This window comes from Ruminiclostridium cellobioparum DSM 1351 = ATCC 15832, assembly GCF_000621505.1.
GTDB classification, from domain to species: domain Bacteria; phylum Bacillota; class Clostridia; order Acetivibrionales; family DSM-1351; genus Ruminiclostridium; species Ruminiclostridium cellobioparum.
Map to the genome: position 1 here is coordinate 1 of NZ_JHYD01000001.1, position 115343 is coordinate 115343.

A 115343-nucleotide genomic window follows, 5' to 3' on the forward strand; every position below is an offset into this window, starting at 1 on the left:
GCTGCTTGAAAAACAAGCAGTTAATGCATTCGGATTAAAAGAGATATCCTGCGACGATATCATTCTAAAACCAAAACTGCTGAAATAGAAGCATAAAAAAGAGTTAAAACTGCGGATAGAAACCTCAATATCAACTCCCTTTCGAGTGGAATTTAGTTTTTCACAAAATCCTCCAGTCGATTGTTTGCCATGCAATTTTTTCTTCCGAGCATTTTCTGTATGTTTATTATACTATATTTGAGCAACAAAAAATATAACTCAAACACTTGATTTAATGGAATTTACTCTTCACAGCAGAATTTAAAAATGCAATGGAATTTACTTTTTCACTCAACGATTATGCTATAATTATAAAAAATATATAAAAATAAATTTGTTGAAGAGGTATTTATGGATAAAGATGCCAAACCTATTGAAACCGTTGACGAATATATCCTGCAGTTCGATAAGGATATCCGGCAGATATTACAGCAGATAAGGCAGTGTATAAAGGAAGCTGCTCCTGAGGCGGCTGAAAAAATAAGCTATGGGATGCCGACTTTTACCCTGCATGGCAATCTTGTTCATTTTGCTGCGTATAAGAAGCACATAGGTTTCTATCCCACTACCAGCGGTATTGAAGCTTTTAAGGACGAATTGTCGGTGTACAAGGGAGCAAAAGGCTCGGTACAGTTTCCGGCTGACAGGCCCATGCCCTTTGAACTGATCGGCAGGATTGTTAAATTCAGAGCGGCTGAAAACATCCAAATGGCACAAAATAAAGGAAAAAAGAAGAAATAAAATATTGAACTTATCATAATATAAATACTACAGACCTTATAAGAGGCAATAAAAATTTCAGACAAAAATGGGGGTGTACCGTGAGGAAAAAGATAGTATTATTTTCTTTGGGAGTGTTGATTTTATTTTTATTGACAGGCTGTGTGCCAGGGGACGGCACATATACCGCTTCAAAACCCGCAGGTTTTTTCTGGGGCATATGGCATGGCTGGATTTCTCCCATATCATTGATTTGGGGACTGTTTGACAAAAACATACGGGTATACGAAGTTGCAAATAAAGGCTGGTGGTATGATTTTGGTTTTTATATGGCTATTATAGGCGGGTTCGGAGGCCTGTCCCTATTCCGTAATAAAACCTCCAACAGGAATAACAAGTGATAAAAACTCTTCTGATATGAATTATTTATATTGGAAGAGTTTTTTTATGGGATACTTTAATTTTATAAATCAAATATGATATTTATGACTAGGCTTGGCTTCCTTTGCGCAAACTAATCATTGACGGTCAGTTTATGGCCAATTAACCTCCTTTATTCGCCTTATAGCGGATGAGGGAGTAAAGAGATTTCATTACAGTTTTGTGGCCGCTATTGTGGCTCATGGAGGTAATATGTACAAGATACTGCGCAAAAAGAAACTTGAAAAGTCCGCCAGTGAAGAGAAAGATACCGTGAGCATGAGAACGCTGACCAAGTCCCTGGAAAAAAATATCGTACTGTTAAAAAATGCATTTTCAGGGGATGAAACCGTCATGTACAGGGTATTTCAGAATAAACATCTGGATTCGGCCAAATGCTGTATTTTTTATCTGGACGGTATGGTGAATTCTGAGATAATAAATGAAAACATCATCCAGCCAATTCTTTCCGATGATTTAACACAAAATATTTCAAACCATAACCTGCTGGATGAGTTAAGGTATAAAATCATTGTCGCCAACAATATTTCGGTATCGGAGGATTTTAATACCATAGCGGCCGCATTGTATGCCGGGGATACGGTTTTTCTGCTTGAGAACTGTGACAGGGTACTTGTAATAGATTCAAAGGGCTGGCAAACCCGCTCTATAACCGAACCTGAGTCTGCAAGAGTAGTACGCGGTCCCAGGGAAGGCTTTACCGAATCAATAATTATGAACGTCTCCCTGATCAGACGGAAAATCAAAAGCCATGAGCTAAAGTTCAAATTCAGGGAGATTGGAGAGAGAACCCATACAAAAGTATGTATCTGTTATATAGATGATATCATCTCAAAGGATGTCCTTAAAGAACTGGAAAGACGCCTTGATGAAATCAAAATTGACGGAGTGCTTGATTCGGGTTATATTCAGGAATTGATCCGGGATGAGCCTTTTTCGCCCCTTGAAACTGTCGGCTATTCTGAAAGGCCTGATGTTGTGGCCGGAAGATTGCTGGGGGGCCGGGTAGCTGTCATTGTCGACGGCAGCCCGGTAGTGCTGACAGTGCCATTTGTAATTATTGAAACAATACAGTCCAATGAGGATTATTACAATAATTATATATTTGCATCCATAAACAGGTTGTTCAGAGGTATGTCATTGCTGCTGTCCATAAGTGTACCAGCCATATTTCTGGCTATTGTCACCTATCACCAGGAGATGCTGCCGACACCTCTGCTGTTAAGCATATCGGCTTCAAGGGAAGGTGTTCCCTTTCCCACAGTACTCAGTATGTTTATCATGCTTTTGATTTTTGACCTCTTAAGGGAGGTGGGAACAAGAATGCCGACCCCTATAGGACAGGCCGTCAATATAGTCGGAACGCTTGTATTGGGACAGGCAGCCGTTGAAGCCAGGCTTGTGAGTGCTCCGATAGTTATTATTACGGCCTTTACAGGTATTGTAAACTTAATGAATATAACCTTTATAGGACCTTCTATTCTTATACGTTTTTTTCTGTTGTTCGCATCGGCATTTATGGGAATATACGGTTTTATTTTCGGGTTTGTTGTAACACTGTTACACCTCATGAGCCTGCGGTCTTTCGGGGTACCCTACATGCTTGGCACCACCAAAATAGAAGATCATGACGGACAGGATGTTCTGGTCAGAGCTCCCTGGTGGTCAATGACCTTAAGACCCAAAATTATCGGTGCAAGAAATTTGGTACGGCAGAGTTCAAAAAACAAAAGGGGAAATAATAGATGAGAAATGTTAAGCTTATTTTGCTTGCAATCATCATTTTAATAAATTCATTTGTGACGACCGCCTGCTGGAACTACAGGGAAGTTGAAAATCTGGCCATTGTTGCGGGAACTGCCGTGGATAAGGGTGAAAAGGCAAGGTATAAACTGACGGTTGAAATTGTAAAGATTGCCGCCGGAAACAATGCAATTACAGAATCAAAACTGATATCAGTCGAAGGTGATACAATATTTGACTGCGCAAGAAATGCTATTTCAGTATCAGGGAAGAGACTTTACTGGAGTCATAACAAAATCCTGATAATAAGCAAGGAAATTGCAGAGAAAGGTGTAATAGAGATGATTGATTGGTTTAACCGGGATTCAGAAACCAGAGCCAATGTACATCTTGCTATTTCCACCGAAAACACTGCGGAGGATATCTTTAAGGGCAAAGAAGTAATTCAGAGCATAAAAGCCTTTGAAATGGAAGAGATGTTAAAAAATGAAAATTCCTTATCAAAAGCTCCCAGAACGGAAGTATGGGAATTTGCCAATAATATGGCTGAGGAAGGTATATATGGCTGTACGGCCGCCGTTAAACTGCAAAAGATGGACGGCGGTGAAAAAACTCCTGCTGTCGGTGGAACAGCAATATTTAAAGGGGACAAACTGATAGGAATTGTGGGTGAAGAGGAAACCAAGGATATTCTGTTTGCACAGGATAATATCAAGGGGGGTCTGCTGGTGGAAACTGTAAAGGAGAAAGATAAAGATAAAGAAATTCCCATCTCATTTGAAATTTTTAAAAGCAAGACAAAAATCGAGCCTGTTTTTAACAAAAATCAAGTTAAAATGAATGTTGATATTGAAACGACGGTAACTCTTGCCGAGTTGGGAGGGGGCAAGAATTTTATAGGAGAAAAAGGCCGTGAGGAGCTCGTTAAATTAAGTGAAACCATACTAAAAGAAAGGGTGGAGAAAACCATAAAAAAAATTCAGCAGGAGTATGGAACTGATGTATTCGGGTTCGGTAAAAAAATTTATGAAAATCATTATAAGGAATGGCAAAAGATAAAAGATAACTGGGATGAAAATTTTAAGAATTTACAGGTAAATGTAAAAACAAAAATTATTATTAAAAACAGTGCTATGCTCTCGAAACCACTGGAGGTTAGAAAAAACTAATTTATGAGTGTAATGGTAGTCATAATATATGCCATTCTGGCAATATATGAATTTATTCCTTTATATAAAGAAAAAAAATGGGCTGATTTTGTTGTAAATGCAGTGTTATGGACCTTTTCCCTGATAATAGTGCTGCTTTTGTGCTTTAATGTGGAAATTCCCAGCCCTCAGGAGCCTATTCGGAAATTTATAGAGTCAATATTCGGAAAGCAGGGCTAACCTGAAAGACTTCAGGTACAGGAGGTAAGCATGAGAAAGGAAGTTATTACCGACAAGGAAGCTATATGTATTTTAATAATTTTTATAATAGGAAGTACTCTTATCCTGGGAATCGGCGGTGATGCCAAAAACGACAGGTGGGTTTCAGGGGTAATCGGATTAGTGCTGGCAATACCATTTCTGCTGATTTATGCAAGGATTCAAACAATATTTCAAGGCAGGGATATCTTTGATATATTAATCATACTGTTGGGAAAAATAGGCGGAAGGTTTGTAGCAGTTATTTATATCTGGTATGGCTTTCATCTGGGGGCTATGGTAATCCGAAACTTTGGAGAATTTGTCAATGTTGTGGTAATGCCTGAAACTCCAATGTTTGTGCTTATGGTTACTATTGGAGCTGTTGCAATAATGGCAGTGAAATTGGGAATAGAAGTTATAGGCAGGACATGTGCATATCTTCTGCCAATTTTAATTGTTATAGTAATCATTGTACAGTTTCTGGGAATACCTGAGATGAGAACTAACCATATAAAGCCTTTCTTCAGCAGTACAATTACTTCTGTACTGGATGGAGCCTTTTCTTCTTTTGCTTTTCCGTTTGCAGAATCAGTGGTTTTTTTAGGGGTATTCTTCACTTTGAAAACAAAGAAATCTCCGTATAGGGTATATTTTTACGGAGTATTTTTGGCCGGTCTGCTTATAATAGCCGTAACCATCAGAAATATTCTGATTTTAGGACCCCTTGGCACAAGCCTGTATTTCCCGTCTCATGTGGCTGTCAGCCGGATAAGCATCGGAGATTTTCTCCAAAGGATAGAGGTGTCGGTAGCCTTTGTTTTTGGAGTTGCGGCTTTGATAAAAATCAGTATATGCCTGTTCGTTACAGCAAAAGGTGTTGCTAAGGTATGCAATTTAAATGATTACAGGTCGGTTGTAATCCAATTGGGCCTGCTTATGGTGTATTTTGCTCAATTCATATATAAAGATATTATGACAATGTCAAATTGGGCATTTAAGATCTATCCTTTTTATGCCCTGCCCTTTCAGGCTATTCTGCCTGTGTTTATTTGGATAATGGCCGAAATCAAAAAAAATAAAATCACTGCCAAAAAACAAATTGCCTGAGATAATTCAATTATGAAATAGATTTATTTTAATAATGGTCAGGTTCTGTATTGCTGGGGAGTCTGACCTGTGTATTTCTTAAAGGAATAGCTGAAGTAGTGCGGATTGTCGTAGCCAAGCTTTTCAGCAATTTCAAGGATTTTCATCCTGGTATCCTTCAGCATGTTTTTTGCCGCATCCATTTTGACTTTAATGAGGTATTCATTTATTGTTATACCTGTTTCCTTTTTGAATACCGAACAAATGTAGTTTGGCGACATATATACTTCATTGGCAATATCTGAAAGAGTGATGTTTTCCATATAACGTTTCTCAGCCAGTTCTTTTATCTGGCTTACCAGGTTGCCGTGCTTCAAATAATATTTACTTTTAAAATATTTGCAGATATGCTCCAGCATCTGATATATGGTTTGTTTCATATCAAAAACCGTTTCAGATTTCAAAACTGTCTGCACCGAATTCAGATAGTGCGGAAAAATTTCCTGTACATCGGTTTCTGTTTTAAAAATCTCCTGATAAACATTGATTATCAGCTCAATGCAAACTCCACGGATATATTCTTCTGTAAAAAGCTTCACTTCAGTTAAAAAAGCAAAGTATCTCTCCACTGTATTGGAAAGTTTTTCGGTGTCTCCCAGCTTTATCTGTGACAAAAGCTCCTTCTGCATAAGATTGAGATTGGAGTAAACATTGAAATCACTCATCTGATACAGCTTCTGGGTATTGCTGATGTCACCTATGTGAATGATGGAGTTCTTTCCGGTATAGAATTTATAATTCAGAGCACTGAGGGCATTATTATAGGAAACCGCAAGGGCTTCCACACCGGAAACCTGATTTCCAACGCCGATAGAGAGCGTTATTTTACTGAAATCCGAAAGTAATTCCTGCATTTCATCAAATATTACAGTCATTTTTTCTTCACTGGAAAATTTTCTGTTGAATATAATTACAAATTGATTGTCATTGGTATAAACGCAAACACCGGCCTGATGATTGACCAGGGTTTCCTCAATAATATTTTTCACCGAAAAGTTAAGAAACTGTTTATAGCTCTCTGCCTTATCAGTTACACGCTTGACATAGTCATCAATTTCTGCCACAGCCAATATAATGCTTTCATTAACCTTCAAGGGTATCTGAAAGTACTCAAGCTTTTCGGATATTAAATACTGGTCGGTAATTATACCCATGACAAGGTTGCCAAGGAACTTATCCCTCATCAGGTACATATTTTCTTCAAGCTGGACTTTCAGCCTGTAATATACTTCCTCGCGGTTTTGCTCCATGTCAATACTGTTTCTGATCTTTTTCAGCACTTCAATTATTTCTTTAATCTGTATAGGTTTTAAAATATATCCCGCAGCATTTATGGATAAGGCTGTTTTGGCATAGTTGAAGTCCTGAATGCCGCTTATCAGCACGATTTTGGTTTTAATATCCAGTTCCTGCAGACTTATTGCCACCTCCAGACCGTTTAAAAAAGGCATTTTGATGTCTGTGAACAGGATATCGGGTTTGAGTTCTATACACATGTTAAGAGCCTGCTTTCCGTTTTCTGCCTGGGCTATGACTTCCATTCCCAGCTCTTTCCAGGGTACGATTTCATATAGTGTTTCCCTGACGAGAAAATCATCATCAGCCAATAGTACTGTTATCATTTAAGGTTCCTCCCATCCTGGTGCATGGTATCACGACTTCTGCTGTAATTCCGTAATCGGAGTTCCGGTAGTAATGGAGTCCGTATTCCTTACCGTAAGTTGTTCTGATCCTTTCATGTACGTTAAATATACCTATGGATTCATTCCGGATTTCATCGGAATCCAGCAGGGCATTCAGTCTGCAAACATCCCCGCCCTCACCATTGTCAGTTACGCTTAATATAATATTATCATTTTCAATCCGGCCTGAAATAGTCAAGATCCATTCGCGGCTTGAGGTTTGGAAGCCATGGATGATTGAGTTTTCTGCCAGGGGCTGAAGTACCAGCTTCACTATCTGGTATTTTCCAATATCCCGGGGAATATTTATTGTATATTTCAATTTTTGTTTAAATCTCATATTTTGTATTTCCATATAGCTTTCCATATGTTTTATCTCTTCTTCGATGGTAATAACGGATTTTCCCTTGCACAAACCATAGCGGAAAAAGTTTGACAGGGAGGTTATCATGTCGCTGATGACCGGTACGTTATATTTTACGGCATAAAGATTTATGGAATCCAGCGTATTATATAAAAAGTGAGGATTTATCTGGGATTGGAGAGCCCGCAGTTCGGCATCCTTTGCATTCAATTCGGCTTTTTGCTTGTTGGCCTCACTGGTATAGAGCTGATTTATCAACTCCTTGATCTGCCCGATCATCAGCTTGTACTGCCCGATCAGATACCCGAATTCATCTTTCTTTTTATAATCCAGTTTGATTTCAAAATTGTGATCCCTGACGGTTGCCATTGATTTTACAAGCTTTATTATAGGCTTTGAGATACTTTTTGATAAGGCAAATGCAGTAAGGAGTGCGACTACCATACAAACGGATAAAAGCAGTATGACAATGTGATTGAGATTGTTTTGGTCGGCATTGATTTCGTTGACCCTGGTAAAACTGATTATCTTCCAGTTCAGAGAACGCATTTCGCCGGTTGAGATCAGTGTGGATCTTCCATTGACGGTATCCCGTTTTGTAATATGATTTGTATCAAAAAGGAGCTCCAGCTTTTTATCAGATATATTTGACTCCAGATATTTCAAGGAATCCATGGTTGCGGAATCACTTTTTAAAATAACCGAATTATTTTCATCAAGTATATAGATTTCCGTTCCGGGTGAGGCCTTGTAGGAGGATAAGAGTGAATTGAAATATTTTTTATCCATATCAATTGTCAAAAGTGCCGCGTATACAACCCTGTCTGCACTTTTTAAATCATATAATTTTCTTGCGACTGTGATCTGATCATTTGGTTGATTGTTGACAACCACCATGCTCTTGTCCTTCAACTGGCTGAACCAGGGATTATGCTCGGCCTCGGATATGTCATGAATTTTTGTGGACAGGTCGTACCGCGCGTAATTGGGTTTGTTTACCATATATATTTTAGGTACGGCCGAGGAGTTGGTGAAAACATGATAATTGGTAAGATAATAGCTGTCCAGCGCACGGTCGAGAGTTATTATCTCCCTGATATTAACAGGCATGTCTGCCGTAGGATCAGAACTCAGGACATTTTTAATATCGGGATTTATGGATATAAGAGTTGTCAGCTCATTGATAAATTCAAGTCTTTGCTCTACGATCAAACGGGCCGAGTCTATATTGCGTTCAATAAGGGTATTCATTTTTTTATTTATTATACTTGTAGAACGTACATATACTATTGAGGTTATAATCAATGTGGGTACTAAAATGGATGCCAGGAAATATAATACAAGTTTGGTTCTTATGCTGATATTCATTGTGTTATTCTCCTTTATTTGAATACCTTCGTTAATATTGTATTATACAGGCCTTTATGTATACCTTCAAGGTTAAGATATTACTTGGTTGGAAGCCAAATCATAATATTTTGTACCTTTGGTTTTAAATCTTAATATTTTGTACCAACAAGAATAACTTTTTGTATTTTAAACTTTGTGCAGTCTGTTAAGCTATAAATATAGCAAGGTAATAAAAAGTTTTAACAGGGAACAAAAGGCAGGGGCCCTTGCATATGTGTTTGTTTAAACTTTCTATCCAGTGGTCTGTAACATCTGAATTCATACATTGCCGGAGGTTAAATTTTCCCGGGACTGCGTTGTCGTCAGTCGGAATAAATATAAATAAATAGTAGACATAAAAACGGCAAGTATTATAAAATTCATTAAATCAATTATTTTCAGGAGGTAGATATCAGTGAGAGTAAAATTGATAAAAGGTCTGGGATGTGTACTTTCTTTGGCATTGACAGCAAGTGTGTTTGCAGGATGCGGCTCATCTGAGAATGCGGTAAGTACTCAGAGCAGCAGTTCTCAAACTGACAATGTCAAAATGCAGACAGTCCGTGTATGGACAAATGATAACCAGTATCAGCCAATTATTGATCCCATAGTAGCGCAATATAACTCGGGAGAAGGAACCAAAGACGGGATAAACATCGAATACAAGATATTCGGCGGAGATTACAATGATGTCCTGAAGGTAGCATTGGCTGCAGAGCAAGGTCCCGAAATATATAAATTTGTCGGAACGGTTAAAGAGCCGTTTATAAAATCAAAGTGGATGCTGCCGATTGATGATTTGCCGGGCGGTCCCGAATTCCTCAAAAAATATGAGAATATACTCATAAAAGGTTATACCACTTTTGACGGAAAGACCTACAGCATACCTTTTAAGGTTTTGAACACCAAGTTTATGTATAACAAGACCTTACTTGAAAAATCAGGTTTTACCGCACCTCCCGAAACCTGGGACGATGTGGTGGCCTATGCCAGGAAGATCACAGAAGACAATAAGGGCGAAGCCTACGGCTACGGAATACATCTGAAAGATACCGCCTCTTCAGGCAAATGGTATTTTGCCACACAGTTTGCAACTTCTGTCGGACACATGGGTTACGACTTTAAAGAAGGTAAATTCAAATTTTCAGACTTTACCGGGAATATTGGCAAAATACTTCAAATGAAGGCTGACGGCAGTATATTCCCCGGCGCCGAAGGAATGGGACTCGATGAATGTGTTGCTCAGTTTGCGGCAGGCAGAATAGCAATGATGCCGGGAGTCAGCTGGGACGTTAACGGTGTGGCCAAGCTGGGCTACAAATTTGAAATGGGCGTTTGCGATACTCCTGTTCTAAGCAAGGACAAAAAATTCAAAGGTTATGCCCAGATTGCAGATGCACTGTGTATTGGACCAAGCGCCGAAAATATGCCTGAAAAAGCTATGAAAGTATATGAACTTGTACAGAGTGATGAGATTCAGACAGCAATTCAGGAACAGGAAGTTGACTTCATAGCCAGAGAAGATATTCAGCAGAAATCCTCCGGCAATTTCACAAAGGCAGGTACAAAAGAGTTCGCAGACACCAGCCGTTCATATTTTACACTTACTCCTCCCGACGGCGGCATAACTGTTGAGGGCCAGCCATACCAGAACACCATCATCAATCTGGTGGCAGGTTCGGATCCTGATATCGCAAAAGTTCTGGCCGATCTCGACAAGCGTTACAACACTGCGCTGGAAAAAGCGGTTGCCGATGGCTTTGATATGACGTTGTACATTGATAAGGAATGGGATACCAGCTTTAAATAATTTAATGAAAAGGGTTGTCTCAAAATAAGGCGACTTCAATAAATGGGAAGCTCCATTAAAAGTACGCGCCTGAAATTGCAGGTGAAATACAAGTGTTGAGGTGTACGGATTTCAGGCGTGTACTTTACACCTTCCCGAAAAAATAAGGAGACAAACAAATGGAACAATTAAATAAATCAGCAGCCTTTGGCTCCTTTGGCGGATACAGGCAGGGTGTAAAAAAAGACAATATTCAGGCTATCCTTATGCTTTTGCCCATGTTGATAGGTTTTGCCCTGTTTACCATCTATCCCATGCTATGGCTGATACGCTGGTCAGGCTTTGATTATGACGGTATGACAACTGCTAAATTTATAGGCTTTGATAACTTCATCAGAGCATTTACACGGGACAGTCATTACTGGGCATCTCTGCTAAATACTTTTTATATTGTGGCAATAAAACTGGCCATTGAAATTCCCTTCGCATTATTTCTTGCAGTAGTTCTTAACAGTACAAAAAGAATAAATTCATTTTTCAGAACAATATTTTTTATGCCTGCAATTGTCAGCAGTGCCATAGTGGGACTTGTATTCTTTCTTATGTTCGAGCCCTTCAGAGGCTCGGTAAACTATTTGCTTAAAACCTTCGGACTTATCCAGCAGAATATAAACTGGTTCGGAACACAGTGGCTTGCCGACTGGGTAATCATACTTGCCAGTGTATGGAGAAGTTTCGGGACAAATATGATTTTCTTTATAATGGGACTACAGAATGTACCGCAGGAAATTTACGAATGTGCTGAAATTGACGGAGCAGGGGTCTGGAAGAAATTTTCGAAAATTACTCTTCCAATGCTGGCGCCTGTAATGAGGGTAGTATTGATGCTGGCAATTGTAAACAGCATGAAAATGTCCGACCTTGTACTGGTACTCACAAACGGACAGCCTGGGGGTAAAACAGAGGTTGTAATGTCCTATACCTTCAAGTATTTCTTCTCATACGGTGCGGCCGATTCAATAAGCCAGTACGGTTATGCAGCTTCTTTGGCGGTTATTACCGCTATTATTCTGGGGATAATCACCGGAGTATATTTTAAAGCTACAAAGAAGTCAAGCGATCTATATTAAGGGGGGAACATACCATGAAAACAAAAAGTACACTTCTATCCATACCAATTTATCTGCTTCTGACCGTATTTGCCGTTATTGTGATATTTCCCATATTCTATATAATATTATCGTCTTTCAAATCAACAGCAGATATATTGACTTCAACATCATTCTTTCCCTCCTCAATAAGTTTTGACAACTATGTACGTGCGTGGAAGCTTTCAAATTTTCAGACTTATATGTGGAACAGCATATTTATGTGCAGCTTTATTGTAGCAGGAACTATTATTACTTCAATTACTTCGGGTTATGTATTTTCCCGCAGCAGCTTCCGCGGTAAAAATTTGATACTGCTTATCATAACCTCCTCAATGTTTATTTCGGCAGGGAGCCTGTATCTGTATCCACAGCTTAAAATAGCCAAACTGTTAAATATTAACACCTCTCTTTGGGGAGTAATAATTATATATATTTTTGGAATAAATGTTACAAATCTTTATATTTCAAAAGGTTTTATAGATTCAATACCGAAGGAGATCGATGAAGCGGCAAAGGTTGATGGCTGCAGCTTTTTCAGAATATTCTACAACATCATTTTCCCATTGACAAAACCTTTGATAGCTACCGTCGGCTTGCTTTCCTTTATGAATTCGTGGAATGACTACCTGCTGCCAATGGTGTTCACTTTGGGCAACCCAAAGAGCCAGCCTCTGGTGGTTGGGATCATATCAATGAAAAGCAGCGGAGAGACCATTTCTTCATGGGATTTGATGATGGCCGGGACAACGATGGCAGTTGTTCCCATGCTGATAGTCTTTGTATGTCTGAATAAGTACTTTGTTGCAGGACTTACCAGCGGTGCCGTAAAAGGATAAAATAATAAAAAACAGAGGAGTTGTTTTTATGTCTAAATTAATTACAGGAGTTTTACCAGCATTAATTACGCCTATGGATGAACATGGGAATATTTTGGTGGATTCGGCGAAACCGCTCATAGACTGGTATGAGAAGGAAAAGGCCGACGGGCTGTACATGTTGGGCTGGACAGGCGAAGGCATGTATCTGTCGGTTCAGCAGAGAAAAACCTGGGCCGAAGCGGTCTTAAAAGCAAACAATAACAGGATGCCAATATTCGTTCATGTGGGATATAACGGAAATCTGGATGATTCGGTTGAGCTTGCACGGCATGCCCAGGAGCATGGAGCATATGCCGTAGCTTCAGTGGGGATTTCTCCCAGCTCCACGCTTGGTGAAAATGTTGCATATTTCAAACGTATATCCGAGGCAGCCCCAAAAACTCCTTTCTATATATACTGGACCTCCAACGGAGAAATGCTCACGGGAGGAGAAAGGGTGGACCCCGAGGAACTCCTGGAGGCCATGAAGGCTGTTCCTACCTTTAAGGGAATAAAGTTCACAGACAATAACTTCTATATACTTGAAAGATTCAAAAAATATAATCCTGATATCAATATACTCACCGGAGCCGACAACCTTGTAATATGCTCCGATATAATGGGTGCAGACGGCAACATAGGTGCGCTTCAGGCAATAACCTGTTATGATTTCAAAGTTCTGCTGGAAAAGATGAAGGAAGGAAACTACAAAGAGGCACGGGAAATACAATACCGCACCAATGAAATAGCCGAAGCCTATTCGGTACGGAATCTCGGTACAATTCCGGGCATCAAGATCGTTATGGAAAGGGTATACAGCATACCGGCAGGTTATTGTTCACCTGCCAGTCCATATCTCCCGAAGGTTACAGATGAGGCTTTGATTGAAAGCTATTTGAAGGTATACAGGGATAACATTATAAAAAGATAATTTTACTAATAAAAGAAGGGACTGTTACGGTCTCTTTTTTTATTAGTAAAAATTTTTTTGTATTGCTATTGACCAGTTGAGTCAACGGGATTATAATTATGCCATTGACTCGGCCGGTCGATGAATTCCGGTATATGCAACGGTACCGGAATAACTATAAAAACAGGCTGATTGTGAGTTTTGAAACTTGAAAGGAGGCAGTACTATTTATTCTAATTTCTTAAAGCTTGATGAGGAAAAAAGACAGAGGATCCTCAATGCTGCTATGAAGGAGTTTGCCCGGAAGGGTTATAAAAATGCATCGACCGATAACATGGTAAAGGAGGCGGCAATTTCCAAAGGTGCTCTGTTTCACTATTTTAAAAATAAGAAGAACTTGTTTATGTTTTTATATAACTACACTCTGGAAATCATAAAAAATGAGATACTGATGAAAATAGACTTCGGAACAACGGATATTTTTGACAGGAGAAGGCAGGCAGGTTTGCAAAAGATTGAGGTTCACAAAATACATCCTCTGATTTTTGAATTTGTTGCAGCAGCATACATGGATGATTCCAATGAAATAAAGAATGATATCCGGAGCAGAAATGAAAAACTGATGGTATATGGAAAGAATAAGCTATATGAAGGCATTGATATATCCATGTTCCGTGAGAATGTTGATGTGGCCCGGGCCATTGAAATAATAGACTGGACCGGTGAAGGCGTGGCAAATAAAATGATTTCCCGGATAAAAAATGTACCTTTGGATGAGGTGAATTATGATGAAATGCTGGAGGAAATGGATGTTTATATGAATATGTTAAAAAAGATGTTTTATAAGGATGGAGGGGTTCATGAATGAATGTTATAGAAATAAACAATCTTACAAAAACCTATGGAAAATCAAGAGGTATAATTGATGTAAGTTTTAATGTGGAAGAGGGTGAGGTCTTTGGCTTTATTGGTCCCAACGGAGCCGGTAAATCCACAACAATAAGGACCTTGCTGTCATTGATATATCCAACCGCAGGCAGTGCAAAAATATTTGGAGCCGACTGTATAAAAAATGCCCCTGAAATAGCTAAAGAAGTAGGTTACCTGCCTTCAGAGGTATTTTATTATGACAAGATGAAGGTTATTGATGTGCTGAAATATTCCGCCAGCTTCTATAAAAAAGATTGCAGCAAAAGAATAGAGGATTTGGCTGAAATAATGGATCTGGACCTAAAAAAGAGAGTGGATGACTTATCCTTTGGAAACAAGAAAAAAGTGGGTATAGTACAGGCTCTGCTGCATGAACCCAGGCTCATAATTCTCGATGAACCCACAAGCGGACTGGACCCTCTTATGCAGCAGAAGTTCTTTGACCTGCTGGAAGAGGAGAATAAAAAAGGTGCTACAATTTTCATGTCCTCCCACGTTCTCAGCGAGGTACAGAGAATGTGCACACGTGTTGCCATAATCAAGGAAGGCAGGATCATCAAGCTTGAAACCATGAGCAATCTCACCGAAAACAATTATAAAAAATTCAAGCTTGAAATCAATAGCGGAATTGATAAAAACCATTTCCAGATAAACGGAGTAAGCAACCTTGAGCTAAAGGGCAATATTATCAGCTTCCTGTATAAAGGTAATGTCAATACAATACTGAAAAGAATAACCGAAATTGATTTGAAAAATGTATGGATAGAAGAACCAAGCCTTGAAGAGATATTTATGCACTACTATGAAAAGGAGGCCTGAAGGTATGAATATATTTCTGCATGAATTGAAGTCCTGCTTCAAATCAATAATTATTTGGGCCTGCTCCATGGCAGCACTTGCAGTAATGTATATTCTGATCTTCAAGGGCCTGGGCAATGATATTGCAGAGTTTCAGAGCCTGATGGACAGTCTGCCGGAGGTTGTCAAAAAATTGCTCAGTGTGTATGTGGCAAGCTTGTCCACACTTGAGGGCTTTTATTCCTTTGTATTTGTGTACGTGGCATTGTGCGGTGCCATCCAGGCTATGAATCTTGGGGTTTCCATAATCTCCAAGGAGGTGCGTGAAAAGACTGCCGACTTTTTGCTGACAAAGCCTGTAAGCCGTGCGGCAATTATGACCTCAAAAATAGCAGCAGCCTTTGTTTCGCTGGTTATAACCAACATTATTTATCTTGCCGTAACCTTACTTGCCACACTTACTGTAAAAACTGATTTCAGCGTAAAGTCAGTAATATTGATTTCCATAACCCTGCTGTTTATACAGTTGATATTTATGGCCCTGGGAGTCATCGTAGCGGTTCTTGCAGGTAAAGTCAGATCCGTCATAGCCGTTTCACTCAGCACTGTTTTCGGGTTTTTTATAGTAAACATGTTCGGTTCGATAATCGGAGAAGAAACGGTAAGGTATATAACACCCTTCAAATACTTTGATTATGGATATATTGTCAAAAACAATGCATATGAAATGCCATATATCATCGTTGGAGCGGCTTTTGTCATTGCAGCGGTTACGGCCAGCTATCTGGTATATACCAGAAAAGACGTACACGCCGTATAAGGTATAGGAGTGAAGAAGATTTTCATTACATTTTGTGGCCGCTTATGCGGCTCAAAGCCATACATGGCTTAGGAGGTTAATATGAACATTTTTATAAGAGAAATGAGGGCGCATCGAAAATCTCTTATCTTTTGGAGCATTGGAATGCTTTTCATGATTGTTGCCGGAATGGGAAAGTTTACATCATATACAGGTTCAGGCCAAACAATGAAAGATATATTGGATAAAATGCCAAAAGTCCTGAAGGCGGTCCTGGGTTTTGGAACTCTGGATGTCACAAGCGCAAGCGGTTTTTATGGCATGCTCTTCCTGTATCTTTTGATAATGGTTACAATTCATGCGGTCATGCTTGGTGCCAATATTATTGCAAAGGAGGAACGGGATAAGACAACAGAATTTTTAATGGTAAAGCCTGTTTCGAGATTTACGGTGGTAACGGCAAAATTAACAGCTGCGTTGGTGAACATCCTGGTGCTGAACATTATAACGCTGGTATTCTCAATTGCTATTGTTAACCAATACGCCAAAGGCGAGCAGGTAAACGATGATATTTTCATCCTTATGGTTGGAATGCTGCTGGCACAGCTGTTGTTCCTTTTCATAGGAAGCGGTATAGCCGCTGTCAGCAAAAATCCCAAAGTATCCGCATCAATCGCCACGACAATACTTTTGGTAACCTTTATCATAGCCATTCTGACCGATATGAATGATAAGCTTGCAGGACTTAAGTATATCACCCCGTTTAAATACTTTGAAGCCCAGCAGCTGTATGAAGGGGGCTTGAAGCCTGTATTTGTCGTATTGTCACTTGTAATCATCTCCGTAATGTTATGGGTAACCTATACTTTTTACAGGAAAAGAGATTTGAAGGTGTAATTTAAGGTGTGATTTTTTATATCAACTGGTAACTTCCGTACTAACTTCATGAAATAAGGATGCCCCAAAACAATTACGAAAATTGTATCGCCTCATTTAAAGCGGTTTTGCCGTCGCTCAAACTCGACCTCCTGTCTCGATTTGAAGCTCAAAGCAACGTCCTGTTGCTTTGCCGGCAAAACCACTTTACCCTCGTCGACAATTTACCGCAATTGTTTTTAACTGTGCATCTTATTTCATGAAGTTGTCCTCGCGTTACCAGCTGATTCTGATTAAATCTATATGTAAAGCAAAACAAAATTTTAATTAGCACAATACATTGTTGAAAAAGAAACAAAAATTTAATATAATGTTGTTGATGCACCAATGGTTGGGAGGACAGGCCATGAACAAAGAAGATCAGCTGGTAATGAGTTTCAGGAACTTATATAACAAGATGGTTTGGCTTAATAATTCCAGGATGAAAGACAGTTTTGAGGATTATAAGTCTTCCGAAGTACATTGTATGGAATACATCGGAAGAAATGCGGATTCCAACGTGACAAAACTTGCGGAATCCTTTTATATGACCAGCGGTGCAATAAGTAAAATGACCAGGAAGCTCATAAAAAAAGGTGCTATCGAAAGCTACCGGAAGCCGGGTAACAAGAAAGAAATCTATTTCAGGCTCACTGAAAAAGGACAGGAAATTTATAAAATCCATGAGGAAATGCACAAAGAGTTTCGCGAGCGGGATAAAGCCGTATTTGATCAGGTAACCGAGGAACAGCTCGAGAGTATACTTAGCCTGGTGGAAAAGTACAGCAGGCATTTGGATGAAGAAATAAAGAAACAGGGTGCAGATATTAAATCTGAATAAATTTTAATAATGAAAATAAAAACACAGGCAGCCGACTCTATTGAGAACAGGCTGCATTTTTATTGCTGTAATTTTTGTTGACAAGGAAGCAAAAATCATGCTACCATAAATTATGTTTCCGAGGAAACATAATTATAACTTTTGAGAGGAGAACTTACGTGTTTAAATTTAGATCACACAATGAAAATAATATAGAAAAGAACATAGAACAAAACGTAGATAAAAAGGCTTTAATATTCGGTCTTATGTCTGTTTTTCTTTGCGGAATAGGCTTCAGTATCATAGCGCCAGTCGTCCCGTTCTTAGTACGGCCTTATATAAGCAATCCCGGAGATCAGGCCATAGTTGTTACGCTGCTGACCTCTGTTTATGCAGTCTGCGTATTTTTTGCGGCCCCGGGACTTGGAGCTTTGAGTGACAGATATGGCCGACGTCCATTGCTACTGGTATGCCTTTTTGGTTCGGCAATCGGGTACTTGGTTTTTGGCATAGGAGGAGCACTATGGATACTGTTTGCCGGACGCATAGTAGAGGGTATAACTGGCGGGAGCATAAGTACTATCTTCGCATATTTTGCAGATATCACTCCCAGAGAACAGCGAACCAAATATTTTGGGTGGGTGAGTGCGGTTGCAGGTGTTGGTGCTGCCATAGGACCTGCTCTGGGCGGATTACTTGCCAGGCTTGGTTATTCAGTACCCATGTATTTCGGAGCCATAATAACTTTATTGAATGTTGTGTATGGAATCCTATATATGCCTGAGAGCCTTGACAGGAATAACAGACTGAAAAAGATTACCTTTGTTAGACTGAATCCATTCACGCAGCTAGTAAACGTACTTTCCACTAAAAATTTAAAAAGGCTGCTTGTCTCAGCATTCTTACTTTGGGTACCCAACGGAGCTTTACAGGCAGTCTTCTCACAGTTTACAATAGATACTTTCAATTGGGAACCTGCACTGATCGGACTTATGTTTTCAATTATGGGCGTACAGGACATCATTTCACAAGGTTTCATAATGCCAAAGCTTTTGTTGAAAATCAGTGACGCACAGATATCGATCCTTGGAATGGTTTCGGAGATTACAGGCTACGGTTTTATTGCAGCATCGGCTTTATTCTCCTTCTATCCTCTTTTTATTGTTGGAATGTTTATATTTGGTTTTGGTGATTCGATCTTTGGGCCTTCCTTTAATGGGATGGTCTCCAAGTCTGTCGATTCCAGTGAGCAAGGAAGGATTCAAGGCGGCAGTCAATCTATTCAATCTTTGGCAAGAATAATCGGGCCTATCATTGGAGGTCAAATTTATGTATCACTTGGTCATGCCGCACCTGCTTTTATGGGTATGATCCTTATAGCGGCAGCAATAACGGTTTTGTATAAGGTTGCGCGTGTAAATATAACGGCCTGATTCAGCCGGCCAGTAAATTATTGAGCAAACTTTTAAAGTGTATTAATCCTGATTACAAAACTGTATTATTGTAGTAAAATTGGAAAGGAGATGTTGTGTAGAGGAGAAATGTATGAAAGATACTGCGGCAGATTTAAATCAGAAAATACCGGCCCTGCCGGACGAAGAGCCGAAAGAACCAATTTATAATACCTTCCAGGATTTAATTAATAATGTGGACTTTGATAAAGTGGTTGAAGTACTTGAAACAGAATATCCTGAGAAATTGATATTTTTGAATGACTTCCGGGCGGCTTATGAGAAATTATTAGCCATGACTCCCACAAAGGATAATTCTGATTTCCTGCATATTGAAAGTGATAAGGATATACAGAGCGCATTTGGAGAAGATTACGTTACCGGTGAAAAATACGGAATTGAATTTTGTTCCTGGTCCGATTGGTTATCCTTTAGGCTTAAACCGGAGCAGGTATCGGAAGCAGGGAAAACGGCATATGCAGCTGTTTGCCTCACTATCCTCACATCCTATGGATTTACCGAGGAAGACATACAAAGGCAGTTCGACTTGCTGAAGAGTGATACTATTATTAACGGGAAAACTGTTGAAATCAACAGTCAGGATTTATTGAGATTTGAACCTGTTACACTGGAAAGGTCACTGGAAAAAATATCAGGCTATAAAAATAAACTAATCAGTGATATGGCCGGCAGAAATGAAGAAAATACCGGACGGCCCTGGGTAAGATTTTGGGCCAGGATGATTGACAGTTCAACTATTATATTACTTATTAGCTTTGTGCTGCTTTATTTTGTTCCAATGAGCAAGTACGTTATTGCTTATTCAACCTTAAAACGGAGTGGCATGACAAAATGGGACAGGAAGCTTGATGTTACGGTAACACATGGTAAAATCCAACCGTACAGAATTATTATGGCAGCAGTAATAATCCCAGGAGTGCCATTAGTGATAAGCTGGTTTTTTATTAAAATCCTGCTGTTCACAGCAGGCAGCAGGTAACAGAAACCTCTTGATAACTTATGAATAAATGTTAATATTACATTAATCTAAATAAAGGAGCTGTATTATTGGAATTTCGAAGAGCAGTAGAAGCCGATATAAATCACATATTAAATATAATACACCAGGCGCAGGAATACTTGAAGGAAGCTGGAATTGACCAGTGGCAGAACGGTTATCCCGATATGGAGACAATTAAAGGGGATATAGAGAATAAACACGGCTATGTTCTGAGCAATGCCGGTAAGATTGCCGGTACAATAGCCGTTTCCTTTGACGGGGAAAAGACCTACAACGATATTTATGAAGGTATATGGCTTACACCCGACCGGTATGCGGTCATTCACCGGCTGGCTGTTGACGGCAGTTTGAAGGGTACGGGTCTGGCTTCCGTTATGATAAATGAAGCTGAAAAAATATGCCGCCGTAAATCAGTTTCAGGTATAAGGGTGGACACCCATGAAAAGAATATCTCCATGCAGAGGTTATTAAAAAAGAACGGATTCGCGTATTGCGGTATAATTTATTTGGAAGACCGAAGCAAGAGGCTTGCTTTTGAAAAAATACTCCGACAGGAGATTTAATTTATGCTTACACTCAATGGAAAAAGAAGAATTTTGTCCATAATCACCGCAGTACTGCTTGGCTGCGTGGTAATGGCCTATGTCGATGCGGTTATCAGGCCTGATTATGCAATTAAATCAGGAATAAAAATTGTGCTGTTTACCGGGCTGCCGCTGATATATTCGTTATTTGAAAAAGAGTTGGAACTGAAAAATCTGCTGAGGGTTAACGGGAAAAGTTTGGGTTTTGCTGCCGCACTGGGAGCAGGGGTATATATTTTTATACTGGGAGCTTACTACTTACTGTCGTCGTTTTTGGATTTTTCCAAAGTAACTGCAGCCTTACAGAACAATGTTGGAGTAACCAGGGATAATTTCATTTTTGTGGCGCTTTATATTTCTTTCATTAACTCCCTGCTGGAGGAATATTTTTTCAGAGGTGTTGCGTTCCTATGGCTGAAAAAAGCGGCGGGAAGAAAATTTGCATACATATTCAGTGCTGCGGCTTTTGCAGCATATCATATAGCCATAATGACCAGCTGGTTCAGTCCCGGGTTATTTGTCCTCCTGATTGCCGGACTTTTTGGGGCTGGGCTGCTATTCAACCGTTTGGATGAGAAATATGACAACATTTATGTTTCATGGCTGGTCCACATGTTTGCAAACTTCGCAATTAATACAATAGGTTTCATGCTGTTCGGAATCACACTGTAGCCTTTGTTTTACAGCATGCTATTATGCGTTGCAAGAACTCGGCAAATTTTACTATTGCAACAATCAAAATCCAGAAGGGGAGGATGTTATTTCTGATCAGGACGGCAAAGGAGATTGTTTCATACATGCACCTTATTCTTTCACGGCTGCCAATCCAAAAATCCGGTTTGGGAGTTTCAACTGCATAAATATGGCTCCAACAGTATTATTTATGAAGCCATTTGTTAATAAGTTACCTATTTTACGAAGCAGGGAGGGCCTTGTCTGATAAAAACTTAAAAAGTTAGAAGAAATTACCGAATAGTCCATATTGATAAAAGAAATACTAATTCATAAGGTTCCTGGGATCCAACAAGAGGAGCTTCAAAGTATTTACCAATACTTTGAAAGCGCACATGGCCAATTAACCTCCTTTATTCGCACATTGCGATAAGGGATATAGTTTTTCATCACTTTTTGTGCCTTGAGCACAGCGAAAGGAATGATAGTTAATATGGAAATAGCAACCGGATATTTTATCAGCAGGGCACCTGCTATTGAAGCGGCCAGATATTTAAGCAGGCAGGGTTTTAAAATTGAAGTTCTCGGGCATCAGAACCAGGAGGACTTCAGGGAGAGACAGGTGGCTAATGACCATGAGGACGGCCTGGAGGTGCCCTACTTCGGTTTTATGGGAGGAGTTACAGGTGCGGCATCAGGAATTAATGGTTTTATGCTTGCAGGAACAGGCCCTCTTATACAGGCACGTCCCATAGTCAGTCTGGTCAATGGAAGTATAGGCAGTGATTTTAAAGAGATAATGGTAAATTGGGGAGTACCCGGAGATATAGAACATGAAATAAAGGCTGTTATCGATTCGGGAAGTTCTGTGGTGATGGTTGAATGTGAATCCAGGGATAAGGATATTGTCAGAGAAACTCTTAAGAAGCAGGGTGCGCAGAATATTCATATATAGACATGTATATAGAAAAAGTACATGGTTGAAATTTTTCAGAGCTCGCTGCAAGCATTTTGCCTGCAATTTCAAACATGTACTTTTAATACCTTTCTTTTAATACCTTTTAAAATTATCTTCTTTCGTAAATAAACATATTCCGTTCTTTTCCAACCCGTTCAACAGCCCCAACATAAAATAGAACATTTAAAGCAGTTTGTGCCTTTGAAAGGCTCAGGCCGGAGGCTTTTTGAAACTCTCTGCTTGTAAAGCGGGGAGGGAGCGATTCGGGTATAAGTCTGGAGTAGTCACTTTTATTGTTTATATAAATTACTTTTTGCAGGTCTTTGGGAATCCTGTCATGCCGCCAGGAGCCTTTTTTGCCGTCGGTACTCCAGCCGTTAAGCAGGCGGTATTCTTCAATATCCAGGTATACAATGCATAGACGGAGATTTTCACTATTCAGGTAATTTTTTATTCTGTACAATTCAAAAAAGATATCATAAGCGGAGCCTTTTTTGGGAGAAAGCCTTTTCTTGCTTATTTCGCCTGTCTCTTCATTAATCCATAAAAGCCATTTGGTATACGCAACAGGATATACAAGTGTGACCTTGTTTTCAGGGAGAAAGGCCTTAAGCTTTCCCCTCAGTTTGTTCCACTGCCGGGTCTGGATTTCGGTTATTCCTTCAGTATTCAGTATATCTGCGTAATAGGAGCCAACTTTTATTTCATGGCAGCTTTCATCAGGTTCGAAATAGTGCTTAAGGACTGCATGAAGAGTTTTTTCTCCCAGAGTTCCGATACCTTCCCGGCGGTAGGCTGAGTCCATGACTTTGCCGCAGGCCTGCTCAAAATTATAAGAAGTACCCATATTGACCTCCCGGGCCATGTAAAGGATTCAATAAAATGCAACACGGTCCGATAAACATTTTACATTAATCCATTTAGTTATTCAATGAGGATTTCAGGCCATCAAGTGTCTAAGTTCCATTCCGCACAAATAATTTTTGCCGGCAAAAATTAAGCCGGGTTTGCATAAATTTTAGCAGCTTTTGGTTAAATATGTGTTAAATACTTCATGGACAGTATTGTTGCTCCAGATTTTATGTGATATTCTTTTAATAGATTTCTTTTTTTGGATTATTTTAGATTGTTATATATATTGTTTTACCCGAAAGGCACAGCAGACGCAGTAGAATTTGGCAGAAGTAGTTTTTAATATATACAAAAAATAATAGTCAGGGTGATAATATGCAAAAAACAAATCTTGTATTAAGACATTACAACAAATTAAAACCAATTAATTGCACTTTTATCAGCGGCGATACCAATAAAATATTTACCGTTAAAATCAGCGATAGTGAAAATCATGTGGCCGAAATGATAAAAGGGGATCCCGTATTGATCGGGATGATGGATGAAAGGGAAAATCTTACGGTTAACGGGGGAAGTGTTGTAGGTGCCAACCCCAAGGAGGAGCAGTACATAATATGTTCCAACAATGTGATCAATATTGCAAAGGAACTGGAGAAAAGACAATATGAAAGGTTCCCGACTTCTCTGCTCGGAGAGGTAAAGCTATTGGAATCCAACAAGAGAGAAAGCGCCTGTATTAAGGATTTTAGCTATTCAGGCATGTGCATATACTCTCCGGGGGATTTTGAGATCGACGACTTGATCGAAATAAACGTATTTTTAAGTAATTCTGTTTCAAAATATGATGCCACAGTTATTAGAAAAGCTAAAAATTTTGGAAGAAATGAATACGGCATTCAAATTATCCACAGGGATAAAAACTCCATGTATTCAACCGAAGCCCAGTTGACAAATATGGTCCAGGCTGAGAAAGAATTGATATACCGGCATTTGATAAATGCCAGATATAAATTTTAAAGATTTAATGCTAAAATATAGTTCATCAGGACTATATTTTTTTATATTTATTATGCAATAGACTTCAAACCTCCAAAGGATACGGAGGTTTGAAGCAAGACTATTTGCAGGAGGTATGCATGAAAAAGTTCATCGACACGAAACTGGAGGGCTTTAAGCTTCGTTATGCCGACGAAAGCGATACTGCCCTGATTCTGGATTTTATTAAGGAATTGGCCATATACGAAAAAATGTTGGATCAGGTGGTTGCCACTGAAGAAGGACTAAGGGATTCACTTTTCTGCAAAAAGGCAGCCGAAGTAATTATAGGAGAATATGAGGGAAAGCCTGTCGGTTTTGCTCTTTTCTTTCATAACTTTTCTACTTTTTTGGGTCAGGCAGGTTTATACCTTGAGGATTTATATGTAAAACCCGAAATGAGGGGAAAGGGAATGGGGAAGATTATGCTTGCCTTTCTGGCAGGGCTTGCACTGGAGAGAAACTGCGGACGTCTTGAATGGTGGGTGCTCGACTGGAATGAGCCTTCTATAAGATTTTATAAAAAGCTGGGTGCGGTTCCTATGGACGAGTGGATGGTTTACAGGGTAACCGGTGACAACTTGAAAGTTTTGGGAGAGAAATTTTAAATGAATATTCAGATTTTCGGAACAAAAGGTTTTGATACTCAGAAGGCCGAGAGATACTTTAAAGAACGGAAAATCAGGTATCAGTACATCGAATTGAATAAATACGGGCTAAGTAAGGGTGAATTTGACAGTGTTAAATCAGCTGTCGGTCTTAAGGCTTTAATTAATGAGAAAAGCAAAGAATATGAGCGCTTGAACATGAGGAATCTCGGCGTTGGAAAAGTGGCGGAGGAAGTGCTTTTCAAAAATCCAAAGCTATATAATTCACCCATAGTCAGAAACGGTAAAAAGGCTACGGTGGGTTATCAGCCCGATATATGGAAGGACTGGGAATAGAGTTTTGCTTCCGGCAATACGCTTTTGTTGATATTATAAAAAACAGCGGGAGGAAAGTATGATCAGGCACATACACATTCTTGGGGCGTCAGGTTCTGGTACAACTACTTTGGGCTGTGCTCTTGAGAAGGAATTGGGTTACAGGCACTTTGACACCGATTCTTATTTCTGGCTGCCTTCATGGCCCCCTTTTAAAAACATCCGACCAGCCGAAGATAGAAGAAAAATCCTTGAACAGGATATTCACACTGCTGACAAATGGGTCCTTTCGGGTTCATTATGCGGGTGGGGAGATGTGTTCATTCCCAGCTTTGAGCTTGTGGTTTTTCTATGGCTTCCCGGTGATATAAGGCTGTCCAGGCTTATTGAAAGGGAAAGGCAGAGATATGGAAAGGAAGCTCTGGAAGCAGGCGGGGAAATGTATGAAGCTTCAAAAGCATTTATCCAATGGGCTTCCAGATATGATGACGGTGGAATGGAGATCAGAAGCAAAACTTTGCACAAAGCCTGGCTGGGCGGCTTGAGCTGTCCCGTCCTGTCCCTTGAAGGGGATTTGTCTGTAGAGGAAAGGGTAAGCGCAGTCAAAGAATTGCTATATTAAATTAACCTGTTGTGCTAGTTGAAATTTTGTTTTGCTTTACATACAGATTTATTTAGGATCAACTGGTACGTGAGGACAACTTCATAAAATAAGATGCACGGTTAAAAACAATTTTTGCAATTGTTTTGGGGGCTCTTATTTTATGAAGTTAGTACGGAAGTCACCAGTTGACATAAAAAATACACCAGGTAAAGCAAAATTTAAATTAGTTGGCACAACAGGTTAAATTTAGAACGACTTTAATGAAATATGACATCAGTTGTCATATTTCCTCGTATATAATTTCCTTAAGACTAAATTTGAGACTGAAAATGAGGAGATGGTATTATATGTCTGAAAAATTTGATTTCAAAAAACAGTACAGAGATCTTTATATGCCTGGGGAAATCCCTCGGCAGATTGAAGTCCCTCCCATGAATTTCATATGCGTGGATGGGGCAGGTGATCCCAATGGCAGTGAATATGAAAAGGCTGTCGGCATCCTTTACGGCATTACTTTTACAATTAAAATGTCAAAGATGAGCGGAGCCCAACCGGCAGGATATTTTGAATATGTGGTGCCGCCCCTTGAAGGCCTGTGGTGGTATGAAGACGGAGCGTTTGATTTCCACAGGCGTGACAACTGGCTTTGGACCTCAATGATAAGACAGCCTGATTTTGTAACTCCCGAGGTTTTTGAATGGGCCGTCCATACCTGCAGAAAGAAAAAACCTGAACTTGATGTTTCAAAAGCAAGGTTCGAGACATTTACCGAGGGATTGTGCGTACAAATTCTCCACAGGGGACCATATGCAACCGAGCCGCAGTCTGTGGAACTGATGCGGCAATTTATGGAACAGAACCAGTTGAAGGACGCAACAGGTTTGCTGCGGAAGCATCACGAAATCTATCTGTCAGATCCGAGAAAGACTGCTCCTGACAAGCTTAGAACTGTCTTAAGGCATCCAGCGGAAAGAAATTCCCCGGGAAACGACCTGTGACAGCCATACCAGGTTATTAACACCATTCAAGCTGGAATAAACAGAGATACTGATATCGACAGAGAGCCAGACCACCGCTGAAAAACAGATCACCTCTCTGGCTTTTGCCGGGATCAGTGCGATAAATCTCAGCAGGGCGGGATGGATGATATAAACCAGGAAGAGAGACATTACCCCCCAGATAATTGAATTCCTGAGACAGATATATCCCATAAAATTGGCAAAATCACCGCTGTAGTCCCAGAGACATTTTGATGTCAATATATTCAGGAGAAGTCCTGCCAACAATTCTACCACCGAGGTTATAAGGGCGGCACATATGAAGACCAGAAACGGATGGGATTTGATATGATTGAGGATATAAACCACTAAAACCGATCCGATACCATACACCGCACACAGGGGGCCTATCAGGAATCCTCTTTTTACCAGGTGCCCATGATATATTGACATATATATGGTTTCTGCCACCCAACCTGTAAATGAATATAAAATAAAACATATAAAAAGATTAATTAATTTTTCATTCAGTAATGATTTACCGGACAATTCATTCCTGAGTTTGACGACCATATTCATTGTTTAGCAACACCCCAATTTTAATCCTTATATATGTATATTCAAAAGTGCCGGAAAAATTGAAAAGTATTGCGTTCCAATCCCCGGCCTCAAAGTTGACATGGAAATTTTGCTTTGATAATATCAGACTTGAGAACGTGTTGAATAACTACCTATATTCGCCGCATTGCGATAAAGGATAATGACTTACAAACATTTTGTTGCCGCTATGCGGCTCAAAGCTATAAAATGGCTTGGGAGGTTAATTTGAAAACCTATGTGGGCAATCAGTTTAAAGAACTTAAAATAGTGCTTGGAGGCAGGGAGTTAAAGTATACACTTAAAAGAACCGGCAGAAGGAGCATTGGTATTTCAATAGACAAAAACGGTGCCATAACTGTTGCAGGACCGTATAGGGTATCGGAAACCTCCATAAAGGGACTGCTTGAAAAAAAGGCTTCCTGGATTTTGGACAAATTGTCTGCAATAGAAGCCCAAGCTGCCGGTTCAGACGGCCCCAGAGCTTTTATTGACGGAGAGGGCTATCTTTATATGGGCCGGGTTTATAAACTTAAACTTATTGAAGACCGGCTGCTGAAAAGGCCGGTAGTCAGGTTGGGAGAAAACAGCCTGGAAGTATACCATAAAGTTCCGGAAAAACCCGAAGAGCTCAGGGCTGTTTTGAGGGAATGGTATGTAACACAGTTTGCCAAAAAGCTTGAAGGCAGATTACCCGCCTATTCGCAGCAGATTGGTGTATCACCGGGAAGAGTGACCATACGTGAACAAAAAACACGCTGGGGCAGCTGCAGCTCCAGCGGGAATCTCAATTTTAACTGGAAGCTGGTCATGGCTCCGGTTGAAGTGATGGATTATGTGATAGTTCACGAGCTGTGTCATATGAAGGAATTAAACCATTCTTCAAGCTTTTGGGCTTTAGTGGGAAAAGTCTGCCCTGACTATAAAAATCACAGGAAATGGCTGAAGGAAAATGGAAATAAATTAACTCTTGATTAAGTTGAAAATTAATTGAGCAGGCCCAAATTATTTTAATCTGATTAAAATTGTCAGGGCTTTTAGATAAGATTATACATTGTCACAGGAGTCAAATGGTATTATACTAAACTTTGTATGAAGAAAACCATGAATTTTTGTCCGCTAATGTTCAATAGTTCTTGTATTATTAAATTGTTGTAGTATGGAGGTAAAAATGATTTATAAAAAATATGGTAAAACCGGCAAAGACATATCCGTTATAGGTTTTGGGGGAATGAGGTTTCCAAAGACAGGGGATACCTATGACTATGATAAGTGTGCCGAGATTGTTGTAAAGGCCGGAGAACTTGGAGTCAATTATTTTGATACGGCGCCTTATTACTGTGATGACAACAGTGAGTTTATAATGAGCCATGCTTTTAAAAACATGAAAAAGCAGTTCTATGTCTCAACCAAAAGCAGCCAGAAAGATGGGGCAAAGCTCAGGGAGCAGCTGGAAACTTCTCTGAAGCGGATGAATCTTGAAAAAATCAACTTCTTTCATATCTGGTGCATTCTGAATATGGATGACTTCAAAAGCAGGATGGTTAAGGGCGGCGCTTATGAGGCTGCTCTCAAGGCCAAGGAAGAGGGGCTTATAGAGCATATTGTTTTTTCAACCCATTGCAATGGTGATGAAATAGAAACCATTGTTAACGAGGATTTGTTTGAGGGCATGACAGTGGGCTATAATATCTTGAATTTTCCATTCAGACAAAAAGGCTTGCAGGCTGCCTGTAAAAAGGGACTTGGTGTTGCCGTAATGAACCCGCTGGGCGGGGGCTTGATTCCACAAAAGGCTGAATATTTTGATTTCATCAGAAGCGAGGATGACGAAACCGTAGTGGATGCAGCCTTGAGATTTAATGCATCCCATGACGAAATTACAACCGTACTGGCCGGAATGGGAAGTGTTGAAGAAGTCGTGCAGAGCTGCCATATAGGTGAAAACCTTAAAAAACTTGATGAAAAGAAGCTGAAGGAAATTGAAGGAAAGCTGTTCAATTCCATGGATAAGCTATGTACCGGCTGCCGTTACTGTGAACATTGTCCCAAGAAGATCCCCGTATCAAAATTCATGTTGGCCTATAACAACAAGATACTTCAAAATGAGCAGGAGGTTTTAAATAATCTCAAAAATCATTGGGGCATTGAATACAAGAAGGCTAAGGAGTGTATTGAATGCGGCATTTGTGAAGGCAAGTGCACCCAGCATCTTCCCATAATTGCCAGACTCAGGGATGTAGGTGTCTGGGGAGATGCCGCAAACCAGTAATATTAAAGAATGAAGGAGTAATTGAAATGGAAGAAGTACTGGAATATTTAAGAGAATGCGGAACATTTTATCTTGCAACCATGGACGATGATCAGCCTAGAGTACGTCCGTTCGGTGCATTGGGGATTTTCGAAGGCAAGCTGTATACTTCCACAAGCAATGTAAAAAATGTGTTTGCTCAAATGATTAAAAACCCAAAAGTTGAAATTTCAGGTATGGCTAAGGATGGCTCGTGGATCCGTCTGACTGCAATTGCAGTCCGGGACGACAGAATAGAGGCAAGACAACACCTGCTTGAAGATAATTCCTCGTTAAAATCCTTATATGCTGCCGATGATGGAAAGTATAAAGTATTTTATTTAAAAAATGCAACAGCGGTGATATCATCATTTACCGGACAACCTAAAACAATTCAATTTTAATATATAACCCCAAAATCCATTTAAATGATCTTTATCTTTGAAGCCTGCTTTCGCAGGCTTTTTTTCTTTACCTTATCTACAATATTTTTTCACGATTGTATCCCTATATAAACATTGATGATACCTGACTCCAGGGCTTAAAATTACTGTGACAAAAAAATAACAAAGTGTACCTGCTTTTAAGGCAAAAAATAAATGGCACGGGAAACGGAAATGGAGATAAAAATGAACGATTCAAGGTTTGAAGTTGTCGACTGTATCTTAAAAAAATATGATAATAACAAATCATATCTGATCGCGGTTCTGCAGGAGATCCAGAATGAGTACAAGTACCTGCCTGAAGAACTGATGGAATACGTTGCGGAAAAACTGGATATCAATCTCTCGAAAATATTCAGCGTAGCAACCTTTTATGAAAATTTTTCACTTGTTCCAAAGGGAAAGTACATTATCAAGGTCTGTGACGGAACGGCCTGCCATGTAAGGAAATCCATCCCCATATTGAATGCCATGAGGAAAGAGCTTGGCTTGAGTGACAGCAAACATACAACGGATGACATGCTGTTCACGCTTGAAACGGTTTCCTGTCTGGGTGCCTGCGGACTGGCTCCCGTTATCACCATAAATGACAAGGTCTACGCAAAAATGACACCCGATTCAACAGTTGAAATATTAAGGACTTTAAGGAGTGAAGGACAATGAAAATAAACAATCTCAAAGAATTAAAAGCCTTTTCTGCCAAGTCGACAAATGCCCTGGATAATCAGAAAAAAAAGGTCCTGGTATGTGCCGGTACAGGCTGTGTTGCCGGCGGATCGATTGAAATCTACAACAGGATCAGAGAACTTATAGATGCACATGAGCTTTTGGTTGATCTGGAACTGGATTATGAAAAAGAGGGAATAGGAGTAAAGAAAAGCGGCTGCCACGGCTTCTGTGAAATGGGTCCTCTGGTTAGAATCGAGCCTGAAAATTATTTGTATTTGAGGGTTCAGTTTGAGGATTGTGTTGAGATCGTTGAAAGGACACTCATTCACAACGAACCTGTGGAACGTTTGATGTACAGTGCTGAAAACCGTATTTATAAGGCACAGGAGGACATTCCTTTTTATCACAAGCAGACCAGAATGGTTCTGAAAAACTGCGGCAGCATAAATGCCGAATCCTTTGCGGAATATGTTGCAAAAGGCGGTTATGAAGCCCTTAGCAAGGTGTTGTTTGAAATGAAGCCTGATGAGGTATGTCAGTCAATCATTGATTCAAACCTCAGAGGAAGGGGGGGCGGAGGTTACCCTGCCGGAAGAAAGTGGGCACAGGTGCTCAGACAGGACAGCGAAGTAAAATATGTTGTCTGTAACGGTGACGAGGGCGACCCGGGAGCCTTCATGGACAGAAGTATCATGGAGGGCGATCCTCACGGTGTGATTGAAGGCATGCTCATTGCGGGTTATGCAACCAAAAGCACTGCCGGATATATATATGTCAGAGCGGAATACCCTCTGGCGGTGGAGCGGCTGAGGATAGCAATTGAAGATGCCAGAAAACACGGATTACTGGGAAAGAACATATTAAATTCCGGCTTCTCCTTCGATATAAACATCAACAAAGGGGCGGGAGCCTTCGTCTGCGGAGAAGGAAGCGCATTGACCGCATCCATAGAAGGTGAAAGGGGCATGCCGAGGGTAAAACCTCCGAGGACGGTTGAAAAGGGTTTGTGGCAGAAGCCTACGGTTCTCAATAATGTTGAGACCTTTGCCAATGTACCTCTGATAATAAAGAACGGAAGCAGCTGGTTCAAAGGCATAGGACCTGAAAACAGCCCCGGGACAAAAGCCTTTGCAATAACCGGCAATGTTAACAACACCGGGCTTATAGAAGTACCTATGGGAACTACTCTTAGAGAAGTAATATTCGACATCGGAGGCGGCATCAAAAACGGAAAGAAATTCAAGGCCGTCCAGATAGGAGGCCCTTCAGGAGGCTGTCTTACAGAGGAACACCTGGACCTGCCCCTGGACTTTGACTCCCTGAAAAAGGTAGGAGCCATGATCGGTTCGGGCGGACTTGTTGTTATGGACGAAGATACCTGTATGGTGGAAGTTGCAAGGTTCTTTATGAACTTCACCCAGAACGAGTCCTGCGGAAAATGTGTTCCGTGCAGGGAAGGGACCAAGAGAATGCTTGAAATCCTTGAAAAGATAGTCGAAGGAAAAGGTACCGTAGAGGATCTTGATTTGCTGGAAGAACTGGCCGACACCATAAGCAGTACGGCGCTGTGCGGATTGGGCAAATCTGCCGCAAGTCCCGTATCAAGTACTTTGAAGTATTTCAGGAAGGAATATGTGGAGCACGTTGTAGACAAAAAATGTGTCACACATACATGTAAAGCCCTGGGCTCAATTGTAATTGAGAAGGAGAAATGCAAGGGCTGCAGCAAATGTGCAAGACTTTGCCCGGTTCAGGCCATTGTGGGCAAGGTAAAAGAGCCGTACACCATCAACCCGGATAAATGCATCAAATGCGGTGCCTGTATCGAGGCTTGTGCCTTTAAAGCCATAAAGGAGGCCTGACGCAAAGAGGGTGAAGGATGCATCCTTTGCACGGATTTGTAATCTTTGTGCTTCAAAAACTCAAGGGTCTTTTCAATACTGTAGTATAGCGTGCACGTACTTAGTACGTTGAGCACGCAGATAGGAGAATTTTTATGGGAAACATGATTATAGATGGACAGATAGTTGAATTCAATGAAGAAAAGAATATTCTTGCCGTCATACGCAAAGCGGGAATAGAACTTCCTACCTTCTGCTACCATTCCGAACTGAGCGTCTATGGCGCCTGCAGAATGTGCATGGTTGAGGATAAGTGGGGGAGCACTCTGACCTCCTGCTCCACTCCGCCCAAGGATGGGATGGAAGTCTGGACAAATACCGAAAAACTTAAAAAGCACAGAAAAATGATCCTGGAGCTGCTCCTTGCAAACCATGACAGGGATTGTACCACCTGTGAAAAAAGCGGCAGGTGCAAGCTTCAGGAAATCGCTCTGAAGGTGGGCGTCAAGAAGATCAGATTCGGGCAGGAAAAGAAGGAGATGCCTGTTGATGATCTGGGCCCTTCGATTGTAAGGAACCCCAACAAGTGCATACTTTGCGGAGACTGTGTCAGAGCCTGTCAGGAAATTCAGGGCGTCGGGGTATTGGATTTCGCATACAGGGGTTCAAAACTTCAGGTCACCACTGCATTTAACAAAGCCCTGCATCAGGTTGACTGTGTAAACTGCGGACAGTGCCGTGTAGTTTGCCCCACCGGTGCTCTGATGATAAAGAAGGATATGGACAGGGCCTATGAAGCCCTGCAGGACAAGAACAAGCGTGTAATCGCACAGATTGCACCTGCAGTCAGGGTGGCCATAGGCGAGGAGTTCGGAATGGAACCCGGCGCCATCACCATGGGCAAAATAGTTGCTGCGTTAAGAAAACTGGGCTTTGATCAGATATTTGATACGGCGGTGGGCGCCGATCTCACGGTTATAGAAGAGGCGGAAGAACTAATGGACAGAATACAAAACAGGGATAAGCTGCCTCTGTTCAGTTCCTGCTGCCCTGCCTGGTTCAAGTATGCCGAACAGAAGCATCCCGAATTAATGGACAATGTTTCCTCCTGCCGTTCACCGCAGCAGATGTTCGGTGTTGTCATAAAAGAGCAGTTCAAAAAACTTTATAAAGATGACCGAAAAGAAAATATAGTGATAGCAATAATGCCATGTACAGCCAAAAAGTTTGAAGCTGCAAGACCTGAGAACAAGACCGGCGGAATCCCGGATGTGGATATGGTCATAACAACCCAGGAGCTTGCAATAATGATCCAGGAGAATGGTATCGTATTCAACGAGCTGGAAGATGAAGCCCTGGATATGCCCTTTGGCTTCACAAGCGGTGCAGGTGTCATCTTCGGAGTAAGCGGCGGTGTTTCGGAAGCTGTTTTGAGATACTACTACAAGGAAAGAACGGCTGCTGTGCTGCAAGGCATTTCATACTCGGGAGTCAGGGGAATGGAAGGTGTCAAGGAGGCCACAGCCGAGATTGACGGTCAAAAGGTAAGAATCGGTGTGGCTCACGGTCTGAAAAATGCTGAAAACCTCATAAAAAAAATCCTCAGGGGTGAGGAGAAGTTTGATTTCGTCGAGGTCATGGCCTGCCCGGGCGGATGTGTCGGAGGCGCAGGACAGCCTATTCCCCAGAACAATGACGTACGAAGAAAGAGGGCCAGGGGAATATACAAGGTTGATACGGCATCCCCCATAAAGAGATCCGAGGACAACCCGGCCATAGAAGCTCTATACGAGGGAGTATTGAAGAGCAACAGGGAGATACTTCACAGGCACCACAAATAAGCAGGTTAAATGAAAAAATTCAAAGTAAAAATATCCAATAAATCCAGAAAATAAAGAAATGGGGTGTAAATATGCCTGGAAAGAAAAATTGTGAAATTAGCACAAGTGGAGCAGAAAAAGGTTATGACCCTTGCAGGATGCTTTCGGTTGTAGATGCTGCCAGAACCGATATGGAATATAACTGCTGCGGATGTGAAAATGAGTAGTTGAATTCATGGAAAACATGGTTGCCTGCCGGGAAAAGTGCACGCTGATGCATTTACAAGTAAAAATGCATCAGTGGTACTTGGCTGGCAATAAGACGCATTAATTAAACAAAACGATATATTAACAGGCCACATATGGATTGACATAAATTTAACAATGGCTTACAATTATATTGTTATTTGTTTAACAAAGAACATCTTTATTATGTTTGGTATGCAGATGGAGGATAAGTACAATGCTTGATATTTATGTATGCGTGGGAAGCTCGTGTCATCTCAAGGGCTCATATCAGATCATAAACTGCTTCCAGAGACTTATTAAGGAAAACCGTTTGGAAGAAAAGGCGGTGCTTAAAGCTTCCTTTTGTATGGGCAAGTGTACAAACGGTGTTTGCGTAAAAATAGGTGATGTTTTCTACGGGGATGTGGCTATCGTCAATGCCGAAAGTTTCTTTCATGAGAAGGTTATTAATCGATTAGAGGCGGAATTATGAGTGTAATCCAATTTAGGGAAGCAAATTGCAAAAACTGCTACAAGTGCATACGGAGTTGTCCTGTTAACGCAATAGCCTTCAGAAATGACCAGGCCGAGATTATACATGAGGAATGCACCCTGTGCGGAAACTGTCTGAAAGTCTGTCCTCAGAATGCAAAAAGCGTAAACAGCGAAATAGAAAAGGTGAAGAAATTTATCGCTAAAAAGGAAAAGGTGTACGTAAGTCTGGCACCTTCATTTATTTCTGCCTTTGACTATGATGAAAAATGGCTGTATTTTGCTCTCAAAAAGCTTGGCTTTACTCATATTGAAGGAACTGCCAACGGCGCATACCTGGTTTCGAGACAGTATGAGAAACTGCTGCAAAAAAGGGAAATGAAAAATATTATTACCAGCTGCTGTTCCTCTATTATTTTATTAATAGAAAAATATTATCCCCAGCTCAGGGACCAGCTGGCACCTGTTGTGTCACCGATGATCGCCCATGCCAAAATGCTAAGGGAAACCTACGGTCAAAGAATAAGAATTGTATTTATCGGACCCTGTATTTCCAAAAAAGAGGAATGCAATGATTTACAGAATGAAAACCAGATAGATGCGGTGATTACCTTCGAGGAACTGGATAAGTGGCTGGAGGAAGAGGGTATCTATCAGCAAGAAGCCACGGCGGATGAAATGAAGAATTTTGATACTATTACCAGAATTTATCCGGTTCCCGGTGGAATTCTCAAGACAATCGACAGAAACAGCAAAAAAAATTACCGGTCCATCAGTGTTGATGGCGTTGACAGATGCATAGACATATTGAATTCAATAGATGAAGGCAATATGGAAAATTATCTGATAGAGATGAGCAGCTGCACCGGAGGCTGTATTGCGGGGCCGTGTATGAAACATGTGCCGGGAGGATTTTTAGCCTCAAGGGAAAGACTTCTCAACTATGCAAAGAGGACGGCAGCCAATCAGAATGACAGCAGCAATTCTCTGATGGCGGCCACCAGGATAGAGCTGTCCAAAACCTTTATTGACAGATCCAAAAAGGCCGAACTGCCATCGGAAGCTGTAATTCAAGGAATATTGAACAGTATCGGTAAATTCAGCGAAGACAAGGAGCTGAACTGCGGTGCCTGCGGATATCCCTCCTGCAGGGAAAAGGCAATAGCCGTGTATTTTGGAAAAGCACAGGTTCACATGTGTCTGCCCTATATGAGGGAAAGAGCGGAATCCATTTCGAATATTATAATCAATTATACTCCTTATGCTATTTTCGCACTGGATAAAAATCTGAACATACAGGAAGTAAACAAGTCTGCGAAAACCATGTTCAAACTGGGTGCTACCGACGTTGAGGGCATGAATATCAGGGAAGTCCTGGATTGCCAAATGTTTGAAACAGTTCTTGAGAGCGGGGAAAATATATACGACGAAAAATATGTCTATGAGACTTTTAATATGGTAGTCAGGCAGTCTGTAATAAATGTAAGCAAGCATAATACTTTGATTGTGATAATAAATGATATAACCGATGAGGAAAATCAAAGACAGAAAATTTATGAAAGCCGGCAGCAGAATATTGATATTGCTCAAAAGGTCATGGAAAAACAAATGAGAGTTGCTCAGGAAATTGCAAGCCTTCTTGGCGAAACAACTGCTGAGACAAAGGTTGCCCTGACGAAACTGAAAAAATCAATTATGTCAGAGATGGGTGAAGTCAAGTGAGCCTCTACATTGATGTAAATTATGAAAGTTTAAATAAATACAGGGAGGAATTGTGCGGAGACAAGGTTGAGATCATCAGGAGCTCGGACTCGGTTGTAGTTGTGCTGGCCGACGGTCTGGGAAGCGGTGTCAAGGCCAATATACTTGCCACACTAACCTCTAAAATAATCGGCACCATTATGTCCAACGGGCTGGACATTGATGAAGCAGTCAATACCATTGCCAGTACCCTGCCTGTTTGTAAGGAACGAGGAGTCGCTTACTCGACTTTTTCAATCATTCAGATATTCAATAACGGTGAAGGCTATCTTGTGGAATTCGACAACCCTGCCATAATGAGGCTGCGCAAGGGCAAACTGCTGGAAATTGAAACCGAAAGCCGTGAAATCAGCGGAAAACTTATTAATGAAGCCAGATTCACCGTCAGTCCCGATGATCTGTTTGTTATGATCAGCGACGGAGTTATCCACGCAGGTATAGGCCAAACTCTTGACCTTGGCTGGCAGTGGGGCAACGTCAGGGAATATGTCCAGAAAACCTATAAAAAGGATATGTCCTCAAAAGCTGTTGCCAAGCTGCTTTTGGCGGCCTGCGACAGCCTCTATGCCAATGAGCCCGGTGATGACACCACCGTTGTGGCTCTCAAGGCCAAAAAGCCTATCAAGCTGAATTTGATGATCGGGCCTCCCGTTGATTCCCAGAACGACAGGGACATTGTCACCAGATTTGTTGGCAGGGAGGGCAAAAAGGTTATTTGCGGGGGCACTACCTCACAGATTGTCGCACGCATAACAAAAAAAGAAATAAAAACCTCTATTGAGTATTTCAATCCGTCGGTGCCTCCCACTGCCGAAATAGACGGAATAAATCTCACCACCGAGGGCGTGCTGACGCTCAGGAAAACTCTGGAGCTGCTAAAAACCTGTGTTTCACCTGAGAGTACCATGAATGACTATTTGAAGCTGAATAAAAAGGACGGAGCCTCAAGATTGGCCAAGATGCTGCTTGAGGAAAGCACAAGCATTTATTTTTTTATCGGCCAGGCTATAAATCCCGCCCACCAGAATCCTGAATTTCCTCTCAACATGGGGCTGAAGTTCAAGCTGGTCGAGGAGATAGCGGGTTTGCTGAGACAGGCCGGAAAGCATATAACGATAGAATATTGTTAATTAACATAATATAAGCATATATGGATGGAGGAAGACTATGGGCTTGCGGACCATACATCTAAAACTTCATAAACCCGGCGCGGCAAAGAGAAATATAATCAATAAGGCGTTTTTGAATTATAATAATGCATACAATTATTTACTGGGCAAAGCCTATTCTGAAATTGATATCATAGAAGAGCGGTGCAGATCCAAGAAGGGGACATATAGCACCCTGGGGCTGTCCAAATGGATAGACAGCGATTTATCGGCAGAAATAAACAGGTTTGACATTCAACCTTTCAAGGACTCGCTTAAGCTTGATTTCGGTATGACCCTGGCAAGCTATTTCGTTCAGAAAAAAAATAATCCGCAAATGCCATATCCGGGCTTTAAGAGTGAGCCGGTGACACTCGGGGAAAAACTCAGACCCATTTATTTTTGCAGATATGACACCAAAAGATGTTTTTGTCTCCTGCACGATGCCGTAAATCAGAAATTTTTCGCCAAGCTTTTTTTAATGAATACACGGAACGGCAAGGACAGGTGCAGTCATGAATTTAACAGAGAGTTAAATTATATTTCAAAGAAACCCGAGAAAGCAAAGGCCTTAAAAAAGGAAACTTTTATTATAGTACCCCTTTCTTTCGGAAAATGGCAGCTTGATTTTCTGATGCAGGCGGTTGAAAAGCCCGAAATGCTCAGAACTGCAAGGCTGATTAACAAAAACAATGAATATTATCTGAGCTTGAGCATAGATCTGCCCGAAGACGATAAAATTGAAACGAACACTTTTCTCGGTGTCAGCAGGGGTATGGAAAGCGCTGTGAACTACACTGCCGTTGACGGGCAGGGACACCTGCTTCTGAACGGCACCTTTGACTGCAGGAATTCTGAAAACCAGTCGGAGTGCAAAAAAGAAATGCATAAGCTGGCAAGTGAAATTGTAAACCTTGCCGTAAAAAACAAATCAATGGTGGTTCTCCAGAACCTGACGGGCAAGGGTGACAAATTGAGCTGGACTGATGAAGGAAAAACGGTTAAACCGGTATTTGGCTGCAAACAGTATAATGACCTTGCCAGAATTCTTGACTACAAGCTGCCGCAAAAGGGTCTTCCCCCTCCGGCAAAGGTGAGTTCGGTGGATATATTCCACAGCTGCAGTGTCTGCGGCAGCAATACCAAGAAAAACAGGTTTTCAAAAACCCTGTTCATTTGCACTACATGCGGGTTGAGCAGCAGCCTTGACAGCCTGGGCAGTCTAAACCTGTCAACCAAGCTTATAAGGTATAAAAACACCCCTTTTAAGCTCAAAGCCCGGAGAACAATGGAAGGGATGTATTTGCAGAACGAACTCATAGGTCTGGACTTTTTTGTACCCAGATATCAAAATCCGCTGGATATTCTCAAGGAAAAAATCCAGGAAATATCCGATTCCTTTGAAGAGTATGCGGGTGAGAGGAAGCTCAATTCCAAGGAAGTAAGGAGCATAATAGAGAAACTTAAAAGAAATAATTTTGCCAATATTGAAATTGTCTGAACGGTAAAATTATAAATTTATATTTATATATAATTGTGCTTTTGCTGCCGCACATAGCCTACAGAGTGGGCTTGAATGTATGCAAATATGTTCAAAAAAGTGCAGCTATCTAACCTATGAAGCCGTGTCAGCCTGCCTGACACGGCTTTGTTTAAATTCATTTGCCGTTTGGATACGTTTTTGATATTATTAAGGTGATTTTATATATAATACAATTAAGGAATCATAGGTGATACAATGTTGATTTCTGCCGGAAAAAAACGTTTTCTTATTAAAATAAAGGAAAGCAAAATGGGCAACAGCTTTAAAAAAATGAGCTTCAAGTCAAAACTCATATTTTCCTTTATATTTGTTTCCATAATTCCCATACTGCTGGTTCAATCAATCTCATACTTCAATACTACTTCTGCCATGAAGGAGAATGTCAATGAGCTTATAACCTATAACCTGGCGCAAACCGAAAAGAACCTCAATACCACTCTGAATTCCTACATGGACATACTTTATCAGATATATACCGACGATGAGATAATAGAGCTTGTTAAAAAGATAAATGCCGAAACCGACAGTGCCATGGAGATAAGCCTGCTTCGTGACAAGCTGAGCAAGCTTACCAATTCAAAGGAAGGGATCAGGAGCATAGCAATCCTGAGCGCAGGCGGGAAGACGGCATTTTACGATACATTGACGGCTTCTTCACTGGACAGCTCCTGGATGAACAAAAATTTTGAAAAGTCTGAATTCTACCGGAATATAACCTCCAGCAAGGGTTCGGTTTTAATTCCGACCTCATATGCATCCCAGCTGGGTGATAAGAAATATTACCTGTTCCATATTGCTAATAAAATGGTGGATTTTAATGATATCAGAAAGGATGCCATAGGAGTCATAGTAATAAGCATAGATGAAGACATAATTTACAGGGCCTGCAATGAGGTGGATGCAAAGAAAGAGGCAAAAAAGAGTGTAAGAAGTGTAAATTTTATAGTTGATAAGAATGGGTATATAATATCCTTCCCGGACAAAGACCTCATAGGTGCAAATATTTCCTTATATGACCCGGCCGGAACAAATGGACGGGAGGATGAATATACGGCTGCAGCCCGGAAAATATCATACTTTGACAGCAGCAGCATAATAACAAATTCATTAACAAGTGAAAAGAATGGCTGGATAATTGTAAATGCCGTAGATCAAAGTTTTCTTTTCAGCAAAGTGTATATGACGCAGAGACTGACAATAACCTTCGGAATCCTGGCATTGCTGTTTTCAATAATAATAATTTTTTATGTTACAAGAAACTTCTCAGGGTCCATCGGAAAAATTCTGCATGCCATGAAAACAGCACAGGAAGGTGAATTGTCCGTAAGAGTGGAACTGGACGACGACGGGGATGAAATGTCTGCAATAGCCGCCAGGTTCAATAAAATGATCTATAAGATCAATAAGCTGGTGGAAGAGGTCAGGGCTGCCACCTTCAAACAAAAGGAGGCTGAAATCAGAGCCCTTGAAGCTCAAATCAACCCACATTTCCTCTATAATACACTTGATGCCATAAACTGGATGGCAATTGAAAAGGATGAGCATGAAATAAGCAATATGCTCAAATCATTGGCTCAAATATTGCGTTACAGTGTCAATAAAAGCAACAGCATAGTAAAACTCAGGGAAGAGATAGAATGGCTTAAACAATACATTTACCTTCAACAGACCAGATTTAACTATTCATTTGAGTGTTTCATGGAGGTGGATGAAAAGGTTCTGGATTTTAATATTCACAAGCTTCTGCTCCAGCCCTTCATAGAAAATGTGATAATACATGGTTTTGAAGGAATTAACAAGGGCGGGGTACTGGATATCGGCATTAAAGGTTGGGAGAATTCAATAATGATTGTGATCAGGGACAACGGTAAAGGAATTGATCCTGAGACTGTTTCAAAACTTAACTCACCCGATGATAAGGAAATCACGGCAAAAGGAAGCGGTCTGGGAGTAAGCAACGTATTTAACAGGATAAAGATGTATTATGGAGACAGCGGCAGCTGGCAGGTGGAGAGCGAAACGGGAAAAGGTACAACCATAACCCTAAAAATACCAAAACTGTAGCAGAAACTGTTGTTTGACCGGCAGTATACGCAGATAGGAGCCTGGGATGAGAATTGTTGTGGTGGAAGATGAATATAGGGTTCGTTCAGGGGTAGTAAAGCTTATAGGTAAGATAAAGCCTGAATACGAGGTTGTTGCCGAAGCCGAAAACGGACTTGCAGGAGTTGACACGATTTGGGAAAATAAACCCGATCTGGTTATCGTCGATATCAAAATGCCGTTGATGGATGGGATTGAGATGCTTTCAAAGCTGAAGGAAAAAGGTATAAAGCACAAAACAATAATTCTCAGCGGTTATTCGGATTTTGAATTTGCTCAGAAAGCCATCAAGCTGGGTGTAAGTGAATATCTTCTTAAACCCGTAACAGTCAACGATCTGGAGCAAACCCTTTTAAACATTGAAAAAGAAATCCTTATGGAGAAAATGCTGGAGGCAAATCAGACTCAGGTGCTCAGCTCCATTGAAAATATTTTTCAAAATATTGTTATGGGCGGCAGCGATAAAGTTGAAGAAATGTACCGGTTTTTATCCGACAGGTATGGGCTTGGACAGAATACGGAATTTGCGGCTGTAAGCGTTTATTACGGTACAAATGACCGGGACCATATAAACAAATTGAAGATAATTTTGGCAGATGACCTGACAGGCTTCGGTTCCGGCAGCTTTACAATATTTGATCTGGCCCTGCATCAGGAAATTATAGTTTTAATATACAATAGTGAGAACCTTCAGGCTTATGAAAGGTTTTTTCAAAACAGGGCAATAAGGGATATATTGGGACAGGATTTTAAAGGCCTGGCTTTTGGCTGGATACAGTTCACCGGACCGGAAAATATAAAAAACAGCATAAACACCATCAGAAAAGAATTGAAATGGTCCATTGTGCTTGGAGAAGATATATTGATATCCTATCCCAAAACCCGTCAGATAAACACAAAGCTCATTCATTATCCGATTGAGCTGGAGTCGGCTTCAAAAGCCTGTGTATTTTCAAATGATCCGGGCAGGCTGAACAGACTTTTTGAAGAATTCGCCTCCTGGTGGAGAAAGGAGCTCTATCACCCGGCAGGGGTCATTGAAGCCTTTGTCAGGTTTGCATCTTCAATCATAAATGTGATCAAAGAGACGGATTATGATCTCTATGAAGCAATAAACCAGAAAGAAACACTGCAGAAACTCATAGATTCAATTACCTGGAGAGAGCTTCATAGTGCACTGTTTTCAATAATTGAAAAAATCACAGCCGGTTCAAACAGGGAAGTACAGGCTGTAAGTCTTATTGTCAAGAAAGCGGTAAGCCTGGTGAATGAATTTTACAAGGACGGTATAACTCTGGATCAGACCGCGGCACGGCTTAACATAACACCGGAATATCTCGGTTCTCTTTTCAACAGGGAGATGGGTATAAATTTCAGTACTTACATTAAGGGTTTCAGGATAAAAAAAGCAAAAGAGCTGCTGATAGGCAAGGATTTGAAAACCTATGAAATATCCCGGCAGGTGGGGTATTCCGATCCCAAATATTTCTGCCGGGTTTTTAAGGAAACAACCGGTTTGACCCCGGGAGAATATCAAAAAGCATATAAATAATATCTGGTGGTGAGATCTGTGAAAAAATTATTGTTGATAATCACATGCATATTACTTGTATATTCTTTCAGCGGATGTGTTGACAAAAAGAAGGACAATACCCCGGCCCGTATGGAAAATGCTGAAAGAACAAAATTATCTCTGCTTTTTTATTACGAGGGACAGGAGAGATTTTCACTTGTCAATAATCTTTGCAATGCCTTTAACAACCAGCAGAAGGAAAGCGAAGCAATACCCGAGTTTGTGCCTTTTGAGGAATTGAAGAAAAAACTTTTGACGGGTATGGCCCAGGGAGACCCGCCCGACCTGGTCATCTATGATGTGCCGGATTATGCGTATTTAGCCGAAAGGGGCATTCTGGAGGACATAACCGATAATATCAAAAGCTGGCAGGATTTCACACAGTTTTATGAAAATTCAATAGAAGCCTGTACCTACAAGGGAAGAATATACGGAATGCCCATAGGCCAAAACTGCCTGGCATTGTTTTATAATAAAAAAATGCTGGAGGATAAGAAGCTCAGTCCTCCGCGGACATGGTCCGAGCTGAAAACAACAGCTCTTAAATTGTCAAATGGAAATGTCCATGGAATGGGGATCTGCGCACAAAACAGCGAACAGGGAATGTTTCAGTTCCTGCCATGGCTGTATTCTACAGGAGCCGATACCTCCGATCTTCAAAGCGCCGGAGCTGTAAAGGCATTTACGTTTTTGGCCGAGCTGGTGGACCAGGGGGCAATGAGCAAGGAAATCATCAACTGGTCACAGGCTGATGTGATGAAACAGTTTGCCGACGGGAAAATCGCCATGATGCTCAATGGCCCGTGGCAGCTGTCCGAGCTCAGGATCAAGGCGCCTGAGCTGGAATATGGCATTGTCAGGATTCCCATGGATAAAAAATCAGTCACAATTCTTGGCGGAGAAAATATAAGTGTTGTTAAAGGTCAAAATAAGGACAAGGCCTTCGAGTTTTTGAAATTCTTTTGCAGTGCTGAAAATGTAAGAACCTTTACAAAATCAATGGCATATTTCCCCTCGAGGAAGGACGTTCCGGTGGATGAAGAGCTGAACCGGCCTGGAGTGAGCCTGTTCGGTGAAGAGGTCCACAAAGCCATTCCCAGGGGCCCTGATCCCAACTGGCCCGAAATATCAAAAATAGTTACCGGTGAACTCCATGAAGTCCTGACCCAGAAAAAGTCACCTGAGGCCGCAGCGAAAGCAGCCCAGGCCGATATGGAAAACTTAGTGAAATGACGGAACTTCATAGCACTGCGCTGCTGTCAAAAAGACTTGTCTCAAAATAATACAATTGTAATACATTAAATCAATATTAATCATAGTGCGCGAGGACAACATCAATAAATTGAAGCTCCAATAAAAGGAAATACCTGAAATTGTAGGTGTTTCCTTTGTGGGCTTCAATTTATTGATGTTTGTACGGGAGCACTATGACAAATTTCTCACATGTATTCAATTGTTTTATTTTGTAGCAGTCTTTTTTATTTTACTTTGGATTTATCCACCTTTCTTAGACATTTGGAATAATCAAATACCGGGTTACGTTCTATAATTAAGTCGTAAAAGCAATTGATCCCAAGCGCGCGGGAATCATCAAAAGCAGAACGAATTTTTAGGAGGACGTATTTATGAAAAGAGTTATAGCTTTTCTTATGGTATCTATGCTTGTGCTTGGATTATTTGCAGGCTGCGGAAATTCAAACGGGACAGCTTCGTCAAGTACCGGTCCCCAGAGTTCAGGAGGATCGGCGGCAAGTGAAGTATCCACCCCCGCAGCACCTGCTGAAAAAGCAAAAGTAACCCTGTGGTATTACTGGGAAAATAAAGACCATCAGCAGATCCTGACTGACATAGTCAAGCAGTACAACACTTCACAGAACGAGGTTGAAGTGACCAATGAGTATTATCCCTTTGCGGATTTTAAGAAAGTGCTGTCCATAGGACTTGCAGCAAGCAAGCTTCCTGATCTGGTACTCATAGATAATCCTGATCACGCGGCATATGCAGCTATGGGTCTGTTTGCGGATATTACAGATAAAATCAAGGATTGGCCCGATAAGGAGCAGTATTTTGAAGGACCCTGGAAATCCTGTACTTTAAACGGCAAGGTTTACGGCATTCCTTTCGGAAGTAATGACCTGGCTCTCTATTACAACGAGGACATGTTGAATAAAGCGGGAGTCAAGCCTCCGCAAACCTGGGATGAACTCAGAGCTGCAGCAAAAAAACTCACCGGCAACGGAGTGACAGGTCTGGGTGTATCAGCCCCCAAAACAGAGGAAGGTACCTTCCAGTTCATGCCTTGGATACTCTCGGCAGGCGGTGACCTTACAAAGATAGACAGCCCCGAAGGCATAAAATCTTTTACAATGATTTCGGATCTTGTCAAGGACGGCTCCATGAGCAAGGAAGTTATGAACTGGGTACAGTCCGACGTACTGAAACAGTTTATAGCGGGAAAGATTGCCATGATGTTTAACGGACCCTGGCAGGTACCGACCCTGAAAAAGGATGCACCGGATTTAAAATGGAATGTAACCCTTATACCCAAGGACAAACAGTATGCATCTGTTCTGGGAGGTGAAAACTGGGGTGTTGTAAACGGCAAAAATGTCGATGCCACGGTTAAGTTCCTGAAATACGTTACACAGGTGGATGTTCTTAAAGGTTACATCGGTAAATTCGGATATTTTCCTTCAAGAAAGGATCTGGCCTCCGATCCTCAATTCACCGGAGATCCAATATACAAGGTGTTTATTGATGAATTGCAGTATGCGCAGCCCAGAGGACCCCATCCCAAATGGCCCGAGCTCTCAAATGCTGTTTCCCAGGCCCTGCAGGAGGTCATAGCAGGAGTAAAGACTCCCGAAGCCGCAGCAAAGGATGCCCAGGAAAAAATAGATAAAGCCATTAAATAAAGCATAATAGCAGACTGTGATGGGACTGTCTCAGAATGTACTTTTGAGGCAATCCCATCTAACTTAATAAGATAGTGGGTGACTTGGATGAAGCATAGGACTAAAATATTTGGAAATGAATCTGTAGGTTACTTTTTTGTGCTGCCTGCGTTACTTTTCATGCTGGCCTTTATCGGTTATCCGATAATTAATAATATAATCCTTGGCTTTCAGAATGTTGATGTTATGACCTTTAACAATGAGGTCAAGGAATTTGTGGGAATTCAGAATTATATCGAGCTGTTCAGGGATGACATTTTAAGAGCAGCCATACCCAATACACTGATTTTTACAGTGGGATCCATCATTTTTCAATTTGTTGTCGGTTTTGCTCTTGCGCTTTTTTTTAATCAGAATTTTACCTTTTCAAAGCCGGTAAGAGGGCTGTTAATGGTAGCCTGGATGATACCTGTTACAGTCACGGCACTTATGTTTAAATTTATGTTTGGTGCCAATGGCGGTATAATCAATGAATTTTTAATGAATTTGCATATTATAAGCAAGCCTGTTGAATGGCTTGTATATTCCGGTACAGCAATGTGGGCAATAATAATCGCCAATATATGGATCGGTATTCCATTTAATATGATCCTTATCACCACCGGGCTTTCGACCATCCCCGGTGATATTTATGAAAGTGCCAATATAGACGGTGCCAGCAGGTTTGAAAAGTTTTTCTTCATAACTCTGCCCATGCTGAAGGAATCCATACAGGCTGTTTTGGTACTTGGTTTCATATATACCTTTAAAGTATTTGACCTGGTTTATGTTATGACCCAGGGCGGACCTGTAAATGCCACCGAGATGCTTTCCACCTATTCATACAAATTATCCTTCACTGAATTCAATTTCAGCAAGGGGGCATCGGTTGCAAATATATTATTCATAATACTGTTCGTTGTCAGTTTGTTCTATTTAAGGCTTGTCAGGGAAGAAGAGGTGATGTAGTATGGAAAACCGGAAGATTAGGAAAATAATTTTAAATGCAGTATCAGTTATAATAGCTGTCGTACTCCTTTTTCCGCTGTATTGGATGCTGGTTACCTCCCTGAAGTTTGAAGCCGACATATTCAAGAGTCATCCGTCGCTGTTCCCCGAAAGGATTTTTGTGGATTCCTATGTTTCACAGCTTGGAAGCGGCCAGTACAATATGTTCAGATCTTTTTTCAACAGTGCTGTCATTTCGGTAAGTGTGCTGGTCATTTCGACAATTCTGTCAATTCCGGCAGCCTATGGCCTTGCCAGATTCAGATTTTACGGCAAAAAGCTTTTTATCCTGCTGTTTCTGGTGACACAAATGCTGCCGGCGGTTTTTGTACTGACCCCGCTTTTCATAATATTCAATAAGACAGGAATCCTTTACACCTATCTGTCACCCATAATTGCTGACTGTACAATAGGGATTCCCTTTTCGGTGCTGATTTTAAGAACATACTTCCTGTCTATTCCCAAGGAACTTGATGATTCGGCAAAAATAGACGGCTGCAACCACTTTACCGCCTTTCTGCGGATAATGGTTCCCATAGCCTATCCCGGAGTCATTGTAGCGGCAGTTTTCTCATTCCTGTTTGCATGGGGTGACCTGGTATATGGAATGACTTTTATAAATAAACAGGAAATGAGACCAATTACAGCCGGAATATTCAATTTTATGGGACAGTACGGGATTGCATGGAATTACCTAATGGCCTTTGGGGTAGTGACCATACTGCCGGTTGTATTGATTTTTATATTTATGCAGAAATATATCATCAGCGGCTTGACGAATGGGGCGGTAAAAGGTTGATCACATGCTGACGGCAGTGATATTGACATGTATTAAACAGATTTGGGAGGGCATACAAATGAGTGATTTTTTTAGTATTGATGGAAACAGACTTATACGCAGGTATGATTCCGAAAACCTCTGGATCGAGCCCTGGGGTGAGAACAGCCTGCGTGTCAGGGCCACAAATGAGGCCGCGGTGGAGCAGGAGGATTGGGCACTTTTAGCCCAGACGGCTTTGACGGCAAAAATTGAAATAAACGGCGATACTGCCAGCATTACAAACGGCAGGATCAGGGCAGTGGTATCGGCAGGAGGAAAAATAACCTTCTTTAATCAAAATAATAAAGTCCTGCTGGAGGAATTCGTACGGAACCGTAATAATTTAAAGGAATTCTGCAGCTCACTGAATATAGACTCCCGGGAATTCAAGCCCATAATCGGCGGAGATTACCAGCTGACACTAAGATTTGAATCCGACCCGGAAGAAAAAATATTTGGGATGGGCCAATATCAGCATCCCTATCTGAACCTGAAAAACTGCACGCTGGAGCTGGCCCAGAGAAATTCCCAGGCAAGTGTTCCCTTTGCACTGTCAAGCCTGGGCTATGGGTTCCTATGGAATAACCCCGGGATAGGCAGTGTTACCTTTGGCAAAAACATAACCGAGTGGAAAGCCTTTTCCACAAAACAGCTGGATTACTGGATTACGGCGGGAGACACTCCTGCAGAGATTGAGGAAGCATACGCGGGGGCCACAGGTACGGTGCCTATGATGCCTGACTACGGAATGGGCTTCTGGCAGTGCAAGCTCAGATACCAGACACAGGAGGAGCTGCTGACTGTGGCCAGGGAATATAGAAGAAGGGGCCTGCCTATAGATGTGATCGTTATTGACTATTTCCACTGGGTAAAGCAGGGGGACTGGAATTTTGACAGGGATTACTGGCCCGATCCAGAAGGAATGGTCAGAGAGCTGAAGGAAATGGGAATCGAACTGATGGTATCGGTTTGGCCTACAGTGGATAAGACCTGTGACAACTATGCCGAAATGCTGCAAAAAGGGTACCTGGTCCGGACCGAACGCGGATTGAGAACAACAATGGATTTTCTGGGTGACACTGTTTTCTATGACCCGACAAATCCGGAAGCCAGAGATTTTGTATGGAAAATCGTAAAGAAAAACTATTACGACGCCGGAATACACACATTCTGGCTGGATGTGGCCGAACCGGAATATTCGGTATATGATTTTGAAAATTACCGTTATCACCTGGGTCCGAATGTCCGGATTGGAAACATATATCCCCTTATGTATGCAAAGACCTTTTTCGACGGGATGAGGCAGGCGGGGCAGAACAATATAGTAAACCTGCTGCGCTGTGCCTGGGCCGGCAGCCAGCGGTACGGCGCACTGGTCTGGTCGGGGGATATAGATTCCAGTTTCAAATCCCTGAGAAACCAGTTTAAAGCCGGCCTCAACATGGGACTGGCGGGAATACCCTGGTGGACAACCGACATAGGCGGTTTCCACGGCGGAGATCCTGAGGATCCCAAATTCCGCGAATGTATAATACGCTGGTTCCAGTACGGTGCATTCTGTCCGGTATTCAGGCTGCACGGGGACAGGGTGCCGGCAGGAGAACCCCTTGGGACAAGCGGGGGAGGCATGTGCTACAGCGGTGCACCCAATGAGGTCTGGAGCTATGGGGAAGAGGCATATGAAATATTTAAAAAATATATGCTGATCCGTGAAAATTTGAGGCCGTATATTTCAGGGCTGATGAAGGAAGCACATGAAAAGGGCACTCCGCCCATGAGACCTCTGTTTTATGATTTTCCGGCCGATGCCGGGACCTGGGACATCGATGACCAATATATGTTCGGACCGGATATACTGGTGGCGCCGGTACTTTATGAGGGGGAGAGGAAGAGAAGGGTTTATTTGCCTGAAGGGGCATACTGGACGGAAACCGGCACGGGGCGCACCTTTGAAGGCGGGACGTGGATTGAGTCGGAGGCTCCGCTTGATACATTGCCTCTGTTTGTAAAAAACAACGCCGGCATAAAGATATTATAATTGAATGAATTTCAACAAAATCAGGATGAATAGCTATTTTACTTTTTGCAAATATATTTAATTACAGTCATTTGATTGACTAAGTCGAATAATTTTGCTAAACTTAGTACAGTAAAGGGGAGTAGCTTAAAAGCGATAAAGTCAACAACCGGTTATTGAAATAACCTGGCTTTATTCTCCAGAGTGGGAAGCAAGACCTTGAATGTTTTACGCATTCAGGGTTTTTTATTGTCTAGGAAAGTATAATTTTTTTTGATGGAATTAATGGCTGAAGGCCTCTAGTAATAAATGTTACAAGGCAAATGTACAACATTTCCTAGACAATAAAAAACTATTAATTTATGCGCGTGCCAGATTTTCCTTGGTTAATGATAAACTAAAAAATTATTACAGCTAGGAAAGGCACATGCGCAAACAAAGTGGCTTTGCCACCTTGTTATTTTGTTTCAAATGGCAAAAAAAGGTGGAATGGCTGCCTTTGATATTGCTAAAAATTTGAGGAGGCTGAAATGTCAACAAAAAAAGCAATAAAATTTGTTTTACTGTGGATTGGACTTGCTATACTTTTCAATGCAGGAGTATATGTTATTGAAGGACAGCACAAGGCGCTGGAATTTTTAGGCGGATACATGATAGAGCTCAGTTTGAGTGTGGATAATTTATTTCTTTTTCTGATCTTATTTACAAGTTTCGGCATAAAGCCACAGTATCAGAGAAGGGTGCTGAATTACGGCATATTGGGAGCTATAGTGCTCCGGCTTATATTTATACTGCTCGGAATAACCATTATCAATAAAATTCACTGGATTTTATATGTGTTCGGTATAATACTTATTATAAGCGGAGCCAAAATGATGTTAAGCAAGGATGAGGCGGGAGATCATAAGGACAGCAAGGTTTTAAAGCTCCTTGGCAAAGTTCTGCCGGTTACAGATACCATGCATGAAGAAAAGTTCTTTGTAAAGGTAAATCATGTACTCCATGCCACTCCGCTTTTCGCAATACTGGTGCTTATTGAGTTTTCCGATATTCTGTTTGCAATAGATTCAATACCGGCCATTTTCTCAATATCAAGAGATCCTTTTATAGTTTATACTTCAAATATATTTGCCATATTGGGACTTAGAAGCTTATACTTCGTATTGGCTGCCATGCAGGAAAAATTCAAATATGTAAAATATGGCGTGGCATTGATACTTATGTTTACCGGTGTCAAGCTGGGGATAATGTTCTGGCATAAGGAAATACCCATAATATATTCCTTGCTGACAATTTTTACAATCCTGCTGGGAAGTGTGATTGTATCCATCCTTATTAACAAACATCAGGAGAAAAAGAAGGAAAAGGTAAAATTGAAAAAAGTTGATCTGTAAATTTTAGAACGCTTTAAGAATAAACTCAGGGGCCTTATATAACCCCTGAGTTTATTTTTTGTTAGCAATCGTGACGATCTCTTCCACAGAAGCAGCAGAACAGAATAATAAGAATTATGAGGACCCATATAAAGTCGTCATCAAAGCAACCACCTTTACCACCAAAGAAACCACCCATAAAAAAACACTCCCTCCAAAATTAATATTGTTATGAATTCAAGTAGTCATAGATAAAATTTAGTTCCCGCAAATGTTCGAAACATCAAATTTTATCAAGCTAATACCATACTATTCAATCTGCTTTTTTTTGTTACAAATAAAAAATTAATTTAATATAATGAATCAAGAGTTCTTTTTGGGGTGTTATATATGAGGCGATTCAGTAAGCAATCAGAAAACGTTACAAATCATGCAAAAGATGCTCCGGCGGTCAAGGAGGTTAATAAGGCTGAATTTGATATGGATTTCAGGCAGTTTACGGGTCAGACGGTAACGGTATTTGTAAACGCAGGTGGTGAAGTGGGCAAGGGTTTTACAGGAGTTTTGACCGGCAGTACCCCTACATATATAAAACTTCTGATGCTGCCGGCAATGCCTCCGGCATGCCCGCTGGGAAATGCCTGCAGCAGTTACGGCAATATTCTTTTCTGCGGGCTTTGCCCTTTCAACAAAAAAGCTTCTGTAGGATCGGTGGCTATTATACCTGTAAGTAATATTACAGCTTTTGTACATAACACTTTGAGCTCAAATTCCTCCTTTGATATGTAAAAAGACAGGTGTATTAACACAGGTAATTTGTGATAAAATTACATAGTAAAAAGTCAAATGCAAAATTGGGTCCGGAGATATAGGCAGGATCCGATTTGCAGCAGGCACCGGATTATAAAGCAGAGGCGGATGTATAGGCACATGAAAAAGATAATCTATCCCGGAAGTGTAGGTTATATCATCAATAAACTTAATGAAAAGGGCTTTGAGGCTTTTATTGTCGGCGGCTGTGTCAGAGACTCCGTCCTGGGGAAAGATCCCCATGATTGGGATATTACAACCAGCGCACTGCCGGCAGATGTAAAGGAAACCTTTGGCAGAACCTATGATGCAGGCATCAAGCACGGTACAGTCAGTGTTGCTGTTGAGGATGAGATTTTTGAAGTAACCACCTACAGGGTGGACGGAAAGTACTCGGATTCCAGGAGGCCGGATAATGTCAGCTTTACAGCCAGCCTCAAGGAGGATCTTGCCAGACGTGATTTTACAGTCAATGCCATGGCCTATAATTATCAGACAGGCTTGGTGGATTATTTTGAAGGATTGCAGGATATAAAAAACAGGCAAATAAAAGCGGTGGGAAATGCCGGGGCAAGATTTCAGGAGGATGCCCTCAGAATGCTGAGAGCAATCCGGTTCAGTGCACAGCTGGGCTTTGAAATAGAAAAAAATACTTTTGATGCAATATCCGGCAATTCCGGATTGATTAAAAATATCAGCAGGGAGAGGATAAGGGAGGAGGTCGATAAGCTATTGACTTCACAGAACCCGTCCTGTTTCAATAAATTATACCATTCAGGACTTCTGGAACATATACTGCCGGAATTTGTGGCCTGCTATCACACTGAGCAAAATAATCCCTATCATATATACAATGTTGCTGAACATATAATCCGCACCGTGGAAAGTATTCCGAAAAGCAGTATTCTGAGATGGACCATGCTGCTGCATGACATAGGGAAACCTCTCAGCAGGACAACCGATGACCAGGGCATTGACCATTTTTACGGACATCAGGAGGTCAGCGTCCGGATGGCGGATAGCATTCTGAACAATCTGCGCCTGGACAAGCTTTCCATAAAAAAAATACTGACGCTGGTAAGATACCATGATGTGGATATTTTTGACACCGGGAAGTCAATCAGAAAGGTTTTAAATAAGGTTGGAGAGGACTTGTTTTTAAGTCTTCTGGAGGTTCAGAGGGCCGATGCAATGGGTCAGAATCCTGTTTATCTGGACAAAAGGCTTGTAAAGTTGGATAATATAAAACGTATCTATAAGGAAATCAAGGATAAAGGGCAATGCCTTAGCCTTTCCGACATGGCTGTGAACGGAGATGACCTAATTTCTCTGGGAATGGAGCCGGGCCGGAAAGTGGGGGAAATGCTGGGCTACCTGTTTGACCGGGTGCTGGAAAACCCTGAACTGAACGATAAGGAGAAATTGATAGAGCTGGCAAAACAACTTATTCAGTTCTTTTAATTGTGTTGGATTAAAGATACAGACAGTGTTAATATTAGTATTTTATGGGGAGTGTTAAATTTTGACTGGACTTGGAACCCTGGTGAATACCGGAGCGGTTATTGTGGGTGGAATGGCCGGAACTATGCTGAGAAGCGGTATACCTGAGAAATATAAAAAAATTGTAATGCAGGGAATTGGTCTTTCTGTCTTGTTTATAGGAATATCGGGCACCATAAAGGAAATGCTGACTATAATTGACGGAAACAAGCTGGACAGGCAGTTTATAATGCTTATGATATTCAGTCTTGTAATCGGGGGAGTTATAGGAGAGCTTTTAAAGATAGAAGAGAGACTGGAAAATATAGGAGAGTGGTTTCAATCCAAGCTTCCGGCTAAAGGCGGATCCTTTTCCACAGGTTTTGTCACGGCCAGCCTGGTTTACTGTGTGGGGGCAATGGCTATAGTTGGTGCCCTGGAGGACGGACTTTCGGGCAATCCTTCCACCTTGTTTGCCAAATCAATCCTTGACGGTATTTCAGCTGTTGTTTTTGCTGCTACAATGGGGGTGGGGGTTGCATTTTCGGCCATACCGGTATTTATTTACCAGGGGGGCATAACCCTGCTTGCCGGATTTATAAAACCCTGGCTCACCGATGCGGTTATTTCTCAAATGTCACTGGTGGGAGGAATCCTGATTTTTGCAATAGGAATAAATCTTCTGGAGATAAGGAAGATAAACGTGGGAAATCTTCTCCCGGCGGTATTTATACCCCTGGTGTATTATGTCATCCGGAGTCTGGCAGGCATTTGACATAAAGGAATTTAAAATAAATTTTTGAGAAAAATGGTTGACAAAATGGACCAGGCCCTTTATAATAACTTTTGCGTGATAGTGATGCGGGTTTAACTCAGTGGTAGAGTGTCACCTTGCCAAGGTGAAAGTCGAGAGTTCGAATCTCTTAACCCGCTCCACATACCCGCGGGTGTAGTTCAATGGTAGAACATCAGCCTTCCAAGCTGATTGCGTGGGTCCGATTCCCATCACCCGCTCCAAGAAACCGTTTATTGTAATGTTTAACATTATAATGAACGGTTTTTTAGTGTACCGAAATTTCTTTTTTTCTATTGGATAAAAATATCAGGCTGGGGAAAATTATTTAATGAAATAAAAAAATAGGGAGTAAGCCCAGTGAACATTAATACATCAAAGAACAAGCAATCAACCGGTAGTTCATCGAGGCGTCAGATTGCCTATTTAGGAATTTTAGGTACATCGCAGCTTCATCTGCGGAATCCTTGCGTTATAGCGTGGTGGTCTGCGGCATTTCCCGGACTCGGGCATATCCTGCTGGCGAAATATTTAAGAGGCTTTGTGCTGTTTATATGGGAAGTGGTTATCAATTTAAATGCCCATATCAATTTAGCAATACTTTATACTTTTACAGGCAGATATCAGCTGGCTAAAGAGGTATTGGACACCAGATGGCTTCTGCTTTATAATGCAGTATATATTTTTGCCATTTGGGACAGCTACAGAACCACGGTTGATGTTAATAACAACTATGTTCTTGCAGCAAGGGAAGATGCCGAAATTCAAAGTTTCAGAATCAACTCTCTGGAAATAAATTATCTCGACAAGAGACAACCGTGGGTGGCAGCATTCTGGTCGTTGCTCATGCCCGGGGTGGGACAGCTCTATCTCCACAGGCTTGTGAATGCCTTGTTTACATTGGGATGGTGGATAGCCATACTTTACTATTCAAAGGCTCTTCCGGCAATACACCTCACTTTTCTTGGAGAATTTGAACAGGCAAAGAATATTCTCGATGAACACTGGACTCTTAACATATCCTCAGTATATTTATTCGGAATGTATGATGCCTATGTAAATACAGTGGAGAATAATAAGCTGTTTGACTGGGAACAGGCTAAATTTCTAAAAAAGCATTATCAGTACGACGGCTTTTGCATACCTGGGAATACTAACCCGGCTAGAGGTGATAAGGTGTATATTGTATCTACTTTTGAGCATACCATTTACTTGGAAAAAGCAATAACGGCCATACAGATGAACGGAATCACCAAAGAGGCTATACTTGCCGTACCCATGGACAAAAGAAATGAGAAAAGGAAGTTTTTTGACACAATACATCAGTCGGACGGCCTGAGTCTTATAGACCTGGCTACTATTTTTGGAACCATTTTGATGCTCTTTGGGACTATTTACGGATTTGTGCTGAAGTTAGGCCCGATATTCTGGGGACTCGTAGGTTTGGTGGCAGGTTTTGCAATAGGTCTGATAATCAAACTGCTTTTATTAAGAAAGTACAATGACAACAGACAAAATTATAAAAAGGCAACGGAGGTTGTTCTGATTATTGACTGCTCCGAGGACAAATCGGAGATGGTCAAGGATACCTTATGGAATCACCATGCGCTTGGTGTGAGTAAATTGGATTTAAATTAGCACAAAAAGTTAAATTAGATATTCGTACTTGTGCAAGATTTCATTGTAGTACTTTTTATGGGAAAAGTACTATTTTTTTACAGTACAATAATGTAAAATTATAAACTGTAAGTTGTACTCGCGTACCTGCATAATCAGCATAAACTGTGCCAATGCAAAGCTAAGCGGCAATTTACAGCACTACCGGTTAAGTTTAATGCTTTGCGCATTAATTTAAAATGCATCGGAAGGGAGCTGCATATGAAAAAAGTAAGAATTTTATCGATTGACGGAGGCGGAATACGAGGAATAATTCCTGCCATGATACTGGCAAAGCTTGAGGAACTGACCTCAAAACCCATATACCGGATGTTCGACCTTATTGCAGGGACGTCAACCGGGTCCATAATGGCACTGGCCCTGGCAATGCCGTCCGCCGACAATAAAGATATGCCTGCACATACCGCCGGACAGCTGGTCAATTTCTATGCCGATAAGGGAAACAGGATATTTTCCACCAATATTTTCCACAAAATAGCAACACTGGATGGGATAACCGACGAAAGGTATAAATCCTCGGGAGTAGAGTCGGTTTTAAAGGACTTTTTCGGTGAGTCAATGCTGGCGGAAGCATTGACACCTGTTTTAGTCCCGGCTTATGAGATAGGCCTCAGAACACCGTTTTTCTTCAAGAGCCGCCATGCAAAAAAACCTGAGAAGGCTAACTACAATTTTCCCATGTGGCAGGTGGCAAGGGCCAGTTCGGCGGCTCCTACATATTTTGAACCCTTTAAGCTGAAATTGAACCAGGAGGAAGGTGCCGACTATTATACATTTATAGATGGAGGTGTTTATGCCAACAATCCTTCCATGTGCGCCTTTGCCGAGGCGAAGGTCATGTTCGGCAGCCAGGCTGACATTATGCTGGTATCAATCGGTACGGGTGAACTGAGCAGGGCAATTCCTTATGAGGAGGCCAGGGACTGGGGCTTGATAAACTGGGCAAAACCCATGCTGGGCATCGTGTTTGACGGGGTCAGCAACACTGTTGATTATCAGCTGCGTCAGCTGCTTACCGATAGCAGGTATTACAGGATACAGTCAAGTCTGACTGAGCTGGGCAAGGGGATGGATGATGCCAGCGAGGAAAATATACATCAGCTGAAGCTTCTGGGTCAAAAAACAATAGAGGAATGGCAGAGAAACGGAAAATTGGAGAAGCTCTGCCAACAGCTTTTGTGTGAGACCTGATGCTCTGTCTTTTTAAGGGTGTCTTTTATTTCTACATCAAAAGAGCTTGTACGAGATAATTCATCATATTTAATTATAATGTCTGAAAATTATTTCATGGAAACCAGAATGTTGTGGATACATTCCTTATAGAATATACTGTACAAATTTTTTCAGGGGATGGCAAAATAATAATGCACTTATATTTTCGCTGACATTTTATCGAAAAAGAGGTTTTTGGTTTTGCTATCCCCCGTTTCGGTAAAAGGGGGACGGTACATGTATTCACAACTTATAAGGTTGCTGAAGAAATCAACTAAGGTACTATTGACAAGTATTCTGATAGTCACTTTTATTCCTCTTACGGCATTTGCCAGTGAAGCAGATCTGGTAACACCCGAATTATCCAGGGGTCAGAACAATCTGCTTTACGTGGGCATGCTGGTTTGTATTCTGGGGATGCTGTTCGGTTTGTTTCAATTTATCCGGGTAAAAAAAATAAAAGCACACAAGAGTATGCTGGATGTGGCCGATACAATATATGAAACCTGCAAAACCTACCTGGTGCAGCAGGGTAAATTCCTGGCACTGCTGCTTGTATTCATAGGCCTTTGCATTGCGTTCTATTTTGGGTTTTTACAGGAGAAAGGAGTCGGGGGAGTAATACTTATTCTGGCCTGGACGGTTGTGGGTATTCTGGGCTCTTACAGCGTGGCATGGTACGGAATACGTATGAACACTCTGGCAAACAGCAGGATGGCATTTTCATCCCTGGAGAAAAAGCCGTTAAAACTGCTGAGTATTCCTCTGGATTCGGGAATGAGCATTGGGGTTATACTCATTTGCGTTGAACTGATTATGATGCTTATCATACTGAGATTTGTTCCCAATGAACTGGCCGGTGCAAGCTTTATAGGTTTTGCAATAGGCGAATCCCTTGGTGCGAGTGCACTCCGTATAGCCGGAGGTATCTTTACAAAAATTGCCGATATCGGTTCGGACCTGATGAAGATTGTTTTCAAGATTAAAGAGGATGATCCCCGCAATCCGGGAGTTATTGCAGACTGTACCGGTGATAATGCAGGCGACAGTGTCGGACCAACTGCCGACGGGTTTGAGACATACGGTGTTACGGGAGTGGCGCTGATAACCTTTATAGTCCTGGCTGTAACCGGTGAACTGCAGAGTGATATGCTCATCTGGATATTTACCATGCGTGTCCTGATGATCATAACCTCGGTGGCGGCCTTCTATATCAATAAACTTTTCAGTAAAATCAGATTCGGAGGTTTGCCGGACATTGATTTTGAAAAGCCGCTTACAAGTCTTGTCTGGATTACGTCGGCACTGTCCATAGTTGTTACCTTTATGGTAAGCTTTATCATGATAGGCCCGGGTACCGAAATCGGTGACAAGGCCGGGAACCTGTGGGTTGTACTGTCGACAATAATCAGCTGCGGTACACTGGGTGCTGCGGTTATCCCCGAATTTACAAAAATATTTACAAGCCCGAAATCAATACATGTAAATGAGACTGTAACATCCTCAAAGGAAGGCGGAGCATCCCTCAATATTCTTTCGGGCCTTGTAGCCGGTAATTTCAGCGCTTTCTGGAAGGGCATGGTTTTCGTCGTGCTCATGTTTGCGGCATATTCGGCCAGCAAGTTCGGCCTTGCGGATATTATGTCCTACCCGTCCATATTCGCATTCGGGCTTGTAGCCTTTGGTTTCCTCGGTATGGGTCCCGTAACAATTGCGGTGGACAGCTATGGGCCTGTAACGGATAATGCACAGTCCATATATGAACTGTCGCTCATTGAGACCATTCCCGAAATTGACCAGGAAATCGAACGTGACTTCGGCTTCAAACCTGATTTTGGAAATGCAAAATATTATCTTGAGGCCAATGACGGTGCCGGGAATACCTTTAAGGCCACTGCAAAACCGGTATTGATAGGTACTGCTGTTGTTGGGGCCACCACAATGATATTCTCGCTGATACTGGTAATACAAAATGTTCTGGGTGTCAAACCGGAAGAGGTTTTGAATATTCTAAACCCATATACGATTTTAGGTTTTCTGTGCGGAGGAGCGGTAATTTACTGGTTTACCGGGGCTTCGACCCAGGCGGTATCCACTGGTGCCTACAGGGCGGTGGAGTACATCAAGCGGAATATCCGGCTTGATGAGGATGCAAATCAGAGGGCTGCAACGGACAAATCAAAGGAAGTTGTAAAAATATGCACGCAGTATGCACAAAAGGGGATGCTCAATATCTTTATAGCAATTTTCTCCTTTGCGCTTGCTTTTGCATTCCTGTCGGCACCCAGGAGCGGAACGGATTCGGTCGCATTATTTGTTGCATACCTGATATCAATTGCAGTGTTTGGACTCTACCAGGCGATATTTATGGCTAATGCCGGCGGCTGCTGGGACAATGCCAAGAAAGTGGTGGAGGTGGATCTGAAGCAAAAGGGTACCGAACTCCATGACGCAACGGTGGTTGGAGATACGGTGGGTGATCCCTTTAAGGACACCTCTTCGGTAGCGCTCAACCCCATAATAAAGTTCACTACCCTGTTCGGACTGCTGGCCATGGAAATAGCCATATCGGAGTCCTTCAAGGATGTTGCGCCCTTTGTGGGAATAGCCTTCCTGGCATGCGCCCTTGTATTCGTATGGCGTTCGTTCTACAAAATGAGGATCAATGTAAAACGCAGGAAGTAGTACATCATAAATGGAAGCTTCATTAAAAGTGCATGCCTGAAATTGCAGGCATGCACTTTGTGAGCCATCCATTTTTGAAGGTGGGACGAGGATATTATACAGTCTTATTCGCCAAAATTGGTTAAAATGCCGTGTTTTCTTTTTCCGGCCGGTATTATATAATATTAGGGATTGAATGCAAGTATTTTAGGAGATAATTAAGTAGGCTCATGGAGGTTAGCTTGAAAGACTTCACTTGCGTTCGTCTTCCAAAACTAACCTGTGAATTTATGGCCGTGCGAAATATTCAAAGTATTTTAGCAATACTTTGAAAGCGCACATGGCCAATTAACCTCCTTTATTCGCCACATTGCGATAAAGGATATAGGTTTTCATTACATTTTGTGGCCGCAATGCGGCTCATGGAGGTTAATATGTTTTCTGTAACGGTAAAAGAGATTATGGAAGAATTTCAGCTGGAAGAACTCACAGGCTGCAAGGATTATGAAAATATAGAGATTTCGTCGGCCGACGTAAACAGACCGGGTTTACAGCTGGCAGGATATATGGAGTATTTCGGCACCGACAGGATGCAGATAATAGGAAAGGGAGAGACTGCCTATTTGATGCAGCTGAGGGAGGAAGACCGTTACAGGAGACTGGATAATTTTTTCAAATGTGGTTTCCCCTGCATGGTGGTGGCCAGAGGACTGGGAATATTTCCGGAGATGATAGAAGTGGGCAGAAAGTATAATATTCCCGTACTGAGGACGGATGATGTCACCTCCAGATTCATGAGCGGAGTCATCAGATACCTCAGCCTGCAGCTGGCTCCCAGAACCAGTACCCATGGAGTTCTGGTGGAAGTTTATGGAGAGGGTATACTCATTCTTGGAGAAAGCGGAGTGGGTAAGAGCGAAATTGCACTTGAACTTGTAAAAAGAGGACACAGACTTGTGGCCGATGACAACGTAGAGATAAGAAAAGTGTCCGACAAAACTCTTGTAGGCACGGCGCCGGATATAATAAGGCACTTTATAGAAATAAGGGGTATAGGTATACTTGATGTGAAGAACCTTTACGGTGTCGGTTCGGTTAAAATGACCGAAAATATCAATCTTGTCATGAAATTTGAACACTGGAATGATAAAAAGGTTTATGACAGGCTTGGACTTGAGGAGGAATTTACCGAAGTACTGGGTATAACGGTGCCCTGTCTGACAATCCCAGTCAGCCCGGGAAGAAATCTGGCAGTTATAGTTGAAGTTGCAGCAATGAACAACAGACAGAAGAAAATGGGATACAATGCTGCCAAGGTACTCAGTGAGCGAGTTCTGGGCAACATCAACAAATCCACCGAATACAAGGATACGGGTTTTAAAGACTGAAAACGGGAGTGCTGCGGAACTTGGGATTAATGCATGCAGAGAAACATCTGTATCACATGTATTAATCCATATTGTTTTACAGCAGTCCCATTTATTATAAAGGTCAGGGAGGTACATTTTGAATTTAATAGCAGATACACATACGCACACAATTTCAAGCGGGCACGCATACAGCACCATACAGGAAAATGCACGGGAGGCCTATGAAAACGGGATAAGGATGATAAATATGTCGGACCATGGTCCGGCAATGAACGGGGCGCCGTTTTTGTACCATTTCGGAAATTTGGGAGTAATACCCCAGATGCTCTACGGGGTACGCATCATAAAAGGTGTGGAACTGAACATCGTCAGCTATGACGGAGAGGTGGATCTGCCCCGGAGGTATTTGAAAGGGCTGGAACTGGTTCTGGCAAGCTTTCATGACATATGTATAGTTCCTTCAACTGTGGAAAACCATACAAGGGCTGCAATAAAAGTACTGGAAAATCCATATATCGATGTTCTGGCACATCCGGGAAATCCCCAGTTCCAGATAGACATCGAAAAGGTGGTAAAAGCGGCAAAAGAAAATAACAAGCTTATAGAAATAAACAACCATTCCTTTTATGTCAGAAAGGGAAGTGAAAACAATTGCAGGGAAATCCTGCGCATGTGCAAAGAATACGGTGTCAGGATAACAACCGGAAGTGATGCACACATAAGTTTTAATATCGGAAAGTTTGAAAATGTAAAAAGATTGATTGCAGAGGTTGATATGCCCGAGGAACTGGTCATAACCACTTCTGTTGAAAAAATGGAAGATTATCTGCTGGAAAGGCAGAAAAGAATAAAGGGATGAGCGAATTGCGTTTGTTCATCTTTTAGAAAGGTTGAGTGCTGAAATTTGGAGAATAAAGAATTGGTTAAAAAGCTTACTTCATTATTGGGAGAAGAAAGAGTTTTAATTAATGAACCTATGAGCGGGCACACATCGTTTAAAATCGGAGGGCCGGCTGATATATTGGCAATCCCTGATAATACGGCTCAGCTGGGGGAAATGGTCAAATACTTTGCAAGCTCGGGCACGCCGTATATGATCATGGGCAACGGCACAAACCTGTTGGTCTCCGACAGGGGCATCAGGGGAGTGGTTGTCAAGATTTTTGACAATCTTCAAAATTTTACCGTGCAGGATGAATTTTTGGAATTTGAAGCAGGAATACTGATAGCAAGGGCAGCTAAAATAGCCCTGGCAAATTCTCTCTCAGGTCTGGAGTTTGCAGAAGGAATCCCGGGGACCATGGGAGGAGCCGTAACAATGAATGCAGGCGCTTACACGGGCGAGATGTCCATGGTTGTCCAGGAGACCGAATATATGGACAGGGAAGGAAATATTAAAACAGTAAGGGGAGAACAACATTGTTTTTCCTATAGATCAAGTGTGATTCAAAGATCAAAGGGAATAGTTATTAAAACCCGGCTAAAGCTAAGGAAAGACGACCCTGAAAAAATAAAGGCATTTATGGATGATTTTAATTTCAAGCGCAAGGATAAGCAGCCCCTGGAATGGCCCAGCGCCGGGAGTGTATTTAAAAGGCCGGCAGGACATTTTGTAGGGAAGCTGATAGATGACAGCGGGTTGAGGGGCTTTGGCATTGGAGGAGCTCAAATCTCCGACAAGCACAGCGGCTTTATAATCAACCGGGGAAATGCAACCTGTCACGATGTGCTTAATTTGATCAAACACATACAAAACACGGTAAATCAGAAATTTAACATACAGCTGGAACCTGAAATAAGAATTATAGGAGATTTATAATCATTTCAAGAAATGGGAAGTTATTATTTGATCATTCCTTATATACATTGCCATAACAGTGACGGTATAGGATAATATATACAGAAGATATGGGGGCTCGAAAGACATGAGATTCGTAATAGTAACTGGAATGTCCGGGGCGGGGAAAAGCCTTGTAACTAAATATCTGGAAGACATCGGCTTTTTCTGTGTGGATAATCTGCCTCCGGCGCTGATACCGAAGTTTGCTGAAATAAGTGCACAGAGTGAAGGCAAAATGGAAAAAATCGCACTGGTTATTGATATAAGAGGCGGTGCATTGCTCCATGACCTGTTTCCGGCACTTAATGAGGTGAAGCAGTCGGGCTTCTCTTACGAAATTCTTTTCCTCGAAGCCGACGACGATGTGCTGGTCAAGCGGTACAAGGAGAGCAGGAGGCAGCATCCCCTGTCGCCGGAAGGCCGTCTTGTCAAGGGGATCAAGGAGGAAAGAAAAGCTCTTGAAACAATAAAATCAAAGGCAAATTATATAGTAGATACTTCAACACTTGCAACGAGGCAGCTTAAGCAGGAGATCAACAGTATTTTTGTAGAGGGAAAGACTTTCAAGGGCATTATAATCAATATATTATCCTTTGGCTTCAAATACGGGATACCCACCGACTGTGATCTGGTATTTGATGTGAGATTTATCCCCAATCCATACTACATTGCGCCCATGAAGCACAAAACCGGCAAGGATGATATGGTAAGGGCTTTTGTACTTGAGGCTTCAGAGACAAAGACATTTTTTGAAAAACTTGATGATATGCTGGATTTTCTCATTCCCAATTACATCAAGGAGGGTAAATCGCAGCTTGATATCGGAATAGGCTGTACCGGCGGAAGGCACAGGTCTGTGGCCATTGCCGATGAGCTGTTCAGAAGACTTGAAGCCAAGCTGCACAGGGTTATTATTGAACACAGGGATATAGAGAAAGATGGTAGAGGGGTTGGAAAATGAGGGCTTCTGATTTATTGATTCCGGGCTTTGGAATTAGAAGGTGGAGTTTGCTGCTTGTTGCGGGCCTGTCATTAATATGCTTTGCTATTATACTGGTGCTTAAGTATTACAGTTACGGCGCCCTGTTTATTATTTCAATGATTTTGCTGGCCTGTGCGGGAGTCGTAACTGTTTTGGGTTCATTGAAGGCCCTGATAAACTCCATATTAAAAGACATTAATCACAGAAATATAAGTTCAACTTTAAATGCCGAGGGTTTGAGCAACCTTTTACATGAAAAAAGGATTCTGGTAAAGGGCCCCAAAATTGTTGCAATTGGCGGAGGGACAGGACTTTCCACAATGCTCAGGGGTCTGAAGCAATACACCTCAAACCTTACCGCACTTGTTACGGTGGCTGATGACGGGGGCGGTTCGGGTATGCTGAGAGACGATCTGGGCATGCTTCCTCCGGGCGATATTCGAAACTGTATCCTGGCGCTGGCCGATACCGAACCCATCATGCAGAAATTGCTTCAGTACAGGTTTCAGGACGGAATGCTCAAGGGTCAGAGCTTCGGCAATCTTTTTCTTGCCGCCATGGACGGGATATCCGACAGCTTTGAAGAGGCCGTCAAAAAGATGAGTGACGTACTTGCCGTTACAGGAACGGTACTTCCAATAACACTTGATGACGTCAGACTGTGCGCCGAGATCGAAAACGGAGAGACCATACTGGGCGAGCACAATATCGGGCATAGAAACCGGGAAAGCAGGGCAAGGATAAATAAGGTCTTTTTTAATCAGTCCAATGTCAGACCGCTGGAAGAAGCGGTTGCTTCCATAATGGAGGCAGATATAGTTGTTCTGGGCCCCGGAAGCCTCTATACAAGTATAATTCCAAACCTTCTGGTAGAAGGAGTCTGTGAAGCCCTGCTCAAAACCAGGGCAATTGTGGTCTATGTCTGCAATGTTATGACACAGCCCTGTGAAACCGAGGAGTATACACTCAGTGACCATATCAGGGCCATTGAAAAACACTCCAAAAAGGGCATTATTGATTTCTGTGTTGTAAATACCGCACCTATTCCCCAGGAGTTAAATGAAAGATACAGACAGGACGGTGCCGAGCTTGTGAAGGTTGATTCCGAGGTTGTTGAAAAAATGGGAATAGAATTGATCACAGGTGATTTTAAAGCAGTAACCAACAATTATGTCAGACATGATTCCAACAAGCTGGCAAAGAAAATAATAGAGCTGGTTTCAGATCTGGTGCTGTCAAAAGACAAGGAAAGAATCCTGGATTATTACTACTCCAGGGACAGGATAAATAAAATCGGGTAACGGGAAATGGTGGAGTTAATGGAGTTTGGTAAAAGCTGCTGGTATGATTATCATCAGGGAAGCGAAAGGGAATGGATAGTGACAAACGGGACGGGAGGTTATGCCTCGTTATCCCTTATCGGCTCCAACAGCAGAAGGTATCACGGCCTGCTGGTGGGAGCTCTTAAACCTCCTACAAGCAGATATCTGCTTTTGTCAAACCTGCTTGAGGATATAATTTTCGCCGACGGCAGTCAGGTATCCCTGTCCTCTTTCATGACAAAGGACTTTAATAATAAAGAGTACATAAATCACGGCTATGACAGGCTCACAAGGGTGAAATACGATTTTTTTCCAGAGTTCACCTTTAACCATGAGGATATTGTCATAAAGAAAAAAATAGCCATGAAACAGGGAGAGAATACCACGGCGGTGCTCTACGAAATAAGGAACGGCTCCAGGAAGGCTTCTCTCAAACTCACACCGCTGGTCAATTTCAGGGACCATCACCACAGGAGTCTTAAAGAAAATCTTGATTTTGTGACAAGAATTATCGGCAGCGAAATGAATGTTTATCCTGCCGGTTCGACCGTCAGCCTCCGCATGGGAGTAAATGGAGGACAAATCAGGAAGCTGGAGGATTGTTACTTTTATAATATGTTTTACACACTTGAGCAGGAGCGGGGACTTGACTGCCTGGAGGATCATTTCATTCCCGGCTTTTTCAGTGTTGAATTGAACCCGTGGGAATGCAAAACCGTTGCTTTTACGGCTTCCTGCTGTGAGGGAGTGGACCTGGACGGTGAGATGCAGGACGCATTCAATCCCGAAAAACAGCTTTCTGACGCGGTGCAGGTCATATCCGACCGGATGGGCCGCATGGAACAGCTGCTAAAAAGAACAGGTTATTCATCCGGTCTGGTCAAAAAGCTGGTGCTGGCCGCAGATAACTTCATTGTTTACAGGAACTCCACAAAGGCCAGCACAATAATTGCCGGTTACCCGTGGTTCACCGACTGGGGCAGGGACACAATGATAGCCTTTACAGGATTGACCCTTACCACAGGCAGGTTTGCCGACGCAAAAGAGATTTTGTATACCTTTTCAAGATATGTTGATTACGGACTTATACCCAATATGTTTCCCGACGACGGTGAAAAGCCCGCATACAACAGTGTGGATGCCGCCCTGTGGTATTTCGAGGCAGTAAACAGCTATTTGAAATATACCGGGAATTTTGAATTTATCAAAGAGGAGATATACCCCTGCCTGAAAAATATATGTGAGCATTTTATGAACGGAACCATATATGATATCGCAATGACAGGTGACGGACTTATAACAGCCGGAAATGAAAATACCCAATTGACCTGGATGGACGCAAAGGTGGGAGACTGGGTGGTCACCCCCAGACACGGGAAGGCAGTGGAGATAAATGCCCTGTGGTACAACGGCCTGATGATAATGTCGGAACTGGCACAAAAGTTTACCGACAGGGATGTATACCTGGAGCCGGCTTCAAAAACAAAAGCCTCCTTTGAAAAGGTGTTTTGGAATGAGGAACAGCAGTGCCTGTACGACGTGGTTAATGAAGCCGGCAGCGACGGAAGCATCAGACCCAACCAGATACTTGCCGTGGGACTGTCCCATGCGGTATTGGAGGGCCATAGGGCCAGGAGTGTTGTGGAAAAGGTATGGAAGGAGCTGTACACGCCTTATGGCCTGAGGACTCTGTCTCCGGACAGCCGGCAGTACAGGGGCGTATACTCCGGCGACGTGTGGAGCAGGGATGGAGCATATCACCAGGGGACTGTGTGGACCTGGCTTCTGGGCAGGTTTATCAAGGCCTATGTCAGAGTCAGCGGGAATACGGCTGAAGCAAGGAGGGCTGCTCTGGATTTTATCCTGCCCTTTGCAGATCATATGAGGGATGCCGGAGTAGGAAATATTTCAGAAATTTTTGACGGCAGCAGCCCGCACCGCCCAAGGGGTTGTTTTGCTCAGGCCTGGAGCGTGGCCGAAATACTGAGGGCTGCCGTTGAAGATGCGGGGCTTGATTGATGCGTGAAGTATGAGCTTGGCAGCGGGAGGCAATTCTGATTGCATACCGGCTGTCAAAGGAAGGAGCGGATGTTTTGTCATTTTCAACGTTAGTAAAGGACGAGCTGTGCAGAGTGGAATTGCATAACGAAACCTGCTGTATGAAATCTGAAATTTTCGGGGTTATTCTGACGGGAAACCTATTTTCCAATGAGAAAAACAACAGGAGTATAAAGATGGTGACCGAAAATGCCGCATTTGCCAGGAGAATATACTCTACTGTCAGGAAGGTATACGGCATAAGTCCGGAGGTTGCCATAAGGAGAAGCAGCAGGCTGAAAAAGCATGTATCATATTCGGTTATTTTTGCTTCAATGCAGCTGATTAACAAAATGCTTTATGATTTCGGAATAAGCGCTTTTTCCGATAAAAACAATCCGGCTAAAAAGACCTTGAGAAAGGTATGCTGCAAAAAGAGTTTCCTGCGTGCTGCATTTCTGTCAGGGGGTTCCATAAGTGACCCTGAGAAAACCTATCACCTTGAAATATCCACCCGCAATTGCTTCTGTGCGGAATTGATCAGGGAACTGCTGCAGGAGTATGGCATAAATGTGAAAATAATTGTCCGCAAAGGGAATTATGTGGCCTATATAAAGGAAGGGGAGAATATCGTTGATTTTCTCAATATTATCGGGGCGCACGGAGCATTAATGGAACTTGAGAATGTGAGGATTCTCAAGGATATGAGAAACAGCGTCAACCGTATTGTGAACTGTGAGACCGCAAACCTTGAAAAAACTGTAAATGCGTCTGTAAGGCAAATGGAAAATATAAGATTTATCAGGTCTTCAATAGGTTTGGACAAGCTGCCCGAAAATCTTGTTGAAATAGCAAATCTGCGGCTGGAATACAGTGAGGCCAGTCTCAAGGAGCTTGGAGAAATGCTCCATCCCAGACTTGGAAAATCCGGAGTTAATCACAGGCTGAGAAAACTTGACGAGATTGCCGATCAATTGAGGGACAATCTGAAAAGAAACACTGCCAAATAAAGGTAAATTAAGGGAAATATTGAATAGTATATTGTCATATTAACGGCAGCTGCACTGTTAAAACAATCTATACCAGTGTACTGTAAAATAAGGAGGCAATATACTTGGATGTAAAGTTACTAAGGAAGGGAACCACTCTGGTTATCAGAATAATGGAGGATATGGACCATCATTCGGCTCAATACCTGAGGCAAAAGATTGACAGCGAGATTATCAAGTCAACAGTAAAAAATATAATTTTTGATTTTTCAAAAGTGAATTTTATGGATAGTTCAGGAATTGGTATAGTTGTAGGCAGGTATAAAAATATTCAGAAACTTAACGGCAGAGCTGCAATAGTAAATGCCAATCCTAAATTAATGCAAATATTCGAGATGTCCGGTGTTCTAAAAATAATTCCGGCCTATGCCGATTTGGAGGATGCGCTTACCTCCATGTGCGGATAACCGGAGCCTTTATATTAGCCTGGAAATGGCTTGACACAAGTGTTTTTATCACTATTTGTTGGCAGCCACGTATTAATGCGTGAATGCAGAGGGAGTTTTTATGCAGCTTATAAATGAAATGAAACTTGAATTTATGAGTAAATCAAATAATGAGGCATTTGGCAGGATAGTTGCGGCTGCATTTGCATCGCAGCTGGATCCTACTGTTGAAGAACTTGCAGATATAAAGACTGCTGTTTCGGAGGCAGTAACAAACGCTATAATCCACGGATATGAGAACAATTCCGGTATGGTCAGAATGGTATGCAGATTATATGACGACGGAATTGAAATCGTAATTTCCGACGAGGGAAAAGGAATAGAGGATGTGGAACTTGCACGGCAGCCTCTATACACCTCCAAACCTGACATGGAACGCTCCGGAATGGGCTTTACAGTAATGGAAAGCTTCATGGACAGAGTGGACATCGTATCTGAACCTGATAAAGGAACCACTGTTACATTATTTAAGAATATAAAGTCCTGATTATCTTATTTTAATTACCAGGGGTAAGTTTTTTTATACATGCGCATGTAAATATTTACTATAAATGTATAAAAATATATGGGCTTGCCAATAATGTTGATATGAGCAGTATTTGCTAACAGCAGTATGTGTAATATGTGACGGAAAGGTTTAGGTAAGCTATGAAGGATATGACCGATGAAGCAGTTCTAACACTTATCATAAATGCTAAAGCCGGGGATAGACAGGCTCAGGCTACTTTAGTCGAAAAGAATATAGGTCTGGTTTGGAGCATAGTGAAAAGGTTTCAAAACAGAGGTTACGAGGTTGATGATTTATATCAGATAGGAAGCATCGGACTTATTAAGGCCATTAATAAATTCGATATATCTTATGATGTAAAGTTTTCTACATATGCAGTACCTATGATTATCGGGGAAATCAAGAGATTTATAAGAGATGACGGTATAATCAAGGTCAGCAGATCGTTAAAGGAAATTGCGTCAAAAGCCCGCATCACAAAAGAGATCATCAGCAAGGAGCTCGGCAGGGAACCGTCTGTCAATGAAATCGCAGAACGAATGAATGTGTCTCCTGAAGAGCTTGTACTTGCACTTGAAGCGGGCTGTACGCCGGAATCCCTCTACAGTACGGTAGGGGAAGGCGACAACACCCCCATCTTATTGATTGACCGTATAAATGCCGACAACAACAGCAGTGAAGTGGATCTAATAGATAAAATCGCCATACGGCAGATTTTGGATTCACTGGATGCCAGGGAACGGCAGATAATCATTCTGAGATATTTCAAGGAAAAAACCCAGGTCCAGATTGCCAAACTGTTGGGAATATCACAGGTCCAGGTGTCGAGAATAGAGAAAAAGATATTGAAGGATATAAAGCATAAAATGATTGCCAACGGAAATTGATTAACACGTTGTGCAAGTTTATTAATTCTTTAAAATGACATTACTGATACACCAGTACTTCCGTACGAACGTCAAGCAATGGGTGCACACAAAGAGCTTACTTGAAATAGTACGGTTCACAACAAGCATTTTGGCCTACAAATTTCAGTAAGCTCTTTTAACCGTGCTACCCATTGCTTGAAGTTGTACTCGCGTACTGGTGTATTATAGATTTTCTATCCATCACCAAAATAATAAACTTGCACAAGGAGTTAATCAGGACCTAATACGGACAGGGGACTTTGTATGCAAAGAATAATCGGCATTGTAAAAAACAGGACTGTTTTAGTAATATTATGTATTCTATTGCTCTGTATCATAATTGCAGTAATTGCATTTATGGGAGCATCAACGGGTGACACACCTAAAAAGGCTGAATTTGTGTAACATTTAATTGATTTTCCGTAATAATTTCAGGAAATCTGCAAAAAATATTCTGGTAAATTCATTATTACGGAGGGGCTATGAACAAGAATTTTACTAAACAGGAATATTCCAAATACGTCAAAAGTGTTTCACCAAATTCAAAATTATTTATCAATATAATTAAAGCCTTTGTAGTGGGAGGAAGCATTTGTGTCATAGGTCAGGTGATTTTTAACTGGCTCAAGGGCAGAGGGCTTGATCCTGAAATGGTATCAGGGCTTACCAGCACCATAATGATTTTTTTTGGTGCTTTTTTTACTGCCCTGAACATATATGATGAACTCGGCCGCTTTGCGGGAGCAGGCTCCATTGTCCCTATAACCGGCTTTGCAAATTCTGTGGTATCACCTGCTATGGAATTTAAGACAGAAGGATATATAATGGGCACGGCTGCTAAAATGTTTGTTATTGCAGGTCCGGTCATTGTCTTTGGTATTTGTTCATCTGTGCTGGTTGGGATTATTCATTACTTTATATCTTGAATTTGAGGAGTTATCTATGGCAGAAAAACATTTAGGCAAACAGACGGTATATTTCGCAAAGCCGCCGTCAATCAGGGCTACAGCAAGTATTGTAGGCCCCAAGGAAGGTAAGGGCAATCTGAGACAAAGCTTTGATTATATTATTCCTGATGAACTCTGGGGTGAGGACAGCTGGGAAAAGGCCGAAAGCAAGCTGGTAAGGGAAACCCTTGCAAAGGTCCTTCAAAAGGGCAGTAAGAGCAATGACCAGATTGAATATGTTCTGGCCGGTGACTTACTGAACCAATGTATTGCTGCCAATTATGGCCTCAGAGAAACAGATATCCCATTTTTCGGTCTGTTCGGTGCATGCTCTACGATGGCGGAGTCCATGAGCCTTGGAAGCATGCTGATAGACGGCGGTTATGCCGATAATGTCGTATGTGTTACTTCAAGCCACTTCTGTTCGGCAGAAAGACAATTCAGGTATCCATTGGAGCTGGGAAGCCAGAGGGCTCCCACGTCACAATGGACTGTTACCGGCTCGGGAGCGGCTTTATTGACCTCGGAACAGACAGGACCCTTTATAAGGCATGTGACGACAGGAAAAATAAACGATATGGGAATCAAAGACACAAACAACATGGGGGCGGCAATGGCTCCGGCGGCAGCAGACACAATCCTTACGCACTTTGCGGATACCGGCCTTGTTCCCGATTATTACGATCTGATTATAACCGGTGATCTGGGCAAGGTAGGTAAGAAAATATGTCTTGATTTACTTAAAATGAATGGACTTGATATTGAAAACAGATATAATGACTGCGGTGTCATGATTTTCGACACAAAACAACAGGATACGCATTCGGGAGGCAGTGGCTGCGGTTGTTCGGCCACAGTTTTTGCGGGTTATATATACAAGGAAATAATGAAGGGCAATTTAAAAAGGGTGCTGTTTATTGCCACAGGGGCTTTAATGAGTCCTGTCAGCACCCAGCAAAAAGAGTCCATTCCCGGAATAGCCCATGCTGTGGCTATTCATAGAAGTCTTGATTAACCCTTATATAATTTTCGTAACGTGTGGATAGGAGAATGCATATGAGCTATATTAACGCTTTTTTAGTCGGGGGAGCCATTTGTGCTGTGGGACAGGTGCTGATCGATAAGACAAAACTTACGCCTGCCAGGATACTGGTACTGTTTGTGGTTTCAGGAGTTCTTTTGACCGCATTGGGCATATATCAGAAACTGGTGGATTTTGCAGGAGCAGGTGCTACCATACCCCTGACAGGTTTTGGCTATAACCTGGCCAAGGGAGTTTTTAATGAAGTGGATCAGACAGGACTGACGGGAGCTCTTACAGGAGGCTTCAAAGCCGCCGCTGCCGGGCTTGGAGCTGTCATAACCTTTGGTTATATCATGTCTGTAGTAGCAAAACCAAAGGCAAAAAGATAGTCATAGCAGCTGTCTCCAAATAAGACAAATGAAATACATTACATGTAACCTCATTTTACGTATTTCCTTTTGCGTATTTTATTTCATGTATTTCATTTTGTTTTAGTTTTGCGGCAGCTTATTTTTGTTTCCAATATATAAATTTTTATGAAACAATGTCAAATAATACAGCAAATTACACAAAATTCTGCATAATATAAGGATTTTTGAAAAAAATATAGAATTTTGTATAAAAATTATATATAATTAGGTATGGTTTTTATTCATACAGTTTAAAAGACAATTTAATCTATGAAAAAATAAGGTGGATAAAGATGAATATTGAATACATAAACCCATTCATTGAGGCTAGTCAGACTGTATTAAAACAAGTGGCTAATGTTGATGCAAAATTAGGCAAAGTTTTTCTGAAGTCTGCTCCTTACAGGGGTGAAGCAATTTTAATTATAGTTGGCATTACAGGAAAAATAAGAGGACAGGCCGTATTTACCATGACAAAACCTGTTGCGTTTAAGATAGCATCGGCCATGATGTTCGGCATGCAGGTGGAAGAGTTGAATGAGATATCAAAGAGCGCGCTGTCCGAACTTACCAATATGATTTTAGGAAACACTGCTACCATACTTTATAATAAAGGAATAGGTATTGAGATAACTCCTCCTTCGCTGCTGCTTGGAGAAAATCTTCAGATATCCCCTTCAAAAATGAAGACCATCTGTATACCGCTTTATTTGAATGATGAGGAAGTTCTGGAAATAGACATATCGGTAGAAGATTAAGATTTGATTATGTTATAAATAAAATGTTAAAATATATCCAGTATATTAAAAAGATGGTTCATACCATCTTTTTCTGTTGAGCAAATTTTTACTGAATTTATACTTTTAGTTCCATGAAAGGAGTTATTTTAATGCCGCTTAATATTGTTCTGGTTGAACCGGAAATACCCCAGAACACAGGAAACATTGTAAGAACCTGTGCTGCAACGGGAGCTGTTTTGCATCTGGTGGGCCCGCTTGGGTTTTCAATAGAAGATAGATATCTCAAAAGAGCAGGACTGGATTATTGGGAGGAAGCACAAATAAAGTACTATGACAGCCTGCAGGATTTTTTGAAACAGCATGGGGAAGGGCGGCTCTATTATTCCACCACAAAAGCTGTTCATAATTACTGCGATGTAACCTATGAAGAGGACTGTTTCATACTTTTTGGAAAGGAAACGGCGGGTCTGCCGGAGGAATTACTGAAGGATAACAGGGAAACCTGTATAAGGATTCCCATGAAAGAGGGAATAAGGTCCTTGAATCTGTCAAATTCAGTGGCTATAGTTGTCTATGAAACTTTGCGGCAGAGGAATTTTGAAAACCTTAAGACCGAGGGGAAAATGGTCAAATACGATTGGTAATGGATTTAGTGTAATTATTAGTGTAATTAATTATAAGCATTTAATTAATAAAATTAATTTTTACAGGATATGCTACTGTTAATAAATGATTAAAACTGTGATAAATATAAAAAAATGGGTATATTATAAGTGAAGATTACCCTTTACCAAAGTCAATTACGGTTCAAAGCCTTCGCCTTCCAGGAGAATTATGCTTTCAAGCTGGCTTTGAACGCAGTTTGGGTTTGAATTTGATTTTGACTTCAGGAGGCTTTAGCCTCAAATATCGGCTTTCAGCCGATAGTAATTGACTTATATTAAGCCGTGGGGCAATTCAAGCTTATACTGCTTGTACTGCCCAAATTTGGCGTGCAGGCATATCAGAAGTATTTTAATAAAAAATAGGGATAAGTAGAAAAAATTTAAGGAGTGGGTCGGATTGGTAAATAGAAACAGAATGGTTGATGAATTTGTTGAATTGGTCAGGATAGACAGTTTGTCACTGAAAGAGAGACAAATGTGCGATACCCTGAAACGGAAACTGACAGAACTTGGGTATCAGCCCGTTGAAGATGATGCCGGTCAAAAGCTCGGAGGCCAGTGCGGTAATATTATATGCACGGTAAAAGGCAGCAGGGATGTTCCGGCTGTCCTGATAACAGCCCATATGGATACTGTAGTTCCCGGGATAGGCAAAACGCCTGTCATAGAAGGGGATATAATCAAAAGTGACGGTACCACAATACTCGGAGGGGACGATGCAGCCGGTATTGCTGTAATACTGGAAACTTTAAAGGTAATAAAGGAGCAGGGTGTTTCCCACGGAGATATCCAGATTGCATTTACAATTGGAGAGGAAATGGGTCTGCTGGGCGCCAAGAATCTGGACTACAGCAGGATTTATGCCAAATACGGCTTTATATTGGACAGTGATGGCAGGATTGGCTGTGCTGCAGTCAAAGCGCCATCCCAGAACAAGATACATGCTGTTATTAAAGGAAAGGCCGCACATGCAGGTATGGAACCTGAAAACGGAGTAAGTGCCTTTTCCATCATGGCAGATGCAATTTCATCCATGAAACTCGGAAGGATAGATGAAGAAACAACAGCCAACATAGGTACGGTGCATGGCGGTGTTGCAACAAATATAGTTTGCGACAGGGTAGAGATAGACGGGGAAGCCAGAAGCCGTGATGAATCAAAGCTTCAGGCGCAAACCGAGCATATGCGCGAGTGTTTTGTGAAGGCGGCCGAAAAATGGGGCGGCAAGGTAGAATTTATTTCGGAAATTGAATATCCGGCATTTAATATATCCAGGGAATCTGAAATTATCAAGATTTTGGAAAGTGCTGCCGCTGAAAGCGGTTTTGCTTTTGAGGCCGTAACTACAGGCGGAGGAAGCGATACCAATATAATAAATTCAAAAGGGATTCAGGCTGTGGACTTGAGTGTTGGCATGACGAAGGTTCATAGTGTGGACGAACAAATATCAATTACCGATATGGAGAATGCCGTATTGTTTTTAATTTCAATATTGAAGAATATTAGGTAATTAACAGATTTACTGCATTGCGTCGGAAAACATTAGGGGGATTTGGTGTTGCACATAACAACTTTGAAAGTTTCAGAAATAAACATAGATGATAAGCAGTGCTTCGACAGGTATTTCAAAATAGCCGATTTAAGGGTATCCGAGATGAATTTTACGAATTTCTTCATGTGGAGGGATTACTACAAAATACAATATAGCATAGTAAATGATTTTTTATGCATAATATCAATTATGGATAAGGATCAGCCTTTTTGCTTTTTTCCTATCGGAGATTACGGCAGAACGGACGAGCTGAGGTGTACACTTTATATTTTGAGAGAATACTTTTCGGAGATGGGATGGAATTTTAAGCTGAAGAGAGTTTCATCCGAACAGGCCGCTGTTTTCAAGTCACTGGGCTTCTGTTATAATTCCACTGAGGACAGGGACAACTATGACTATCTATACTCGGTAACAAGTCTTTCAACCCTGGCAGGTAAAAAGCTTGACGGAAAAAGAAATCACATTAACAAGTTCAAAAAGCTCTATACCTTTGAGTATGAAGAAATCACCGAGAGCAATATTTCAGACTGCAAAACCATACTGGAAAACTGGTGTATTCAGAGAAACTATACCGAACAGGACAGCCTTGTGGCAGAAAGAAAAGCAAATCTCGATCTGCTTGACAATTACAAGCTTTTGGGCTTAAAGGGTGCAATCATAAAGGTGGATGGAATACCGCAGGCTTTTACTGCCGGTGAGCAGCTGAACAGTGATACGGTTGTAATTCACATAGAAAAGGCAAATGCTGACATACATGGGCTCTATCCACTAATAAACCAGCAGTTTATTGCCAATGAATGGACTCATATGGAATTTGTAAACCGCGAACAGGATTTGGGCCTGGAAGGCTTGAGAAAAGCCAAGTTATCCTATAATCCTGTCAGCTTTGTAGAAAAGTGTGTAATTGAACTTTGTTAAATTATTATTAATTTAGGAGTTTACACTATTGAAAATGTTTTTGAAATATTATAGAATTAATTTTGGTTTAGGAAATTGAAACCAGTTATTATGTTGATAAGCATTAATTTGCTTGGTTAAGGGACGAGTAAATATCGTTTCCAATAATAATAAAAAACTTAGGAGGTAACAACAATGGCAGTAAAAATGGGTATTAATGGTTTTGGACGTATCGGACGTCTCGTTTTCAGGGCTGCAATAAACAACCCTAATGTGGAAGTAAAGGGAATAAACGATCCTTTTATCGATCTCGAGTACATGAAATATATGTTAATTTATGACACAGTTCATGGAAAGTTTGAAGGAACTGTTGAAACCAGCAATGGTAAATTGGTTGTTAACGGTAAAGAAATCGCCGTATTTGCTGAGAAGGATCCTACAGCTATAGCCTGGGGTGCTTGCGGTGCTGATTACGTTGTTGAATCAACAGGCGTATTCACTACTACTGAAAAGGCTTCAGCTCACATAAAGGGCGGCGCAAAGAAAGTTGTAATCAGTGCTCCTTCAGCTGATGCTCCAATGTTCGTTATGGGCGTTAACAATGACAAATATACAAAGGACATGACAGTTGTATCAAATGCTTCCTGTACTACAAACTGTCTGGCTCCTTTAGCTAAGGTTATCAACGACAACTTTGGTATAGTTGAAGGTCTTATGACTACAGTTCACGCTGCAACCAACACTCAGAAGACAGTTGATGCTCCTTCAATGAAAGACTGGAGAGGCGGAAGATCAATCCTCGGAAATATCATTCCTTCATCAACAGGTGCTGCCAAGGCAGTTGGAAAGGTTATTCCGGAATTGAACGGAAAATTGACTGGTATGGCTTTCAGAGTTCCTACAGTTGACGTTTCAGTTGTTGACCTCACAGTTCGTCTTGAAAAAGCAGCTACTTATGAAGAAATCAAAGCAGCTGTTAAGAAGGCTTCTGAAAATGAATTGAAGGGTATCCTCGGATACACTGAAGATGCAGTTGTTTCAACTGATTTCATCCACGATGCACGTACTTCAATATTCGATGCTGAAGCTGGTATCGCATTGAACGGTAACTTCGTTAAGTTGGTATCATGGTATGACAACGAATGGGGTTATTCAAACAAAGTAGTTAACCTTATCGAACATATGGCTAAGGTTGATGCTAAATAATTAAAATTGATTTTTTAATTAGAACATAAATTAAAACATAAAAGGTCTGCGGCATAGCTGCAGACCTTTTATGTTTTGCCAGTCCATGCAGCCCTGTAATGTGTGAAATTCATATGCTGAATACACTATAGACGGCTTTTTATACGGTTAATGGAGGTCATATTTATAACCAAGTACTAATATCTAGTTTTAATTTCCTCTAAATTGTGTTATACTTATATAAAAATGAATTTAATTTAACATTTTAATAAATCATTAAGAGTAACAGGAGGTTTTTTATGATCGTAGCTCCAAAATTCAGAGGGTTTATTTGTACCACTTCCCATCCTGCCGGTTGCGAATACAATGTAAGACAGCAGGTCGAGTATGTGAAACAGCAGAAGAAAATCCCCGGTGCTAAAAAAGTACTTGTTATCGGTGCCTCAACAGGCTATGGACTTTCCTCAAGAATAGCTGCTGCTTTTGGCTGCGGTGCGGCTACAATCGGATTGTTTTTTGAGAGACCTGCCTCCGGCAGCAAGACTGCATCGGCAGGCTGGTACAACTCGGCAGCTTTTGAAAAGCTCGCAAAGGAAGAAGGCCTGTATGCAAAAAGTATAAACGGTGATGCCTTCTCAAATGAGATAAAGCAGCAAACAATCGATTTGATAAAGAAGGATCTCGGCAAGGTTGATCTGGTCATATACAGTATAGCTTCCCCCAGGAGGACACATCCTGTTACAGGCGAAGTATTTAATTCGGTCTTAAAGCCCATCGGTGCTCCATGTACTGTAAAAACCGTTGATTTTCATTCCAAGCAGGTTTCCGAAACAACAATAGAACCTGCCGTCGAAGAAGAGATCAGGCAAACGGTGGCGGTAATGGGCGGCGAAGACTGGGCCATGTGGATGAATGCACTGAAGGAGGCCGATGTACTGGAACAGGGGGCTGTTACAATAGCATATACTTATGTGGGGCCCGACATGACCCATGCCATTTACAGAAAGGGTACGATTGGAAGAGCAAAGGATGATCTTGAGGCCACTGCCGGAAAAATAACGGAGAATTTGAACAGTATCGGCGGAAACGCGTACGTATCAATAAATAAGGCCGTGGTAACACAGGCAAGTGCTGCTATTCCCGTAATATCCATATATATCAGTGTCTTATTCAAGGTAATGAAAGAGATGAACATTCATGAGGGTACTATTGAACAAATGTACAGGATGTTGAGCGACAGAGTGTATTCCGGAAATTTAAAGCTGGACGGCAAGGGCCGTATTTGTATGGATGACTGGGAAATGCGCCCTGAAGTTCAGGCTCAGGTGGCGAAATATTGGGCTGAGGCAAATAATGAAAACATCACTGAAATATCTGATGTGGAAGAATACAGAAAAGAATTTTTCAGGCTTTTCGGCTTCGAGTTTGATGGTGTTGACTACGGCCAGGATGTTGATGTTGATGTTAAAATTGCAAGCATTCAATAATTACAATAATTAATGGTGGCTATTTTTTATTGTCAAATTTTATAATTTCTCCGGTTATGGAATGTCCATCCACCCTTAAAATTCCAAAGCTGTATTTTTCCTGACGTCTCTTATCCATGGCCGAGCCGGGATTAAAGTAAAGGATTCCATTTGCAGTGGTGTTGTACGGGATATGGCTGTGGCCGAATACCACGCAATTTACATTTTCGCCATTGAATGCCTTTTTGGCACTTTCAGCCGCAGTTCTTCCGGGGTGATGACCATGTATAATGCCTATCCTGCAGTCCTCAATTTCAAGAATCCTTCTTGAGGGCAGCATTGCCTCCAGATATTCATCGTCATTATTCCCTGAAACTGCATATACGTGAGCGATTTCTTCAAGTTCGTATATAACGTAGTCCCTGCAAATGTCCCCTGCATGGATTATCATATCAACTCCGGCAAGCTCCCCCAGCAAAAATTCGGGGAGCTTATGACCCCTTCTTGGTATATGGGTATCTGCAATTACCCCTATTTTTTTCATAAACGGCCTCCTGAACAGCAAAACAATTTAGTATATACGTATATGCCTGCTTATTGGGTATCTACTTACCGTTTCTGATCCGGGTCGGAGTTGTTTCGGTAAGCTGCTTGAATATTTTATTATAGTTTGCCAGGTTGTTAAAACCGCAGTCCATGGCTATCTGAGCCACCGAAAAATCAGTTTCACGCAGCATTTCAATAGACTTGGAAATACGCATTTTGTTAAGGTATTCTATGGGTGTAAAGCCGGTTGACTGCTTGAAAAAGGTTGAAAAATAGTTGGGGGACATATATGCCAGTTCTGCAAGGGTGTGCAGCTCTATTTTCTGTGAATAGTTCCCGTTTATATAGTCAAACACCTTTTCCAGTTTCTCCAGCCTTTTACTTTTGGAGGTGATGCTTTCGGTGCTTTTGCTGGAATCCTGGTAATGCCTGATAAGATAGGTAATAATATGGAGCAGCTTGGCTTTGATCATAAGCTTGTAGCCCACGGTTTTATTTACGTATTCGTCTTCAATCTCGGACAGCATTGCAAAAATTTTCCGGCCTATTTCACTTTTACTGTCAATTTTATTATTGAAATTGGAGCTTCTTTCAAAAAAAGGTTCCATGTAGTTGTAATCAAAAAGACTTTCGGAAGACCAGACCAGCTGAGGTTCAAACATTACTACAGGCATGACCATATTAACGGGGGGCAGGACCTCCATATAATGGGGTTCGATATTATTGATAACCACTATATCTCCCTCGTTCATCTCATAGGTTCTGTTTTCAACATAATATATACCCTTGCCCTTTTTTACAAAAGCTATTTCAAGATAATTATGCCAATGGAAGGTATGATTCATGCAATAAAAAGGTTCCATATCGGTAAACTTAATACTGAATGGAAAATCCATTGGAAAGGATTTGGGCTTATAGACTTTTGATACTTCCATCATATTATGCTCCATTCTATAAATATAATTATTAAATCGTAAAATAGTATCAAAAAACAATAAAATAATCAGAGAAGTAAAGTTGTTCTTTATATATAATGATATTATAAAATTGCGGTAAATAAAAGATTTTCTGACAATATTGCATAAACAATAACTACATGCTATGAAGTTTTATTCGCAGAAAATTAATCATAAAATAACAGAAGGGTGGAGTTGGAGTGATCAAACCGGCTTATGAAGTTGAAAGGCTTCTTCAATTCGGTAGAAAGCACGGCTTAATTGATAAATTGGATATAATAATTGCCAGGAACCAGTTGTTGGATTTATTGCAGTTGGATGAACCCTATTATGGTGAGACGGCAGAGGAAGATTTGAAGTACCCCACCGAAATATTGGACCGCCTTTTGGACTACGCCGGAGAAAAGGGTCTGTATGACAAAGAGGTGTATGCCTGCAGAGAACTTTTCGACACCAGGCTGATGGGACTTATTATGCCCAGGGAAGCCGAAATCGTAGCAAAATTCAGCGAATTGGCCGGGAAGGAATCCATTAGAGCAGCAACCGACTATTTTTATGACCTCTGTACGGCGTCAAATTACATCCGGACTGCCCAAATCGCTAAAAACATCATGTGGAAGGCCAATTCAAAGTACGGCGACCTGGAGATCACAATAAACCTCACAAAGCCTGAAAAAGATCCAAAGACCATAGCAATGGAGAGGCTTCAGCCACAGAGCAGTTATCCCAAATGCATGCTTTGTGTGGACAATATAGGCTATGCAGGCCGCATAAACTTTCCTGCACGGCAGACACACAGGATTATTCCCGTAACCCTCTGCGGGGAACAGTGGTATTTGCAGTATTCCCCTTATGTCTATTATAATGAGCACTGCATTGTTCTGAGTGAGGACCATGTTCCCATGACCATTTCAAAAAAGACCTTCGGATGGCTTCTGGACTTTGTAAGACAATTCCCGCATTATCTCTGCGGTTCAAATGCTGACCTGCCCATAGTAGGAGGGTCCATACTGAGCCATAATCACTTCCAGGGCGGGAATTACCTGTTCCCCATGCAAAAGGCTGCCGTAATAAAGCACTTCCGTTCTGATGAGTATAAGGGTATTGAAATCGGGACAGTCAAATGGCCGCTTTCGGTTGTGCGTGCTGCCTCTGACAGTCTGGAGCAGCTTGTGGAATTCGCGGGATATGTACTGGACAGCTGGAGAGAATACAGCGATGAGAGTGCTGACATACTGGCATTCACAGAAGGCGGCAGCGGCCGGGTGCCTCACAACACCATAACGCCCATAGCCAGAAGGAATGAGGCAGGAAAATATGAAATGGACCTGGTACTGCGGAACAACAGGACCAATGATGAGCATCCCGACGGAATATTTCATCCCCATAAGGAAATTCATCACATCAAAAAGGAAAACATCGGCCTGATCGAGGTTATGGGACTTGCAATACTTCCCGGCAGGCTTAAAGCCGAAATTGAAAAGATCAAGGAAATTCTTTGCGGACATTCGAACATGGTTGATATTTATGACCCGGAGAATTTATTATATAAGCATATGCCATGGGTTGAAGAGTTGGCAGCCAAATACGGAATAAATATGGAGCCCGAACGCGCAGATGAGATATTGAAACTTGAGGTGGGTAAAAAGTTTGAAACCTGTCTTGAACATACCGGTGTATTTAAACAAACGGAGGAAGGCCTGGCGGCCTTTGACAGATTTATGAAAGCCATGGGCTGTACGGAATTATAAAGCGGAAAAGGAATTCATTAATATTTTCTGAAAGGAGCATGCGGGATGAGTAAAAATTATGAGGAACTCAAGAAAAAGTTTTGTGAAATATATGGAGGAAGTGAAGAGGATCTGCGTATTTTTTCCGGTCCTGGAAGAGTAAATCTTATAGGGGAGCATATTGACTACTGCGGCGGTTATGTTTTTCCGGCGGCTCTGAGCCTGGATTCCACCGTGGTGGCCAGGGTGAACGGGGATAATGTATTAAGACTCGCGGCTACCGATCTTCCCGACAGGGTGGCGGTTAAGCTGGATGAGCTTGAGAGTGCCAAAACCTTGAGATGGGGAAATTACCAGGCAGGTGTTGCATATTTCCTTCAAAATGCCGGATACAAGCTTGTGGGAGTGGATATGCTTTTTCATGACACAGTTCCGTTGGGTTCAGGACTGTCCTCATCTGCAGCCATAGAACTTGCTACGGCAATCAGTCTGGTAACTTTGGGCAATGAAGCACATGGTATCACAAAGCCTGTAGATATGGTGGAGTTGGCCGTACTGGGACAAAAGACCGAAAATGAGTTCTGCGGAGTAAGCTGCGGAATAATGGACCAGTTTGCATCTGCAATGGGTAAAAAAGATCATGCCATACTTCTTGACTGTGCCACATTGAAATATGAATATTTGCCTCTGAAACTGGACGGCTGCAAAATAGTCCTGGGAAATACAAAGAAAAAACGCTCTCTTGGAGAATCTAAATACAACGAAAGAGTCAGTGAATGCGCAGAGGGCTTAAGAATTCTGCAGCAGTACCTCCCAGGGAAAAACAATCTATGTGCTGTTACACCTGCGGAATTTGAGCAATACAAGGACAAGATAAAAAATGAGGTTGTCAGAAAAAGAGTAACTCACGTCATATATGAGAATGACAGAGTTCTTAAAGCTGTGGACGCACTGAAAAAAAATGATATCAAAGAGCTCGGGAGGCTTCTGATCGAAGCAAATGACTCCATAAGAGATCTGTATGAGGTAACGGGTAAGGAACTTGATACCATGACCGCCGAAGCCATAAAGGTGGAAGGAGTAATTGGTGCCAGAATGACTGGAGCCGGTTTCGGAGGCTGTACAGTAAATATAGTGCCCGAAGATAAAGTGCAGTTGTTTATTGAACAGGTAGGGAGGAATTACAGGGAGCAGACAGGCATAACTCCGGAGTTTTATGTCAGTGAAATAGGCGACGGAGCAAGAGAAATAAAGCTGTAGCCGTAAATAAGCAGCAAAAATGCAGTAAATAAACAGTGAAAATTGTTGTGGAAAATCAAGTGTCAATAACTGATATAAATAGCAGTTAATATAAAAAGTATAAGTGAAACGGGAGGTTGGAGTTTATGGCGATTTTAGTGACAGGCGGTGCCGGATATATAGGAAGCCACACTGTGGCAGAGCTTCTGGATGCCAATGAAGATGTAATAGTATTGGATAATCTGGAGAAGGGTCACAGGGAAGCTGTACTTGGCGGAAAGTTTATTCAGGCCGATTTAAGAAATATTGATGAAATAAGAAAAGTGTTCAAAGAAAATGAAATCGAAGCTGTAATTCATTTTGCCGCATATATCGAGGTGGGAGAAAGTGTAGCCAACCCGTTAAAGTATTACAATAACAATGTCATAGCATCTTTGAACCTGTTAACGGTTATGCAGGAAGCAGGAGTGAATAAAATTGTGTTCTCTTCAACTGCCGCTACCTATGGGGTACCTGAAAATATTCCCATTAAAGAGAGTGATAAGACTGCCCCCATCAACCCATATGGCGAGACCAAGCTGACTGTTGAAAAAATACTGAAATGGGCCGATGGAGCATATGGAATAAAACATGCGGTGCTGAGATATTTCAATGCCTGCGGTGCGCATGTCAGCGGGAAAATAGGGGAGGCACATTCACCGGAATCACACCTTATTCCTATAATTCTTCAGGTAGCCCAGGGAAAGAGAGAGGAAATCAAACTGTTTGGTAATGACTATAACACGCCTGACGGAACCTGTGTAAGAGATTACATCCATGTATCCGACCTTGCCCAGGCACATGTTCTGGCGCTTCAAAATCTCAGAAAGGGCGCCGGCAGTGATGTTTTCAATCTTGGAAACGGAAAGGGCTTCTCCAACAGAGAGGTAGTCGAAGTTGCAAGGAAGGTTACAGGCAAAACCATAAAGGCCACAGATGCTCCCAGAAGGCCGGGAGACCCTGATACTCTCGTGGCTTCGGCCGAGAAAGCCATCAATATCCTGGGCTGGAAACCAAAATACAATGATTTGAACAAGATCATTGAAACGGCATGGAGCTGGCATTCCTCCCATCCCGACGGGTATGGCGATTAGCAGCTTGCCTGGGATTGGTTAAATTTAGCTAAATAGTATTAATTTTGATACATCCAATAAAATGCAATTTTATATGCCGGTATGCTTTGGATTAAAAAATCTGAAGCATGCCGTTTTTTTGAGAAATACATTTTCCGTATTATAACAGGACTATTGTTGGGATATATACAAAGAATAGTTTTATATTAAATGTAATTGCATGAACAATTTTGCAAAAAGTATAAAGAGGTATGCAGCATGGAGCTTGAATACTATTTAAACAAACAGGATTATATTGATTTTAACATTTATCATGTCAATCATTCTGATATAATTAAAAAGTCATTGCTCATTCAAAGATATTTTATACCGATTATTTTTATGATTGTTCCTTTTTTAATTGCAGGAGTGACTGATTTGCCGCTATTATATTGGATTTGTGTTTTTATTGTAATTTCTGTAGTCTGGATAGTATTCTATCCCAAATACTTTGTGTGGGCTTTTTCAAAAAGAGTATCCAAAATGGTTGATGAGGGTAAAAATAAAGACTTGTTTGGCAAACATCGTGTTACCGTTAATGAGGAAGGTATTTTGGAGAAAAGTGAAAATGGAGAGAATAAGATTAGTTGGAGCGGGGTCGAGAAGATTGTTTCTTCAAATCAACATATTTTTATTTATATAGGATCAATCAGTGCCTGTATTATTCCAAAAAGAGCTTTTAAATCAAATGCTGATATGGAATTATTTCATGAATATATAAGCAAGTATATAACTGGCAAAAGAGATTAAAGACAAAAATGAAAATCGTTGAAGACCGGAGATTGATTATCTCACTGATGAGAACAAAAGGAATGTTTTTCTTACCGATACAGGAATAAGCATACTCGAAAGGGAATTGAACTGCGGAAACCTGTACGGGGACAACCTGGAGCTGCTGACATTCATAAACAACCTGCTGCATGCCAAAACTCTTTTGAAAAGGGATGTTGACTATATCGTCAGGGACAACAGGATAGAGATAGTAGATGAATTCACCGGAAGAGTTGCCGACCGCAGAAAGTGGCATGTTGGCCTGCAGATGGCGGTAGAGGCTCTGGAGGGAATCAGTTATACACCGAACAGCAGGATTCTTGGCAGGATCACTATACAGAATTTTATCAGTCTTTATCCTGAAATGGCCGGTATGACTGCAACGGCCCAGTCCTCGGAGGAGGAATTCCTGGATGCCTATAACCGGAGGGTTTATGTAGTTAAACCGGACAAAAAATGTATACGGCTGGATTATCCCGATGAGATATTTACTCATAAAGCAGCCAGGGACAGAGCCATAATAAAAGAAATTTTGGAAGTTCATAAGTCAGGCCGTCCCATACTTATAGGAACCTCAAGCATAGAGGAGTCCGAGAGCCTCGCAGAAAGGCTGCAGAACTGCCGGATTGACTGTGCGGTGCTCAACGCCAGGAACGATGCTGAGGAGGCTGAAATAATAGCAAATGCCGGAAAATTGGGTGCAGTCACCGTTTCAACAAATATGGCCGGAAGAGGTGTGGACATAAAATTGGGAGATGGCTGTCCGGCATCTGCGGAAACCGACAGGGTTCTTGCTCTAGGCGGCCTATATGTGATAGGTACAAACAAAAACGAGTGTATCAGGATTGATAAGCAGCTGAGAGGGCGTGCAGGCCGGCAGGGGGACCCCGGGGCTTCCAGGTTTTTTATCAGCCTTGAGGACGAGCTCCTCAACAGGTTTGAGATTCGTAAGCTGCTGCCAAAAAAATATCTGGGCTACAGACAGGAGGAGAAAATTGAGGACAGCAAGCTGAACTCATTAATAAATCATATCCAGAGGGTAGTTGACGGCCAGAACTTTGATGCCAGAAAAACCCTTGGGAAATATTCCCTACTGTTGGAATACCAGAGAAGACTGTTGACAAAAAAACGGGATGAAATACTGTATATGAAGGCAGCGCCCCTGCTGCCGGCAAGCAGACCTGAACTATACAGGGAATTGTGCGGGCAGTATGGTGCCGGGAAGGTCGATGCTGTTGGGAAAAGGGCAGCCATTCACTTTATTGATGAATGCTGGTATACTTTTCTGGAATACTGTGAAAGTGTACAGGAGGGTATTCACCTGGTAGGAGCCACCAGAAAGGTCCCTCTGGATGAATACCGGAAGTTGGTTATACAGGAGTTTGACTCTCTTATGAACAGGCTGGAGGATGACTTGCTGCAGGAGCTGGAGCAGACGGATTTCGGCGTAAGTGAGGCTGATTTTGCCGCAAGAGGGTACAGTACTCCGGCTGCCACCTGGACATATATGATAAATGACAATATTAAAGTAAAGAGGTTTTCATTATTCGGAATAAATTAAAACAGGAGGTCCAATATGCTGGAATTATTGAAAAACAAGCCTGATTTTGTAGTTGAGGCACAAAAGGCGCGGTTCAGGCCCAACCTGGCAGTACAGGTGCTGATATTCATTGCGGTATTTGTTGTTACACAGATTGCGGCCGGTCTGCCGGTAGCAATCGGGGCAGTTATAAAAGTTGTTACCGATATCTCAAGCGGGAGGACTGATTTCACAAATCCGGCCGACAGCATGAATTATGCGCGGGAAATGATGAGCGTGAATTGGTTCAGCCTTTTAACACTTTTCTGTACAATTATCGTGACAATATTGGTCATAGTCTACTGCAGATTTATAGAAAAGCGCAGCCTTTATTCGATGGGTTTTGTAAAGAGGAAAGCTGTTTTCAATTACCTGCTGGGGCTGGTCATCGGTGCGGTGATGTTCGGTGCTGGAGTCCTGATTTGCTGGCTTACCGGAGCACTTGTCTTTAATGGGGTGATTTTAGGCAACAGCCTTGGACTTGTCTTTGCTTTTTTCCTGGCTTTCCTTTTCCAGGGAATGAGCGAAGAGGTTATGCTGAGAGGCTATTTTATGGTTTCCATAGCGGCAAAGAAAACGGTTGTGGTTGCAATACTGCTGAATTCCATACTGTTTGCCCTGATGCATATTTTAAACAATGGAATATCACTGCTGCCTGTTATAAACCTTACGCTGTTTGGCATATTTGCTTCGGTCTACATGCTCCGTATAGGAAATATATGGGGAGTCTGTGCAATACATTCCATGTGGAATTTCGTACAGGGAAACATTTTTGGAATTGCAGTCAGCGGTATAAATATAAAGGCCTCGGTTTTTTCCTTTGTGCCGGCGGTAACAGGCACCTTGATCAACGGAGGAGCTTTCGGGCTGGAGGGCGGACTCGGAGTTACAATAGTACTGTTGGCTGCCATCATAATTACGCTTTTGGCCGGGGCTGGGAAAAATCAAAGAAGCTCTGATATTATGTCGGAAAGTCAAATTTAACATTTCAATAAAAAGCTATAAATTACTATACGCAAAGCTGACTTGCATGCTTTAAGCCTGCAAGTCTTTTTTTGTAATCCGACGGTGTAATGCCGTAAGATTGCAGAAAAGCCCTGTTGAAGGTACGGTAATTTCCGAAGCCCGACATGAAGGCAATATCAGTAAGGTCTGATTTGCCGCTTGAAATCAGCTGAGCGGCATGGCGGGAACGCAGGGCGTTCATATAGCTGTTAAAGCCGCAGCCCAGATATGAATTAAAAAACTTGGAAAGATAGTCCTTGTTGTACCCGAAATGCCTGGCAAGAGTTTCTATGGACAGGGAATTCAAATAATTCTGCTGCAAATAAACCAGAATTTTTCTTGCAAGGTCGGTACTGCTTACCGCCGGTTTATCAATAAGCTCCACACAATCACACAGGAGACCCAGTATATAGTAAGCCGCACCCTTGCTGACCAGTTCGTTGGAGGAATCCCGGGCCTGGAGCAGTTTTTCCATTACGTTGAATATGTTTTTGGTGTTTTCGCAGCTCTCGATAAAGGAGCTGGAAAAGACCTTGGAACGAATAGCTGCTATGTAGCTGTTGACCAGCTCCACAGGTATTATCATGACTATGGAATCCGAATTTTCAATATTTGTATAGGAATGTATGTCATAACTGTTTGCAACTGAAATGCAGCCCCCGGTCATAGCCTTGATCTGGCCGTTGATGTTGATGTTCATTTTACCGCTGACGACATATACCAATTCAATATTGGAATGAAAATGGGGCTCGCAGTAATTATCCATGACTCTGAAAATGTGAATTTTACTATCCGATTCCCTGGATATTTCAAAATAAGCACTCATAGATCAACCTCTTAAAAATTCTGTATAAACATCAGTTTTTGTCTAGTATTATAGAGTAATTTACTTTTGATATTATCAAAAGCATATTATCATTGTCAATATAATATATCATCATAAAACATCATTATAATACATTATTATGATACATCACTGCGAGCAGGAGACAATTTCAATTCAGTGTACTGAAGCGGGCAAAACACAGGTGTTTTTATTACTTTTTAGCGTGAGGAGCACGCAGACGGAGGATAGTATGGCAAATTTAAAAGCAGGAATAATTGGTTGCGGCGGAATTGCAAACGGAAAGCAGATGCCCAGTGTAAAAAAGACAGGTCTGGTTGATTTGGCGGCTTTTTGTGATATCGTTCCCGAAAAGGCTGAAAAGGCTGCAAAAGAGTATGGTACAAAAGACGCAAAAACTTATGGCGATTACAGGGAATTGCTCAAGGACAGCAGCATTGAAATCGTATACGTGTGTACACCAAACCGTTCACACAGCGAAATAACGGTAGCCGCCCTCAACGCAGGCAAACATGTCATGTGTGAGAAACCCATGGCCATAAATTCAGCCGAAGCCCAAAAAATGGTGGACGCTGCAAAAGCCAATAACAAAGTGCTGACCATCGGCTATCAGAACCGTTTCCGTTCGGATTCCAGATACCTGAAGGCAGAATGCAAAAATGGTGTCCTCGGGGAAATTTACATGGCAAAGGCAAGGGCTATCAGACGCAGAGCTGTTCCCACCTGGGGAGTTTTCCTAAATGAATATGAGCAGGGCGGAGGTCCCCTCATAGATATCGGAACACATGCACTTGACCTTACATTGTGGATGATGGATAACTACAAGCCCAAATATGCCGTAGGAACTACATACCACAAGCTGAACAGTCAAAAGAATACCGGTAATATCTGGGGCGACTGGAATACTGAAGAGTTTACAGTAGAGGACAGTGCCTTTGGCTTTGTTGTCATGGAAAATGGTGCCACGATCCTACTTGAGTCCAGCTGGGCACTGAATTCCCTGGAGAATCTGGAGGCCGCAACCATACTGTGCGGTACCCAAGCGGGAGCAGATATGCTTGACGGACTCAGGATCAACGGTGTAAAAAACGGCAATCAATATGTTCTCAAACCCGATTTTAATGCCGGAGGAGTCGCCTTCTTCGAAGGAGGGGAGCAAAAGCCTGAAGTACTTGAACAGCTGTGCTTTATCAATGCGGTTCTGGGCAAGGGCGAACTTACCGTAACCCCCGAACAGGCCCTGGTGGTCACTCAGATTCTTGAGGCCATATATGAATCTGCCAGCACCGGCAAACCGGTGTACTTTAATGACTAGGAAATCAAAATTATATATCAAAATTTGACTGATATTTGGAGGAGATTGTATGAAACTGGGAGTTTTTACCGTTTTATTGGGTGATCAGAGTCTGGAGCAGACCCTGGAATATTTGAAATGTATCGGAGTAGATGCAGTGGAAATCGGCTGCGGAGGCTACCCGGGAACCGCACACTGCAATGCCGTTGAGTTTATAAAGAATAAGAGTCTTATAAAAGAGTTCAAGGACACCCTTGACAAATATGAAATGACTCTGAGCGCATTGTCGGTGCATGGCAACCCGGTACATCCCCAGAAGGAAATAGCACAGAAATTCCACAGGGAATATGAGGCGGCGGTGCAGCTGGCTGGAGAATTGGGGATGGACAGGGTTGTAACCTTCTCAGGCTGTCCCGGGGACAGCGAAAATTCGAAATATCCGAATTGGGTGACCTGCGCCTGGCCAGATGATTTTCAGGAAATTCTGAAATGGCAGTGGAATGAGGTCCTTATACCATATTGGCAGAAGACTGCCGAGTTTACAAAAAAATACGGTGTGGACAAAATAGCCTTTGAAATGCATCCGGGCTTCTGCCTGTACAATCCCGACACGGTTCTCAGGCTGAGAGCGGCGGTGGGTGATATAATCGGAGCAAATTTTGATCCGTCGCACCTGTTCTGGCAGGGTATTGATCCCGTGGCGGCAATAAGGGAACTGAAGGGAGCAATATATCACTTCCATGCAAAGGATACCAAAATTGACGTTTATAATACGAGCAGGAACGGGGTCCTGGACTCCAAACACTTTGGAAAAGAAAATGAAAGGTCCTGGATATTCAGAACTGTGGGCTATGGCCACGGGGAAGAGGTCTGGAGGGCAATTTGCAGTGAGCTGAGACTTGCAGGGTACAACCATGTTATGTCCATTGAACATGAAGACAGCCTCATGACTTCGAAGGAAGGACTTGAGAAAGCAGTTGCTTTCCTGAAAAGAGTGATGTTGTTCGAAGAAAAGCCGACCGGCATGTGGTGGGCATAAACACACCGGATGCGAAGGAGGATTCTTCATTAATATTTTATGGCCGCTGTGCGGCTCAAAGCCATAATACGGCTTGGGAGGTCAATTTGAGTATAAAAGCTGCAATAATCGGATTTGGCGGCATGGGGTCATTTCATGCCCGGCAGATAAAACAGATAAATTCAATTGAAATAACCGGGGTCTATGATATAAATCCTCAGAAAGTCCAGGAAGGCGTTAAAAAAGGGTATAAGGGATATTCCACCCTGGAGGAATGCCTTTCGGATGACACTGAACTCGTCATAATAGCCACCCCAAATAATTTCCACAAGGAGCTTTCCATTGAGGCACTCAGGGCCGGAAAGCATGTCATATGCGAAAAGCCTGTTATGATGAATGCAAAGGAATTGGAAGAAGTCCTTGAGGTTTCAAAGCAGGAAAAGAAAATTTTCACAGTTCATCAGAACAGGCGTTGGGACAAGGATTTCAGGATAGTGAAGGAAGCCCTTGACAGGAAGCTTATAGGAAAGCCCTTCTACATTGAATCCCGTGTTCAGGGCTCCCGGGGAATTCCCGGAGACTGGAGATGCGTCAGGGAGGCCGGCGGCGGAATGCTCCTGGATTGGGGGGTACATTTGCTGGACCAGCTGCTCTGGCTTGTGGACAGTCCTGTTACAGAGGTTTACGCCCATCTGCTCAGCGTGAAGTTTGAGGGTGTGGATGATAACTTCAAAGTATTGCTTAAATTTGAAAACGGGCTAAGTGCTTTGATTGAGGTTGACACCTATACCTTTATTCCGCTGCCAAGATGGCATATAAGCACTGATTCCGGAACACTTGTCATAAACGACTGGGAATGCGGCGGGAAAATTCTTAAAGCCAACCTGGTTGAGTTCAAATGGGAGGAAGGTATCGTACACACCAGTGCGGGACCGACAAAGACCATGGCGCCGAGGCCGGTGGAAACAATCGATGAACTCCCTCTGCCCCAAATGGAACCCGACTGCAAGGATTATTATGACAATGTTGCAAAGGCTGTGAAGGGTGAGGAGGAATTGATTGTTACACCGGCCCAGGCAATGCGTGTAATGAGGATTATCGATGCAATATTTGAATCCGCCGAACGCGGTGAATGTATAAAAGGAGTTGATATTTATGAAACCTGATATAGGCCTGCAGCTTTATTCCTTAAGAGAAAAGTGCGGCGAGAATTTCGAGAATGTGTTAAAGGAAGTATCCAGAGCCGGTTATGATGGTGTTGAGTTTTATTCCTTCTTTGATATCAATTCGGATGATATGGGGGAAATGCTTAAGAAATACAATTTAAAAGCCCCGGGGACTCACACCAGCGCCGATATTCTGACCAATGAGCTGGATGAACTCATCAAATATTGTTATGAGCTGGAGATTGAATATATAAGCCTGGCCTGGTACGATTCCGCAGACAGGGACGGCTGGCTGCGTTTATGTGAAAAAGCTGAAAAATGGGGCGAGAAGATGCGCAGGAACGGTATACATTTTATGTATCACAATCATGCCCACGAATTTGAACCTAGGTTTTCGGGAGAAATGGCAGAGGATATTATACTTAAAAATACATCTCCCGGGAACGTATCCCTTGAGCTTGACTGCTATTGGGTAACACATGCCGGTCTGGAGGCTGCGGAATATCTTACGAAAAATATTTCACGCATAAAAACCATTCATATCAAGGATATGGCCGACAGGACAGAAAAAAAGATGACCGAAGTAGGTACCGGCATTATCGACTGCAGAGGGCTTTATGATATTTCGGCACAGGCGGGCTTTAAATGGGTGGCAATTGAACAGGACGATATAAGGATCGACCCGTTTGAAAGCATAAGGATATCAATTAACAACCTGCGTAAATAAAGTTTTTTTCTATGAAAAGGAGCCTGGAGGACGGTAAAACGTTTTTCAGGCTCCTTTTCAACATAAACTGTGCCGCTGGAAAGTTGAGCGACAATTTAACTGGCACTACGAGTTAAATTATATTTCAATTTGATATAAAAATATTACCTAGGTAAAGTAAAAAATTAAATTAATTAGCACAACGCGTTAATTTAAAGTACTATTTAATTATAATACCCAGTATTTTGGACAGAGCCAGGGCTTGAAATTCATTGACAATCACACCCTTTAATTCCGGCCCTCTCAATAAAAGTCCTTCAATATCGCTGGTGGTGAAATCAATGCCTTTTAGCATGGTGCCTGCCAGTTCTGCCGAAGTGAGGTTGCATTCGGAGAAAAACAGGTCTTTTTGAGTTGCTTCCCATATATAGCAGTTGGACAGATTTGATTTTTGGATGGAAACCCGCGTAAAATCAGCATTGGAGAAAATGGAATACCGCATGCTGCATTCGGTTATTGTCACATCACGCAGCTTGGCCCTGGTCATATTAGTTCCGGTCATATTGCAATTGACAAATTCCACGCTGTTGAAGCCTGCATCGGTAAAGTCCATGCCGTTCAGATCGCAATCCTTGAAAACCGTGTTTTCAAATATATGACTGTTATTGCTTTTATTAAAGGTACACTTTTCAAATATGCATTTATTGAAGAAGAGCATAGCTGAGTATGAGGTACAATCGAATATACCGTTTTTAAATTGATAGTTCTCTATATCATAGCCGGATTCCATCAGTTCAGAAATTATTTCACCTACATTGCAGGATATTGCCAGATCCTGCGGTATTTGCGGCCTCTGTATTACCATTTTCAGCTTCACTCCCGTTTTAACGTTAATAAATCAGTTGCAGTCATATCAATAAGTTTATCAAAAAGTCCGGTACATGTCATGTAAAGTATTTTGTTAATTCACTAACAAACTATTGAAATAACACTGAAAAAGAGGTAAAATTACTTTGGTTATTTAAAAAGAATCATCCACCAAGTGTAATGATTCTATGGAAAATTGGATAATATACATAGTATGTGCGACAGCAGACAAATAAGAGAATTTTCCTGAAATTTAGACTCAGTTCTATAACGGGGCGGCAATGTCCGAATTGTTTTGGGGATACAGGTACCTCTTACCGATCCGGTTTTCAGACGGTGAGCATATCAGTCTCGTTAAAACGGCATATAAGGATAAAAAAATTTTCTATAAACAGGAAAATTTTTATTGAATCTATGTGTTATTAAAATATATATAGGAGTGTGAACTTATGAGTATGAAGAACAAGAAGACCATCGAAGATATCGATGTGGCTGGAAAAAGAGTTATTGTAAGAGTTGATTTTAACGTACCATTGGATGCTGATAGAAATATCACTGACGATAAGAGAATAGTTGGTGCACTTCCTACCATCAAGTACCTTGTTGACAAGGGAGCAAAGACAATTTTGGTTTCCCACCTGGGAAGGCCGAAGGATGGCTTTGAAGATAAATACAGCATGAAGCCCACAGCAGTTAAATTGGGCCAGCTGCTGGGAAAAGAAGTTATCATGGCAAAGGACGTCATAGGTGAAGATGCAAAAGCCAAGGCTGCCGCATTGAAGAACGGAGAAGTTCTTATGCTTGAAAACGTAAGATTCCACAAGGAAGAAACAAAGAATGATCCCGGGTTTGCAAAACAGCTGGCAAGCATGGCTGAAATCTTTGTAAACGATGCATTCGGAACTGCTCATAGAGCTCATGCTTCAACTGCAGGTCTTGCAGATTATTTACCTGCCGTATGCGGATATCTCATCAAGAAGGAAATTGATTTCATGGGCAAGGCTCTGGCCAACCCGGCAAGACCTTTCGTTGCAATACTGGGTGGTGCAAAGGTTTCCGACAAAATCGCAGTTATTGAAAACCTTATAGATAAGGTTGATACTTTAATAATCGGCGGCGGTATGGCTTACACCTTCCTGAAGGCAAAGGGCTACCACATCGGAAATTCAATCTGTGAAGACGACAAGCTTGAGCTTGCAAAGACTCTTATGGCCAAGGCCGAGGCAAAGGGAGTCAACCTGATGCTTCCGATAGGCAGCATGGTTGCACAGGAATTCAAGAATGACACTGAAATAAAATATGTTCCTTCAGATGCCATGCCTGACGGATGGATGGGTATGGATATCGGATCACTCACAATAGAGAAGTTCTCAAAAGAAATCAAAAAAGCCAAGACAGTTATCTGGAACGGACCGATGGGAGTATTTGAATTCCCTAATTTCGCTACAGGTACAAAGGAAGTTGCAAAAGCTGTTGCGGAGTCAGGCGCTCTTTCAATAGTCGGAGGAGGGGATTCAGCGGCTGCTGTTGAACAACTTGGTTTTGCGGATAAGATCACTCATATTTCAACAGGCGGCGGAGCTTCGCTGGAATTCCTCGAAGGAAAGGTTCTTCCCGGTATAGCTGTACTTATGGACAAAAATCCTAGAAAGACTATTGCAGCAGGTAACTGGAAAATGAACAAGACTCCAAAGGAAGCTGTTGCATTTGTTAATGAATTGAAAGCAAGTGTTGCAGATGCTTCAAATGAAGTAGTTGTAGGTGTTCCCTTTGTTTGCCTGCCCGGAGTTGTTGAAGCTGTAAAGGGCACAAACATAAAGGTTGCAGCCCAGAACATGCACTGGGAGGAAAAGGGTGCTTACACCGGTGAAGTTTCGGGCCCCATGCTGGCTGATCTCGGAGTTGATTATGTAATAATCGGACACTCTGAAAGAAGAGAGTATTTCGGTGAAACCAATGAAATGATCAACAAGAAAGCTCATGCCATATTCAATTACGGAATGACCCCGATAATCTGCTGCGGTGAAACCCTTACCCAGAGAGAACAGGGAGTTACAGCCGACCACGTAAGATACCAGATCAAGGTTGCCTTGCTTGGCCTCACAGCTGAGCAGGTTAAGAAGACTGTCATAGCCTATGAACCTATCTGGGCTATCGGAACAGGTAAAACCGCCACAAACGAGCAGGCTAACGAGGTTTGCGGTATTATCAGACAGCTTGTATGCGAGCTCTATGGTGAAGAAGTAGCCGAACAGGTAAGAGTACAGTACGGCGGAAGTGTAAATGCAAAGAATGCAGCCGAGCTCTTCGCAATGTCGGATATCGACGGCGGACTTGTCGGCGGAGCAAGCTTAAAGGTTGACGAATTTACAGTAATAGCTAACGCTTAAAATTACCGCATAAAAGTTCAACTGCTATAAATGTATATAAATGACTTTATAAATTACGTTCAGTGAATTATATAATTTCAAATTTGACCCTCCGGTAGGTGCTGGGGGGTCAAGTTGTAAGTTTACAACTTTTATCGAATAAAAATGTTTGTCACAAGCCCCCGAGTGGAATATTTATAAATGTGACAGGATGACTGTGATAAGGATTTGTAAAATGGACATTATAGCCAGTTTTAAATAGTAACCGTTAAAATAGAAGAGCCTGTTTAAGATCTGCTTGTGCATGGCGCAAAATACGCCAAAATGACATGTGCAATGGGAGCTTAAATACACTCTAAAGGAGAATATCATATGGATAAGAAATTAATAACATTAATGATCCTGGATGGTTTCGGCAACAACCCCAGAACAGATGGAAATGCCATTGCCGCAGCTCATAAGCCAAACCTTGACAAATACCTTGCAACCTGCCCCAACACAATAGTGCATACCAGCGGTATGGATGTGGGACTTCCCGACGGACAGATGGGAAATTCAGAGGTGGGGCATACAAACATAGGTGCCGGACGAATAGTATATCAGGAACTGACCAGAATTACCAAGTCCATAAGTGACGGGGACTTCTTTGAAAAGGAAGAGTTCCTGAAGGCTGTTGAAAACTGCAAAAAAAATAACTCAAAGCTCCATTTGTTTGGTTTGGTGTCGGATGGTGGCGTTCACAGCCACAACACACATCTCTACGGCCTGCTTGAATTGGCAAAGCGGAACGGACTGAAGGATGTATTCGTCCACTGCTTCTTTGACGGCAGGGATGTGCCGCCAGACAGTTCAAAGCTGTATACCGAAGCGCTGGAAGCAAAAATAGCTGAGATAGGTGTTGGAAAAATTGCATCGGTTATGGGCAGATATTACTCAATGGACAGAGACAACCGTTGGGACAGAGTGCAGCAGGCTTATGAGGTAATGGTACTGGGCAAGGGCCTGACAGCCAACTCGGCTGTTGAGGCTGTTGAAAACTCCTTTGCAAAGAAGGAATATGATGAATTTGTCAAGCCTACTGCCATATTGGAAAACGGAAAACCGGCAGCAACAATAGGAGCCAATGATTCTGTAATATTCTTCAACTTCAGACCCGACAGGGCCAGAGAAATTACAAGGACATTTGTTGATCCTGAATTCAAAGGCTTTGAAAGAGCCAACGGCTTTTTCCCGTTGTATTATGTCTGCATGACCCAGTATGACAAGACCATGCCCAACGTGGTTGTAGCATTCAAACCGCAGACTCTTGACAATACCTTTGGTGAATACATCAGCAAGCTTGGTTACAGACAGCTTAGAATAGCCGAAACAGAGAAGTATGCCCACGTTACCTTCTTCTTCAACGGGGGAGTTGAAACCCAGTATGAAGGCGAGGACAGGGCACTCATTCCTTCACCCAAGGTTGCGACCTACGATTTGAAGCCTGAGATGAGCGCTTATGAAGTTGCGGATGAATGTGTAAGGAGAATAGATTCCAGGCAATATGATGTAATCATATTGAACTTTGCAAACTGTGACATGGTTGGGCATACAGGCGATTTCAATGCCGCAAAAGCCGCTGTTGAAGCAGTTGATACCTGTGTCGGCAGGGTTGTTGATGCTGTAACCGCCCAGAATGGAATAGTACTTATCACAGCCGACCATGGAAATGCGGAACAGATGATTGACTATGAAAACGGCGGAGCCTTCACCGCGCATACCACCAACGTGGTGCCTCTGATAGGCATCGGTCTGGGAAATGCAAAACTTAAGGAAGGAAAACTTGCCGACCTTACACCCACAATCCTTGATTTGATGGGAGAGGCGAAACCAGCGGAAATGACAGGAAAATCACTTCTTGTAAAATAAAAAAAGATGGAACAGGCCCTGCTTCTTATTCCGGTGAAGCAGGGCCTGTTCCATGTTACAATTTTATTCCAAGTTAGATAACCGTATAATCATGTAAATAGATAATCAAATATCGGAATCAGGAGGTGATACAGTTATGAAGATTCAGTATCTCGGAACAGCTGCTTCTGAGGGCTGGCCTGCACTGTTTTGCAGGTGTGAAGCCTGTGAAAAGGCACGTAAGCTGGGGGGAAGGGATATACGTACCCGCTCCCAGAGTTTGGTAGATGACAGATTAATTATTGACATGCCGCCCGATACATTTTATCATGCTTTAAAATTTTCGGTAGATCTGCCGTCAATTCAGGATATTCTAATAACCCACACACATGAGGATCATTTCTATCCCCTGGATTTAATTTTAAAGGCTCCTCCCTATGCCCACGGCGGCTCTGTACAAAACCTGCATGTGTACGGCAGTGCTGCCGTTACCGGTATGTTGAAGGAAACTATGAAACTAAGCGGGATACCCGAAATTGAAGATTATATAACACCTGTTGAGGTAGAAGCTTATAAGCCTTTCAAGGCGGGGGATCACACAGTTACAGCTTTGCCTGCCGACCATATGAAGAATGAAAACTGTTATATCTACATTGTTGAAAATGACGGCAAACGTCTGTTATATGCCCATGATACCGGCATATTTCCCAGGGAAACCTGGGTTTACATCAGGGGGATGAGATTTGATGCCGTGAGCCTGGACTGTACTTTTGTCCTGGATTACAATGAAAGAGGGCATATGGGTTTCCCAAACGCGCTGGAGGTAAAAAGAAGATTTCTGCATGACGGGTGTGCCGACGGGAATACCAGATTTGTAATCAACCATTTCTCCCACAACGGCAACAAAACTCATGCTGAGATTTCGGCCCATGCTGCAGGAAATGGGTTTCTTACTGCTTACGACGGAATGTCTCTGATGTTTTAATAAACAATAAAGCCGGACTTCCAGGTGCAGCCTGTCTGGCCGGAAAATTAAATAAAGCATAAAAAATAATGGGGTGTTGCAGCAGCCCCATTATTTTTTTAATAAATTTAAATCAAGTATTAATACTCATCTTCTTCTGATACAGTGATGTCCTGTGTTTTGGTAATGTCACCGCAGGTTATGGTGATTGTAGTTGTTCCTGCACTTACAGGTGAAACGGTGCCGAAACCTTCTTCATCAAGTTCGCTGACCTTAGCCACGTTTGGATTGGAAGAAGTGACTGTAATTTCATCAAAAGCGTTATACGGCTCTTTCTCTACCGAAAATTCAATGGGATCTCCGCCAACGTAAGCTTCAGTCTCATCAAAATCAATATAAAGATCAGTCAATTTTACTTTTTTAACTGTTATTTTGCACTTTCCGATAAGTTTGCTTTCATCAGCAGCTTTAGCATTTTCATATATCTTCAAGGTTGTGGTTCCTTCTGCCAAACCTTTTAAAGAAATGTAATTTTTATCGGAAACTATATCAAGAACCTTTTTATCATCAGAAGTAAAATAGTAAGGCACGTCTGTTCTGTAATTGTTTAAAAGTTCGAATGCCCATACATCGCCGCCTAGATCCACCGAACCCTCAGCAGATACTGTGGCCTTTTTTACAGTGTACTTTATGGTTCCCACTGTTCTGGTGATCTTATTATAGGTTTCCTTAACTGTAATGGTGTATGTTCCTGGTGCTTTTGCAGTAAAACTCTGTGATATGAAATTCATGCCGTCAAACTTCTTAATAGTTTCACTCATAGAAAAGTTTTTACTATTTGAAGTATATGTATAAGCTGCGTCATTATTACGGTATTCAAATTCCAACGGCTCGCTGGCCACACTTGAACCTAAAGGCAGCTCAGGTACGAAATCCTGGTGTATTACGGAATTTTTTACAGTTACAGCGCAGGTTCCTACCTTGGTTGTTTTGCCGCTTAACTTTTGATTAACCGTAATTGTTGCAGTTCCGGCTTTTACACCGGTCAAATATGCTACTGTACCGCTTGCCTTGACTGTAAGTACTTTTGTGTTGCTGGAAGTAAAGCTGTAAGTTGCGTTCTTTACAGGATCTGATACACTTAAAGAGTACTTTCCTTCTTCTTTGGAATAAAAATCAAAGCTTCCTACAATACTTCCCGTTCCGATTGTCATTTTTGCTTCAACTGACGGCTTGGCAGCTGCCTGAGCTGTATTTGCCACTATTCCGGCCGGAAGAACTAAAATTGCCAATAACAACATCAATGCCAATAACTTAAAAAGTTTGTTTGTTTTTACTGCGTACATAAGAAATTGCCTCCCTAAAAAAAATAATCTAACTTTGTAAATTATATCATAATTCTGCACGAATAGACACTATTATCCAAAAAACTTCATATAAAATCCAATGATTAAATTCAGTAAAAATAGTAACAGTAGCATATTGCCAAAGCTCCTTAAATAAGGTATAATTTATTTCCCTGTAGGAGGTATAATATTACTTATATAGAATATATTTACATACAACTTGAGGGAGGCATAAAAAATGAAAAAACCAGTAAAGACTGTTATGTTTTTTAAGAAAGTTTCACGGAACTACAAGAAATTCGGCAGGCTTATCAACAGGTTTTATAACATTTTAAAATCCCCGTTTGCAAGAACCTTAATCAATTTTTTGTTTACAGTTGTATTTGCATTCGAGATGCAGCTCTCAGATTTCCATACTTTTAAATTGAATCAATTGGAATTTTATCAGGATAAGGTGCATATACTGGTAACGTTCGTGTTTATTGTGGTTTATAACTGGCTGGTACTTTTAATCGACAGCTACCAGAAATACCAGGTGCAATCAACAAAATGCATCAGGGAAATAGTCAACCGGGAAACGGTCATAAACCAGACGATAGGCAGAAAGTTATATGACATTACAAGCAGTATATCTGTAAAATCAAGCTCAATCCCAACAAAATCAGATTTCAGCAATCTCAGCTACCAGGATATTGCTGCGCTTGTATGCCATAACATATATGATGCCATAAAAATTTCAACGGACAAGGAAACACATCAGGTTTCACTTATGCAGAAGTTTAAAGAGAAAAGATCCGGGTTAGAATATATAAAGATGATCAGTTACGGCAATGCAAATCAGATATCTCCCAGCGTATTTGACAGGCATTTTTACCTGGGGAGGGACCAGAGCTATTTTCAGGTGAGAATATTTAACAATAACCAGAATAATATTTTTATTTTAACCAATACCGCTGAGATCAAAAAGGAGTGTGTATACGGAAAAAACAGCAATGAAAAAATGACCCAATATATTGCCATACCGGTATTCTGCGAAAATCAGGGAATCATATCTCTGCTGCAGATAGAGATGGCTGACGACGTGCAAATCGGAAGGACCATGGATGAAATCAGGGATTTCGTTAAGCCATTTATGGCATATATACATATACTGACAGTGAACTACTATCAGGATGAATTATTTAAAGTAATAGTCAAGAAATTTGATATACTAAAGAAAAGCAAAGAAAGGAAAGTATTTAGTGAAGGGATGAGAAAGTATGAACAAAACTATGGGGAAACTAATACATCTATTGCCCCAAAAGACTAATGATATGGAATATACCGGAATAAACTTTGTTCCCGAGGGTACGGATTATATACAGGATCATACTGAGTTTGAGAACAGAAGGAAACAGTTGATAAGTGAATATGAGATACAGCTGAAGCAGTATATAAATGATTCCATGCAAATGATATGACGATATATAAATTTTAAAGCTCCCAGATTAACCGGGAGCTTTATTTTTCAACCTTATTACCTTTATTGTATTTTAACCTCATCAAATCAACATATTCTTTAATGCGTTTTATTGCCTCTTCGGGCAAATCATTCAGATATATACCGTAAGCCGAGGCCGATTCGGCAATGAACCCGTCCAGAGATTTGCGATTTGAGGTACGATCAACAAGATAATCAATAGACACATCAAAAAAATCTGCCAGCTTTTTAAGAACATATTCATCTTTGGGGAACCTGTTGTTAGCTTCATAGTAACCGATAACTCTGTCGGAAATATTTATAATTCTGCCAAGTTCCTTTTGTGTAATACCTTTTTCTTCTCTTAACTCTTTTAATCTGTCACCGAATCCCATATCATGCCTCCTGATAACTAATATAACATCTGGGATTTTTATTTTACGTAAAACGAACAAAATATTCTAAGTTTTTGTTGAATTTGAACGAAATATACGTTAAAATATATTTAATTGTGAAAAAAGTTTCTTTTTATACATATAATGTAATTTATGATAAAATATGGTAAGTATATCATGGGGATATAAAAGAATTATATTGTGGAGGAAGCTGATGACAAAAGTAAATAAAAAGCTTAATGATGAAATTCAGGAGCTTAGAGAAAAATTGCATGATTATATTGATAAGAAGGGGATAAATGATGAGCCTGAGCTCCGGGCTATCAATAACAGGCTTGACGAATTGATTGTTCAGTGGGTCAAGGAATTATACCATTAATATCTGCAAAATAGTCAGGAGAAATTAAATTACTTTTGTTACACCAAGAAACGCCGGAAACATGATACCACAGTTAGGATTAATGCTGTCAAGGAATGCAGTATGTTATTGAAAATCATTTGTATTGGTTCTAAAACCCTTCATGCCGGATAGCGAAGCCAGGATATTCGCAAAACCGGAGTGAATCTGAACCCTTTTGAAAGTATTACCCCAAATATAGCGGATTTGAAGGTCCGGGATTCCGCCTGTCACCTTGGGGGGTTGGTGATATTTTGGGGCAGCCGTAAAAGGCTTAAGGAATAGTGGGGATAGTCCCGGGAAGGTGCAGCAGGATTTTTGCACTTTCCCGGGACTGTTTCTGTCCGGGGGCAATTAATTGACAGGCATATCCAAATTTTTGTTTAAATATTCCGTTTGCGGGTAAATAATAAATTAACTTGTACAATTATTACCTGCTTTGAATGATATTTAGAAATTAACACATAATAATTATTGGTATGAACAAAGTGCTAAATAAAGATTTATGAGGGAAATATTTACAACGGTAATGTTGCAATGTTATTCTAAATACGAAGAATTTACCTTGAAGGGAGAAGTTGTATGAAACAATATATACCTATTGAAAGCGTTTTTGCCAGAGAAATCATTGATTCCAGAGGAAATCCCACTGTTGAGGTTGAAGTTATTGCGGAAGGCGGCTATATCGGACGGGCTTCGGTACCTTCAGGAGCGTCTACAGGTGCCTTTGAAGCCATAGAACTAAGGGATGGAAACAGCGAAAGGTACATGGGCAAAGGTGTGGAAACTGCCGTAGAAAACGTAAACAGCGTAATTGCCTCTGAAGTTGAAGGAATGAATGTATTCGATCAGGTTGCCATAGATAAGTTGATGATTGAGCTGGATGGAACTCCAAACAAAGAAAGGCTGGGAGCAAACGCCATCCTGGGAGTATCACTTGCGGTTGCCAAAGCAGCTGCTGAGGCATTGGGTCTGGGCCTGTACCAATATATAGGCGGTGTCAATGCCAAAACATTGCCTGTCCCCATGATGAATATTATAAACGGCGGAAAACATGCCGACAACAGCGTTAATATACAGGAATTCATGATAATGCCTGTGGGTGCCGAATGCTTCAAGGAGGCTTTGAGAATGTGCGCCGAAGTGTTCCACAACCTGAAGAAGGTACTGCAAAGCAAGGGCTTGAGTACTGCAGTTGGTGATGAGGGCGGCTTTGCACCGAATCTGGAAACGGATGAACAGGCCATACAGGTCATATTGGAGGCTGTTGTAAAAGCAGGCTACAAGCCCGGAGACGATTTCCGGATAGCTATAGATGCAGCCGCTACAGAAATGTATCAGGAGGACGGGACCTATTTCTTCTGGAAGACCAACATAAGAAAAACCAAGGAAGAAATGGTTCAATACTGGTCGGATCTGTGCGACAGGTATCCTATAATCTCTCTTGAGGACGGTGTTTCGGAGGAGGACTGGGAGGGCTGGAAGCTGCTTACCGATAAGCTGGGAAAGAAAATCCAGCTGGTTGGAGACGACCTGTTTGTAACAAACACCAGAAGACTTGAAAAGGGTATAAAATTGGGCGTTGCAAACTCAATACTCATAAAGGTCAACCAGATAGGAACCCTGACCGAGACCCTTGATGCCATACAAATGGCAAACAGAGCGGGTTATACGGCAGTAACCTCACACAGGTCGGGAGAAACCGAGGATGCTACAATAGCTGATATAGCCGTTGCGACAAATTCAGGGCAGATAAAAACCGGTGCTCCTTCAAGAACCGACAGGGTTGCAAAATATAACCAGCTTTTGAGAATAGAAGAAGAATTGGATGAAGTTGCGGAATATCCGGGGCTCAAAGCCTGGTTCAACCTTTTTAAATAACTTGCCCCTTTTTTATTGCTTTTTCCATTTGAATATGCTAGAATGTTACTTGTCTATTTTAGGAGGTGTTTTAATTGGAAATTGCAAAATGGATTGTCAATATACTTCACATCATTTTTGCTATCTCGATAATTGTTATTGTATTACTTCAATCTGGAAAGCAAGCTGGTTTGTCAGGTTCGATAGCAGGTGGAGCTGAAACCTTCTTTGGAAAGAACAAGGGACGTACTATTGATGCAATACTGGGCAAATATACTGCTTTTGCCGCTATAGCATTCCTTATTACTTCAGTTGCTCTCTTCATGCTGATCAAATCAATATAATTTAAGAAACGGAAATAAGCCCAGGCGTACCACGTGCACTGGGCTTTTTGTTATACTGTATTCCTGACTGAGCATTAGCTGAATTCCATGAGCAGTATTTAAGGAGGTCATCATTTGAACAGGGCTCAAGCATTCGAAGAATTAAAATTACGACTTTTTGACAGGCATATTTTATTCAGATCACTGGTTGTTGAAGCAATAATGGAGGAGCTTGCAGGATATTTCAATGCCGATACAGCTCTGTGGGGGTTGACTGGTTTACTGCACGATATCGATTACGAAAAGACACTTGACCGGCCCGGACTACACGGGATTACCGGAGCTGAAATCCTGGAGAATCTGGATGTTGACGAAGCTGTTGTGTATTCTGTCAGGGCACACAATGACAGGAATAATATCCCTAGAAAAAGAAAAATGGACAAAGCATTATACCTTTCGGACTATGTTGCGGATTACATAATCAATTACTGCTCCCGGCATAAGCCTATAGCGCCCGAGACCACGGTCGAAGCTGTTTTGCAGCAAATCAGGTCAGGGGAGCTTCACCCTGATAAATTTGAAGAGCTCGGCATAGCCGAGCAGGAATTCGTAGAACTGGCCCTGAAAGCTTTTGAAAAAGTTACTGAACCGTAACTTTTTTTTTGTTAATTTGTAACCCTTTGGAGCATAGTAACTAATAGAATCTGATTATAAGTTCTTTATGAAAAAAGGGTGGACAAATGAAAAAGATTATTCAAATTTCGTTGGTATTATTAATTCTGATGATTATTACAGTGGGCTATACAAGCGGCTATGGCGCCGGCGAAAAAAGCGTATCGGCGTATGCTGCTGCACAGGACGGCACTGGTACACTAAAGGAAGCTGCAATGGAAAATGCACCGGCAGACAGGCAGTATGCGGTAGAACCCGACAAAATAGCAAATGACAATAAAACAACAGATGACAGCAAAATAATAGATGACAAGAAACTAACAGGTGGCAATAATTCAAAAGTTAATAACAATGTAAAAGATAGTGACAAAATAAAAGATAGCAATAAAATAAAAGCTGGCAGCGGGCGAAAAGACATCCCTGCCAGCGGTATGGCCGATCCGGGCAAGCCAATGGTAGCGCTGACCTTTGACGATGGCCCGCACCCCAAATATACCGCTGAAATTGTCGAAGCACTGAAAAAAAATGATGCCCGGGCAACCTTCTTTGTCCTGGGCAGCAGGGCTGAAAAATATAAGAGTACTATAAATACCATTGTTAAAAACGGCAATGAGATAGGGAACCACACATATTCCCACAGGGAGCTGACCAGGCTGAAAAAGCCGGAAATCCAAAGTGAAATAAAAAAAACATCGGATATTTTGGAAGCTATTACAGGAAAAGCACCATTCCTGACACGCCCCACATATGGAAGTGTAAATGAGAATGTCAAAACATGTGCAGGTTCTCCTTTGATATTGTGGTCGGTTGATACACTGGACTGGAAGAGCAGAGACAAGGAGAAAATAGTACATAGGACTTTGAACACGGTTAAAGACGGTGACATTATATTAATGCACGATATATATAAGTCAACTGCGGATGCCGCCAAAGTGGTAATCAGCGAGCTCAGGGCCAGGGGATATCAGCTGGTTACCATAAGCCAGCTTTATCAGGCACGGGATATTTCACTTGAGAACGGAAAGGAATATTTTGAGTGCTCCACTTATTATGCAGGAAACAATAAGAAATAAATCGGATAAAAACTTCTTTCAAGCAAAATTGAAAGGAGTTTTTTATTGTTCCAAATTTTCTTGGCTATTGGTAAAAATTCAAATGAGGTATAATAAAGGGGATAGAGATTTTTTGAGGAGAAGCATTTATGGAAAACAAAGTGTTGATTGTTGAGGATGAAGAGAGTATCAGAGGCTTTCTTAAAATAAACTTCAGAAAAAATGATTTCGTAGTTATAGAAGCAGGTTCGGGTGAGGAAGGCATAGACAAAGCCAGACAGGAAAGGCCCAGCGTAGTCTTGCTGGATGTGATGCTTCCGGGTATGGACGGCTTTCAGGTATGTGAAGTATTGAGAAAAGAATTTCCCGACATGGGTATTATAATGCTCACTGCAAGAGGGCAGGACATTGACAGGATAAAGGGTCTGGAATTCGGTGCCGACGACTATGTGCTGAAACCCTTTAATACAACAGAACTTATTCTCAGGGCGAAATCCCTGCTAAGAAGGCTTGGCGGGAACAAAGCCAATGACAGGGCTGAGACTGTGAACAGCGGAGCTTTCAGGATAGATGTCTACTCACAGAGGGTTTTCAAGGATGGAACTGAAATAATGCTTACACCCAAGGAATATCTCCTGTTAAAATTATTTCTTGAAAACCAGAACAAGGCATTTACAAGGGACGAGCTGCTGGACAAGATCTGGGGTTATGATTTTATAGGGGACACAAAAATAGTGGATGTGAATATTAGAAGGCTCAGAAGCAAAATAGAAGATAAAAATTCCGCAGCTATGTATATAGAGACAGTCTGGGGTACGGGCTACAGATGGAGAAAGGAACAATGACATGACTGGGGACAAAAACAATAAACCGGTTCAAAAAAGCATTAGAGCCCGGCTGGTGGGGAATTTCATAATAATTATTTTGATAAGTGTGCTGGCTTTTGAGGGGCTGCTGATATACTTTACACGTTTTTACTTTTACGGGAATGTGGAGAGCATATTGACCAATCAGGTCCGTACGGCCGCAGATTTCTATGCGCAATACTTTTCAAATGTATCCCTGGAAATAAACATAATTGATAACACCGATGTTTTTTGGAGACAGACCAATGCGCAGGTTCAGATTATTCAGAAGGACGGCATTGTTTTGCTGGACTCGGAAGGAACGGGGAGTGAACAAAAGGTCCAGACTGCCGATTTTAAAGATGCAGTACAGGGAGAGAAGGGTGTTTGGACCGGGTATATCCAGGGCGGAGGCAGAAAAGAGCACATTATGGCCGTAGCCTATCCGTTGAAAGCAGACGGTGAACAGGTGGGGGTAATAAGGTTTGTAACTTCACTGTCCGACATTGACAGGATCATATTCAACATATCGGGTATATTCATAATAATAGGTGTTGTGGTGGTGCTTGTAACAATAATAATCAGTGTTATCCTGGCACACAGCATAGTCCACCCTTTGAGGGATATCACCTCTGCAGCCGGTATGATGGCCAAGGGGAATCTGGATATAAGAATCAAAAAGGGAAGGAACGACGAAATAGGTGTTCTGTCGGATACCCTGAATTATATGGTTACCGAGGTTCAGAACAGGGAGCGGATAAAAAATGATTTTATATCCATGGTATCCCATGAACTAAGGACACCATTGACCTCTATCAAGGGATGGGCCAACACAATAATTGACGATGAGTTTACCGACAGGGAAATAATCCAGGACGGCTTGAACATTATTGTCAAGGAAAGCGACAGGCTCACAAACATGGTGGAGGAGCTCCTGGACTTTGCCAGGTTCGTATCTGGAAAGGTTGAGCTGGACAGGCAGGAAACAGATGTTTCCCAGCTGATTGACTATATAAGAAAACACATGATAACCAGAGCGAAAAAGGAAAATATAAATTTCACCGCCGTTTGTGAAGAAATTCCTGAAACCGATCTGGACCGGAACAAGCTGAAACAGGTCCTGCTGAACCTGCTTGGGAATGCCTTCAAGTTTACACAACCGGGAGGGAATGTGTCTCTCAGGGCTTTCCATGACCAGGGACAGGTGGTATTCAAGGTTGAGGATGACGGCTGCGGTATAAGCAGTGAAGAGCTTCCTTTTGTCAAAGAGAAGTTCTATAAGGGAAAAAACAGTAAATCACAGACGGGGTTGGGTCTTTCCATCTGTGATGAAATAATCCGGCTGCACAATGGGGAACTGACCATTGAAAGCCGGCAGGGGGAGGGAACGGTGGTAACGGTAAAAATACCCTGCTAATAGAAACGCAGTTCTGGAGAAATTTAACCGTCGGCAATATATGAATTTAGATGTTACAGACTACTAGTGTATATAAAAGTGTATGTATAAATATGTGTGCAGTGTGTGAATAAATGTGTATTGTTTTATGAAGTTTTTTTATGAGGAGAAAAATGAAACCAAATTACAGACTATTATGGGCAATATTGGTGCTGGTCCTTTGCTTTTCAACTGCCGGCTGTACAAGCATTGAGTTTGACATTGAGGAAACCATAAATCCCCCTCAATATGACAGGATGGCAGTCCAGGGAACATGGAAAATAGACAGGTTCATATCGGCCATACCTGAGAACAAGGATACCAAGATCAATATCGAGAGTATAAAAAATAAATATCTGGATCAATGGGCCATATTCGACAGCGAACTGGGCGCGGTGGGAACCGATACCTGTGTAAAGCCTCGTTACAGGGTCATAAGGACAACAGCCGATTCCTTTATACAAAGCAAGTATAGGATTGATGGAAACAAACTTGGTTTGGGAAAACAGGATATATCGGTTGTCAATGTTTCGTCGGACAACCAGTTGTTTTATGAAATCATCCTGACCGATGAAAAAACGGCATATGTATACATCGACAACGGTTTTCTGGCCTTAAGCAAGACCTCCGACAAGGTGGATGCCAAACTGAAGGAAAAAAGTCTGGGAAATGTGGGACAGAATGTAAGCAACGGTCAATATGAAGAAGACCCCTTATTGAGATCCGGCATACTTATTGGAATACGGGCAGAGGATAATTCTTACAGAACCTTGTGGATATACTCCAAGAACAGAGAGGTTAAGACCGTCAGTGGGGCTAAACAACTGCTGCTGCCCAGGGCAAAGGGTTTCTGGCAGGTGGGGGTGATAAACGAAAATAATATTGACGCAATTTATGCAGAACCGTTTATCGAAAGGGATATTCCAGATAGAAGCATAATGGACAGGCTTAAAGGAAATATACTGAAAATAAGCCCTGAAACAAGGATAACCTTTTTGGGAAACGACTACATCGGCACCGGAGATGGGGAGGAATACAGGGTTTACCCGGTTGAAACCCTGAAAGAGGGCAAGGCTGCTCTGTTTCCGGAAATCAATAATGAATATGCCGGGAATGTGTATGAACAAGCCGCCAATAATTTTATCACGTCTCTGAAAGGAGAGGCTGCGGATAAGGCCATTAAAAAGGTTGACGAAATGAACTTCACCCTTGCAAGACGCAACGGGCACTGGATATTGAAGAGCAGGCTGTATTTCCAGCAGCCTTATGAAAAAGAGTACCAGGACTTTGATCTTAAACTTATGGTTCCTTCAAGGCTGATCCACTATGATGAAATGAATATCCAGTGGAATGATATAAAGTCAAAGCTTCCCTGGACCTCCGATGCATTTATGTCGCCCAACAAGGATATTGCCGTTCTCGTCGACGGAAACAGCCTGAGTCTCTATACTATAAAGAACAGCAGCAATATCGGCAAACAGCTGCTGAAAATTCAGCTGGCAAAAGGTGAAACCATTGTAATGGCCGAATGGTCCATAGGCAGATACGCCGATATATGGGATAATTTTGTAGGAAAGATATTTACCGCCGACAACTCAAGCGGTTATTCCGGCCGATGATCTGCATATTCTGCATATTCTGCATATGATGTGTATATATGGCATTAAAGATGCATTATTGCCTGAAAATGCAGGTATAATATATTTATCATTTATGAAAACATCTGAACAGATGATTTGAAAATTTACATTAAATAAACAGGCGGAAAAACTCCGGCTGGCCCTGTAATATTAAATAAGGAACTGAAAGGTAGAAGATTTATGACAAGGACGGAAGAAAGAAAAGAGCGGATTGTGGCATTTATGAGGGAATCGGCGTATAAGCCGCTGCTGTTTCAGGAGCTGGCAATGGTACTTGACGTACCTGCCGAGGATATTGAACTCTTCAGTCAGGTGTTGAACGAACTGGAGGAGGAAGGAAGAATTTTTAAAACCCATGCCAACAGATATGGTGTTCCGGCAAGGCTGAACCTGGCTGCCGGAAGAATTCAAGGGCATGAAAGGGGATATGCCTTTCTGATTCCGGACGATGAAATGCTGGAGGATATATTTATACCCGCCGACGGCCTCAATGGTGCCATGCACGGGGACAAGGCCGTTGCGAGGGTAAACAGGAAGAGCTCCTCGGACAGAAGGATGGAAGGGGAGATAGTAAGGATAGTCAAAAGGGCGAATACCACCCTTGTGGGAACCTTTGAAAAGAGCCTCAGCTTTGGTTTTGTCATCCCTGACAACAAGAGGATATCCGGGGACATTTTTATCTCAAAGGGGGAATTCAACGGAGCAAAAAAAGGCCAGAAGGTTGTGGTTGAGATATTAAAGTATCCCGAGGCCAGGAGAAATGCCGAAGGCAGGGTAATCGAAATAATCGGGGATGTGAACCAGCCGGGTACCGATATATTATCCATTATAAAGTCCTATAACCTGGAAGAGGAGTTTCCTCCCGATGTAATGGCCCAGGCTGAAAAGGCCGGCGATACCGTCACTGAGGATATGATCAAGGGCAGGAGGGATCTGAGGGGCCTCAGAATGGTTACAATTGACGGAGAGGATGCAAAGGACCTGGATGATGCCGTATCGGTGGAAAAGCTTCCAAACGGGAACTATCGCCTTGGCGTGCACATTGCCGATGTTACGAATTACGTGACTGAAAACTCTCCTCTTGATATGGAGGCGCTGAACAGGGGAACCAGTGTCTATCTCGTCGACAGGGTCATCCCGATGCTGCCTCGGCAGCTGTCCAATGGCATATGCAGCTTGAATCCCCGGGTTGACAGATTGAGTTTTACCGTCATGATGGATATTGATAAAACCGGCAAGGCTTACAATCATGAGATATTTGAAAGTGTAATAAATATAGACGAAAGAATGACCTACACCAATGTATATAAAATTCTTGAAGAGCATGACGAGGAGCTGATGGAACGGTATAGTCATGTTGTGCCGGATTTCCGCATAATGCATGAACTTGCCCTGCTGCTGAGAAAGAAAAGGTTCCAGAGGGGTGCCATAGATTTTGAGTTTGATGAGGCCAAAGTGATTCTGGATGAAAAGGGAAAACCCGTTGAGGTTAAAAGGTATGAAATAACCATAGCAAACCAGATTATTGAGGAGTTCATGCTGGTATGCAATGAAACGGTGGCCGAGCATTTCTTCTGGACCAATACACCTTTTGTATATAGAATCCACGAGGACCCCGATGAGGAGAAAATTACGGCCCTCAACGAATTTATCTATAATTTGGGCTATAGCATCAAGGGAATCAATAAAATACATCCAAGGGCATTGCAGGACCTGCTGGCGAAGGTCAAAGGCACGCAGCATGAGAGAATTATCAGTACCGTCATGCTCCGATCCCTTCAGAAGGCAAAGTACAGCAGTGAAAGCGTGGGGCATTTCGGTCTGGCAGCCAAATACTACTGTCATTTCACTTCACCTATCAGAAGATACCCTGATCTGATAATACACAGGATTATGAAGCAGTATCTGAAAGGTGAAATGACCGAACAGAGGATAGGCCAGCTGGAGGGAATACTGCCCGAAATAGCAAAGCAGTGCTCCGAACGGGAAAGAGCTGCCGACGAGGCCGAAAGAGAGAGTGAAGACCTTAAGAAGGTTGAATATATGAAGGCTCATGAGGGAGAGGTATTCAAAGGTATCATTGCCAATGTAACTTCCTTCGGTATGTTTATAGAGCTGGACAATACCATAGAAGGACTTGTGAGAATGAGCAGCATGGAGGATGACTACTATAACTATGATGAAAGGCGGTATTCACTGGTAGGTGAACGTACGCACAAAACGTACAGAATCGGTGATACTGTGAGCGTTATACTGGCCAGGGCCGATCTTTCCACAAGAAAAATCGAATTTATGCTTGCCGACAGAGGGGAAGAGGATGAGGATTTTCCAGTCCTTGATGAAAAGGCCGAAGATGATTTTATCTTCAGCAGGTCAAATAAGGCAAAAGCCGGCAAAGGAAAAAACACAGGAGCCAGGGGAAAAGTGATAACCAACAGGGAAAGGGCTCCTGGAGCAGAACCCAGATCGAGCAAAAAGGCCGCTGAAAAGAAACCGAATAAAAAAGGCAAGGTCATAGACAAGAAGGTATACGATAAAATTAACGGCAAGGGCAAAAGAAAGAAGAAATAAGAAATAGGCTAATTCAAAAAGGAGCTGAACAAAGCCAACTTTATAAAATTGGTTTTGCTCAGCTCCTTATTTAAGCGCATACACGCCTGAAATCGAATCAACAGCGGCGGCTGCCCGAAATTAAACTACAAAACGTTTGATTTCTTCGCAGAAGTTTCCGCAATCATCAATTTGAATTTCTACTCTGATCGGTTTGCTCAAATCAAGGCTGAAGATGCCCATTATTGACTTTGCATCAACAATGTAGCGGCCTGATGACAAATCAACATCAAAATCATACTTGTTAACAATATTAACGAAATCTTTTACATCATTAATTGATTTTAAAGAAATGTCAAATGCTTTCATATTATCCCATCCTCCTTTAAAAGGTAAAAATCAAAACTGCTAAATTTATACTTTAATATTATCTTCTTTTTATATTTTAGTCAATCGAGATGTTCATGCACCTTGTACCATTTATGGGTTAAAATCCTCAAAGCCCGTGTGTCCCAGGTGTTTTAGGGGTTGTTGTGCATATTTTACAAACTTTCATTGCTGTTTTCATTCAATAATATCAGTTGTTTCAGGGCTTTGAGAGTTATTAACGTGTTGTGCTATTAAAATTTTGTTTTGCTTTATGGCTGGATTTAATTGTAATCGACTGGTAACGCGAGGACAACTTCATAAAATAGGGATGCACGGTTAAAACCAATTGCCATAAATTGCCGACGAAGGTAAAGCAAAGTATAAATTAACTGACATAACGGATTAATTTGAGAAATGACCACACGCATTTGTTTATAAATTTTAGTTAAGGGCTCAATGCATAAGATTAGTGAAACTATATAAAATAAACTGCTGACTTTATGTAAAATACATCCTTGAAATAACCGTCAATACAATGCTATACTTTGTGGTACATCATATATGCGCTTGCGATGTATTTAGAAAGGGTTTTATAATGTTGGAAAGCAAAAACGGCAACATGGATTCAAGTCCTGGCTTCCGGGAGGCCGATATGCATGGGCGTAAGAGAACCATGTCTATTTTTACCCTCGGCTGCAAGGTTAATCAATATGAATCGGAAGCAGTTTCCTCACTGTTTGAACAAAACGGGTATGAAATTGTATCCTTTGATCAGAATTCGGACATTTATATAATTAATACCTGTACCGTAACAAACCTCAGTGACAGAAAGTCCAGGCAGGCAATCAGAAAAGCTAAAAAAACCAACCCGGATTCAATTGTAGCTGTTATGGGATGCTATGCCCAGACCTCCTCCGAGGATGTGCTTAAAATACCGGGTGTGAACCTGGTAATCGGGACAAAGGACAGAAATAGAATATTGGAGTACGTTGACAGGCTCGAAGCCGGTGAGTGCAAAATAAATGCCGTGGACAACATAATGACTTCAAGAAGCTTTGAAGAGCTCAAGGTAAGTACCTACAAGGAGAGAACAAGGGCCTACCTTAAAATACAGGAAGGCTGCAGCCAGTTTTGTTCCTATTGTATCATACCCTATGCTAGAGGGCCTGTCAGAAGCAGAAAGCCACAGGATGTCATAGAGGAAGTGAGGGAGCTGTCCCGGCACGGTTTTACTGAAATAGTGCTGACCGGTATTCATCTGGCTTC

General features: G+C 41.7%; 105 protein-coding genes and 2 tRNA genes (1 of these 107 running past the window's edge). 96 read left to right on the plus strand and 11 right to left on the minus strand.

The genetic code is table 11. The features are described from left to right. Nucleotides 1-390 precede the first annotated feature (390 nt). The 5 genes from T344_RS0100010 (at nt 391) to T344_RS0100035 (ending at nt 5459) form a co-directional block, all read left to right on the plus strand. Nucleotides 391-780, plus strand: coding sequence for an iron chaperone (locus tag T344_RS0100010; RefSeq protein ID WP_027627007.1), 390 nt, complete (start codon nt 391-393; stop codon nt 778-780). A gap of 80 nt (nt 781-860) precedes the next feature. Beyond that, nucleotides 861-1160 carry a hypothetical protein gene (locus T344_RS0100015; RefSeq protein ID WP_027627008.1) on the plus strand — a complete coding sequence of 100 codons (300 nt, stop codon included), beginning with the start codon at nt 861-863 and terminating at the stop codon, nt 1158-1160. Between the two features lie 232 nt (nt 1161-1392). After that, the gene (locus T344_RS0100020) at nt 1393-2949 is read left to right on the plus strand and encodes a spore germination protein (protein ID WP_027627009.1); all 1557 of its coding nucleotides are present in this window, start codon (nt 1393-1395) and stop codon (nt 2947-2949) included. Continuing rightward, entirely contained in the window at nt 2946-4112 is a 1167-nt protein-coding gene (locus T344_RS0100025) for a Ger(x)C family spore germination protein (protein WP_027627010.1), read from the plus strand. The genes T344_RS0100020 and T344_RS0100025 overlap by 4 nt, the downstream gene beginning before the upstream one ends. 249 nt (nt 4113-4361) lie before the next feature. Further along, on the plus strand, nt 4362-5459 hold the full coding sequence (locus T344_RS0100035; RefSeq protein WP_027627012.1) for a GerAB/ArcD/ProY family transporter: 1098 nt from the start codon (nt 4362-4364) through the stop codon (nt 5457-5459). A 38-nt stretch (nt 5460-5497) separates the two neighbouring features. Here T344_RS0100035 and T344_RS0100040 read toward each other — a convergent pair whose 3' ends face one another. Together T344_RS0100040 and T344_RS0100045 are read right to left on the minus strand one after the other, a co-directional pair. Beyond that, entirely contained in the window at nt 5498-7120 is a 1623-nt protein-coding gene (locus T344_RS0100040) for an AraC family transcriptional regulator (RefSeq protein ID WP_027627013.1), read from the minus strand. Beyond that, a complete protein-coding gene (locus tag T344_RS0100045; protein ID WP_027627014.1) occupies nt 7098-8912 on the minus strand; it encodes a cache domain-containing sensor histidine kinase in 1815 nt (604 codons plus the stop codon). Before T344_RS0100045 ends, T344_RS0100040 begins: the two co-directional genes overlap by 23 nt. 436 nt (nt 8913-9348) lie before the next feature. Between T344_RS0100045 and T344_RS0100050 the strand changes: the two genes are divergently transcribed. The 14 genes from T344_RS0100050 (at nt 9349) to T344_RS0100120 (ending at nt 22585) form a co-directional block, all read left to right on the plus strand. Then, on the plus strand, nt 9349-10743 hold the full coding sequence (locus T344_RS0100050) for an ABC transporter substrate-binding protein (RefSeq protein ID WP_027627015.1): 1395 nt from the start codon (nt 9349-9351) through the stop codon (nt 10741-10743). 158 nt (nt 10744-10901) lie between these two features. Next, entirely contained in the window at nt 10902-11852 is a 951-nt protein-coding gene (locus T344_RS0100055; protein ID WP_027627016.1) for a carbohydrate ABC transporter permease, read from the plus strand. A 14-nt stretch (nt 11853-11866) separates the two neighbouring features. Continuing rightward, complete coding sequence (locus tag T344_RS0100060) at nt 11867-12709, plus strand: carbohydrate ABC transporter permease (RefSeq protein WP_027627017.1); 843 nt, start codon at nt 11867-11869, stop codon at nt 12707-12709. Nucleotides 12710-12737: 28 nt separating this feature from the next. Then, nucleotides 12738-13661 carry a dihydrodipicolinate synthase family protein gene (locus T344_RS0100065; protein WP_027627018.1) on the plus strand — a complete coding sequence of 308 codons (924 nt, stop codon included), beginning with the start codon at nt 12738-12740 and terminating at the stop codon, nt 13659-13661. A gap of 187 nt (nt 13662-13848) precedes the next feature. Next, nucleotides 13849-14508, plus strand: a complete 660-nt coding sequence (locus T344_RS0100070) for a TetR/AcrR family transcriptional regulator (RefSeq protein WP_051571490.1) — start codon at nt 13849-13851, stop codon at nt 14506-14508. Beyond that, on the plus strand, nt 14505-15389 hold the full coding sequence (locus tag T344_RS0100075; protein ID WP_027627020.1) for an ABC transporter ATP-binding protein: 885 nt from the start codon (nt 14505-14507) through the stop codon (nt 15387-15389). Before T344_RS0100070 ends, T344_RS0100075 begins: the two co-directional genes overlap by 4 nt. 4 nt (nt 15390-15393) lie before the next feature. Then, nucleotides 15394-16188 carry an ABC transporter permease subunit gene (locus T344_RS0100080; RefSeq protein ID WP_027627021.1) on the plus strand — a complete coding sequence of 265 codons (795 nt, stop codon included), beginning with the start codon at nt 15394-15396 and terminating at the stop codon, nt 16186-16188. A gap of 81 nt (nt 16189-16269) precedes the next feature. Then, entirely contained in the window at nt 16270-17064 is a 795-nt protein-coding gene (locus T344_RS0100085; protein WP_027627022.1) for an ABC transporter permease subunit, read from the plus strand. A gap of 385 nt (nt 17065-17449) precedes the next feature. Next, the gene (locus tag T344_RS0100090; RefSeq protein ID WP_027627023.1) at nt 17450-17923 is read left to right on the plus strand and encodes a MarR family transcriptional regulator; all 474 of its coding nucleotides are present in this window, start codon (nt 17450-17452) and stop codon (nt 17921-17923) included. A 158-nt stretch (nt 17924-18081) separates the two neighbouring features. Next, on the plus strand, nt 18082-19335 hold the full coding sequence (locus T344_RS0100095; RefSeq protein WP_027627024.1) for an MFS transporter: 1254 nt from the start codon (nt 18082-18084) through the stop codon (nt 19333-19335). 112 nt (nt 19336-19447) lie between these two features. Then, nucleotides 19448-20353 (plus strand): DUF6557 family protein, encoded by a 906-nt coding sequence (locus tag T344_RS0100100; protein WP_027627025.1) that lies wholly within the window; start codon nt 19448-19450, stop codon nt 20351-20353. A gap of 68 nt (nt 20354-20421) precedes the next feature. Continuing rightward, nucleotides 20422-20937 carry a GNAT family N-acetyltransferase gene (locus tag T344_RS0100105; protein WP_027627026.1) on the plus strand — a complete coding sequence of 172 codons (516 nt, stop codon included), beginning with the start codon at nt 20422-20424 and terminating at the stop codon, nt 20935-20937. Nucleotides 20938-20940: 3 nt separating this feature from the next. Further along, entirely contained in the window at nt 20941-21630 is a 690-nt protein-coding gene (locus T344_RS0100110) for a CPBP family intramembrane glutamic endopeptidase (RefSeq protein WP_027627027.1), read from the plus strand. A gap of 481 nt (nt 21631-22111) precedes the next feature. After that, nucleotides 22112-22585, plus strand: coding sequence for a hypothetical protein (locus T344_RS0100120; RefSeq protein ID WP_154669397.1), 474 nt, complete (start codon nt 22112-22114; stop codon nt 22583-22585). Nucleotides 22586-22697: 112 nt separating this feature from the next. On the opposite strand, the gene T344_RS0100125 is transcribed toward T344_RS0100120, so the two are convergent. After that, the gene (locus tag T344_RS0100125) at nt 22698-23435 is read right to left on the minus strand and encodes a DUF8091 domain-containing protein (RefSeq protein ID WP_027627029.1); all 738 of its coding nucleotides are present in this window, start codon (nt 23433-23435) and stop codon (nt 22698-22700) included. 380 nt (nt 23436-23815) lie between these two features. Here T344_RS0100125 and T344_RS0100130 point away from each other — a divergent pair, with 380 nt between their 5' ends. From T344_RS0100130 to T344_RS0100150, 5 genes are all read left to right on the plus strand, one after another. Continuing rightward, nucleotides 23816-24457 carry a PilZ domain-containing protein gene (locus T344_RS0100130; RefSeq protein WP_027627030.1) on the plus strand — a complete coding sequence of 214 codons (642 nt, stop codon included), beginning with the start codon at nt 23816-23818 and terminating at the stop codon, nt 24455-24457. Between the two features lie 119 nt (nt 24458-24576). Then, entirely contained in the window at nt 24577-25083 is a 507-nt protein-coding gene (locus T344_RS0100135) for a GNAT family N-acetyltransferase (protein ID WP_027627031.1), read from the plus strand. Continuing rightward, complete coding sequence (locus T344_RS0100140) at nt 25084-25419, plus strand: arsenate reductase family protein (RefSeq protein ID WP_027627032.1); 336 nt, start codon at nt 25084-25086, stop codon at nt 25417-25419. Between the two features lie 58 nt (nt 25420-25477). After that, a complete protein-coding gene (locus tag T344_RS0100145; RefSeq protein WP_027627033.1) occupies nt 25478-26020 on the plus strand; it encodes an AAA family ATPase in 543 nt (180 codons plus the stop codon). A gap of 329 nt (nt 26021-26349) precedes the next feature. Beyond that, nucleotides 26350-27000 carry a GyrI-like domain-containing protein gene (locus tag T344_RS0100150; protein WP_027627034.1) on the plus strand — a complete coding sequence of 217 codons (651 nt, stop codon included), beginning with the start codon at nt 26350-26352 and terminating at the stop codon, nt 26998-27000. Here the strand turns inward: T344_RS0100150 and T344_RS0100155 are convergent. Continuing rightward, the gene (locus tag T344_RS0100155) at nt 26956-27579 is read right to left on the minus strand and encodes a putative ABC transporter permease (protein ID WP_051571492.1); all 624 of its coding nucleotides are present in this window, start codon (nt 27577-27579) and stop codon (nt 26956-26958) included. The genes T344_RS0100150 and T344_RS0100155 overlap by 45 nt on opposite strands. A gap of 246 nt (nt 27580-27825) precedes the next feature. Here T344_RS0100155 and T344_RS0100160 point away from each other — a divergent pair, with 246 nt between their 5' ends. The 47 genes from T344_RS0100160 to fabV all read left to right on the plus strand — a co-directional run bounded on the left by T344_RS0100160 (nt 27826) and on the right by fabV (nt 79663). Then, nucleotides 27826-28575, plus strand: coding sequence for a M48 family metallopeptidase (locus tag T344_RS0100160; RefSeq protein ID WP_051571493.1), 750 nt, complete (start codon nt 27826-27828; stop codon nt 28573-28575). 193 nt (nt 28576-28768) lie between these two features. Next, complete coding sequence (locus T344_RS0100165; RefSeq protein WP_027627037.1) at nt 28769-29869, plus strand: aldo/keto reductase; 1101 nt, start codon at nt 28769-28771, stop codon at nt 29867-29869. Nucleotides 29870-29895: 26 nt separating this feature from the next. Continuing rightward, nucleotides 29896-30291 (plus strand): pyridoxamine 5'-phosphate oxidase family protein, encoded by a 396-nt coding sequence (locus T344_RS0100170; protein WP_027627038.1) that lies wholly within the window; start codon nt 29896-29898, stop codon nt 30289-30291. A 225-nt stretch (nt 30292-30516) separates the two neighbouring features. Next, nucleotides 30517-30993, plus strand: coding sequence for a complex I 24 kDa subunit family protein (locus tag T344_RS0100175; protein WP_027627039.1), 477 nt, complete (start codon nt 30517-30519; stop codon nt 30991-30993). Further along, nucleotides 30990-32861: an NADH-quinone oxidoreductase subunit NuoF gene (locus tag T344_RS0100180; protein ID WP_027627040.1), complete on the plus strand. Its 1872-nt coding sequence runs from the start codon at nt 30990-30992 to the stop codon at nt 32859-32861. The genes T344_RS0100175 and T344_RS0100180 overlap by 4 nt, the downstream gene beginning before the upstream one ends. A gap of 134 nt (nt 32862-32995) precedes the next feature. Further along, nucleotides 32996-34681, plus strand: a complete 1686-nt coding sequence (locus T344_RS0100185) for a [FeFe] hydrogenase, group A (protein WP_004629896.1) — start codon at nt 32996-32998, stop codon at nt 34679-34681. Nucleotides 34682-34752: 71 nt separating this feature from the next. Then, nucleotides 34753-34887, plus strand: coding sequence for a hypothetical protein (locus tag T344_RS31685; protein WP_278246127.1), 135 nt, complete (start codon nt 34753-34755; stop codon nt 34885-34887). 236 nt (nt 34888-35123) lie between these two features. Beyond that, nucleotides 35124-35381 (plus strand): (2Fe-2S) ferredoxin domain-containing protein, encoded by a 258-nt coding sequence (locus tag T344_RS0100195; RefSeq protein ID WP_004629721.1) that lies wholly within the window; start codon nt 35124-35126, stop codon nt 35379-35381. After that, the gene (locus T344_RS0100200; protein WP_027627041.1) at nt 35378-37102 is read left to right on the plus strand and encodes a [Fe-Fe] hydrogenase large subunit C-terminal domain-containing protein; all 1725 of its coding nucleotides are present in this window, start codon (nt 35378-35380) and stop codon (nt 37100-37102) included. The genes T344_RS0100195 and T344_RS0100200 overlap by 4 nt, the downstream gene beginning before the upstream one ends. Further along, nucleotides 37099-38271, plus strand: a complete 1173-nt coding sequence (locus T344_RS0100205) for a SpoIIE family protein phosphatase (protein ID WP_027627042.1) — start codon at nt 37099-37101, stop codon at nt 38269-38271. The genes T344_RS0100200 and T344_RS0100205 overlap by 4 nt, the downstream gene beginning before the upstream one ends. A gap of 37 nt (nt 38272-38308) precedes the next feature. After that, nucleotides 38309-39790 (plus strand): transposase, encoded by a 1482-nt coding sequence (locus T344_RS0100210; protein WP_027627043.1) that lies wholly within the window; start codon nt 38309-38311, stop codon nt 39788-39790. 237 nt (nt 39791-40027) lie between these two features. Further along, the gene (locus T344_RS0100215) at nt 40028-41896 is read left to right on the plus strand and encodes a sensor histidine kinase (RefSeq protein ID WP_027627044.1); all 1869 of its coding nucleotides are present in this window, start codon (nt 40028-40030) and stop codon (nt 41894-41896) included. Between the two features lie 46 nt (nt 41897-41942). Beyond that, nucleotides 41943-43487, plus strand: coding sequence for a response regulator transcription factor (locus T344_RS29500; protein WP_027627045.1), 1545 nt, complete (start codon nt 41943-41945; stop codon nt 43485-43487). 18 nt (nt 43488-43505) lie between these two features. Beyond that, nucleotides 43506-44741, plus strand: a complete 1236-nt coding sequence (locus T344_RS27260) for an ABC transporter substrate-binding protein (RefSeq protein ID WP_051571496.1) — start codon at nt 43506-43508, stop codon at nt 44739-44741. A 392-nt stretch (nt 44742-45133) separates the two neighbouring features. Beyond that, nucleotides 45134-46423, plus strand: a complete 1290-nt coding sequence (locus T344_RS0100230) for an ABC transporter substrate-binding protein (protein ID WP_027627046.1) — start codon at nt 45134-45136, stop codon at nt 46421-46423. 87 nt (nt 46424-46510) lie between these two features. Continuing rightward, nucleotides 46511-47410: a carbohydrate ABC transporter permease gene (locus T344_RS0100235; protein WP_027627047.1), complete on the plus strand. Its 900-nt coding sequence runs from the start codon at nt 46511-46513 to the stop codon at nt 47408-47410. 1 nt (nt 47411) lies between these two features. Next, on the plus strand, nt 47412-48248 hold the full coding sequence (locus tag T344_RS0100240; protein WP_027627048.1) for a carbohydrate ABC transporter permease: 837 nt from the start codon (nt 47412-47414) through the stop codon (nt 48246-48248). A 58-nt stretch (nt 48249-48306) separates the two neighbouring features. Beyond that, nucleotides 48307-50307, plus strand: coding sequence for a glycoside hydrolase family 31 protein (locus tag T344_RS0100245; RefSeq protein WP_027627049.1), 2001 nt, complete (start codon nt 48307-48309; stop codon nt 50305-50307). Nucleotides 50308-50816: 509 nt separating this feature from the next. After that, complete coding sequence (locus T344_RS27265) at nt 50817-51680, plus strand: TerC/Alx family metal homeostasis membrane protein (RefSeq protein ID WP_034860450.1); 864 nt, start codon at nt 50817-50819, stop codon at nt 51678-51680. Between the two features lie 369 nt (nt 51681-52049). Beyond that, complete coding sequence (locus tag T344_RS0100255) at nt 52050-52448, plus strand: hypothetical protein (protein ID WP_051571498.1); 399 nt, start codon at nt 52050-52052, stop codon at nt 52446-52448. A 141-nt stretch (nt 52449-52589) separates the two neighbouring features. Continuing rightward, on the plus strand, nt 52590-53930 hold the full coding sequence (locus T344_RS0100260) for a CCA tRNA nucleotidyltransferase (RefSeq protein WP_027627051.1): 1341 nt from the start codon (nt 52590-52592) through the stop codon (nt 53928-53930). Between the two features lie 61 nt (nt 53931-53991). Further along, complete coding sequence (locus tag T344_RS0100265; RefSeq protein ID WP_027627052.1) at nt 53992-54723, plus strand: DUF554 domain-containing protein; 732 nt, start codon at nt 53992-53994, stop codon at nt 54721-54723. Nucleotides 54724-54809: 86 nt separating this feature from the next. Next, nucleotides 54810-54884: transfer RNA gene (locus T344_RS0100270), tRNA-Gly, on the plus strand. A gap of 7 nt (nt 54885-54891) precedes the next feature. Next, a tRNA-Gly gene (locus T344_RS0100275) sits at nt 54892-54965 on the plus strand. Nucleotides 54966-55101: 136 nt separating this feature from the next. Beyond that, nucleotides 55102-56379 (plus strand): hypothetical protein, encoded by a 1278-nt coding sequence (locus T344_RS0100280; RefSeq protein WP_117407484.1) that lies wholly within the window; start codon nt 55102-55104, stop codon nt 56377-56379. Nucleotides 56380-56619: 240 nt separating this feature from the next. Further along, nucleotides 56620-57609 (plus strand): CBASS cGAMP-activated phospholipase, encoded by a 990-nt coding sequence (locus T344_RS0100285; protein ID WP_027627054.1) that lies wholly within the window; start codon nt 56620-56622, stop codon nt 57607-57609. A gap of 258 nt (nt 57610-57867) precedes the next feature. Further along, on the plus strand, nt 57868-60315 hold the full coding sequence (locus T344_RS0100290; protein WP_027627055.1) for a sodium-translocating pyrophosphatase: 2448 nt from the start codon (nt 57868-57870) through the stop codon (nt 60313-60315). 413 nt (nt 60316-60728) lie between these two features. After that, nucleotides 60729-61682 (plus strand): HPr(Ser) kinase/phosphatase, encoded by a 954-nt coding sequence (gene hprK / locus T344_RS0100295; RefSeq protein ID WP_004630114.1) that lies wholly within the window; start codon nt 60729-60731, stop codon nt 61680-61682. Between the two features lie 118 nt (nt 61683-61800). Continuing rightward, nucleotides 61801-62523, plus strand: coding sequence for a phosphatase (locus T344_RS0100300; protein ID WP_027627057.1), 723 nt, complete (start codon nt 61801-61803; stop codon nt 62521-62523). A 60-nt stretch (nt 62524-62583) separates the two neighbouring features. Next, nucleotides 62584-63483, plus strand: coding sequence for a UDP-N-acetylmuramate dehydrogenase (gene murB / locus T344_RS0100305; RefSeq protein ID WP_479692224.1), 900 nt, complete (start codon nt 62584-62586; stop codon nt 63481-63483). Between the two features lie 106 nt (nt 63484-63589). After that, complete coding sequence (gene rapZ / locus T344_RS0100310; RefSeq protein WP_004629774.1) at nt 63590-64465, plus strand: RNase adapter RapZ; 876 nt, start codon at nt 63590-63592, stop codon at nt 64463-64465. Beyond that, nucleotides 64462-65787, plus strand: a complete 1326-nt coding sequence (locus T344_RS0100315; RefSeq protein WP_027627059.1) for a gluconeogenesis factor YvcK family protein — start codon at nt 64462-64464, stop codon at nt 65785-65787. The genes rapZ and T344_RS0100315 overlap by 4 nt, the downstream gene beginning before the upstream one ends. Nucleotides 65788-65805: 18 nt before the next feature. Next, the gene (locus T344_RS0100320; protein ID WP_027627060.1) at nt 65806-67827 is read left to right on the plus strand and encodes an amylo-alpha-1,6-glucosidase; all 2022 of its coding nucleotides are present in this window, start codon (nt 65806-65808) and stop codon (nt 67825-67827) included. A gap of 74 nt (nt 67828-67901) precedes the next feature. Further along, nucleotides 67902-68855, plus strand: a complete 954-nt coding sequence (whiA, locus tag T344_RS0100325) for a DNA-binding protein WhiA (RefSeq protein WP_027627061.1) — start codon at nt 67902-67904, stop codon at nt 68853-68855. A gap of 104 nt (nt 68856-68959) precedes the next feature. Beyond that, entirely contained in the window at nt 68960-69301 is a 342-nt protein-coding gene (spoIIAA, locus tag T344_RS0100330; RefSeq protein WP_004630240.1) for an anti-sigma F factor antagonist, read from the plus strand. A gap of 100 nt (nt 69302-69401) precedes the next feature. Continuing rightward, entirely contained in the window at nt 69402-69827 is a 426-nt protein-coding gene (spoIIAB, locus tag T344_RS0100335) for an anti-sigma F factor (protein WP_027627062.1), read from the plus strand. Between the two features lie 161 nt (nt 69828-69988). Further along, complete coding sequence (gene sigF / locus T344_RS0100340) at nt 69989-70735, plus strand: RNA polymerase sporulation sigma factor SigF (protein WP_027627063.1); 747 nt, start codon at nt 69989-69991, stop codon at nt 70733-70735. A 285-nt stretch (nt 70736-71020) separates the two neighbouring features. Further along, nucleotides 71021-71161 carry a hypothetical protein gene (locus tag T344_RS30890; RefSeq protein WP_154669398.1) on the plus strand — a complete coding sequence of 47 codons (141 nt, stop codon included), beginning with the start codon at nt 71021-71023 and terminating at the stop codon, nt 71159-71161. Nucleotides 71162-71238: 77 nt separating this feature from the next. Then, nucleotides 71239-71682: a stage V sporulation protein AC gene (spoVAC, locus tag T344_RS0100350; RefSeq protein WP_027627064.1), complete on the plus strand. Its 444-nt coding sequence runs from the start codon at nt 71239-71241 to the stop codon at nt 71680-71682. Nucleotides 71683-71698: 16 nt separating this feature from the next. Continuing rightward, the gene (gene spoVAD, locus T344_RS0100355) at nt 71699-72718 is read left to right on the plus strand and encodes a stage V sporulation protein AD (RefSeq protein WP_027627065.1); all 1020 of its coding nucleotides are present in this window, start codon (nt 71699-71701) and stop codon (nt 72716-72718) included. Nucleotides 72719-72759: 41 nt separating this feature from the next. Further along, nucleotides 72760-73116, plus strand: a complete 357-nt coding sequence (gene spoVAE / locus T344_RS0100360; RefSeq protein WP_027627066.1) for a stage V sporulation protein AE — start codon at nt 72760-72762, stop codon at nt 73114-73116. Nucleotides 73117-73430: 314 nt separating this feature from the next. Beyond that, entirely contained in the window at nt 73431-73895 is a 465-nt protein-coding gene (locus T344_RS0100365) for a chemotaxis protein CheX (protein WP_004630037.1), read from the plus strand. 131 nt (nt 73896-74026) lie between these two features. Further along, complete coding sequence (trmL, locus tag T344_RS0100370) at nt 74027-74521, plus strand: tRNA (uridine(34)/cytosine(34)/5-carboxymethylaminomethyluridine(34)-2'-O)-methyltransferase TrmL (protein WP_027627067.1); 495 nt, start codon at nt 74027-74029, stop codon at nt 74519-74521. 418 nt (nt 74522-74939) lie between these two features. Then, a complete protein-coding gene (locus tag T344_RS0100375) occupies nt 74940-76052 on the plus strand; it encodes a M20/M25/M40 family metallo-hydrolase (RefSeq protein WP_027627068.1) in 1113 nt (370 codons plus the stop codon). Between the two features lie 45 nt (nt 76053-76097). Beyond that, nucleotides 76098-77012, plus strand: a complete 915-nt coding sequence (locus T344_RS0100380; RefSeq protein WP_084331025.1) for a DUF2156 domain-containing protein — start codon at nt 76098-76100, stop codon at nt 77010-77012. A gap of 174 nt (nt 77013-77186) precedes the next feature. Further along, complete coding sequence (gap, locus tag T344_RS0100385; protein ID WP_027627070.1) at nt 77187-78197, plus strand: type I glyceraldehyde-3-phosphate dehydrogenase; 1011 nt, start codon at nt 77187-77189, stop codon at nt 78195-78197. Nucleotides 78198-78475: 278 nt separating this feature from the next. Then, a complete protein-coding gene (gene fabV / locus T344_RS0100390; protein ID WP_027627071.1) occupies nt 78476-79663 on the plus strand; it encodes an enoyl-ACP reductase FabV in 1188 nt (395 codons plus the stop codon). Between the two features lie 19 nt (nt 79664-79682). Here fabV and T344_RS0100395 read toward each other — a convergent pair whose 3' ends face one another. Together T344_RS0100395 and T344_RS0100400 are read right to left on the minus strand one after the other, a co-directional pair. After that, a complete protein-coding gene (locus T344_RS0100395) occupies nt 79683-80186 on the minus strand; it encodes a metallophosphoesterase family protein (protein WP_027627072.1) in 504 nt (167 codons plus the stop codon). A 61-nt stretch (nt 80187-80247) separates the two neighbouring features. Beyond that, nucleotides 80248-81126: an AraC family transcriptional regulator gene (locus tag T344_RS0100400; protein WP_027627073.1), complete on the minus strand. Its 879-nt coding sequence runs from the start codon at nt 81124-81126 to the stop codon at nt 80248-80250. 218 nt (nt 81127-81344) lie between these two features. Here T344_RS0100400 and T344_RS0100405 point away from each other — a divergent pair, with 218 nt between their 5' ends. From T344_RS0100405 to T344_RS0100430, 6 genes are all read left to right on the plus strand, one after another. Then, entirely contained in the window at nt 81345-82895 is a 1551-nt protein-coding gene (locus T344_RS0100405; protein ID WP_027627074.1) for a UDP-glucose--hexose-1-phosphate uridylyltransferase, read from the plus strand. A gap of 45 nt (nt 82896-82940) precedes the next feature. Beyond that, the gene (locus T344_RS0100410) at nt 82941-84134 is read left to right on the plus strand and encodes a galactokinase (protein ID WP_027627075.1); all 1194 of its coding nucleotides are present in this window, start codon (nt 82941-82943) and stop codon (nt 84132-84134) included. Between the two features lie 125 nt (nt 84135-84259). Then, entirely contained in the window at nt 84260-85246 is a 987-nt protein-coding gene (gene galE / locus T344_RS0100415) for a UDP-glucose 4-epimerase GalE (protein ID WP_027627076.1), read from the plus strand. Between the two features lie 237 nt (nt 85247-85483). Continuing rightward, nucleotides 85484-86014 carry a YcxB family protein gene (locus T344_RS0100420; RefSeq protein ID WP_027627077.1) on the plus strand — a complete coding sequence of 177 codons (531 nt, stop codon included), beginning with the start codon at nt 85484-85486 and terminating at the stop codon, nt 86012-86014. Nucleotides 86015-86045: 31 nt separating this feature from the next. Next, nucleotides 86046-87596 (plus strand): preprotein translocase subunit SecA, encoded by a 1551-nt coding sequence (locus tag T344_RS27270; protein ID WP_084331028.1) that lies wholly within the window; start codon nt 86046-86048, stop codon nt 87594-87596. 15 nt (nt 87597-87611) lie between these two features. Further along, the gene (locus T344_RS0100430; RefSeq protein WP_027627078.1) at nt 87612-88598 is read left to right on the plus strand and encodes a CPBP family intramembrane glutamic endopeptidase; all 987 of its coding nucleotides are present in this window, start codon (nt 87612-87614) and stop codon (nt 88596-88598) included. Between the two features lie 25 nt (nt 88599-88623). Here the strand turns inward: T344_RS0100430 and T344_RS0100435 are convergent, their stop codons facing one another. Then, nucleotides 88624-89445, minus strand: coding sequence for an AraC family transcriptional regulator (locus tag T344_RS0100435; protein WP_027627079.1), 822 nt, complete (start codon nt 89443-89445; stop codon nt 88624-88626). A gap of 250 nt (nt 89446-89695) precedes the next feature. Here T344_RS0100435 and T344_RS0100440 point away from each other — a divergent pair, with 250 nt between their 5' ends. The 4 genes from T344_RS0100440 to T344_RS0100455 all read left to right on the plus strand — a co-directional run bounded on the left by T344_RS0100440 (nt 89696) and on the right by T344_RS0100455 (nt 93668). After that, complete coding sequence (locus tag T344_RS0100440) at nt 89696-90778, plus strand: Gfo/Idh/MocA family protein (RefSeq protein WP_027627080.1); 1083 nt, start codon at nt 89696-89698, stop codon at nt 90776-90778. 49 nt (nt 90779-90827) lie between these two features. Beyond that, the gene (locus T344_RS0100445) at nt 90828-91796 is read left to right on the plus strand and encodes a sugar phosphate isomerase/epimerase family protein (RefSeq protein WP_027627081.1); all 969 of its coding nucleotides are present in this window, start codon (nt 90828-90830) and stop codon (nt 91794-91796) included. 86 nt (nt 91797-91882) lie between these two features. Beyond that, nucleotides 91883-92941: a Gfo/Idh/MocA family protein gene (locus T344_RS0100450; RefSeq protein WP_027627082.1), complete on the plus strand. Its 1059-nt coding sequence runs from the start codon at nt 91883-91885 to the stop codon at nt 92939-92941. After that, a complete protein-coding gene (locus T344_RS0100455; RefSeq protein ID WP_027627083.1) occupies nt 92931-93668 on the plus strand; it encodes a sugar phosphate isomerase/epimerase family protein in 738 nt (245 codons plus the stop codon). Before T344_RS0100450 ends, T344_RS0100455 begins: the two co-directional genes overlap by 11 nt. A 199-nt stretch (nt 93669-93867) precedes the next feature. Here the strand turns inward: T344_RS0100455 and T344_RS0100460 are convergent, their stop codons facing one another. After that, complete coding sequence (locus tag T344_RS0100460) at nt 93868-94512, minus strand: pentapeptide repeat-containing protein (protein ID WP_027627084.1); 645 nt, start codon at nt 94510-94512, stop codon at nt 93868-93870. Between the two features lie 451 nt (nt 94513-94963). Here T344_RS0100460 and tpiA point away from each other — a divergent pair, with 451 nt between their 5' ends. The 3 genes from tpiA (at nt 94964) to T344_RS0100475 (ending at nt 99755) form a co-directional block, all read left to right on the plus strand. Next, a complete protein-coding gene (tpiA, locus tag T344_RS27275; RefSeq protein ID WP_034860455.1) occupies nt 94964-96904 on the plus strand; it encodes a triose-phosphate isomerase in 1941 nt (646 codons plus the stop codon). Between the two features lie 351 nt (nt 96905-97255). After that, nucleotides 97256-98791: a 2,3-bisphosphoglycerate-independent phosphoglycerate mutase gene (gpmI, locus tag T344_RS0100470; protein ID WP_027627085.1), complete on the plus strand. Its 1536-nt coding sequence runs from the start codon at nt 97256-97258 to the stop codon at nt 98789-98791. A 136-nt stretch (nt 98792-98927) separates the two neighbouring features. After that, nucleotides 98928-99755, plus strand: coding sequence for an MBL fold metallo-hydrolase (locus T344_RS0100475; protein ID WP_027627086.1), 828 nt, complete (start codon nt 98928-98930; stop codon nt 99753-99755). A gap of 119 nt (nt 99756-99874) precedes the next feature. Here the strand turns inward: T344_RS0100475 and T344_RS0100480 are convergent, their stop codons facing one another. Next, a complete protein-coding gene (locus tag T344_RS0100480; protein ID WP_027627087.1) occupies nt 99875-101080 on the minus strand; it encodes an Ig-like domain-containing protein in 1206 nt (401 codons plus the stop codon). Between the two features lie 238 nt (nt 101081-101318). Here T344_RS0100480 and T344_RS0100485 point away from each other — a divergent pair, with 238 nt between their 5' ends. Continuing rightward, nucleotides 101319-102389, plus strand: a complete 1071-nt coding sequence (locus T344_RS0100485) for a hypothetical protein (protein ID WP_027627088.1) — start codon at nt 101319-101321, stop codon at nt 102387-102389. Beyond that, nucleotides 102340-102540, plus strand: coding sequence for a hypothetical protein (locus T344_RS0100490; protein ID WP_027627089.1), 201 nt, complete (start codon nt 102340-102342; stop codon nt 102538-102540). Before T344_RS0100485 ends, T344_RS0100490 begins: the two co-directional genes overlap by 50 nt. 40 nt (nt 102541-102580) lie before the next feature. Here T344_RS0100490 and T344_RS0100495 read toward each other — a convergent pair whose 3' ends face one another. Then, nucleotides 102581-102934, minus strand: coding sequence for a helix-turn-helix domain-containing protein (locus tag T344_RS0100495; RefSeq protein WP_027627090.1), 354 nt, complete (start codon nt 102932-102934; stop codon nt 102581-102583). 214 nt (nt 102935-103148) lie between these two features. Between T344_RS0100495 and T344_RS30150 the strand changes: the two genes are divergently transcribed. The 9 genes from T344_RS30150 (at nt 103149) to rnr (ending at nt 113729) form a co-directional block, all read left to right on the plus strand. Beyond that, on the plus strand, nt 103149-103313 hold the full coding sequence (locus tag T344_RS30150; RefSeq protein ID WP_004630089.1) for an aspartyl-phosphate phosphatase Spo0E family protein: 165 nt from the start codon (nt 103149-103151) through the stop codon (nt 103311-103313). Between the two features lie 600 nt (nt 103314-103913). Next, nucleotides 103914-105212 (plus strand): phosphopyruvate hydratase, encoded by a 1299-nt coding sequence (gene eno, locus T344_RS0100510; RefSeq protein WP_027627091.1) that lies wholly within the window; start codon nt 103914-103916, stop codon nt 105210-105212. Between the two features lie 74 nt (nt 105213-105286). Continuing rightward, nucleotides 105287-105535 (plus strand): preprotein translocase subunit SecG, encoded by a 249-nt coding sequence (gene secG, locus T344_RS0100515; protein ID WP_027627092.1) that lies wholly within the window; start codon nt 105287-105289, stop codon nt 105533-105535. A 114-nt stretch (nt 105536-105649) separates the two neighbouring features. Continuing rightward, complete coding sequence (locus tag T344_RS0100520; RefSeq protein ID WP_027627093.1) at nt 105650-106168, plus strand: HDIG domain-containing metalloprotein; 519 nt, start codon at nt 105650-105652, stop codon at nt 106166-106168. Between the two features lie 86 nt (nt 106169-106254). Continuing rightward, nucleotides 106255-107259 (plus strand): polysaccharide deacetylase family protein, encoded by a 1005-nt coding sequence (locus T344_RS0100525; RefSeq protein ID WP_027627094.1) that lies wholly within the window; start codon nt 106255-106257, stop codon nt 107257-107259. A 128-nt stretch (nt 107260-107387) separates the two neighbouring features. Beyond that, a complete protein-coding gene (locus T344_RS0100530) occupies nt 107388-108083 on the plus strand; it encodes a response regulator transcription factor (protein ID WP_027627095.1) in 696 nt (231 codons plus the stop codon). A gap of 1 nt (nt 108084) precedes the next feature. Next, nucleotides 108085-109500 (plus strand): sensor histidine kinase, encoded by a 1416-nt coding sequence (locus T344_RS0100535; RefSeq protein ID WP_027627096.1) that lies wholly within the window; start codon nt 108085-108087, stop codon nt 109498-109500. 152 nt (nt 109501-109652) lie between these two features. After that, nucleotides 109653-111137, plus strand: a complete 1485-nt coding sequence (locus T344_RS27280; RefSeq protein WP_051571501.1) for a hypothetical protein — start codon at nt 109653-109655, stop codon at nt 111135-111137. A 201-nt stretch (nt 111138-111338) separates the two neighbouring features. Then, nucleotides 111339-113729 (plus strand): ribonuclease R, encoded by a 2391-nt coding sequence (gene rnr / locus T344_RS0100545; RefSeq protein WP_027627097.1) that lies wholly within the window; start codon nt 111339-111341, stop codon nt 113727-113729. A 120-nt stretch (nt 113730-113849) separates the two neighbouring features. Here the strand turns inward: rnr and T344_RS0100550 are convergent, their stop codons facing one another. Next, on the minus strand, nt 113850-114077 hold the full coding sequence (locus tag T344_RS0100550; RefSeq protein ID WP_004629640.1) for an HPr family phosphocarrier protein: 228 nt from the start codon (nt 114075-114077) through the stop codon (nt 113850-113852). A 652-nt stretch (nt 114078-114729) separates the two neighbouring features. On the opposite strand from T344_RS0100550, the gene mtaB reads away from it, so the two are divergent. Then, nucleotides 114730-115343 carry the beginning of a tRNA (N(6)-L-threonylcarbamoyladenosine(37)-C(2))-methylthiotransferase MtaB gene (gene mtaB / locus T344_RS0100555; RefSeq protein WP_027627098.1) on the plus strand. The gene runs 703 nt beyond the window's last position, so only the first 614 of its 1317 coding nucleotides appear in the window; it begins with the start codon at nt 114730-114732; its stop codon lies beyond the right edge, outside the window.

Coding starts and splice junctions, on each gene's coding strand:
- T344_RS0100010 (WP_027627007.1), top strand. CDS start 391: ATGGATAAAGATGCCAAACCTATTGAAACCGTTGACGAATATATCCTG.
- T344_RS0100020 (WP_027627009.1), top strand. CDS start 1,393: ATGTACAAGATACTGCGCAAAAAGAAACTTGAAAAGTCCGCCAGTGAA.
- T344_RS0100025 (WP_027627010.1), top strand. CDS start 2,946: ATGAGAAATGTTAAGCTTATTTTGCTTGCAATCATCATTTTAATAAAT.
- T344_RS0100035 (WP_027627012.1), top strand. CDS start 4,362: ATGAGAAAGGAAGTTATTACCGACAAGGAAGCTATATGTATTTTAATA.
- T344_RS0100040 (WP_027627013.1), bottom strand. CDS start 7,120: ATGATAACAGTACTATTGGCTGATGATGATTTTCTCGTCAGGGAAACA.
- T344_RS0100045 (WP_027627014.1), bottom strand. CDS start 8,912: ATGAATATCAGCATAAGAACCAAACTTGTATTATATTTCCTGGCATCC.
- T344_RS0100055 (WP_027627016.1), top strand. CDS start 10,902: ATGGAACAATTAAATAAATCAGCAGCCTTTGGCTCCTTTGGCGGATAC.
- T344_RS0100060 (WP_027627017.1), top strand. CDS start 11,867: ATGAAAACAAAAAGTACACTTCTATCCATACCAATTTATCTGCTTCTG.
- T344_RS0100065 (WP_027627018.1), top strand. CDS start 12,738: ATGTCTAAATTAATTACAGGAGTTTTACCAGCATTAATTACGCCTATG.
- T344_RS0100075 (WP_027627020.1), top strand. CDS start 14,505: ATGAATGTTATAGAAATAAACAATCTTACAAAAACCTATGGAAAATCA.
- T344_RS0100080 (WP_027627021.1), top strand. CDS start 15,394: ATGAATATATTTCTGCATGAATTGAAGTCCTGCTTCAAATCAATAATT.
- T344_RS0100085 (WP_027627022.1), top strand. CDS start 16,270: ATGAACATTTTTATAAGAGAAATGAGGGCGCATCGAAAATCTCTTATC.
- T344_RS0100090 (WP_027627023.1), top strand. CDS start 17,450: ATGAACAAAGAAGATCAGCTGGTAATGAGTTTCAGGAACTTATATAAC.
- T344_RS0100100 (WP_027627025.1), top strand. CDS start 19,448: ATGAAAGATACTGCGGCAGATTTAAATCAGAAAATACCGGCCCTGCCG.
- T344_RS0100110 (WP_027627027.1), top strand. CDS start 20,941: ATGCTTACACTCAATGGAAAAAGAAGAATTTTGTCCATAATCACCGCA.
- T344_RS0100120 (WP_154669397.1), top strand. CDS start 22,112: ATGATAGTTAATATGGAAATAGCAACCGGATATTTTATCAGCAGGGCA.
- T344_RS0100125 (WP_027627029.1), bottom strand. CDS start 23,435: ATGGGTACTTCTTATAATTTTGAGCAGGCCTGCGGCAAAGTCATGGAC.
- T344_RS0100130 (WP_027627030.1), top strand. CDS start 23,816: ATGCAAAAAACAAATCTTGTATTAAGACATTACAACAAATTAAAACCA.
- T344_RS0100135 (WP_027627031.1), top strand. CDS start 24,577: ATGAAAAAGTTCATCGACACGAAACTGGAGGGCTTTAAGCTTCGTTAT.
- T344_RS0100140 (WP_027627032.1), top strand. CDS start 25,084: ATGAATATTCAGATTTTCGGAACAAAAGGTTTTGATACTCAGAAGGCC.
- T344_RS0100145 (WP_027627033.1), top strand. CDS start 25,478: ATGATCAGGCACATACACATTCTTGGGGCGTCAGGTTCTGGTACAACT.
- T344_RS0100150 (WP_027627034.1), top strand. CDS start 26,350: ATGTCTGAAAAATTTGATTTCAAAAAACAGTACAGAGATCTTTATATG.
- T344_RS0100155 (WP_051571492.1), bottom strand. CDS start 27,579: ATGAATATGGTCGTCAAACTCAGGAATGAATTGTCCGGTAAATCATTA.
- T344_RS0100165 (WP_027627037.1), top strand. CDS start 28,769: ATGATTTATAAAAAATATGGTAAAACCGGCAAAGACATATCCGTTATA.
- T344_RS0100170 (WP_027627038.1), top strand. CDS start 29,896: ATGGAAGAAGTACTGGAATATTTAAGAGAATGCGGAACATTTTATCTT.
- T344_RS0100175 (WP_027627039.1), top strand. CDS start 30,517: ATGAACGATTCAAGGTTTGAAGTTGTCGACTGTATCTTAAAAAAATAT.
- T344_RS0100180 (WP_027627040.1), top strand. CDS start 30,990: ATGAAAATAAACAATCTCAAAGAATTAAAAGCCTTTTCTGCCAAGTCG.
- T344_RS0100185 (WP_004629896.1), top strand. CDS start 32,996: ATGGGAAACATGATTATAGATGGACAGATAGTTGAATTCAATGAAGAA.
- T344_RS31685 (WP_278246127.1), top strand. CDS start 34,753: ATGCCTGGAAAGAAAAATTGTGAAATTAGCACAAGTGGAGCAGAAAAA.
- T344_RS0100195 (WP_004629721.1), top strand. CDS start 35,124: ATGCTTGATATTTATGTATGCGTGGGAAGCTCGTGTCATCTCAAGGGC.
- T344_RS0100200 (WP_027627041.1), top strand. CDS start 35,378: ATGAGTGTAATCCAATTTAGGGAAGCAAATTGCAAAAACTGCTACAAG.
- T344_RS0100210 (WP_027627043.1), top strand. CDS start 38,309: ATGGGCTTGCGGACCATACATCTAAAACTTCATAAACCCGGCGCGGCA.
- T344_RS0100215 (WP_027627044.1), top strand. CDS start 40,028: ATGTTGATTTCTGCCGGAAAAAAACGTTTTCTTATTAAAATAAAGGAA.
- T344_RS29500 (WP_027627045.1), top strand. CDS start 41,943: ATGAGAATTGTTGTGGTGGAAGATGAATATAGGGTTCGTTCAGGGGTA.
- T344_RS0100230 (WP_027627046.1), top strand. CDS start 45,134: ATGAAAAGAGTTATAGCTTTTCTTATGGTATCTATGCTTGTGCTTGGA.
- T344_RS0100235 (WP_027627047.1), top strand. CDS start 46,511: ATGAAGCATAGGACTAAAATATTTGGAAATGAATCTGTAGGTTACTTT.
- T344_RS0100240 (WP_027627048.1), top strand. CDS start 47,412: ATGGAAAACCGGAAGATTAGGAAAATAATTTTAAATGCAGTATCAGTT.
- T344_RS0100245 (WP_027627049.1), top strand. CDS start 48,307: ATGAGTGATTTTTTTAGTATTGATGGAAACAGACTTATACGCAGGTAT.
- T344_RS27265 (WP_034860450.1), top strand. CDS start 50,817: ATGTCAACAAAAAAAGCAATAAAATTTGTTTTACTGTGGATTGGACTT.
- T344_RS0100255 (WP_051571498.1), top strand. CDS start 52,050: ATGAGGCGATTCAGTAAGCAATCAGAAAACGTTACAAATCATGCAAAA.
- T344_RS0100260 (WP_027627051.1), top strand. CDS start 52,590: ATGAAAAAGATAATCTATCCCGGAAGTGTAGGTTATATCATCAATAAA.
- T344_RS0100285 (WP_027627054.1), top strand. CDS start 56,620: ATGAAAAAAGTAAGAATTTTATCGATTGACGGAGGCGGAATACGAGGA.
- T344_RS0100290 (WP_027627055.1), top strand. CDS start 57,868: ATGTATTCACAACTTATAAGGTTGCTGAAGAAATCAACTAAGGTACTA.
- hprK (WP_004630114.1), top strand. CDS start 60,729: ATGTTTTCTGTAACGGTAAAAGAGATTATGGAAGAATTTCAGCTGGAA.
- rapZ (WP_004629774.1), top strand. CDS start 63,590: ATGAGATTCGTAATAGTAACTGGAATGTCCGGGGCGGGGAAAAGCCTT.
- T344_RS0100315 (WP_027627059.1), top strand. CDS start 64,462: ATGAGGGCTTCTGATTTATTGATTCCGGGCTTTGGAATTAGAAGGTGG.
- T344_RS0100320 (WP_027627060.1), top strand. CDS start 65,806: ATGGAGTTTGGTAAAAGCTGCTGGTATGATTATCATCAGGGAAGCGAA.
- spoIIAB (WP_027627062.1), top strand. CDS start 69,402: ATGCAGCTTATAAATGAAATGAAACTTGAATTTATGAGTAAATCAAAT.
- sigF (WP_027627063.1), top strand. CDS start 69,989: ATGAAGGATATGACCGATGAAGCAGTTCTAACACTTATCATAAATGCT.
- T344_RS30890 (WP_154669398.1), top strand. CDS start 71,021: ATGCAAAGAATAATCGGCATTGTAAAAAACAGGACTGTTTTAGTAATA.
- spoVAC (WP_027627064.1), top strand. CDS start 71,239: ATGAACAAGAATTTTACTAAACAGGAATATTCCAAATACGTCAAAAGT.
- spoVAD (WP_027627065.1), top strand. CDS start 71,699: ATGGCAGAAAAACATTTAGGCAAACAGACGGTATATTTCGCAAAGCCG.
- spoVAE (WP_027627066.1), top strand. CDS start 72,760: ATGAGCTATATTAACGCTTTTTTAGTCGGGGGAGCCATTTGTGCTGTG.
- T344_RS0100365 (WP_004630037.1), top strand. CDS start 73,431: ATGAATATTGAATACATAAACCCATTCATTGAGGCTAGTCAGACTGTA.
- trmL (WP_027627067.1), top strand. CDS start 74,027: ATGCCGCTTAATATTGTTCTGGTTGAACCGGAAATACCCCAGAACACA.
- gap (WP_027627070.1), top strand. CDS start 77,187: ATGGCAGTAAAAATGGGTATTAATGGTTTTGGACGTATCGGACGTCTC.
- fabV (WP_027627071.1), top strand. CDS start 78,476: ATGATCGTAGCTCCAAAATTCAGAGGGTTTATTTGTACCACTTCCCAT.
- T344_RS0100395 (WP_027627072.1), bottom strand. CDS start 80,186: ATGAAAAAAATAGGGGTAATTGCAGATACCCATATACCAAGAAGGGGT.
- T344_RS0100400 (WP_027627073.1), bottom strand. CDS start 81,126: ATGATGGAAGTATCAAAAGTCTATAAGCCCAAATCCTTTCCAATGGAT.
- T344_RS0100410 (WP_027627075.1), top strand. CDS start 82,941: ATGAGTAAAAATTATGAGGAACTCAAGAAAAAGTTTTGTGAAATATAT.
- galE (WP_027627076.1), top strand. CDS start 84,260: ATGGCGATTTTAGTGACAGGCGGTGCCGGATATATAGGAAGCCACACT.
- T344_RS0100420 (WP_027627077.1), top strand. CDS start 85,484: ATGGAGCTTGAATACTATTTAAACAAACAGGATTATATTGATTTTAAC.
- T344_RS0100430 (WP_027627078.1), top strand. CDS start 87,612: ATGCTGGAATTATTGAAAAACAAGCCTGATTTTGTAGTTGAGGCACAA.
- T344_RS0100435 (WP_027627079.1), bottom strand. CDS start 89,445: ATGAGTGCTTATTTTGAAATATCCAGGGAATCGGATAGTAAAATTCAC.
- T344_RS0100440 (WP_027627080.1), top strand. CDS start 89,696: ATGGCAAATTTAAAAGCAGGAATAATTGGTTGCGGCGGAATTGCAAAC.
- T344_RS0100445 (WP_027627081.1), top strand. CDS start 90,828: ATGAAACTGGGAGTTTTTACCGTTTTATTGGGTGATCAGAGTCTGGAG.
- T344_RS0100455 (WP_027627083.1), top strand. CDS start 92,931: ATGAAACCTGATATAGGCCTGCAGCTTTATTCCTTAAGAGAAAAGTGC.
- T344_RS0100460 (WP_027627084.1), bottom strand. CDS start 94,512: ATGGTAATACAGAGGCCGCAAATACCGCAGGATCTGGCAATATCCTGC.
- tpiA (WP_034860455.1), top strand. CDS start 94,964: ATGAGTATGAAGAACAAGAAGACCATCGAAGATATCGATGTGGCTGGA.
- gpmI (WP_027627085.1), top strand. CDS start 97,256: ATGGATAAGAAATTAATAACATTAATGATCCTGGATGGTTTCGGCAAC.
- T344_RS0100475 (WP_027627086.1), top strand. CDS start 98,928: ATGAAGATTCAGTATCTCGGAACAGCTGCTTCTGAGGGCTGGCCTGCA.
- T344_RS0100480 (WP_027627087.1), bottom strand. CDS start 101,080: ATGTACGCAGTAAAAACAAACAAACTTTTTAAGTTATTGGCATTGATG.
- T344_RS0100485 (WP_027627088.1), top strand. CDS start 101,319: ATGAAAAAACCAGTAAAGACTGTTATGTTTTTTAAGAAAGTTTCACGG.
- T344_RS0100490 (WP_027627089.1), top strand. CDS start 102,340: ATGAACAAAACTATGGGGAAACTAATACATCTATTGCCCCAAAAGACT.
- T344_RS0100495 (WP_027627090.1), bottom strand. CDS start 102,934: ATGGGATTCGGTGACAGATTAAAAGAGTTAAGAGAAGAAAAAGGTATT.
- T344_RS30150 (WP_004630089.1), top strand. CDS start 103,149: ATGACAAAAGTAAATAAAAAGCTTAATGATGAAATTCAGGAGCTTAGA.
- eno (WP_027627091.1), top strand. CDS start 103,914: ATGAAACAATATATACCTATTGAAAGCGTTTTTGCCAGAGAAATCATT.
- T344_RS0100525 (WP_027627094.1), top strand. CDS start 106,255: ATGAAAAAGATTATTCAAATTTCGTTGGTATTATTAATTCTGATGATT.
- T344_RS0100530 (WP_027627095.1), top strand. CDS start 107,388: ATGGAAAACAAAGTGTTGATTGTTGAGGATGAAGAGAGTATCAGAGGC.
- T344_RS0100535 (WP_027627096.1), top strand. CDS start 108,085: ATGACTGGGGACAAAAACAATAAACCGGTTCAAAAAAGCATTAGAGCC.
- T344_RS27280 (WP_051571501.1), top strand. CDS start 109,653: ATGAAACCAAATTACAGACTATTATGGGCAATATTGGTGCTGGTCCTT.
- rnr (WP_027627097.1), top strand. CDS start 111,339: ATGACAAGGACGGAAGAAAGAAAAGAGCGGATTGTGGCATTTATGAGG.
- T344_RS0100550 (WP_004629640.1), bottom strand. CDS start 114,077: ATGAAAGCATTTGACATTTCTTTAAAATCAATTAATGATGTAAAAGAT.